Origin of the sequence: Microbispora cellulosiformans, assembly GCF_008728085.1 — a bacterium.
Taxonomy (GTDB): Bacteria; Actinomycetota; Actinomycetes; order Streptosporangiales; family Streptosporangiaceae; genus Microbispora; species Microbispora amethystogenes.
In genome coordinates, this window is record NZ_VYTZ01000020.1 from 1 (window position 1) to 115343 (window position 115343).

General features: G+C 71.9%; 73 protein-coding genes (1 of these 73 running past the window's edge). 32 read left to right on the forward strand and 41 right to left on the reverse strand.

Annotation, left to right across the window (positions count from 1 at the left end):
• Nucleotides 1-741: 741 nt before the first annotated feature.
• On the reverse strand, nucleotides 742-1512 hold the full coding sequence (locus F5972_RS33840) for a FadR/GntR family transcriptional regulator (protein WP_150937759.1): 771 nt from the start codon (nucleotides 1510-1512) through the stop codon (nucleotides 742-744).
• Nucleotides 1513-1649: 137 nt separating this feature from the next.
• Between F5972_RS33840 and F5972_RS33845 the strand changes: the two genes are divergently transcribed.
• The 6 genes from F5972_RS33845 to arfA all read left to right on the forward strand — a co-directional run bounded on the left by F5972_RS33845 (nucleotide 1650) and on the right by arfA (nucleotide 9450).
• Nucleotides 1650-2921 (forward strand): ABC transporter substrate-binding protein, encoded by a 1272-nt coding sequence (locus F5972_RS33845; protein WP_150937757.1) that lies wholly within the window; start codon nucleotides 1650-1652, stop codon nucleotides 2919-2921.
• An 8-nt stretch (nucleotides 2922-2929) separates the two neighbouring features.
• The gene (locus F5972_RS33850; protein WP_150937803.1) at nucleotides 2930-3901 is read left to right on the forward strand and encodes a carbohydrate ABC transporter permease; all 972 of its coding nucleotides are present in this window, start codon (nucleotides 2930-2932) and stop codon (nucleotides 3899-3901) included.
• Nucleotides 3901-4728: a carbohydrate ABC transporter permease gene (locus tag F5972_RS33855; RefSeq protein WP_150937755.1), complete on the forward strand. Its 828-nt coding sequence runs from the start codon at nucleotides 3901-3903 to the stop codon at nucleotides 4726-4728. Before F5972_RS33850 ends, F5972_RS33855 begins: the two co-directional genes overlap by 1 nt.
• Nucleotide 4729: 1 nt before the next feature.
• Nucleotides 4730-5935 (forward strand): mandelate racemase/muconate lactonizing enzyme family protein, encoded by a 1206-nt coding sequence (locus F5972_RS33860; RefSeq protein WP_150937753.1) that lies wholly within the window; start codon nucleotides 4730-4732, stop codon nucleotides 5933-5935.
• The gene (locus F5972_RS33865) at nucleotides 5932-7890 is read left to right on the forward strand and encodes a right-handed parallel beta-helix repeat-containing protein (protein ID WP_150937752.1); all 1959 of its coding nucleotides are present in this window, start codon (nucleotides 5932-5934) and stop codon (nucleotides 7888-7890) included. Before F5972_RS33860 ends, F5972_RS33865 begins: the two co-directional genes overlap by 4 nt.
• 63 nt (nucleotides 7891-7953) lie before the next feature.
• On the forward strand, nucleotides 7954-9450 hold the full coding sequence (arfA, locus tag F5972_RS33870; RefSeq protein ID WP_150937750.1) for an arabinosylfuranosidase ArfA: 1497 nt from the start codon (nucleotides 7954-7956) through the stop codon (nucleotides 9448-9450).
• Here arfA and F5972_RS33875 read toward each other — a convergent pair.
• On the reverse strand, nucleotides 9431-10471 hold the full coding sequence (locus F5972_RS33875; protein WP_150937748.1) for a LacI family DNA-binding transcriptional regulator: 1041 nt from the start codon (nucleotides 10469-10471) through the stop codon (nucleotides 9431-9433). The two genes, arfA and F5972_RS33875, sit on opposite strands and share 20 nt — an antisense overlap.
• Before the next feature lie 291 nt (nucleotides 10472-10762).
• Between F5972_RS33875 and F5972_RS33880 the strand changes: the two genes are divergently transcribed.
• The 10 genes from F5972_RS33880 to F5972_RS33925 all read left to right on the forward strand — a co-directional run bounded on the left by F5972_RS33880 (nucleotide 10763) and on the right by F5972_RS33925 (nucleotide 25925).
• Nucleotides 10763-11755 (forward strand): ABC transporter permease, encoded by a 993-nt coding sequence (locus F5972_RS33880; protein ID WP_150937746.1) that lies wholly within the window; start codon nucleotides 10763-10765, stop codon nucleotides 11753-11755.
• Complete coding sequence (locus F5972_RS33885; protein WP_225311982.1) at nucleotides 11752-12624, forward strand: carbohydrate ABC transporter permease; 873 nt, start codon at nucleotides 11752-11754, stop codon at nucleotides 12622-12624. The genes F5972_RS33880 and F5972_RS33885 overlap by 4 nt, the downstream gene beginning before the upstream one ends.
• Before the next feature lie 59 nt (nucleotides 12625-12683).
• The gene (locus tag F5972_RS33890; protein WP_150937741.1) at nucleotides 12684-14339 is read left to right on the forward strand and encodes an ABC transporter substrate-binding protein; all 1656 of its coding nucleotides are present in this window, start codon (nucleotides 12684-12686) and stop codon (nucleotides 14337-14339) included.
• Between the two features lie 76 nt (nucleotides 14340-14415).
• The gene (locus tag F5972_RS33895; protein WP_150937739.1) at nucleotides 14416-15138 is read left to right on the forward strand and encodes a hypothetical protein; all 723 of its coding nucleotides are present in this window, start codon (nucleotides 14416-14418) and stop codon (nucleotides 15136-15138) included.
• A gap of 40 nt (nucleotides 15139-15178) precedes the next feature.
• Nucleotides 15179-17347, forward strand: a complete 2169-nt coding sequence (locus F5972_RS33900; protein WP_150937737.1) for an alpha-glucuronidase — start codon at nucleotides 15179-15181, stop codon at nucleotides 17345-17347.
• Between the two features lie 415 nt (nucleotides 17348-17762).
• Nucleotides 17763-21374: a glycosyl hydrolase family 95 catalytic domain-containing protein gene (locus F5972_RS33905; protein WP_150937735.1), complete on the forward strand. Its 3612-nt coding sequence runs from the start codon at nucleotides 17763-17765 to the stop codon at nucleotides 21372-21374.
• Between the two features lie 140 nt (nucleotides 21375-21514).
• Entirely contained in the window at nucleotides 21515-22144 is a 630-nt protein-coding gene (locus tag F5972_RS39090; RefSeq protein WP_150937733.1) for a hypothetical protein, read from the forward strand.
• Nucleotides 22145-22276: 132 nt separating this feature from the next.
• Nucleotides 22277-23371, forward strand: coding sequence for an ADP-ribosylglycohydrolase family protein (locus F5972_RS33915; protein ID WP_150939748.1), 1095 nt, complete (start codon nucleotides 22277-22279; stop codon nucleotides 23369-23371).
• Between the two features lie 253 nt (nucleotides 23372-23624).
• Nucleotides 23625-23933 carry a hypothetical protein gene (locus F5972_RS33920; RefSeq protein WP_150939750.1) on the forward strand — a complete coding sequence of 103 codons (309 nt, stop codon included), beginning with the start codon at nucleotides 23625-23627 and terminating at the stop codon, nucleotides 23931-23933.
• Nucleotides 23934-23966: 33 nt separating this feature from the next.
• Nucleotides 23967-25925: a hypothetical protein gene (locus tag F5972_RS33925; RefSeq protein WP_150939751.1), complete on the forward strand. Its 1959-nt coding sequence runs from the start codon at nucleotides 23967-23969 to the stop codon at nucleotides 25923-25925.
• A 4-nt stretch (nucleotides 25926-25929) separates the two neighbouring features.
• Here F5972_RS33925 and F5972_RS33930 read toward each other — a convergent pair whose 3' ends face one another.
• Nucleotides 25930-26409, reverse strand: coding sequence for a hypothetical protein (locus F5972_RS33930; RefSeq protein WP_150939753.1), 480 nt, complete (start codon nucleotides 26407-26409; stop codon nucleotides 25930-25932).
• A gap of 194 nt (nucleotides 26410-26603) precedes the next feature.
• Here F5972_RS33930 and F5972_RS33935 point away from each other — a divergent pair, with 194 nt between their 5' ends.
• Nucleotides 26604-27077, forward strand: a complete 474-nt coding sequence (locus F5972_RS33935; RefSeq protein WP_150939755.1) for a TIGR00725 family protein — start codon at nucleotides 26604-26606, stop codon at nucleotides 27075-27077.
• A gap of 685 nt (nucleotides 27078-27762) precedes the next feature.
• Here the strand turns inward: F5972_RS33935 and F5972_RS33945 are convergent.
• On the reverse strand, nucleotides 27763-28623 hold the full coding sequence (locus F5972_RS33945) for a helix-turn-helix transcriptional regulator (protein WP_150939757.1): 861 nt from the start codon (nucleotides 28621-28623) through the stop codon (nucleotides 27763-27765).
• Nucleotides 28624-28734: 111 nt separating this feature from the next.
• Here F5972_RS33945 and F5972_RS33950 point away from each other — a divergent pair, with 111 nt between their 5' ends.
• Nucleotides 28735-29499, forward strand: a complete 765-nt coding sequence (locus F5972_RS33950; RefSeq protein ID WP_150939759.1) for an SDR family oxidoreductase — start codon at nucleotides 28735-28737, stop codon at nucleotides 29497-29499.
• 75 nt (nucleotides 29500-29574) lie between these two features.
• Here the strand turns inward: F5972_RS33950 and F5972_RS33955 are convergent, their stop codons facing one another.
• Nucleotides 29575-30153 carry a helix-turn-helix domain-containing protein gene (locus F5972_RS33955; RefSeq protein ID WP_150939762.1) on the reverse strand — a complete coding sequence of 193 codons (579 nt, stop codon included), beginning with the start codon at nucleotides 30151-30153 and terminating at the stop codon, nucleotides 29575-29577.
• Between the two features lie 160 nt (nucleotides 30154-30313).
• On the opposite strand from F5972_RS33955, the gene F5972_RS33960 reads away from it, so the two are divergent.
• Nucleotides 30314-31570 (forward strand): serine hydrolase, encoded by a 1257-nt coding sequence (locus F5972_RS33960; RefSeq protein WP_150939764.1) that lies wholly within the window; start codon nucleotides 30314-30316, stop codon nucleotides 31568-31570.
• A gap of 124 nt (nucleotides 31571-31694) precedes the next feature.
• Here F5972_RS33960 and F5972_RS33965 read toward each other — a convergent pair whose 3' ends face one another.
• Complete coding sequence (locus F5972_RS33965) at nucleotides 31695-32258, reverse strand: hemerythrin domain-containing protein (protein ID WP_150939766.1); 564 nt, start codon at nucleotides 32256-32258, stop codon at nucleotides 31695-31697.
• Between the two features lie 301 nt (nucleotides 32259-32559).
• Here F5972_RS33965 and F5972_RS33970 point away from each other — a divergent pair, with 301 nt between their 5' ends.
• On the forward strand, nucleotides 32560-33012 hold the full coding sequence (locus tag F5972_RS33970; protein ID WP_150939768.1) for a cysteine dioxygenase: 453 nt from the start codon (nucleotides 32560-32562) through the stop codon (nucleotides 33010-33012).
• A gap of 23 nt (nucleotides 33013-33035) precedes the next feature.
• Nucleotides 33036-33470 (forward strand): rhodanese-like domain-containing protein, encoded by a 435-nt coding sequence (locus F5972_RS33975; RefSeq protein WP_150939770.1) that lies wholly within the window; start codon nucleotides 33036-33038, stop codon nucleotides 33468-33470.
• 149 nt (nucleotides 33471-33619) lie between these two features.
• On the opposite strand, the gene F5972_RS33980 is transcribed toward F5972_RS33975, so the two are convergent.
• The 6 genes from F5972_RS33980 to F5972_RS34005 are packed head-to-tail and all read right to left on the reverse strand — an operon-like array spanning nucleotide 33620 to nucleotide 40628.
• Entirely contained in the window at nucleotides 33620-36520 is a 2901-nt protein-coding gene (locus F5972_RS33980; protein ID WP_150939772.1) for a fumarate reductase/succinate dehydrogenase flavoprotein subunit, read from the reverse strand.
• A complete protein-coding gene (locus F5972_RS33985) occupies nucleotides 36521-37264 on the reverse strand; it encodes an ABC transporter ATP-binding protein (protein ID WP_225312143.1) in 744 nt (247 codons plus the stop codon).
• Nucleotides 37261-38229 carry an ABC transporter permease gene (locus F5972_RS33990; RefSeq protein ID WP_225312144.1) on the reverse strand — a complete coding sequence of 323 codons (969 nt, stop codon included), beginning with the start codon at nucleotides 38227-38229 and terminating at the stop codon, nucleotides 37261-37263. The genes F5972_RS33985 and F5972_RS33990 overlap by 4 nt, the downstream gene beginning before the upstream one ends.
• Nucleotides 38226-39653, reverse strand: a complete 1428-nt coding sequence (locus F5972_RS33995) for an ABC transporter substrate-binding protein (RefSeq protein ID WP_150939776.1) — start codon at nucleotides 39651-39653, stop codon at nucleotides 38226-38228. Before F5972_RS33995 ends, F5972_RS33990 begins: the two co-directional genes overlap by 4 nt.
• Before the next feature lie 14 nt (nucleotides 39654-39667).
• Nucleotides 39668-39895, reverse strand: a complete 228-nt coding sequence (locus F5972_RS34000) for an indolepyruvate ferredoxin oxidoreductase subunit alpha (protein WP_079312946.1) — start codon at nucleotides 39893-39895, stop codon at nucleotides 39668-39670.
• A complete protein-coding gene (locus tag F5972_RS34005) occupies nucleotides 39879-40628 on the reverse strand; it encodes a GntR family transcriptional regulator (RefSeq protein ID WP_150939779.1) in 750 nt (249 codons plus the stop codon). Before F5972_RS34005 ends, F5972_RS34000 begins: the two co-directional genes overlap by 17 nt.
• Nucleotides 40629-40931: 303 nt before the next feature.
• On the opposite strand from F5972_RS34005, the gene F5972_RS34010 reads away from it, so the two are divergent.
• On the forward strand, nucleotides 40932-41177 hold the full coding sequence (locus F5972_RS34010) for a hypothetical protein (RefSeq protein WP_191910452.1): 246 nt from the start codon (nucleotides 40932-40934) through the stop codon (nucleotides 41175-41177).
• A gap of 188 nt (nucleotides 41178-41365) precedes the next feature.
• Here the strand turns inward: F5972_RS34010 and F5972_RS34015 are convergent, their stop codons facing one another.
• Complete coding sequence (locus tag F5972_RS34015; protein WP_150939781.1) at nucleotides 41366-42613, reverse strand: saccharopine dehydrogenase family protein; 1248 nt, start codon at nucleotides 42611-42613, stop codon at nucleotides 41366-41368.
• Between the two features lie 113 nt (nucleotides 42614-42726).
• Here F5972_RS34015 and F5972_RS34020 point away from each other — a divergent pair, with 113 nt between their 5' ends.
• The 7 genes from F5972_RS34020 (at nucleotide 42727) to mftF (ending at nucleotide 50100) form a co-directional block, all read left to right on the forward strand.
• Nucleotides 42727-43458 (forward strand): TetR/AcrR family transcriptional regulator, encoded by a 732-nt coding sequence (locus F5972_RS34020; protein WP_150939783.1) that lies wholly within the window; start codon nucleotides 42727-42729, stop codon nucleotides 43456-43458.
• Nucleotides 43459-43935: 477 nt separating this feature from the next.
• The gene (gene mftA, locus F5972_RS34025) at nucleotides 43936-44034 is read left to right on the forward strand and encodes a mycofactocin precursor MftA (RefSeq protein ID WP_117409937.1); all 99 of its coding nucleotides are present in this window, start codon (nucleotides 43936-43938) and stop codon (nucleotides 44032-44034) included.
• A complete protein-coding gene (gene mftC / locus F5972_RS34030) occupies nucleotides 44034-45659 on the forward strand; it encodes a mycofactocin radical SAM maturase (protein ID WP_150939785.1) in 1626 nt (541 codons plus the stop codon). Before mftA ends, mftC begins: the two co-directional genes overlap by 1 nt.
• 17 nt (nucleotides 45660-45676) lie before the next feature.
• Nucleotides 45677-46882: a pre-mycofactocin synthase MftD gene (gene mftD, locus F5972_RS34035; RefSeq protein ID WP_150939787.1), complete on the forward strand. Its 1206-nt coding sequence runs from the start codon at nucleotides 45677-45679 to the stop codon at nucleotides 46880-46882.
• Entirely contained in the window at nucleotides 46875-47633 is a 759-nt protein-coding gene (mftE, locus tag F5972_RS34040) for a mycofactocin biosynthesis peptidyl-dipeptidase MftE (protein ID WP_150939789.1), read from the forward strand. The genes mftD and mftE overlap by 8 nt, the downstream gene beginning before the upstream one ends.
• Entirely contained in the window at nucleotides 47630-48463 is an 834-nt protein-coding gene (locus tag F5972_RS34045) for a mycofactocin-coupled SDR family oxidoreductase (protein ID WP_150939791.1), read from the forward strand. Before mftE ends, F5972_RS34045 begins: the two co-directional genes overlap by 4 nt.
• Complete coding sequence (gene mftF, locus F5972_RS34050) at nucleotides 48460-50100, forward strand: mycofactocin biosynthesis glycosyltransferase MftF (protein ID WP_150939793.1); 1641 nt, start codon at nucleotides 48460-48462, stop codon at nucleotides 50098-50100. Before F5972_RS34045 ends, mftF begins: the two co-directional genes overlap by 4 nt.
• 66 nt (nucleotides 50101-50166) lie before the next feature.
• Here the strand turns inward: mftF and F5972_RS34055 are convergent, their stop codons facing one another.
• The 17 genes from F5972_RS34055 to F5972_RS34130 all read right to left on the reverse strand — a co-directional run bounded on the left by F5972_RS34055 (nucleotide 50167) and on the right by F5972_RS34130 (nucleotide 75651).
• Nucleotides 50167-50394 (reverse strand): acyl-CoA carboxylase subunit epsilon, encoded by a 228-nt coding sequence (locus F5972_RS34055; RefSeq protein WP_150939795.1) that lies wholly within the window; start codon nucleotides 50392-50394, stop codon nucleotides 50167-50169.
• Entirely contained in the window at nucleotides 50394-51983 is a 1590-nt protein-coding gene (locus F5972_RS34060) for an acyl-CoA carboxylase subunit beta (protein WP_225312145.1), read from the reverse strand. Before F5972_RS34060 ends, F5972_RS34055 begins: the two co-directional genes overlap by 1 nt.
• Nucleotides 51984-52194: 211 nt before the next feature.
• Nucleotides 52195-54981 carry a helix-turn-helix transcriptional regulator gene (locus F5972_RS34065; RefSeq protein ID WP_150939797.1) on the reverse strand — a complete coding sequence of 929 codons (2787 nt, stop codon included), beginning with the start codon at nucleotides 54979-54981 and terminating at the stop codon, nucleotides 52195-52197.
• A 400-nt stretch (nucleotides 54982-55381) separates the two neighbouring features.
• Nucleotides 55382-57127 carry a 2-isopropylmalate synthase gene (locus F5972_RS34070; protein WP_150939848.1) on the reverse strand — a complete coding sequence of 582 codons (1746 nt, stop codon included), beginning with the start codon at nucleotides 57125-57127 and terminating at the stop codon, nucleotides 55382-55384.
• A 37-nt stretch (nucleotides 57128-57164) separates the two neighbouring features.
• On the reverse strand, nucleotides 57165-57503 hold the full coding sequence (locus F5972_RS34075) for a hydroxyisourate hydrolase (protein WP_150939799.1): 339 nt from the start codon (nucleotides 57501-57503) through the stop codon (nucleotides 57165-57167).
• Between the two features lie 414 nt (nucleotides 57504-57917).
• Entirely contained in the window at nucleotides 57918-60416 is a 2499-nt protein-coding gene (locus F5972_RS34080) for an AfsR/SARP family transcriptional regulator (protein ID WP_150939801.1), read from the reverse strand.
• A 160-nt stretch (nucleotides 60417-60576) separates the two neighbouring features.
• Nucleotides 60577-63642, reverse strand: coding sequence for an AfsR/SARP family transcriptional regulator (locus F5972_RS34085; RefSeq protein WP_150939802.1), 3066 nt, complete (start codon nucleotides 63640-63642; stop codon nucleotides 60577-60579).
• 552 nt (nucleotides 63643-64194) lie between these two features.
• Nucleotides 64195-64362, reverse strand: coding sequence for a hypothetical protein (locus tag F5972_RS37635; protein ID WP_191910453.1), 168 nt, complete (start codon nucleotides 64360-64362; stop codon nucleotides 64195-64197).
• An 86-nt stretch (nucleotides 64363-64448) separates the two neighbouring features.
• Nucleotides 64449-65249 (reverse strand): ABC transporter ATP-binding protein, encoded by an 801-nt coding sequence (locus tag F5972_RS34090; RefSeq protein ID WP_150939804.1) that lies wholly within the window; start codon nucleotides 65247-65249, stop codon nucleotides 64449-64451.
• Entirely contained in the window at nucleotides 65246-66043 is a 798-nt protein-coding gene (locus F5972_RS34095) for an ABC transporter ATP-binding protein (protein ID WP_150939806.1), read from the reverse strand. The genes F5972_RS34090 and F5972_RS34095 overlap by 4 nt, the downstream gene beginning before the upstream one ends.
• Nucleotides 66040-66849 carry an ABC transporter permease gene (locus tag F5972_RS34100; protein ID WP_150939808.1) on the reverse strand — a complete coding sequence of 270 codons (810 nt, stop codon included), beginning with the start codon at nucleotides 66847-66849 and terminating at the stop codon, nucleotides 66040-66042. Before F5972_RS34100 ends, F5972_RS34095 begins: the two co-directional genes overlap by 4 nt.
• Nucleotides 66846-67811, reverse strand: a complete 966-nt coding sequence (locus F5972_RS34105; protein ID WP_150939810.1) for an ABC transporter permease — start codon at nucleotides 67809-67811, stop codon at nucleotides 66846-66848. Before F5972_RS34105 ends, F5972_RS34100 begins: the two co-directional genes overlap by 4 nt.
• A gap of 3 nt (nucleotides 67812-67814) precedes the next feature.
• The gene (locus tag F5972_RS34110) at nucleotides 67815-69308 is read right to left on the reverse strand and encodes an ABC transporter substrate-binding protein (protein WP_225312146.1); all 1494 of its coding nucleotides are present in this window, start codon (nucleotides 69306-69308) and stop codon (nucleotides 67815-67817) included.
• Nucleotides 69309-69495: 187 nt separating this feature from the next.
• Nucleotides 69496-70287: a thioesterase II family protein gene (locus F5972_RS34115; protein WP_150939814.1), complete on the reverse strand. Its 792-nt coding sequence runs from the start codon at nucleotides 70285-70287 to the stop codon at nucleotides 69496-69498.
• A 265-nt stretch (nucleotides 70288-70552) separates the two neighbouring features.
• Entirely contained in the window at nucleotides 70553-73024 is a 2472-nt protein-coding gene (locus F5972_RS34120) for an FtsX-like permease family protein (protein WP_150939816.1), read from the reverse strand.
• 65 nt (nucleotides 73025-73089) lie between these two features.
• On the reverse strand, nucleotides 73090-73878 hold the full coding sequence (locus F5972_RS34125) for an ABC transporter ATP-binding protein (RefSeq protein ID WP_138462961.1): 789 nt from the start codon (nucleotides 73876-73878) through the stop codon (nucleotides 73090-73092).
• Nucleotides 73879-74079: 201 nt separating this feature from the next.
• Nucleotides 74080-75651 carry an MFS transporter gene (locus F5972_RS34130; RefSeq protein WP_150939818.1) on the reverse strand — a complete coding sequence of 524 codons (1572 nt, stop codon included), beginning with the start codon at nucleotides 75649-75651 and terminating at the stop codon, nucleotides 74080-74082.
• Between the two features lie 323 nt (nucleotides 75652-75974).
• On the opposite strand from F5972_RS34130, the gene F5972_RS34135 reads away from it, so the two are divergent.
• Nucleotides 75975-76826 carry a mycofactocin-coupled SDR family oxidoreductase gene (locus F5972_RS34135; RefSeq protein WP_150939821.1) on the forward strand — a complete coding sequence of 284 codons (852 nt, stop codon included), beginning with the start codon at nucleotides 75975-75977 and terminating at the stop codon, nucleotides 76824-76826.
• Between the two features lie 3 nt (nucleotides 76827-76829).
• A complete protein-coding gene (locus F5972_RS34140; RefSeq protein WP_150939823.1) occupies nucleotides 76830-78107 on the forward strand; it encodes an LLM class flavin-dependent oxidoreductase in 1278 nt (425 codons plus the stop codon).
• Between the two features lie 122 nt (nucleotides 78108-78229).
• Here F5972_RS34140 and F5972_RS34145 read toward each other — a convergent pair whose 3' ends face one another.
• From F5972_RS34145 to F5972_RS39095, 3 genes are all read right to left on the reverse strand, one after another.
• Entirely contained in the window at nucleotides 78230-78844 is a 615-nt protein-coding gene (locus F5972_RS34145; RefSeq protein ID WP_150939825.1) for a TetR/AcrR family transcriptional regulator, read from the reverse strand.
• A gap of 113 nt (nucleotides 78845-78957) precedes the next feature.
• Nucleotides 78958-84225, reverse strand: a complete 5268-nt coding sequence (locus tag F5972_RS34150) for a type I polyketide synthase (protein WP_150939827.1) — start codon at nucleotides 84223-84225, stop codon at nucleotides 78958-78960.
• A 13-nt stretch (nucleotides 84226-84238) separates the two neighbouring features.
• Complete coding sequence (locus F5972_RS39095) at nucleotides 84239-100573, reverse strand: type I polyketide synthase (protein ID WP_150939830.1); 16335 nt, start codon at nucleotides 100571-100573, stop codon at nucleotides 84239-84241.
• A 242-nt stretch (nucleotides 100574-100815) separates the two neighbouring features.
• On the opposite strand from F5972_RS39095, the gene F5972_RS34160 reads away from it, so the two are divergent.
• Complete coding sequence (locus F5972_RS34160; protein WP_225312147.1) at nucleotides 100816-102336, forward strand: AMP-binding protein; 1521 nt, start codon at nucleotides 100816-100818, stop codon at nucleotides 102334-102336.
• 290 nt (nucleotides 102337-102626) lie between these two features.
• Here F5972_RS34160 and F5972_RS34165 read toward each other — a convergent pair whose 3' ends face one another.
• From F5972_RS34165 to F5972_RS34200, 8 genes are all read right to left on the reverse strand, one after another.
• A complete protein-coding gene (locus F5972_RS34165; protein WP_150939834.1) occupies nucleotides 102627-104141 on the reverse strand; it encodes an amino acid adenylation domain-containing protein in 1515 nt (504 codons plus the stop codon).
• Entirely contained in the window at nucleotides 104138-104389 is a 252-nt protein-coding gene (locus F5972_RS34170) for an acyl carrier protein (RefSeq protein ID WP_225312148.1), read from the reverse strand. The genes F5972_RS34165 and F5972_RS34170 overlap by 4 nt, the downstream gene beginning before the upstream one ends.
• Nucleotides 104390-104400: 11 nt before the next feature.
• On the reverse strand, nucleotides 104401-105399 hold the full coding sequence (locus F5972_RS34175) for an ACP S-malonyltransferase (RefSeq protein WP_225312149.1): 999 nt from the start codon (nucleotides 105397-105399) through the stop codon (nucleotides 104401-104403).
• Between the two features lie 2 nt (nucleotides 105400-105401).
• A complete protein-coding gene (locus F5972_RS34180) occupies nucleotides 105402-105701 on the reverse strand; it encodes a hypothetical protein (RefSeq protein ID WP_111699609.1) in 300 nt (99 codons plus the stop codon).
• Nucleotides 105702-105738: 37 nt separating this feature from the next.
• Complete coding sequence (locus F5972_RS34185) at nucleotides 105739-107040, reverse strand: pyridoxal phosphate-dependent aminotransferase (protein ID WP_150939835.1); 1302 nt, start codon at nucleotides 107038-107040, stop codon at nucleotides 105739-105741.
• Nucleotides 107027-108391: a KamA family radical SAM protein gene (locus F5972_RS34190; RefSeq protein WP_150939838.1), complete on the reverse strand. Its 1365-nt coding sequence runs from the start codon at nucleotides 108389-108391 to the stop codon at nucleotides 107027-107029. Before F5972_RS34190 ends, F5972_RS34185 begins: the two co-directional genes overlap by 14 nt.
• Before the next feature lie 99 nt (nucleotides 108392-108490).
• A complete protein-coding gene (locus F5972_RS34195; RefSeq protein WP_150939840.1) occupies nucleotides 108491-109426 on the reverse strand; it encodes a proline iminopeptidase-family hydrolase in 936 nt (311 codons plus the stop codon).
• A 46-nt stretch (nucleotides 109427-109472) separates the two neighbouring features.
• On the reverse strand, nucleotides 109473-115343 hold part of the coding region annotated (locus F5972_RS34200; RefSeq protein WP_150939842.1) for a type I polyketide synthase (this coding region is incomplete at its 5' end). 4901 nt of the annotated region lie beyond the right edge of the window; 5871 of 10772 annotated nt are visible.

Here is a 115343-nt window from a genome sequence, read left to right on the forward strand (position 1 = left end):
TCGTCAACGCGTTCGCCGCCGGCACATTCAGCGCCATCGGCACAGGAGCCAGCAGCGCCAGCGTGGCCAGCATCACCGGCCACGGACGTCGGGACATAACAAGGATTCCTTCCTGACATCAGGAACACAGTCAAGGCAAAAGCGCGCGCCGCCGCGCCGTTGCCGGTGGACGAGGTTCCGAGAGGGGTGCCGCCTCCGGTTCCTTCGACCGAGCCGTGCGTTTCTCGTGACGTTCGCTCCGAATTGCCCGGTTTCTAACACGCGCGCCATCCGCTGTCACTCCGGCGGATTCCTGCGGGTGATCGAACCGAATCGATTGTTATCGGGCATCCACTGTCAGGACCGAGCCGACGCCTGCCTCACCGGCGCATCCACCTGCGAACCGCCGCCGGATAAGCGCCCGCGGAGGTGGCCCGGGCGACCGGAGGCGGCAAGGCGGCACCGGATGGGCACCGTGAAAATTTCAGCGCGCGTCAATCCCGGACGTAGGATGTTTTTCGATCAACGAACGCCGAAATGCCGGCGGGAGAGGCCGGACAGCCGCGGGATCGCTTTTTCACCGTTGAGCATGCGGCATCGGCGAACAGCGGGCCGGGATCGCTCACCGGTGAGACATCCCATGCCTGTGCGTGAGGGGTGCGGCGTCTTCCGCTTCCTTCGGAGGCAGTGATATCGCCATCCGGCGCCGGTCGATTTCCCGTCGCCGGGAACCGCCGCGGACCCTGCCTCCGGACCCTGCCTTCACCGTTCCAGGCGTACGGGATCGGCGGGGCCGCTGCGGCGGACCAGCCAGGCGTCGGTGATGTGGTTGAACATCGCCTTGGCCGCGCCGTCGGGGTCGTGGGCGGCGATGCGCTCGTAGATGCGGCGGTGGCCGAGGTTGGAGGCCACGCACAGAGCCCGCTCGGACCGGCCCATGTAGCGCGCGGTGTTGACGACCTGGCTCTCCAGCGAGCGGACCACTCCCCGGGCGATGCGGTTCCCGGAGGCTCGCATGACCACGTCGTGGAAGACGCGGTCGTGCTCCTCGTACGTCAGGTGGTCGTCCACGAGCTCGTCCATCCGGTCGACCAGCGCGCGGAGCCGGTCGACGGTGTCCTGGTCCGCGAGGCGGGCGGCGACGTTGGCCATGTCGGCCTCCAGCACCCGCCGGGTGACGACGACGTCGTCGAGGATCGCCAGGCTCTCGTCCTCGGCGATGGTCGCCGCGAGGACGAGCTCGTCGAGCATGTCCCACGACGTCGACGGGGTGACCATGGTGCCGGCGCCCTGGCGCACCTGCACCAGGCCCTTCTCCTGCAGGATCTTCACCGCTTCGCGGACCACGGTCCGGCTCACCGAGAAGGCCTCGCACAGCGCGGGCTCGGGGGGCAGCGGCGTCCCCGACGGATGCACGCCGCGCACGATGCGCACCACCAGCTCCGCCGTCACCGCCTTGGCGAGGCTCGCCGGCCGCCGTACCCAGGCAGGCGGCGACGGTACTTCGCGGGCCGTTTCCTGCGATGCCGTCATCTCATCCTCCGATGGCCTGCGGGGACAGCACGCCATCGGCGAGTATATGTCAGCAGTATTGACGTCAGACGTCATACGAGTTACGTTCTCGCCGCAGACGGCCGGGTCAACCGGCCACGCTCTGGAGAGTGACAGCCATGAAGCAGCGAACACTGTGGTCGGCCGTCCTGGTCGCGGGGCTGACCGTGTCGGGATGTGGCAGCGCCACCCGTACGGCTCCCTCACCTGCCGGTTCCGGAACCTCCTCGAAGCTGGTGGTGTGGGACTGGAAGTCGGGCGACGCGACCGCGGCCTCCTATATCGAGAAGGCGAAGGCCGACTTCGCCAAGAAGCACCCGGACGTGACGGTCGAGTTCGTGGCCCAGCCGTTCGATCAGTACTACACCCTGCTCGGCACGGCCATCCAGTCCAGCACGGGGCCGGACGTCATGCTGTTCAACGGAGGCGGGCAGCTGCGTGACCGCGTGGACGCGCTCCTCCCGATCGACGAGTACGTCGCCGAGGACCGCCAGCGCCTCGCGGGCTGGGACGCGTTCAGCAAGGACGGCAAGGTTTACGCCGCGCCGGTGACGCTGCAGGGACACCCGATCTACTACAACAAGGAGGTCTACGAGAAGGCGGGGCTCGACCCGGCCAAGCCGCCCGCGACGTGGGACGAGCTCATGACCGACTGCGCCGCCGTCAAGAAGGCCGGGAAGAGCTGCTTCGCGCTGGGCAACAAGGAAGGCTTCGGCATCCAGTTCTTCCTCTCGGGCCTGGGCTCGGGTGTGCTGACGCCCCAGGAGTACGACGACTGGATCGCCGGCAAGCGCGACTGGACCTCTCCCCACGTGAAGCAGATCTTCACGCTGTGGAAGGACGTCAACGACAAGGGCTACAACAACGCCGGGGCCAACTCGACCGCGATGTTCAACGACTCGTGGGCGATCTTCCAGTCCGGCAAGGCCGCCAACGTCATCGGACTGATGTCGGACATCGGGCACTGGAAGGACTTCGGCGAGTTCCTGCCGCCCGACAAGATCGGCGTGATGCCGGCCCCGGTCGTGACCGACGGAGCCACGCCGAGCCTCGCCTACGACGGCGGCATCGGTTACGGGGTCGCGAAGTGGACGAAGGACCCGAAGCTGGCGGCCGACCTGGTGCGGTCCCTGACCTCGACCGAGGCCCTGACCGCGTTCTACGCCAAGGCCGGCGCGATCGCCTCCGACACCACCATCGACGCGTCGCAGTCCGGCCCGGCCGCCGGCGCGATCGTGTCGGCGATCAAGGGGGGTAAGCCCGCCCTGCACGTCGCGCTGTCCTCGAAGACGCTGGACCTGATGGGACGGGTGTCGCAGAAGCTGCTGAGCGGGTCGCTGACCGTCGACAAGGCGATGGACCAGATGGCCGCGGCCGACAAGGCGAGCTGACCGTGCCAATGAAAGGCTCCTCCCCGCTGGTCCGCCCGGGCGTGCCCGGGCGGGCCGGCGGTCCGGACACCACCCGGCAGGCGGGCCACCGGGCCACCGGAACGGGCTCCCGGCGGGCGGCGCGCTCGGAGCGTCTCGCGCCGTACGTCCTGGTGGCCCCGGCCGTACTGATCATCCTGGGACTGCGGCTCTACCCGCTGATCCTCGGCGTCAACTTCTCCTTCACCGGCGACGGCGACCGGAACGGGATGGTCGTCGGGCTCGACAACTACCTGGAACTGGCCGACGACCCGCTGTTCCGCACCGCACTGGGCAACGTGGGGCTGCTCGTGCTGCTGCTGCCCGTGGCGGTGGCGATCCCGGGCCTGCTGGCGACGTTCATCTACCTGCGGGTCCCCGGGCACCGGGTGTTCCGCAGCGTCTACTTCTTCCCCGCCGTGCTCTCGCCGGTGATCGTGGGCTCGATCTTCAACCTGATGCTCGCCTTCGACGGCCCGCTGAACACCGTGCTCGGCACGATCGGCATCGGCCCGGTCGACTGGCTCGGCGACCCGGGGGTCACCATGTTCACCGTCGTCGGCGTGCATGTGTGGGCGACGTTCGGGATGGCGCTGGTGGTCTTCCTCGCCGGGTTCTCGACCCTCGACTCCTCACTGCTGGACGCCGCTCAGATGGACGGCGCGTCACTGGCCCGGACGATCTGGCACGTGGTCATCCCGAGCCTGTCCCGCACCATCGCGTTCGTCCTCGTGACCACGATGATCGGGATGCTGACGTCGATGTTCGGCCTGCTGTACGTCATGACCAGCGGCGGCCCGGAGGGCTCGACGTATCTGCCGGAGTACTACATCTGGATTCAGCAGGGACAGATGAACCGCCCGGCGCTCGCCTCCGCCGCGTCGACGGTTCTCTTCCTCATCATGCTCGTGGTGGGGCTGGCGCAGGTCGGCCTGCTCCGCCGCGCGGGAAGGCAGGACTGATGCGCGGCAGGCGCCTGAGCGGCTGGGTGGCCGCCGTTCCGATGGCGGCCCTCGCGCTGGCCACGGTCTACCCCCTGGTGTTCACCGCCAACGTGGCCATGAAGACCCGGCGCGAGTACGTCCTCGACCGGTTCGCCCCCCTGAACTCCCCGCACTGGGAGAACATCGGCACGGCCTGGTCCGACGCCGGGATGGCGCGGTACTTCGCCAACTCGCTCCTCGTGGTGACGGTCTCGGTGGCCCTGTTGCTGCTGCTCGGGTCGATGGCGGGCTTCGCACTGAGCCGGCTGCGGTTCCGCGGCTCCAGAATGATCTTCCTGGGCTGTCTCGCGGCGCTGTTCGTGCCGTTCCAGGTGATCATGGTGCCGCTCGCCCGCGTCATGGCGGACACCGGCCTCATCGACACCTATCCGGGACTGATCCTCGCCTACGTCGCGCAGTGGCTCCCGTTCACCGTCTTCCTGATGACCAGCCACTACACGACGATCCCGATGGAGATCGTGGACGCGGCGAGGATCGACGGCAACACCGTCTACGGCGTCTACCGGCGAGTCATGATCCCGCTGGGCAGGCCGGCGCTGTTGTCGGTCGGCATCCTCGACACCCTGTTCTGCTGGAACGACGTGCTGATCGCCCTGCTGACGATGAACTCGGCCGACCACCGCACCCTCATGGTCGGGGTCACCTCGCTGCGCGGGCAGTACTCCGACGACATCCCCACCTTCGCCTCCGGAGTCCTGATCGCCGCCGTCCCGGTCCTGATGATCTATCTGTTCCTCCAGCGCCAGATCGCCGACGGCGTGACCGCTGGTTCCACGAAGGGCTGACATGCGGATTTCGGGGTATCGCACGCTCAAGACGGTCCAGGACTGGGGTCGTCCGGTCGGTGACGCCAACGGCGTCTACGCCGACGGGGCCGTACCGGTCCAGATCGTCATGGTGGACACCGACGAAGGGATCACCGGGGTCGGCATCGGGCCCCACGTGCAGATCGACACGGTGTTCGCCGCCGTCGAGGGCGAGGATCCGCGCGCCGTGACGGCGCTCTACGACCGTATGCTGCGGCACACCTTCAAGGCGGGTCACGCGGGCGTCGTGTTCGGGACCATCGGCGCGATCGACACGGCGCTGTGGGACATCAAGGCACAACTGGCCGGCGAACCGCTCTGGCGTCTGCTGGGGGGACGCGACCGGCGGGTCCCCGCGTACGCCTCCGGCCTGGACATCGGCCTGACCGACGACGAACTCGTCGCGACCTACAAGGAGTACGCCGGGTACGGCCTGCGCGCCGCCAAGATCAAGGGCGGCCTCGACGTCGAACGGGACCTGTGCCGCCTGAGGCTGGTGCGCGACGTCCTGACCGAGGCGGGGCACGGAGCGCGGCCGGGCCTGATGCTCGACGTCAACGAGGCCTGGACGCGCAAGCAGGCCGTGCGGCACGTCGGCGAGATCGAACGCGTCCTCGACCTCACCTGGATCGAGGAGCCCGTACGGCGGTGGGACGCCGAGGGCATGGCCGCCGTCGGCCGCGGGATCCGGGCGTCGGTCGCGGCCGGGGAGAACCTCAGCGGGCTCGAACAGTTCCGTCCGCTGCTGGCGGCGGGGGCCGTCGACATCGTCCAGACTGCCGCCGTGTGGGGCGTCACCCACTTCCTCCGGGTGGCGGCCCTCGCGCACGCCCACGACCTGCCGGTCAGCCCGATCGGCAACACCCCGGTCGGGCTGCTGCACGCCGCGACGTCGGTGCCGAACCACCTGGTCAGCGAACTGCAGGACCTCCGGCCGCCGCTCGGCGTGTCCGCCGACCTGCACGTCGAGGACGGCGCCTTCGTGCTCGGAGACGCTCCGGGCCTCGGCCTCACGGTCGACGAGGCCGCGATCGGCGCGTTCATCCGCCGGCCCGGCGCCGTCCCGGCCGACAGCCCCAACGTACGGCCGGAGCACGCCGGGCGGCGCCTGCTCCCCGTGCCCGGCCACGGCCACCTCGCACGGCCGCACGAGCTCACCCCCGCGACCGACCGGGCGGCGAGGTGACCCGCCCCGCCCAGGCGGAAACCCGGGCCGCCGGCACGATCGTGGTGGCGCCCGCCGGAGCCGAGGACGCCGACGACACGGGCTCCGGCAGCGAGGGGCGGCCGCTGGCCACGCTGGGAGAGGCGCAGCGGCGGGCCCGTGCCGCCGCGGCCGAGGGGACGCACGACGTCACGGTCGAACTCCTGGACGGCACCTACCGGCTGACCTCGCCGCTGCGTTTCGACGCCGCCGACTCCGGCCGGAACGGGCACACCGTGACCTGGAGGGCCGCGCGCGGGGCCGCGCCGGTGCTGAGCGGCGCCACGTCCGTCACCGGCTGGGAGATCGACGACGACGCCACCGGCGTCTACCGGGCCCGGGTGAACGCCGGGTCCGACAGCAGGCAGCTCTACGTGGACGGGAAGCTCGCGCGGCACGCACGGATCAGCGTGGCGCCGTCCGACATCACCCTGACCCCCACCGGCTTCACTGTCGAGAACCCCGATCTCGCCTACCTCGCCGAGCTTCCCGACCAGAGGCGCATCGAGTTCCAGGCGATGCTGTCGTTCACCAACCGGTTCGCGCCGGTGGAGAGCATCTCCGGCTCGACTGTCGTGATGCGACAACCGGCCTGGGACAACAACACCTGGGGGTACGACGTCGTCCAGGCGCCGTTCCGGACGCCGAAGTTCTTCCTGCTCAATTCGAGGACGTTCCTCGACGAGCCCGGCGAGTGGTATCTGGACCCCACCACTGGAACGCTCTACTACAAACCCCTTCCCGGGCAGGACATCTCCAGTGCGCGGGTCGAGCTGCCCCGCCTGGAGTCGCTGGTCGAGGTCGGCGGCACCTACGACGAGCCGGCCCGCGGCCTCCGGTTCGAGGGCCTGACCTTCAGCGGCACCACATGGCTGCACCCGGGCACCTCCGACGGCTACGCGAACCAGCAGACAGGCGCCTTCATCAGCGGCGTCCAGCCCCACCGGCCGCCGGACGCGTTCACCTCGTGCGCCGCCGGCTGCAGAGAGTTCGAGGCGTCCCGCAACGGCTGGGCGCAGGCGCCCGCGGCGGTGCAGGTGTCGGCCGCGGCGGACATCGCCTTCGTGGGCTGCGCCTTCGTGAACCTCGGTTCCGTCGGGCTCGGCATCGGCAACGACGCCGGCGCCCACGCCACCGGCGTCGGGCTCGGCGCGCACCGGGTGTCGGTCGTCGGCAGCACGTTCACCGCGAGCGCCGGCGGCGGCATCATGGTCGGTGGCATCGGCCCGGACGCGCACCATCCGTCCGATCCCCGCATGGTCAACAGCGACATCGTGCTGCGTGACAACCGCGTCTACGCGACCGCCCTCGACTACCTGGACCAGGGCGCGATCGTCGCCAGCTACGTCACCCGGCTGGCCGTCGAGCACAACTACGTCTCCGACATGCCGTACATCGGCATCGGCGTCGGCTACGGCTGGGGCGCCAACGACCCGGGAGGCAGCCCGGAGTACGCCGGCCGCGGTCTCTACGACTTCCAGCCGATTTACGACACGCCGACGACCCTGAGCGACGTCCGCGTCGTGGGCAACCACGTGCGCAACGTCGTGCAGACCATGTACGACGCCGGCGGCATCTACACGCTCTCGGCGATCCCGGGCGGCGTCATCGACGAGAACCACTGCGAGAACAGCGGCCAGCTCGGGCTGTACTTCGACGAGGGGTCCCGCTACCTGAGCGCGAACCGCAACGTGTTCGCCGGCACCGCCGGACAGTGGGCCCATGCCAACAACCAGAGCGGCAACCACACCGGCGATCTCACCCTCACCGGCAACTTCTCCACCAACCCCGCGATCACCGGCATCGTCGACGGCCAACGCGGCAACGTCACCAGGGACAACGTGACGGTCACCGCCGACGCCGTCCCCGTCGAGGCCGCCCGGATCATCGACGCGGCCGGCCCCACCGGGAAGTACCGTGACGCGCCCGGCCCTTGACCACGGAGCATGCGAACGCTAACAATCGCCGGGCGACACACTCCTGCGATCAAGGAGAGGCCCGTGCTCCAGGCACAGCTGACCATCGATCCCGCCCACCGGGTGGCCCCGGTGCGGCGCCGTACGTTCGGCACGTTCGTCGAGCACCTCGGCCGCTGCGTCTACACCGGGATCTACGAGCCCGGCCACCCCACCGCCGACGCGGAGGGGTTCCGCGGCGACGTGCTCGCGCTCACCCGTGAGCTGGGCGTGACCACCGTCCGCTATCCCGGTGGCAACTTCGTCTCCGGCTACCGCTGGGAGGACGGCGTAGGCCCGCGTGAGCGGCGGCCCCGGCGGCTTGACCTGGCCTGGCACAGCACGGAGACCAACGAGATCGGGGTCGACGAGTTCGTCCGGTGGTCCCGCCTGGCCGGCCTGGAGCCGATGATGGCGGTGAACCTCGGCACGCGCGGCGTCGCGGAAGCCGTCGACCTGCTCGAATACTGCAACATCCCGTCCGGGACGACGCTGTCGGACCTGCGGGTGGCGGGCGGGGCCAAGGAGCCGCACGACATCCGCATGTGGTGCCTGGGAAACGAGATGGACGGCCCCTGGCAGATCGGGCACAAGACCGCCCACGAGTACGGCAGGCTCGCCGCCGAGACGGCCCGGGCGATGCGCATGGTCGACCCCGGCCTCGAACTGGTGGCGTGCGGCAGTTCGGGCTCCTCGATGCCGACGTTCGGCTCCTGGGAGACGACCGTCCTGGAGGAGACCTACGACCTGGTCGACCACATCTCCTGCCACGCCTACTACGAGGAGAAGGACGGCGACCTCGGCGGCTTCCTGGCCTGCGCGACCGACATGGAGCACTTCATCTCCACGGTCGTCTCCATCGCCGACCAGGTGGGCGCGCGGCTCGGCTCCGGCAAGAAGATCTCCGTGTCGTTCGACGAGTGGAACATCTGGTATCTCAGCCGGCACCAGTCGGCCCCTCCCCCGCCGGACTGGCCGGTCGCGCCGCCGCTGCTGGAGGACCACTACCACCTCGCCGACGCCGTGGCGTTCGGCGGCCTGCTCGTCACGCTGCTGCGGCACAGCGACCGGGTCGCGGCGGCCTGCCTCGCCCAGCTCGTGAACGTCATCGCGCCCATCATGACCGAGCCGGGCGGCCGGGCCTGGCGGCAGACCACCTTCCACCCGTTCGCGCAGGCCGCGCGGTACGCCTCGGGCGACGTCCTGCTCACCGAGCCGGTCGGGCCGTCGTACGAGACCGGCGAGTTCGGGCAGGTCCCGGTGCTCCACGCGGTCGCCACCCACGACGACCGGTTCACCACGGTGTTCGCGGTGAACCGGTCGGTGACCGAGCCGCTGGAGCTGGAGCTCGACACGCGGGCGCTCGGCGCCGTACGGATCGCCGAGGCGACGACGCTCACCCACGAGGACGTGTACGCCCGCAACACGGCCGACGACCCCGAGCGGGTGGCCCCCCGCCCCAACACCTCCCACCGGAGCGATCCCGCTCGGATCGTGCTGCCGCCGGTCTCCTGGAACGTGATCAGGCTGGCGAGGAGCTGACCGGCGGCGCGGTGCTGTCGCGGACCACCAGTTCGTTCGCGAGGTCGATGCGGCTCGTGGTCACCTCCGTGCCACGGGCCAGGTCGAGCAGCATCTGGGTCGCGACCACCGCCATGTCGGACAGCGGCTGGTGCACCGTGGTGAGGGCGGGCTCGACCCAGGCGGCGGCGGGCACGTCGTCGTACCCGACCACCGACAGCTCGCCGGGGACGTCGAGCCCGAGCCGCCGCGCGGCCCGCAGCACGCCGAGCGCCTGGAGGTCCGAACCGGCGAAGATCGCGGTCGGGCGGGCGGCGCCGGTCAGCAGGTCCATGCCGTGCTCGAAGCCGGCGTCGACGTAGAAGTTGCCGTACCGCACGAGGCCGGGATCGACGGCCACCCCGGCCTCGTCGTGGGCGACCCGGAAGCCGGCGACCCGCGCCCGGCTGCACAGCACGTCCTTCGGCCCCGAGACGACCGCGATGCGGCGGTGGCCCAGTTCGAGGAGGTGGCGGGTGGCGAGCAGGCCGCCGTTCCAGTTGTTGGAACCCACCATGGGCACGGACGCGGGCGTCACGGTGTCGGAGTCGACGACGACGAACGGGATCCGCTGACGCCGCAGCCTCCGCTGCTGCGACTGCGACGGGCCGCACAGGACGAACAGCACGCCCAGGGGACGGCGGTCGAGCAGGCCGTCCAGCCACTCCTCCGGCGGCCGGTGCGCGCCCTCCAGTTGCGAGAGCGCGACCTCGATCCCCGCGGGGGCGGCGACGGAGTCCACCCCTCGGATGATCTCCATCGACCACACGGAGTTCAGCTGGTGGAACACGAGGTCGATCTGCCCCTTGAGCGGCCGCCGCCGGACACGGGGGCGGTACTTGTGCCGCGCGAGGCAGGCCTCCACCCGTTCCCGGGTGGCGGGCGCGACGTCGGGGCGGCCGTTGAGGACCTTGGACACCGTGGTCACCGAGACGCCGGTCTCCTCGGCGATGGACGCGATCGTCGCACGGTGGGGGCCCTGGGCGGAGGAAGGGCTGGTCATCGGTCCACTCGTCGTTCCCGTGGGCTGGTAGTTTCCGAAAATTTCGAGAAACTCTACCAGCGCGAGGGTCTCCGATAAGCCGAGACCAGCGCGATCACGATCCGGCCGGACGGCACTTGACTTGCCTCTTGACGCCCCTTGCCGTGGGGCTTATATTTCCGCAATATTAATCCACATTATCGAAACTTTCGGTCATATCGCCCCGGCGTTATCCGTTCGCGGCGTGCTGACGCGGCGGCGTGGTCGTGACGCGGCGGCGCCGCCAACGGAGATGGCACCGGAGGCACGAGGATGAGCACCACCAAGGCGATCGACGCGTCACCGGACGCCGGTGATCCGCGGCGGGCGGGCCCCGGCCCCGCCCGTGCGCATCGCCCTCCGGGCCGCACCTGGCGTCAGGCGCTGCGCCGCGACTGGCAGCTGTACTCGCTGGCGATCCTCCCGCTGCTGTTCTTCGTGGTGTTCCGCTACCTGCCGATGCTCGGCAACGTGATCGCCTTCCGGAAGTTCCGGCCCGGCGGCGGCGTGCTGGGCGAGGAGTGGGTCGGCCTGCGCTACGTGCGGATGTTTCTGGACGACCCGTCGTTCTGGCACGTGTTCACCAACACGGTGGTCCTCGGCGCGCTGACCCTGCTCTTCTGCTTCCCGATGCCGATCGTGCTGGCCCTGCTGCTCAACGAACTGCGCGGCCGGCGGGTCAAGCGGTTCGTCCAGTCGGTGTCCTACCTGCCGCACTTCCTGTCGATGGTGGTCGTGGCCGGTCTCGTCATGGAGCTGCTGTCGGTGGACGGGCCGGTGAACCAGGTGCTGCGGGCGCTCGGCGACGACCCGATCGCGTTCCTGCAGGAGGCGGGCTGGTTCCGGACGATCTACGTCTCCTCCGAGATGTGGCAGACGGTCGGCTGGGGGACGATCATCTATCTCGCCGCGCTCACGACGGTCGACGACCAGTTGTACGAGGCCGCCCGGATCGACGGCGCGGGCCGGTGGCGGCAGATCTGGCACGTGGCCCTTCCCGGCATCCGGCCGACCGCGGTCACCCTGCTGATCCTCAACATCGGCACGTTCATGGCGGTCGGCTTCGAGAAGGTCCTGCTGCTCTACAACCCGCTGACCTATCCGACCGCCGACGTGATCTCCACGTACCTGTACCGCATGGGCATCATCTCCAACAGCTTCAGCTACGCCGCGGCGATCGGCCTCTTCGAGGCGCTGATCGGGCTGGGCCTGGTGCTGTCGGCCAACCTGATCTCCCGCCGGACCGTGGGGACGAGCCTGTGGTGACCGTGGACCGGACCCGCGGCCGGCAGGTGTTCCGCGTGGTCAACGCCGTCGTCCTGACCGGCGTCGTGCTGGTGACCCTCTATCCCTTCGTCAACATCGTCGCGCGGTCGCTGAGCGACGAGTTCGCGATCCGGGCCGGCAAGGTCAACCTCGTCCCCGTCGGGTTCACCTTCCGTACGTACGAGTTCGTGGCGTCCGACCCGACGTTCTGGACGAACTACCGCAACACGGTGGTCTACACGGTCGTCGCCACGGCCATCGCGATGCTCATGACGACCTGCTACGCGTACGTGCTGTCGAAGAGGCACCTGAAGGGCCGCACGTTCCTGATCGGGGTCGCGGTCTTCACCATGTTCTTCTCCGGCGGCCTCATCCCCAACTACGTCCTGATCTCCAGCCTCGGGATGAAGGACACCATCTGGGCCATCGTGCTGCCGAACGCGATCAGCGTCTTCAACCTCCTGGTGATGAAGGCGTTCTTCGAGGGCATCCCGGCGGAGCTGGAGGAGGCCGCCGCCATCGACGGCATGAGCACGTACGGCATCCTGCTGCGGATCGTGCTGCCGCTGTCGAAGGCGGTCATCGCCACGATGGTGCTCTTCTACGCCGTCTCGTTCTGGAACTCGTGGTTCCCCGCCTTCCTCTACATGACGCAGAGCGACCTGTTCCCGGTGACCGTCTACCTGCGCAACCTCATCGCGGGGGCCACCACGGGCACGTCCGTCGGCGCCGACGCCACCGACATGACCGTGGCCACCAACATCAAGGCGGTGACGATGGTGCTCACCGTCCTCCCGATCCTGACGATCTATCCCTTCGTGCAGCGGTATTTCGTCAAGGGAGTCATGCTCGGCGCGGTGAAGGGATAGCCGCGCCGGATCCTCGCGCTCAGCCAGCCCCGCTCCCCCAGGGAAAGGACCCCCCTCTCATGCAGAAGATCAACCGGCGTCAGGCGATGATCGCCATGGGTGCGTTCGCCGCGCTCGCCGGCTGCGGCAGCGGTGACGAGACCGGTGACGAGACCGGCGGTAAGAAGAGCGGCGAGGCCCTCTCGGCGAACCGGGACGGCGCGATGGCCGACTACGCGGTCGGCACGCCGTTCAAGGCCGCCGCGCCGCTGACGTTCACCATCCTCTACAACAACCACCCCTTCTATCCGATGAAGAAGGACTGGCTGTTCTGGTCGGAGCTCACCAAGCGGACGAACGTGACGCTCCAGCCCAACGTGGTGCCGCTCAGCGACTACGAGAACAAGCGCAGCCTGATCATCGGCGCGGGCGACGCCCCCATGATCATCCCCAAGACCTACCCGGGCCAGGAGGTCCCCTTCGTCGCCTCCGGGGCGGTCCTGCCGGTCAGCGACTACATCGACCTGATGCCGAACTTCAAGGACAAGATCGCCAAGTGGAACCTGCAGCCCGACCTTGACACCCTCCGGCAGTCGGACGGCCGCTTCTACCTGCTCCCCGGCCTCCACGAGGACTACTGGGTGGAGTACACGCTGGAGGTCCGCGCCGACGTCATGGAGAAGCTCGGGATCCAGACTCCACAGACCTGGGACGACGTGCACGCCATGCTCAAGGCGATGAAGGAGGAGCACCCCGACTCCTATCCCTACTCCGACCGGTGGACCGGCAACGCCATGCTGAACCAGGTCTTCGGCCTGGGCTCCGGAGCCCGCGGCGGCTGGGGCTTCACCACCGGCCTCACCTGGGACCCGGCCGCCGGGAAGTTCGCCTACACGGGCGCGATGCCGCAGTACAAGCAGATGCTGCAGTTCATCCACACGCTGGTGCAGGACAAGCTGCTCGACCCGGAGAGCTTCACGCAGACCGACGACCAGGCGATCCAGAAGCTGGCGTCCGGCAAGTCCTTCGTGATCAGCGGCAACGCCCAGACCCTCGTCAACGAGTATCGCCCGCCGCTGGCGAAGGCGAACCCGAAGGCGAAGCTGGTCAAGGTCCCGGTGCCGATCGGGCCGCTCGGGCCCATCAAGGCCGACTCCAACGACACCCGGCTGGAGAACGGCATCATGATCTCCGCGAAGGCCAAGGACAGCAAGAACTTCGTGGCGATGATGCAGTTCATCGACTGGCTCTGGTACTCCGACGAGGGCCAGGTGTTCGCCAAGTGGGGCGTCGACGGGGTCACCCACACCAGGGACGCCTCCGGCTTCCACCTGCCGAAGGACGTCGACTTCGTCGGCCTCAACCCCGGGGCGCCCAAGCACCTGCAGAAGGACTTCGGTTTCTCCAACGGCGTGTTCGCGTACGGCGGGAGCACCGAACTCCTCCAGTCGACCTTCTCGGAGGAGGAGATCGAGTGGCAGAAGGGCATGAACGCCCGGAAGGCGCTGCCGCCGAAGCCGCCGGCGCCCCTCAACGACGAGGAGCGTGAGCAGGCCGCACTGTGGCAGACCCCGCTGAAGGACCACGCCACCCAGAACTCGCTCCAGTTCATCCTCGGCAAGCGCGACTTCTCCGAGTGGGACGCGTACGTGCAGGAGCTGGAGGCCAAGAGCATGTCCGCCTACGTGAACCTGGCGAACAGCGCCTACGAGCGGTACAAGAAGGAGCACGGCTGACCGTTCCGCCGGTCAATCAGGCGCGTTCGATCCCAGGGCGGCCCCGCGGCGGCCCGATCCACCAGGAGACCTCCCCATGACCGACACGACGACGGCGACCTCAGCGGTGACGGCGGCGGCGGCACGGCGGTTCGGCACCGGCCCGCTCTCGCGGGCCGCCGCGCTGGTCTACACCCTGCTCGTGGTCGAACTGCTGCTGCTGGCCGCCTGCCTGCCCGGCCTGGCGGGGCTCGTCCTGCTCGGCCTGTTCGGGCGTGCCGCCGCCAACGTCCCGCTGGCGGCGGTCTGCCTGCTCCCGGCGGGCCCGGCCCTCTCGGCCGCGCTGTACGCGGTGCACCGCCGCCGCGCGGATCTGGCGGACCTGCGTCCGGCGGCGGCGTTCCTGCGCGGCTACGCGATGAACGTCCGCGGCGCGCTCAAGGTCTGGGTCCCGGCGCTGGCGTGGCTGACCGTCGTCGCGGTCGTCCTCGTGAACTTCCCCGCCGCGGGGGTGCCGGACTGGTGGACGGTGCCGCTCGTCGTCGTCGGAGTCGCGACGGTCCTGTGGACCGCGAACGCGCTGGTGATCACCTCCCTCTTCACGTTCCGCGGGCGGGACGTCGCCCGCCTGGCCGCCTACTTCCTCTTCCGCACGCCCCGGGTGGCGCTCGGCGACGCGGGACTCCTCGTCGCGGCGGCCGGTCTCACGCTGGTCGCCACCGAGGCGGCGACGGCGGCGCTGGCGTCGGTGTTCGCCGCGCTGCTGCTGCTGAACAGCCGGACGATGATCGCCGAGGTGCGCGACGGGTTCACCGCGTGACCCTCCCGCGACGACCGGCCCGCCTTTCCGGAGGACGCCCGTGACCCGTCCCGGCCCGCCCGGCTCTCCCGATCCGTACGGCGTTCATCCGGCGTGGCTGCCGGATGAGGCGTTCCGGCCGATCGGCTCGCGCCGTACGCTCCTGCGCGGCGGCGGACCGCTCGCCGGGACCGTGCACGAGGAGGTGGCGCGGGCCTGCGCCCGGTACGGCGGCAGCGTGCGGCGGCAGGCGGCCGGCCCGGACGACGGTGCGGCCAACGGCAGGGACGACGGCGGGGAGGCCGGCGGGGACGACGGCGGGCCGTACGACCTCGTGCTCGCGCTCACCGCGGCCGGGCCCCTGCCCGCGGTCGCCGAGGCGGTCCTGGCCGGGTTCCGGCGACGGTCCGCGGCGGACGACGGCCCGGCTGTCGAGGACGAGGGCATCGGGGAGGAGGGCTACGTCGTCGCCCGGCGCGACGGCGTCACGGTGGTGCTCGCCGATTCGGCGGCCGGCCTGCTCTACGGCCTGTTCCATGTGGTGCGGCTCGGCGAGGAGGCGTTCGGCGCCGAGCGGCCCGCCGAGCGCCACCGGCCGGCGGCGCGGCTGCGCATGCTCGACCACTGGGACAACGTGGCCGTGCACCCGGTGATGGGCCAGGTCGAGCGCGGCTACGCGGGCGGGTCGATCTTCTGGTGCGACGGCGCCCTGCGCGACGACCTGACGCGCGTCGCCGCCTACGGGCGGCTGCTGGCCGCCTGCGGGGTGAACGCGGTCGCGGTGAACAACGTGAACGTGCACGCCGCGGAGACCCGCCTGCTCACCGACCACCTCGGCGACGTCGCCGCGATCGCGGACCGGCTGCGCCCCTACGGCGTACGGGTGCACCTGTCGGTGAACTTCGCCGCGCCCCTCGCCCTCGGCGGGACGGCGACCGCCGACCCTCTCGACGAGGACGTGCGGGCGTGGTGGGCCGCCGTCACCACACGGGTGTACGAGGCGATCCCCGACTTCGGCGGCTACGTGGTCAAGGCCGACTCCGAGGGGCAGCCGGGGCCCCACGCGTACGGGCGCGACCACGCCGACGGCGCGAACCTGCTCGCCGGGGCGCTGGCGCCGTTCGGCGGGGTCGTCCACTGGCGCGCCTTCGTCTACAACCACCGGCAGGACTGGCGCGACAGGTCCACCGACCGAGCCCGCGCGGCGTACGACCACTTCGCCCCGCTCGACGGGCGCTTCCGCGACAACGTGATCCTCCAGGTGAAGCACGGCCCGATCGACTTCCAGGTGCGCGAGCCGGTGTCACCGGTGATCGCGGCGATGCCCCGCACCCGGGTCGCGCTGGAGCTTCAGGTGACGCAGGAGTACACCGGCCAGCAGCGGCACGTGTGCTACCTCGCGCCGATGTGGAGCGAGGTGCTCGGCTTCCGGCCCTGGGGACCCGCCGGGCCTGGCGTGGCGGACATCGTGGCCGGTGACGTCGCCGGCGGAGGGCTCGTGGGGGTCTCCAACGCCGGCGACGATCCTTACTGGACCGGTCACCCGCTCGCGCAGGCCAACCTGTACACCTTCGGCCGGCTCGCCTGGGCGCCGTCGTCGGACCCGGCGGCGATCCTCGACGAGTGGATCGGCCTCACCTTCCCTCTCGCGGCGGGCAGGGACGACGGGCGGCTGCGGGAGGCGCTGCACGAGATCATGGACGACTCGTGCGGCACGTACGAGCGCTACACCGCGCCGCTCGGCGTCGGGTTCATGGTCCGCCCCGGCCACCACTACGGCCCGGATGTGGACGGATACGAGTACACGCCGTGGGGCACCTATCACTTCGCCGACCGCGACGGCGTCGGCGTGGACCGCACCCGCGCCACCGGCACGGGCTTCACGGGCCAGTATCCGCCGCCGTGGTCGGAGGTGTACGAGTCGCTCACGCGGTGCCCCGACGAGCTGCTGCTGTTCTTCCACCACGTCCCGTACGGCCACGTGCTGCACGACGGGTCCACCGTGATCCAGCACATCTACGACACGCATTTCGCCGGCGTCGAGGAGGTGGAGCGGGCCCGGCTGCGCTGGGCGGAACTCGCCGGGCTGGTGCCCGCCGCTTTGCACGCCCGCGTACGGGAGCTTTTCGCGGAGCAACTCCGCTGCGCCGAGGAGTGGCGTGACCAGGTCAACGCCTATTTCCTCCGCAAGTCGGGCGTGCCCGATGCCCAAGGCCGACGCATTCCCTGACATGCCCTGACATTTCACGAACATCTCCCGAATGCCGCATCCCAGTAACACCGGGCCGCGTCATCGCGACGGGCGCCGGCGGCGTCGGATGTGCCGCCGCCGCGGCGATCCGCGGGTGCCGAGGTCCCCCTCCACTCCATCCACGAGATCGGCCCAAGTCAACGCGTTCCGGACAGGTTTTCGGCCAAAGGTCAGATGTTCTCAAGCCCCATGGGGGCAAGATGGCGCGTTTTAGGGCGTTTTGGTAACAGCCATTGACCCATACATCAAATCTTTGTAGCTTTGCGCTCACCCCCTGAACCGCCTCGTCATCGTGCCGGTCCCGCCGAACCCGTCTGCCCCCGCCACCGCCGGGATCAGGCGTATCGGCGTGCGCCGGACCGCCGGCAAGGCCGCAAGCGCGTTTGGAGAACCAATGTCAGACCTGACGCGAAGGCAGTTGATGAAGTACGGCACGGTCGGAGCCGGAGCTCTGATGCTGCCGATGCAGTGGACGGCCGTCGCCCGAGCCGGTTCGACGGCGCCCGCGGAGGTTCGCGCCGCGAACGACATGGCTCTGTGGTATGACAAGGGCGCCGGCACCGACTGGCTTCGCGCCCTCCCCATCGGCAACGGACGCCTCGGCGCCATGGTGTACGGCAACGTCGACGTCGAACGGCTCCAGCTCAACGAGGACACCATCTGGGGCGGCGGGCCGTACGACCAGAGCAACACCAAGGGCGCGGCGGCACTGGCGGAGATCCGGCGCCTGGTCTTCGAGGACCAGTGGAGCCAGGCCCAGACCCTCATCGACCAGAACATGCTGGGCAAGCCCGCGGGCCAGCTCGCCTACCAGACCGTCGGCAACATCAGGCTGACCTTCCCGAGCACCACCGGGTTCACCGAATACGACCGCCAGCTCGACCTCACCACAGCCACCACCTCCGTCAACTACTCGCTGAACGGCGTGCGGTTCAAGCGCGAGGTGTTCGCCAGTGCGCCCGACCAGGTCATCGTCATCCGCCTGACCGCCGACAAGCCCGGCTCGATCACGTTCAGCGCGACGTTCGACAGCTCCCAGCGCACGACGCGCACCAGCCCGGACAGCAGCACGGTGGCGCTCGACGGCGTCTCGGGCAACTTCGAGGGCATCACCGGCCAGGTCAAGTTCCTGGCGCTGGCCAAGGCCGTCGCCGAGGGCGGCACCGTCACCAGTTCGGGCGGAACGCTCCAAGTCGCCGCCGCCGACAGCGTGACGCTGCTGGTCTCCATCGGCTCCAGCTATGTGAACTACAAGGACGTCAGCGGCGACTACCAGGGCATCGCCCAGCGGCACCTCGACGCCGCCACGAGCAAGGACTACGCCTCGCTGCGCACCCGGCACGTCGCCGACTACGAAGCCCTGTTCAAGCGGACGACGCTCGAACTGGACCGCACCGACGCCGCCGACCAGCCGACCGACGTCCGGATCGCCCAGCACGGGGCCGTCGACGACCCGCAGTTCTCCGCGCTGCTGTTCCAGTTCGGCCGGTACCTGCTGATCAGCTGCTCGCGTCCCGGGACGCAACCGGCCAACCTGCAGGGCATCTGGAACGACTCCCTGAGCCCGCAGTGGGACTCGAAGTACACCATCAACGCCAACCTGCCGATGAACTACTGGCCCGCCGACACGACGAACCTGTCGGAGTGCTACGAGCCGGTGTTCTCCATGATCAAGGACCTCACCGAGACCGGCGCCCGCACGGCCGAGGTGCAGTACGGCGCCGGCGGATGGGTCACCCACCACAACACCGACGGGTGGCGCGCGACCTCGGTCGTCGACGGCGCGCTCTGGGGCATGTGGCAGACCGGCGGCGCGTGGCTGGCCACCATGATCTGGGACCACTACCTGTTCACCGGCGACGTCGAGTTCCTCCGGAAGAACTACCCGGCCATGAAGGGCGCGGCGCAGTTCTTCCTCGACACCCTCGTGGAGGAGCCGAAGCTCGGATATCTGGTCACGAACCCGTCGAACTCCCCCGAGCTGCCGCACCACGCGAACGTCAGCGTGTGCGCCGGCCCGACGATGGACAACCAGATCCTGCGCGACCTGTTCAACGGCTGCGCCGAGGCCAGCGAGGTCCTCGGTGTGGACGCGAGCTTCCGGGCGCAGGTCCTGGCCGCCAAGGACCGGCTCCCTCCGATGAAGATCGGCTCGCGCGGCAACATCCAGGAGTGGTTGTACGACTGGGTGGAGACCGAGCGGAACCACCGGCACGTCTCGCACCTGTACGGCCTGCACCCCAGCCACCAGATCACCAAGCGCGGCACTCCGGAGCTGTACACCGCGGCGCGGCGGACCCTCGAACTGCGCGGCGACGACGGCACCGGCTGGTCGCTGGCCTGGAAGATCAACTACTGGGCGCGGCTGGAGGAGGGCAAGCGGGCGCACGACCTGGTCCGCCTCCTCGTGACGCCGGCCCGGCTGGCGCCGAACATGTTCGACCTGCACCCGCCGTTCCAGATCGACGGCAACTTCGGCGCCACGTCGGGCATCACCGAGATGCTGCTGCAGAGCCACGCCGGTGAGCTGCACCTGCTGCCCGCGCTGCCGCCGGCCTGGCCGAATGGGCGGATCAAGGGCCTGCGGGGCCGCGGCGGCCACACGGTCAGCGTGGAGTGGAGCGAAGGCCAGGCGGACGACTACCGCGTCAGGCCGGACCGCGCGGGTGTGGTCAAGCTGCGCGGCGACATCTTCGAGGGCCGCTTCAAGCTCCTCGACACCACCGGCGGCGGCGCGGCCCAGTTCACGAGGGTCGAGCCCGACGCCATCGAGATCAACGCGACGGCCCGCCACACATACCAGGCGGTAGCCCTGCAGAAGGTCACGATGGCCGTGCCCGTCGAGGTCAGTCCGGGACAGGAGGCGAAGGTCAAGGTCACCGTCCGGGCGATCGAGGTGTCGCTTCCGAAGGCGACGGTGTCCCTCCAGGCGCCGCAGGGGTGGACCGTCACCCCCGCCCAGGCCGAAGTGGGGCCCCTGGCGGCGAACGGGAAGGCCACGGTGGAGTTCACCGTCACCCCCGCCGCCGGCGCGGCGACCGGCACCGCGGTCCTCACCGCCGTGGTGAGCGGCACCGAGGGGGGCGAGAGCTGGACCGCGTCCGCTCAGGCCACGGTGCGGGTGTGGGGCGGCGGGGAGAAGACGCTGGAGGAGCTCTTCAGCAACGTCGCCGTCACCGACGACAACAACACCGCTCCCGGCAACTTCGACGGCAACAACGCCAGCATCTCCGCCCAGGGCCTCGCGACGGTCGGCGTCACCCCGGGGGCCACCGTCGCCAAGAACGGGCTGAACTTCAAGTGGCCCAACGTCCCGGTGGGCACCCCGGACAACGCCATCGCCTCGGGACAGTCCCTCAAGATAACCGGCACCGGCAAGACGCTCGGCTTCCTGCTGACGGGGACCTACGGCGCGGTGTCCGGCCCCGCCACCATCGTCTACAAGGACGGCACGAGGCAGACCTTCACCCTCAGCTCGCCCGACTGGTACGGCACGCCGCGGCCGGAGGGCGACGCCGCCGTCGTGGCCCCCTACCAGAACCGGCCGAACAACCAGCGGCAGAACACCGCCGCGACCATCTACTACGTCGGCGTGCCGCTGCAGAACAAGGAGATCTCCCGCGTCGACCTGCCCAACATCAGCGCACGGGCGGCGAACAACGTCGCGACGATGCACATCTTCGCGGTCACGCTCGACGCCACCGTTCCGCCCCCGCCGGCGGTCAAGCTGACCGTCACCGCCAGCACCCGCTGCATCGGCTCCTCGGCCTACCTGGCGGTCACCGCCGTCAACGACTCCGACGTGACGGCCACGATCACGCTGACCACGCCGTACGGCACCAAGACCGTGGCCGACGTGGCCCCGGGCAAGCAGGCCTACCAGTCCTTCAACACCCGGGCCGCCCAGATCGGCGCCGGCAAGGTCACCGTGACGGCGACCGCGACGATCGCCGGCAAGGAGGTCACCACGTCCTACGACGCCGCCTACACCGCGGCCAGCTGCTGACGACACCTTGGGAGTCCCCGGCCGACCGCCGACCGCACCGGCGGTGACCACCCTCCACCCGCCGGGGACACCGCCATCGCACGCCGGGGCCGGCCGCCGATCCGACGGCCGGCCCCGCCCCCCATGGATGGAGCCATCTCATGAGAATCACCAGGACCACGCAGATACTCGCCGCGTCGGCGCTCGGCCTGACCCTCACCGGCCTCAGTGTTTCCCCCGCCCTGGCCGACGACCCCGGCGCCGGCATCGACGTCTCGGTCACCATCACCCCCACCACCACCCCCGGCCAGATCTCCATGACCGTCGCCGACAACAACGGCGTCTCTCTGCAGGAGAACGGCTCCGACGCCGCCGCCCGCCAGTTCGTCGGCACCCTGCCCACCGTCACCGTCACCGACACCCGCACGCCCGCCGAGATCCCCGACGGCGAATTCTGGGCCGTCGTCGGCCAGGCCAGCCAGTTCACCGCCACCGGCAGCGGCATCGCCCCCATCGGCCCCGAATACCTCGGCTGGAAGCCCCGCCTGCTGTCCGACACCACCACCGGCGCCGTCGCCGCCGGCGAACCGGTCTCCTCCGTCGTCTCCGACGGCTCCGGAGCCCCCACCGTCGGTCTGCAGGGCCAGGAACTCCTCGTCTCCACCGCCGACTCCGCCACCGAGATCGGCACCTCGAAGGTCAACGCCGACCTCGCCCTGCGCACCCCCGTCGACGTCGCCGCCGGCGAATACCACTCCACCCTCACCCTCTCCCTCTTCAACCAGACCTGACCCCCGCGAGTGCGACGCTGCCTCCGACTCGCTCTGCCGGACGACCCCGAATGGCTCACTACACAGGAGGAGCTGTGGTGGAATGTCCGATAAGGGATCATCGGGAGTGCGGACGAGTGAGAAGGGGGCAGCGTGGGGGTTTATGCCGAGACGGGGGAAATCTCGTTCCGGGCTAAGGTACGCGGCTGCCTGCTCGGCGGGGCGATCGGTGACGCCCTCGGCGCGCCCGTCGAGTTCGACCCGCTGGCGGTCATCAAGCGTGACCACGGCAGCGCGGGCCTGGTCGACTTCACCCCCGACTGGCGGGGCAAGGTCGGCCTGGTCACCGACGACACCCAGATGACGTTGTTCACCGCCGAAGGGCTGATCCGCGCCGACGTCCGCGTACGCGAGCGAGGCATCGGCAGCGCGGCCGACGTCGTCCGCAACGCCTACCTGCGCTGGCTCGACACGCAGGAGCACCGATCCCCGCCGCCGGCGGACGGTCTCGTCCGCACCGGCCGGCTTCGTGAGCAGACCTGGTTGTACTCCCGCCGCGCGCCCGGAAACGCCTGCCTCTCCGGGCTGCGCGTCGCGCCCGGTCCCGCCGCCGCTCCCGGTGAACCCGGGCCGGTCAATCCCCGGTCGAAGGGCTGTGGCACGGTGATGCGCTCGGCGCCGTTCGGGCTGGCCGCCCGCGACCCGTACGCGGCCTTCGATCTCGCGGCCAGATGCGCCCAGATCACGCACGGCCACCCCACCGGCTACCTGGCGGCGGGAGCCTTCGCGGCGATCATTTCCCTCCTGGTCGAGGGCAGGCCGCCCCTGGAGGCCGTACACCACGCCCTCGAAATGCTGCGGGACAAGCCCGCGCACGAGGAGACCACCACCGCCCTGCAGGCCGCGGTCGCCCTGGCGGACGCGGCGAAGCCGTCACCGGAGACGGTGGAGTCGCTCGGCGGCGCCTGGGTGGCCGAGGAGGCGCTCGCGATAGGTGTCTACTGCGCCCTGGTGAGCGACGACGACGTGGAGCGGGCGCTGCTGCTCGCGGTCAACCACTCCGGCGACAGCGACTCGACCGGCTCCGTCTGCGGCAACCTGCTCGGCGCGCGGCACGGCGAGGCGGCCCTTCCCGAGCGATGGCTGTCCCGGCTGGAAGGCCGGGAGGTCATCACCGAACTCGCCGACGACTTCGCGGACCAGTTCAGCGGAGGCCGCGCGGCGCCCGGCAAATACCCCGGCTGCTGACCCGCTCCGGCCGAGTGATCGACGCGGCGTACCACCGGTTGGAACTCCAATTTGTCGGTTGCTTCCCCTGGCAGCACGACTGAGGCGGGGATAACTTCCCTCAAGGAGGATTCTCCCTGGCGAACTTATCGGGCGATCCGGAAATATTCCTTGGCTGAATGCCCGAAGAGTACGGTTGCCGAGGCTATAGGACGATGTCTACCTTTGACATCGAATGCAACGCGGGGGCGTGAAGCGGCGGATAGGGGGCGGCGTGGCGGAAGAGATGGTGCCCAACCCTCGCCACGCACAACTATTGGAACTCCTCAAGGAAGTCCAGAGCCGCGCCCACGAGGTCGGCCAGGCATATCAGGGCATTTATGCCGCGATGCAGTCGGCCAAGGTCTGGACAGGACCAACCGCCTCAAAATGGACGAACGAGGTGGCGGACCGGCATCACCGCCTGGCCCAGCTCGTACGGCAGATGACCCACGCGATCGAGGACGAACTGCACCGGCATCCGGCGATGGTGACCCGTTCCCAGGCCGAACTCATCCGGCACCAGCTGACCGGACGCCCCTGAACGCTGTGACCGCCTCGGTTCGGGAAGGACGCGATGACATCCCCCAGCGGCGACTTCTGCGGCATCGACCCAGCGGCGATGAACGCCATGGCGGCCGACCTGCGCCGGGCCGCCGACCGGCTCACCACCTTCTCGTCCGACTTCGAGGGGTTGTTCCGCGCGAACGGGGTGAGCACCACCCCCCTCAGGCAGGTCACCGCCATCGCCGACTGGGGCAGGGGCCAGGTGCCCAAACTCTCGGAGCGGGCCGAGCTGATCAAAGCGCTGAACGGGACCGGCGACCACACCTTCGCCCGCCTGCCGGACGCACTCGACAGTTTCGCGACCGGTCGCGGCCTGGGCCTCATGTACGGCACCGGCCTCTTCGAGAACCCCGACTTCACCACCGAGACGAAGGGCGAACTCGCCCACCAGCACATCAAGGAGATCGCCGCCCTCGCCAAGGACCCCGCCGCGGCGGCGGCGTTCTTCGCCACGCTGCCCGCCGAGGTGCGCGACGCGCTGCCCAACCTGCTGATGAACACCGGCAGCCCGACCGCGAAGGAAGATCTCGCCGCCTTCAGCGCCGCCCTGGGCGCCGCCCTTCGCGCCCCTGGCCGCATCCCGGCGATGGAGAAGGTGAAGGCCGAGCTGATGGCCGAACCTCCGAACCGGGTGGTCGCCTGGAACCGGCTCGCGCTGCTGGCCGGGGCGAAGGCGCCGACGGACGTGCGGGTCGCCGCGGCCCGCTCCCTCGCACTCGACGACTTCTCGAAGAACCCCCGCCAGGACTGGGCCGGCGCGGGCCCGGACGAAAGCAGGACGTACGGCTACTCACCCGACACAGTCGCCCTCGCGCTGGGGCTCCTCGCCGGTGACGGCAAGGCCGCGCGGGCTGCTTTCGCCCAGATGGGTGGCGATGGTGTCAAACTCACCCAGGTCGAGAAGATGAAGCAAATCCTGACCTACGCCAGGTCCGTCGGCACCGGCGACGACGTGGCGGACGCCTTCGGCCGGGCGATGGAGGCAGGCAGCGAGGCCGCGACAGAGAAACCGGGCAAGCACTCCGCCGAGGCGGCGGCCTTCGCCTTCGACGCGATACTCGCGGCCGGTTCCTTCGGCAAGGACCTCCCGAACGCCGCGCGAGACTCTATGGCCTCCATCGCCAAGTCGTACATCCACGAACTCGCCTCCGGCGCCCGCTTCGACAAGGCGATCTACAGAAAATCGGGTATGGCCGTGCCCGATGACTGGCTGCCGATTCCTGGAGTCACGCCTGCTTTCTATCTCAGTCCTGGAGACACCTACCGCTTCCTCCAGACGTTCACCGGCGAGGAGTCGCTGACCGAAGACTTCGACAAGACAGCAGCCCAATTCCGCTACGACATTCTGATGGCCGCTGCCCGCCTGGATGCCAAGAGAGACGACAACCACTTCCACGACGCTGCGACCATGCTTGGTGATCTCGGCGGGCTCGAGTTCAAGGCGGCGGCCGACGTACGCGGCGAGAAGGACGCCATGGACAATTTGATCCGTGATCTCACCAAAAACACCATCGGTCTGGGCATCGACCAAATTCCCGTAGCGGGCGGTCTCATCGAGACAGGCTGGACGCTGACGAAAACCTACGGTGGGAGCAAGTTGCTCGACAACTGGGCGGCCAGCTTCGAGACACGCGTTCAAGCGCTGACCGAGGCCCACGCGAACTTCACCCTACGCCAGAAATACGACATGGCTTACTTACTCCATGACGCCGGCTTCCCGGCGAGCAAGCCACCGGCTGAGCTGCTCAACGAGAAAAATGGCCATCTCAGATCCTTCGACGAGCTGATGACTGAGGCAAAAACGGAGGCAACCGCAACCGGAAAAAGTTGGGAGGGAATTCTCCGACTGAAGCTAACACCGTACGAGCGATGGATGGATAGCAACAAGGCTTTCGATGACAAATCAGAGGATGCCTCCCGTTCTACGACCAACGACCAGGCCAAGGAACTCCTCCGCATCTGGGGCTGAGATCCTACGACGGGGGCAAACAGTCAGTTTCAGCCACAAGCCGCCAGGTAGGTGGCTCCGGCACCACAATGACCTTAACAGTGATGCCGGGAACATCCTTGCGACCCTCAAGCAACCGGCCGTCCCGCCAATCCACTTGAGTGAAGTCATAGGTCATTTCATAGTGAAGAACTTGGGACAGCGTATTTTCCATCAACCGCTGCGCCTGATCAAGATGGCTATCCACGTCTGGAGCCTTGCGCTCGTAATCGGCCGTCGCACGAAACACACGCTGGAACTTACCCTTGTCGCAGGGTAAGTCCCTGTCCGGGCGCTCCACAATACGTAGCTTCTTGAGCGGGTTCTTGAAGACATCGTCGGTCTCCAGGCGTTGCATGTCTTTCTGGAGTTCCGCGCTGGCCGCCTGCAGGGTCGGACCGGTGCCGCAACCCGAAACGACCCAGACGACCAGGATGAACGTTACTGCCATCCGCGCGACGCGCACGCCCCTACCTCCACCGGCCGACATACGGACAAAGCAATCTTGGCCCAAAACCATGCCTCTCGCCATCCCATCGATTAAGTCGGCTGCTTATTCAGATTGCCGGATGGTTTCGGCGGCCCCCGAGGTGTTCGCGTTGGACCTCTGGGCCGGCCTGATGACCCACCTTGACCCGGACCGGATGGCATGCTCGCAGAGTGGTGATTCAAGTGTCGGTGTGCGGGCCTCGCGACTGCACGGCCGAGGACGAGCGCAACGCGCGTGAGGTCGGCCGACTGCTGGCCGAGCGCGGCGCGGTGGTGATCTGCGGCGGATACACCGGAGTGATGGCCGCGGTGGCGGCGGGAGCGCGTTCCGCCGGCGGGACCGTCGTCGGCATCCTGTCCCGTCCGGACCGCGAGCACGCCAACCCCAACCTGAGCATCGTGATCCCCACCGGGGTCGGCGAGGCACGCAACAACATCATCGTGAACTCGGGGGACGCCGTGATCGTCATCGGTGGTTCCTGGGGCACCCTCTCCGAACTCGCCCTCGCCATGCGGCACGGCCGGGCACCCGTCGTCCAACTTGGAGGCTGGCGGCTCCTCGACCAGCACGGCGCTCCCGTCCCGGGCGTACGGCACGCCACCTCGCCCGAGCATGCCCTGGAACTGACCGGCCTCTGGTCGTAGCCCCGCCTGAGAAGGTGTACGCGACGACCGCTGAGCTTCCCCCGTGGGCCGTACGGCTCCGCGCCGTACGCCCAGTTCATCGCCTGGATGTGCCACTCCGGTGACCACGCCTCGCGTTCGTCTGGTACGACCGCTTCCATGCCTGGGGGTACTCGAAGAGGCCGAGGCACTGATCGGGGCACTTGGTCCCATTACAGGTCAGGCGGTAGCTGAAGCGTGGACATCCGTTCGAGCGAACCCGCCTATTGTCACACTGCGCGATTATGACTTTACCCTGTGCTTACGAACGTGTACATCGACGGGTTCAACCTGTATTACGGCTGCCTGAAGGGCACCCCGTACAAGTGGCTGGATCTCGATGCCCTCTCCCGTCGGCTGGTCCGACAGGGCAACGTCAACCAGATTCGCTACTTTACGGGAGAAGGGCCGTCGATCTCGTCGCTGCGCGCCCCACGTTCCTCAGGCAGATCAACCCCAGCATGCTCAAGGCGTGCCAACTACCCGACCTGCTGCGGGATGCGCAGGGAAAGATCAGACGCCCCAGCCGATGGTGATCAGAAAAACATAGAGCCCCGTCCACAGGACGGGGCTCCGGGCCACCCACCGAAACGGGTGGTGCAGTCGATGACAGTAAACAGGTCCGTGTGTCTGTCAAGGCACTTACCGTAATCGAGGGGCGCGCGGCCTAAGGCAGTTCGTACGGTGACGGCTCGGTGAAGCGTTCCTGTCCCAGGACGGCGAGCAGCCGCAGCTTCTCGTGGCCCTCGGTGCGCGGAGGGGCGGTGAGCACGAGCAGCGCCTGGGACTGGTCCTCGGTGAAAAGCACCTGGCAGTCCAGCTCGATCGGGCCGAGCTCGGGATGGACGAGCGTCTTGTGGTCTTCGAAGCGCTTGGCGACCTCGTGCCGTTCCCACAGCTCGGCGAACTCGTCGCTCGCCTTTCGCAGCGCCCTGACCAGCTCACCCGCCCGGGACCGCTCCCCCATCGACCCGTACGCGACGCGCAGGTTCGCCACCTGGGCCCGGCTCTGCCGGTCGCGGTCGTCCTCGGGGTAGCGCAGCCGTTCCGACGGATTGGTGAACCATCGGTAGATCTCGCTGCGGGCGAGGCCCGTGTAGCCGGACTTGTCGCCGAAGAGCGCGTCCGCCATCCGGTTCTGCACCAGCGTCTCGCCCAGGTTGGACAGGATGAGCGCCGGGGTGTCGCTGAGGCGGTCGAGCACCCGCAGCAGCGCGGGGGCGACGTGCGTCGCGGCGGTGACGCGCTCCGGGGCGGTGTGCCCCGAGATCCGGAAGAGGTAGTCGCGCTCGTCGCCCGTCAGGCGCAGCGCACGGGCGAGCGAGGCGAGCATCTGCTCACTGGGCTGCGGTCCGCGCTGCTGCTCAAGCCGTGTGTAGTAGTCCGTGGACATCGCGGCGAGCGCCGCGACCTCCTCGCGCCGCAGTCCGGGCGTACGGCGGCGGGCTCCGGCCGCGAGCCCGACGTCCTCCGGACGGAGGGTCTCACGGCGGCGGCGGAGGAAGTCGGCGAGTCCGGCGCGGTCCATGCGCCCAGTATCCGCCCGGCGCCCGCGAGGCGGTGACCGCCAACGGGGGACCGCCGATCCCCCGATAAGCGCTCCCTGCACCCGCGGCGGCCCCACGGCAAGAATGTGAGCATGGACATCTCGGGAAACACCATATTCATCCCCGGCTCCACCAGCGGAATCGGCCTCACGCTCGCCGTCGCGCTGCACGACAGGGGGAACACGGTCATCGTCGGCGGACGGCGGGCCGACCTGCTGGAGCGCATCGCCGCCGAGCACCCCGGCATCGGCACCGTACAGATCGACACCGCCGACGCCGCGAGCATCGAGGCCGCCGCGAAGGACGTGCTGGCGAGATACCCGGACCTCAACGTGCTCGTCACGATGGCCGGCATCATGCGCGTCGAGGACTGGCACCGGCCCGAGTCGTTCCTCGCCTCCGCCGAGGCGGTCGTCACGACCAACCTGCTCGGCACGATCCGCCTGATCGCCGCGTTCGTCGAGCACCTGCGGGCGCAGCCGGACGCCACCATCGTGACCGTCTCCTCGGGCCTCGCGTTCGCGCCGCTCAAGGCCACCCCGAGCTACAACGCGTCGAAGGCCGCCGTCCACATGCTCAGCGAGTCGATCCGGCTTCAGCTCGCCGACACGAGCGTGAAGGTCGTCGAGCTTGAGCCGCCGTCCGTCCGCACCTCGCTGCTGCCGGGCCAGGAGGACAGCGAGGCGGCGATGCCGCTCGACGAGTTCGTGGCGGAGGTCGTCGAGCTGTTCGAGACGCAGCCCGACGCGAAGGAGATCCAGGTCGAGCGGGTGAAGTTCCTGCGGTACGGCGAGGCGCGCGGCGACTACGACCAGGTCGTCGCGAGGCTCAACGCGTCCGACCCGCACGGCAAGTAGCAGACGCGCTCGCCGCCGGCGCGGGCCTCCGCACCGGCGGCGAGCGGACGAAGCAGAAGGGCTCCGACGAGCGGGTCAGCTCGTGGACGGACCTCCGTCGTCTGTGCCCGGCACGGAGCCGGCGGGTAGCTGTTCGATCGGGAAGAAGATCGGGCTGAGCAGGTGCTGGGTGCGGTCCGGGGCCGGTTCGTTGGCCAGCAGAGGAAAAATCACGCGGCGCAGCTCGCTGATCATCTTCTCCAGTTCGCCACGCGTGAGCCATACGGCGTGCTGCCGGTAGCTGATGAGATCCGCTATCGGATCGGCGTTCTCATGGTCGAGGTAGGCATCGAACTCGGCGACCAGGACCGCCATCGAGGTGGCGAAGACGCGCCGGTGATCGTCGCGCGAGAGGGCCGCGAGCGCGTCGGCGTCGATGACGGTCCGGTCCTGACGGAGCCGGTAGCGGCGTTCGACCGCACCCCGCACTCGCCTCTCCTCCGCCACTTCCAGGATCCCGTTGGCCGCGAGCAGGTCGACGTGCCGATAGACCATCGCCTTGGAGGTGTCGGGGATCCGGGCGCACAACTGGCCGGTGGTGAGTACGTGTCCTCCGCGCAGCGCGTGCACGATCCGCAGCCGCACCGGGTGTGCCAGAAGCTCCAGGGTGTCCACCCCGCAACGGTCTCATGCTGTGCTACCGTTCGCAAAATAGTAGAAAGTTCGCCGTCCGGCGTGTGAGGAGTGCCTGGCTCGGCGCCGGTCACCCTGCTCCTTCTCGACCGCGGGCGCCGGACCACCGCGACGCGGCCCTCCCCTTCGGAAAGGCACAGCAGTGATCGACGAACCTGTCACGACCGCCTCACCCGGCACCGCGGAGCACCAACTGCAATGGCTGGTGGACGCCTCGCTGCGGGCCCCGCTGCCGGTCGGCGAGATCCGCCGGCACCTCGCCCCCGCCCTGCTGGACGCGAGCGGCGGGCCCGATGCCGTCAACGCCGCCCTGGCCGCGCTGGGCCCGCTCACCCTCGCCGGGACCCTCACGAAGCGGCCGGACCATGTCCAGGCGGTGGTGGCCGGCCGTACCGCCGGCTATCGGATCGCGGTGCACGTGGACGCCGACGGACGCGTGGACGCCATGCGCCTGACCCCGGACGAGCCCGAACCGGCCTCGTGGGCGGAGATCGACGCACTGCTGCGGGGGCTGGGATCGCGCGTTTCCTTCGCCGCGGCGCACGTCGAGCCGGACGGACGATGCCGCGTCGTGCACGGCCTCGACGCGGACACGCCACGGCCGATCGGCTCGGCGTTCAAGCTGTACGTGCTGGGCGCGCTCGCCCAGGCCGTCGCCGACGGGCACGCCTCGTGGGACGAGCGTCTGGCCATCCGCGACGACCACAAGAGCCTGCCCTCGGGCACCCTGCAGAACCGGCCGGCCGGAGACACCCTGCCGCTGTCGGAGTACGCCGATCACATGATCTCGATCAGTGACAACACCGCCACCGACCATCTGATCCACCGGCTGGGCCGGGACGCGGTGGTACGCCAGCTCTCCCTGTTCGGCCACCGGCAGCCCGACTCGAACGTCCCGTTCCTCACCACGAAGGCGTTCTTCCAGCTCAAGGGCGCTCCGGATGTGGGTGGGACACAGCAGTACCTGGCCCTGCCGGTCCATCGGCGCATCACCGCGGTGCTGGAACTGGAACAGCTGCCACTGCCCGAAGTACGCGAGACCTGGTCCCAGCCGAGACACATCGACCAGATCGAGTGGTTCGCCTCACCGGCCGACATCTGTCGCGCCTACGCGGGGCTGCTACAGCTCGACCAGCCCCGGATCGGGCACGCCCTCTCGCTCAACGACGACGGGCTTCACCTCGACCCCACCCGGTTCCCGGAGACCTGGTACAAGGGCGGCAGCGAACCCGGCGTCGTCTCCCTGCACTACCTCGCCCGCACCAGCGCCGGCCGCGCGCTGGTCACCAGCCTCATGGTGTCCGACCCCACCACCTCACCGGACGTCATCGACGTGGCGGCCAGGGGCCAATCCGTCATGCGGGGCGCGTTTCACCTCCTGGCCCTGCCGGAGGGATGAGGCGTCGCCGTCGCGCGAACCGGTGCCACACGACACGTACGTTTCTCACGCGAGCGCGAGGATCGGCGGGTTTGGGGGCGCCGTACGGCGCCGGGGCGGGCGACGGCCCGCCCCGGCGGACAGCTCAGTCCTTGTTCGACTGCCGCCAGTCGCGCACCGCGTCGCGGATCTTGTCGAACACCGCCACCGGCGGGCCGGCCAGCAGGTTCGCGGTCGCGGACTCCCCGGCGCCCGGGTGCGGCCGGGTCGGCGCCATCGCCTCGGCGGCCCGTACGGCGCCGGCCATCCGGCGCAGCCGCTCAGCGGAGAGTTCCTGGCGCAGGCGGGGGAACTCCTCCTGCTCCTCGTGCGTGGCGTGCTCGACGACCGCCTTCTCCAGCATGGCCAGCCTGGCGTCGAACTCGGGGTGCTCCACGCCGAGGTCGTACAGGTCGGAGAGGGCGTGCTTGGCCTCGCTCTCCTCGTGCAGGCGGGCCTCGACGACCTCGTCGCCCGCCGACGAGCGCGCGGCGGGGTGCACGACCTGCTCCTCCGCGCTCTCGTGCACGGCCAGCAGCCGTACGAGGTCGTTGAACAGGTCACCCTTGCGCTCGCCGTCCGCCACGACGATCCCGGCGAACAGGCCCTTGATCTGCTCATGCTGCGCCAGCAGCAGGTCGATGACATCGCGGTCTTCGGTGGTGGTCAACGCCGTCACCTCTCACTTCAGGAACTGTCGGTCGCTTCGGGGCCTCATTCAGGCAACCGGGGCCCACCTGCCCCTTTCCCGCTCCCCTATGCCTGGCGTTCACCGGATCCGCCGCACCCCGTAAACCCTGCTTTCCAGGTTGACTTAGTGGGTATTTCTGCCTCATCCTTGGCGCATGCACCTGGAGCCTCTCCACTGGTCGAACCTGCCCGTCGATCTCCGCAGGCAGGCGAGTGCTCTGTGTACGGCGTCCGCACCCGCGTGAGCACAGGTATCGGAACCGCACGACCAGGAGCATGGAATGACCGCGAACGCGTCCACCCTCACCCGCACCCGGCTGGCGGACATCGCCCACGCGCTGGCCACCTCCCCCGACGAATGGATCCAGCGCGTACGGCTCAGCACCGACGGACGCTGGTACGAGCGCCTGCACGGCGACGACGACCACGAGATCTGGCTGATCAGCTGGCTGCCCGGCCAGTCGACCGGGTTCCACGACCACGGCGGCTCGCGGGGAGCCTTCGCCGTCGCCCTCGGCAGCCTGCGTGAGCACGACCTGACCCTCGAACGGGATCTCGACGCCGGTGACGCGCGTGAGTTCGGGCCCGACTACGTGCACGAGGTGCGCAACGTCTCGTCCGCCCCGGCGGTCAGCGTGCACGTCTACTCGCCCCCGCTGTCGAGTATGAACCGCTACGACCTCACCGACGGCCGGCTGACCAGGATCGCCGAGGAAAGCGCGGAGCAGTGGTGACGGGCGGGGTAGGGACAAGCGAGGTGGTGAAGGACGCGGCCGCGCCGGTCCGCCCGCCGGGCGCCCGGAGCATCGACGAGATCCTCGCCGACAGCCGGCGCCGCCTGCGCCGGCTCAGCCCGGAGGAGGCGTACGGCAGGGTCCAGGCGGGCGCGCTGCTCGTCGACATCCGCCCCGCGGCCCAGCGGGCGGCGGAGGGCGAGGTGCCCGGCGCGCTGATCGTCGAACGCAACGTCCTGGAGTGGCGCTTCGACCCCGCCCAGGACGCCCGGCTGCCGGAGGCGACCGGATACGACGTGGAGGTCATCGTGATCTGTTCCGAGGGCTACACGTCGAGCCTGGCCGCCGCGTCGCTCCACGACCTTGGGCTGACCCGCTCCTCCGACGTCGTGGGCGGGTTCGTGGCCTGGCGGGCCGCGGGGCTGCCCGCGACCGGCGGGCGTCCCGCGATCTCCTGAACAGCCCTACTGAACAGCCCGCCTGCACGACCCTTCTGGAACCAGGCCACCGCGCTCCTCAATCGCGACCCTGAAACCGCCGCGCTCCTGAACCCCCGCCGGGGAGACGAGACCTCCGGGCCGTACCGGCCTCGCTCCCCGGCGGCGGATCAGACCCCCGCCGGAACCCCGGCCGCGTCGGCCGGGGCGGCGGCCTCCAGTGCCCTGCGGGCATACGCGCGGACGTCGGCGTCGGAGTCGCCGAGCGCGCCGCGCAGGGCCGCGGCCACCTCCGGCCGTGCCGCCCAGGCGGACAGCGAGAGAACCGCGGCCTTGCGTACGTCGAGGTGCGGGTCGCCGAGCGCGGCCACCAGGGGCCCCGCCGCCGTGCCGGGATCGGCGGCCGCCAGCCCTCGGGCCGCGCCCACTCTCACCTCCCAGGCCGGATCCGCCAGGGCCCGTACGGCCGTCTCGCCGAAACCAGAGCCAGAGCCAGAGCCAGAGCCCGATCCGGAGCCCGATCCGGAGCCCGATCCGGAGCCCGATCCGGAGCCCGATCCGGAGCCGGAAACGGAGCCGGCGACTGGGTCCAAGCCGGCCCCGGTGCCCATGCCGAACTCGGTGCCGGAGCCGAACTCGGTGCCGGAGCCGGGCCCGGGCTCGCGGTAGAGAGCCGGGCCGAGCCCGGCGGACGCCTCCAGCGCGGCCGCCCGGACGAGCGGATCGGGGTCCGCGGCGAGTCGCACGACAGCCGGGACGCCGTCGGGCAGGCCGATGGTCCCGAGCCCTCTGGCCGCCCAGACGCGCACCTCGCGGTCCTCGTCCCCGGCGGCGAGCGCCACCCGCCCGGCGTCGTCGAGCGAGACCAGCCCCCGGACCGCCTCGATCCGCACCCGGGAGTCGGGGTCGGCGAGCGCCGTCCCGAACAGGTCGGCGTCACCGAGGCGCAGCGCCCGCAGGACGTCAAGGACGGCCGCGCGGACGATCGGGTCCCCGGCCGCCGCGACCGCGCGGAGGGAGGCGCCGAAGGCGGGGGTCGCGGGCAGCACCTCGACGAGTTCCCGCAGGCCCGTGGCGGCGGCCCGCCGTACGGTGCCGTGCGGGTCGGCGAGGGCCTGGGCCAGCGCGGTCTCCACGCCCGGGGGCGTGGTCTCGGTCAGCGTGGCGACGGCCGCCCTGCGGACCTTCGGTTCGGCCTCCGCCAGGTAGGGGGTGATCTGGTCGAGCGACGGCTCGCCGTCGGCGAGCCGCAGCAGTTCGAGGATGCGGGGCGAGCGCCCGATCGCCTCCACCGCGAGCCGCCCGCCCCCGCCACGCCGGGCCGCGGGGCCGGGCGCGCCGTACGCGCCGACGACGACCGGCTCGGCCGGGCGGGGCGTGAAGCCCTCGACGGGCACGAGGTACGGCTCGACCGGGCGCTTGACGAACTCCATCGCCCCGGCGGCGTTCCTGCGCAGGTTGAGGTGATAGAGCCACTCGTCGTCGTTCCGCCCGGGCAGGTCGGCGCGGTCGTGGTAGAGGCCCCACCTGCTCTCGGTGCGGACCAGGGAGGACCGGGCGGCCATCTCGGCGCAGTCCCTGATGAACGTCACCTCCGCGCACCGCATCAGCTCGTGCGGGGTCCGCGCGCCCATGGCCGCGATCTCGTCGCGCATCCGCTCGAACGTCTCCAGCGCGAGGCCGAGTTTCCTGCCGGTCTTCGGCGGGGCGACGTAGTCGTTGACGAACCTCCGCAGCTTGTACTCGACCTGCGGCTGCGGCGGGCCGTCGGGGTTGCGCAGCGGGCGGTAGATCAGCTCGTGCGCGGCGGTGATCTGGTCCTCCGGCAGGCCGCCGGCCGTACGGTGGTGCTCGGCGGCGTGGGCCCCGGCGAGGTCGCCGAAGACGAACGCGCCGATCATGTAGTTGTGCGGCACGCAGGCCAGGTCGCCCGCGGCGTACAGGCCGGGGACGGTGGTCGCGCCGTTCTCGTCCACCCAGACGCCCGAGGCCGAGTGCCCGCCGCACAGGCCGATCTCGGAGATGTGCATCTCCACGTCGTGCGTGCGGTAGTCGTGCCCGCGCCCGGCGTGGAAGGTGCCCCTGGTTGGCCGCTCGGTGGTGTGCAGGATGTTCTCGAGCGCGGTGAGCGTCTCGTCCGGCAGGTGGGTGGTCTTGAGGTAGATCGGGCCGCGCGCCGAGGCGATCTCTCCGGCGACCTCGGCCATCATCTGGCCCGACCAGTAGTCGCAGTCGACGAACCGCTCCCCCTCGGCGTTGACCTGATAGCCCCCGAACGGGTTGGCCACGTAGGCGCAGGCCGGGCCGTTGTAGTCCTTAATGAGCGGGTTGATCTGGAAGCACTCGATGCCGCTGAGCTCGGCGCCCGCGTGGTAGGCCATCGCGTACCCGTCCCCGGCGTTGGTCGGGTTCTCGTACGTGCCGTACAGGTAGCCGCTGGCGGGCAGGCCCAGCCGCCCGCACGGGCCGGTCGCGAGAATCACGGCTCCGGCGGAGACCGTGACGAACCGGCCGGAACGGGTGTCGAACCCGGCGACCCCGACGGCCCGGCCCTCGCTCGTGAGCACGCGGACCGGCATCACCCGGTTCTCGATGCGCACCTTCTCGCGGATGTCGCGGCGGCGCAGCACCCGGTAGAGGACCTTCTTGACGTCCTTGCCCTCCGGCATCGGGAGGACGTAGCTGCCCGACCGGTGGACCCGGCGCACCGCGTAGTCGCCGTGCTCGTTCTTCTCGAACTTCACGCCGTAGCGCTCCAGCCGCCGCACCATGTCGTAGCCGCGGGTCGCCGTCTGGTGGACGGTCCGCTGGTTGACCACCCCGTCGTTGGCCCTGGTGATCTCGGCGACGTAGTCCTCGGGCGTCGCCTTGCCGGGGATGACCGCGTTGTTCACGCCGTCCATGCCCATCGCGAGGGCGCCGCTGTGCCGTACGTGCGCCTTTTCCAGCAGGATCACGTCGGCGCCGCGCTCGGCGGCGGTGATCGCCGCCATGGTCCCGGCGGTGCCGCCGCCCACCACCAGAACCTGGCACTCCAGATGGAGGCGGTCTGCCGGGGAAGGGATGTCCATCTAAAGCTCCTCGATGATCCGGGCGCGCAGCCCGGCACGGTCGGTCTCAGGAGTGCGCGGGCCGGGCACGGGCAGGACGCGTCCGATGCCGCCGCGCCCGAGCACGACGACCCGGTCGGCCAGCAGCAGGGCCTCGTCCACGTCGTGGGTGACGAAGACGACCGTGGCGGCCGTGTCGCGCAGCACGTCCAGCAGCAGGCGCTGCATCTCGCCCCGGGTCTGCGCGTCCAGCGCGCCGAAGGGCTCGTCCATGAGCACGGCGCGCGGCGCGGCGGCCAGGGACCTGGCGAGCTGCACGCGCTGCCGCATGCCGCCGGACAGCTCCCGGGGCAGCCGGTCCTCCCAGCCGGCGAGGCCGACGCGGGCGATCCAGCTCTCGGCGGCCGGCCCGCGCTCCCGCCTCGGCACGCCGCGGATGCGCAGCGGCAGCTCGACGTTCCGCCGGACCGTGCGCCAGGGCAGCAGCGCGTCGTCCTGGAAGACCATCGCGCGGTCGGGCGACGGCCCGGCGACCGGGACGCCCTGGGCCAGGACCCGGCCGGCGCGCGGGGTCAGCAGCCCGGCGACGGCCCGCAGGATCGTGGACTTGCCCGAACCGGACGGTCCGACGATCACCAGGACCTCGCCGGGGGCGACGTCGAGGTGCAGATCCTCCAGTACGGCGTGCCGCCCGTAGCCGAGGGACACACCCTCCAGCCGGATGGCGAGCCCCGTCTCCCGGGCAGGCGTGATCGTCGCGCTCACCGGGCGCCCTCCTCGGCACCCTGGCCGGCTCCCCGCTCGCCGGGCCCTTCCTCCGCTCTGGGCAGCCATCGGGTGAGGCGCCGGCCGAGCAGTTCGATCGAGGCGGAGGTGAGCCACCCGAGCACCCCGATCGACGCCATACCGACGAGCACCGCCGGATAGTCGACCACCGTGTACGCGTGCCAGGTCCGGTAGCCGACGCCGAACTCGCCGGAGATCATCTCGGCGGAGATCACACAGATCCAGGCGACGCCCATGCCGACCGACAGCCCGCCGAAGACGCCCGGCAGCGTGCCGGGGAGCACGACGTGCCACAGCACGTGCGCGCGCCCGCCGCCCATGGTGCGGACCGCGTCCTCCCACAGCGTCGGCAGTGCCCGTACGGCGTGCCGCGTGCTCACCATGATCGGGAAGAACGCCGCGGCGAACGTGATGAACACGATGCCCTGCTCGTCGGTGGGGAACACCAGGATCGCGATCGGGACGAGGGCGATCGCCGGGATCGGCCGGACGACCTCGATAGGCGGCAGCAGCACGTCGGCCGCCCACCGGGACCGCGCGACCAGCACGCCCAGGGCGATGCCGGCCACCGAGGCCAGCGCGAACCCGGTGAGGATGCGGATCATGCTCTGGGCCAGGTCGAGGTAGTAGAGCCCACCGGTGAGCTGCCGGCTGAACTCCGCCGCGACCTCGGCCGGCGAGGGCAGGCGGTCGAACCGCAGCCCGGCGCGGACGTCGGCGGTGGTCAGCCACTGCCACAGCGCGACGACGACCACCAGGGACCCAAGCCGCACCGCCCATCTGCGCAGCCCGGCCGTGGTCGCCCGGCCGCGTACGCGCCGTCCCGGCCGCGCAGCCGGGACGGCACCGGAGGCCAAAGGCTCCGAGCCCGGTGACTCCGCGGCCGGGGGCTCCGCGGTCGGGGAGTTGGCGGCGAGGGAGGCGGCCGGCGCCGGGGTGCTCACCGCGACGCACCTCCCGCCGCGGCCTTCAGCGCCTCGTCGTAGCCGACGACCGCCGCCCGGGCATGCTCCTTCACGAACGCCTCCGCGCCGTCGCGGGTGGTGAAGGGCTTGAACCTCTCGTTCTCCTCCGCGGCGGGGTCGCGCACCCAGACGGACCGGTCCGCGAACCAGTGCGTGCCCGTGGCCGCGTCGGGCACGTACGCCGCCCGTACGGACCCGCCGCCCGAGGTGGCGGCGGCGATCTGCCGCAGCAGGCAGGTCGGCGTGGCCGCGGGACGGAGCGTGTCCTCCCCCGTCAGCCACAGCTCGCCCGCCTTCGCGGGGTCGCCGGCCGTGGTTCCGCAGGCGGCGTCGGTCCCGCTGATGCGCGCCGCGTTGACCGTGCCCGTGGCGTCGGCGTCGTAGGAGGCGCCGTACGCCTTCCTGATGTAGGAGTCGTCGGCGAACTTCGCCACGTCGACGCCGGTGAAGTCGGTGCCGATGGACTTCAGGTACTTCTGGTCGTGGTCCAGCGCGGCCAGGAGCCGGGACTTCAGCGTGACGTCGAAGGTGGCGATGCCGTCGCGCCCGTTGTAGAGGTAGACGACCTCGGGCGGGAGCCCGGTCGCCTTGGCGACCGCCTCGGCGGCCTCGACGGGGTGCTCGTGGAGATACTTCGTCGCGTCGATCTGCGCCTGCAGGAACGCCTGGAGCACCTCGGGCCGCTCCTTCGCGTACGCCTCCCGCACCACGACGCCGTGGAACGTCGGCACGTCGAGCGCCGACCCGTCGTAGACGAGCCTGGCCTGGTTCTTGAAGACGAGCAGCCCCGGCCACGCCACGAACTGGGCGTATCCCTGCACGTTGCCCGACTGCAGCGCGGATGCGCCCACCGGCGGCTGCTGGTTCACGACCTCCACGTCGGTGGCGGGGTCGAGCCCGGCCCGCTCCAGCGCCTGGACGAGCGTGCCGTGGCCCGCCGATCCGGAGCTGGCGGACACCTTCGCGTCCTTCAGGTCGGCCAGCGTGCGCGCCTTCGACGACGGGGCGACGACCACCGAGTTCAGCCCGCCGCGCAGGTTGTAACCGGTCACCGACACGAGCCGGGTGCGCGCGGCGGACACGCCCTGGGTGCGGGAGGCGTTGATGAGGAGCGGGTAGTCGCCCATCGACCCGATGTCGATCTTGCCGGCCACCATCTTCGCGGTGATCGGGGCTCCGGTGTCGTAGTCCTGCCACTCGACCCGGTACCTGCCGCCGAGGCGCTTCTCGAAGTAGCCCAGGCCGCGGAGCAGCGTCCCGGCCGTCACCGTGTTGATGGTCTTCGACTGGTATCCGACGACCACGGTCTCCTTGCCGTCGTCGGCGCCCGCGGAGACGGAGCAGCCGGAGAGGGCGCCGCCGGCCGCGGCCAGCAGCGCCACGGTGGCGAAGATCTTGCGCATGGGGGGATGTCCTTCTATCGGAGCAGGTAGGGGATGTTCACCGTGACGGCGTCGGCGGGGCACCGGTCGGCGCAGGGGCCGCAGTACCAGCACTCGTCCACGTGCATGTAGGCCTTGCCGCTGACCTCGTGGATGGCCAGCGAGTCGAGCGGGCAGACGTCCACGCACAGCGTGCAGCCCTCGATGCACAGCGACTCGTCGATCGTCACGGGCACGTCGACGCGGCTATTGACCAGGGTCATCGGTGTTCCTCCAGAGATGGCCACGCATGGTGAGACGGTCGCCGCGGAACCGGACGAACTCCAGGTCCACCGGGCGGCCGTCGGAGAGGTGGGTGAGGCGCTCGACCATCAGCAGCGCCGCTCCGCGCGGCGCGTCGAGGACGGCGGCGGTGTGCGCGTCGGCGTTGACGGCCTCGATCGTGAGCTCCGCCGCGCCGAGCGGCCGTCCGGCGATCCGCTCCAGGAGCACGAACACGTCGTTGTGCACGAGGTCGGCGTCGAAGAGCGGCTCGCCGAGCTCGCGTACGAGATAGGTCAGGTCGAGCGAGAGCGGCAGCCCGTCGAGCCGGCGCAGCCGCTCGATGTAGACGACGGGCTCGCCCTCGGGTAGGTCGAGCCGTTGCCGGACCGCGGCGGGGGGCGGCACGAGGCCCATGGCGCGGACCTCGTTCGTCACCTCGCCGTGCTCCCGGAGCGTCTCGGCCAGCCCGAGCAGCCGGTAGAGGCCATGCGGGTACTTCTCCGCCGCGACCGTGGTGCCCACTCCCGGGCACCGCGCGATGAGGCCCTCGTCCCTGAGCAGGTCGAGGGCGTCTCTGACGGTGTTGCGCGAGGTCCCGAACTCCCGGGCGAGAGCGGCCTCCAGGGGCAGGTGGCCGCCGTCGAAACCACCGCGCACGATCTCGCACCGCAGCAGGTCGGCCACCTGGCGGGCCCGGTCCGCCCGCCGCCGTCTCACATCCGCCAGCTCCATGGGAAAGAAGCCTAGCTTCCCGGTAGGAATATATGGATAACGGGCGGATTACGCCACCCCGGCCGGCCGCCCTGCACCGCCGACCTGGTCATATGCCCGCAGAGAGCCGAGAACCGCCACCCCTTCACCACCTTGACGAGCGGCGACGCCTCCTGGGCACGAGCCGGAGACCGGGCCGGGAAGGTCCGGGTCCGGCTCGCGGAAGGAAGCGGGAAGGCGGGCTTCCTACTGTCCTCTCGTCGCCGGTCACCGGTAGACGTCGCCCGGCGGCCCGCCGGGACCGCGCGACGAAAGGCTGAAACCGTGAGCACCACACAGACCCGCGCCCCGCGCAACGGCGTCGGCACCCCCACGCTCTTCGCGACCCTGAACGCCGTGAAGGGCGATCCGGAACCGGCGAAGTTCCGGTTCCGCGCGACCAACACCTGGATCAGCGGCACGCACAACCGCAGCGCGATCCGCGGGTCACCTTGCGGATCTCCGGCGACGCGCCCGCCGACGTGCTGCACGGGCTGGTCGAGCAGTCCCGGGCGGTTCGGCGGTCTATGACGTGCCGACGAACGGCACGCGGGTGGACATCGACGTGGTCACGGCCTGAGAACGGGCCCGCGGTGAGAGCGGCCGGGCCCGCGCCGACGCACGCCCGCGCGGGGAGTCACGGGCATCTTCTATCCGAAGCGGGCACCGGCCGGCGTCCGTCACTCACCGGAACGCCCACAGCGCGGGAGCCCGCTCCTTCAGGCCCTTGAGGGTTGAGAAGCCGACTGCTCGCGCATGCCCCAGGGAGTGCCGTACGCCGTGAGCAGGTCGAGGAAGGGCCGCGGCGGGAAGGCCTCTGGCCCCAGGACTCCGGCGCCGGACCAGGCGCCGGAGGCCATCAGTTCGAGGGCCACGACCGGGTTCACGGCGGTCTGCCACACGACCGCCTGGGAGCCGTACTCGCGCATGGACCACTGGTTGTCGACCACGTGGTAGAGGTACACCTCACGCGGGCCGCCGTCCTTGGTGCCCCTGACCCAGGTGCCCGCGCAGGTCCTGCCGTGCATGCGCTCCCCGAGCGTCGCCGGGTCGGGCAGGCACGCCGCGACCACGTCCCGCGGGGAGACCTGGACGGGTACGCCGTCCGCGCCGGCGACCCGGACCGGCTCGGTGCGGTCCAGCCCCAGCAGGTGCAGGGTCCGCAGCGTCTGGATGAACTCCTCGCCCAGCCCGTACTTGAAGGTCACCCGCTCGGTGTCGACCCAGCGGGGCATGAGCAGGACCTCCTCGTGCTCGACGTTGACGCACTCGACCGGGCCGATGCCCTCGGGAAAGTCGAACACCTCGGGCTCGCTGAAGGGCGGGGTGGTGAACCATCCCCGGCCGTTCTCGTAGACGACCGGGGGGTTCAGGCACTCCTCGATCGTGGTCCAGATGCTGAACGACGGCGCGAAGTCGTATCCGTCGACGGTGAGGTCGGCGCCGTCCCGCACGCCGATCTCCTCGATGTGGTCGAAAAGCTCGTCGGCGGCGTACCGGGCGAACACGTCCGAGAGGCCGGGCTCCACGCCCATGCCGACCAGCGCGAGCCGGCCCGCCCGCTCCCACTCGGCGGCCGTCTCGAACTGGGCGTCGCCCAGCTTGACCCCGCACTCCTCGTGCGGGCGGTCCGGGTGAGGCCGCGACAGCGACATCGCCATGTCCAGGTAGTGCGCGCCGGCCGTCAGCGCGGCCCGGAACAACGGCATGACGAACCGGGGGTCCGTGGCGTTGAGCAGGACGTCGCAGCGGTGCTCCGCCAGCAGCGCCGCGACGGCGGCCTCGTCTCCCGCGTCGGCCCGGCACGCGCTGAAGCGGGCGCCCGCCTCCCCGAGCGCGGCGACGGCGGCCTCGGCACGGGACAGGTCGTAGTCGGCGACGACCATGTGCTCGAAGAAGGATCTGCGGGCCGCGATCCGGGTGATCGCCGTCCCTACTCCACCGGCTCCGACAAGCAGCACGCGCATGGTACAAACATCCATTTCTTGGACAAAGGCCCCTGATGTGTCGATCCAACGCCACGCCTACCCGGAACGTCAATGGTGTTGGCATAAGGTGGGAGCGAGGAGAGGGGGACGCCGTGCCGAAGCCGGTGGTGGGCGAGTCGGCGCGCCGGAGGCGCCGTCCGACGAAGAGCGGTGTGGTCCTCTCGGAGGGCCTGATCGTGCGGACCGCGCTGCGCATGCTGCGCGAGCACGGCCCCGCCGGGCTCACCGTACGGCGGCTCGGCATCGCCCTGGGCGCCGACCCCAGCACGCTCTACCGCTACTTCAGGGGCGTCGACGACCTGACCCTCGCCATCGGCGACCTGCTCATCGGGCGGGCGATGGACGGCTGGCGCGGCGGCGGCGACTGGCGCGCCGGACTTCGCGACCTGGGCCTGCGCATCCACGCCGCCTACCTCGAACACCCGCAGGCGGCGGTGCTGACCGCCAGCCGCATCAGCGGCAAGGCGCACGAGATCGCGGCCGACGAGGCGATCCTCGGGCTGCTGCGCGGCGCGGGATTCCCCGACCACGAGGCGGTCGGCGTCTACCACACCTTCATCGACATGACGCTGGCCTTCGCGGCGCTGGACGCCGCCTCCCTGGCGCTGCCCGCCGAGGCGCGCGAGGCCGACGAGGAGATCTGGCGGGCGACCTACGCCCGCCTGCCCCGGGCCACCCACCCCAACATCGCGGCGGTCTCCCCCCTGCTGGTCGCCCACATGAACGACAGTGCCTATCCCGCCGCCCTGGAGATGCTCCTCGACAGCGCCGCGTCACGGCTCACGCGCCCCGTCTCCCCGCCGGCCGAGCCCGGCCGGGCCTGAGCCCACCGGCGTCCTAGGGGGTGGCCGCCGGGCGGGCCAGGGGCAGGCGGGGCTGGACGGGGGCAGGGCAGGGAATCGTGGAGGCAGCCGGGGGTGAGTACCGGGCAGGCGGGGACAGGGGCCGCCTGGACAAGGGTGCCTAGGGGTTTTCCACGCCTATCGCTCCTTTTAGTGTGATTGGTGTTTCAGCAGAAAGGCGAGTTGGCCTCATTCGAGTTCGCTTGAACCGGGCGGGCTCGGATCGAAGCCGCTCGAATCGCGACCGTCGCGGCGGTATTCCCTTCCCTCACATCACGAGAGCGCCGGCGATTCCGCGAGGACGCCCCGGTCCGCCTCTCGCCGCACGAATATCCCGAAAACCCGTTTATCCCCGAACCCCGCTCATCCCCGAACCCCGCTCATCCCCGAACCCCGCCCAACCCAGAAAACCCGCTTATCCCGGAAGACCACGTTCCGCGCCCCGAGGAAGGAGCAGCCATGGAGGAGACGACCGTTCCGGCCGAGGCGACGGAGGAGCTGACGGCGGAGACGCTGATCGAAGAGGTGTCGATCGACGGCATGTGCGGCGTCTACTGATGACCGATCCCCTGGACGAGGCCTGGGAGCTGTCTCCCCGGGTGGCGCTGCGGCCGGAGCCGTTCGGGGCGCTGGCCTACCACTTCGGCAACCGGCGGCTGACCTTCCTCAAGCGCCCCGAGCTGGTCTCGGTGCTCCGCGACCTCTCCGGCGAGCCCGACGCCCGTGCCGCGCTGACCCGCGCCGGCGTTCCCGCCGGCCGGTGGCCCGCGTACGCGGAGGCCCTGCGGGGCCTCGCCGGCGCGGACATGATCAGGCCGCGCGGACGGACGGAGGCGGACCGGACACGGCCGCCCCACGTCACGGCAGCACCGGGCACGGCAGGCCAGAGCACCACAGCCCAGAGCTTGCCGGCCAAGAACGCGGCGGCGCGCTCCGGGACGGCGAGCGGGTCGCTGGCCAAGCGGTTCGAGTACGGCCTGGCCGCGCCCATCTGCCTGACCTGGGAGCTCACCTACGCCTGCAACCTGTCGTGCGTGCACTGCCTGTCGTCGTCGGGGCGGCGTGACCCGCGTGAGCTCGCCACCGCCCAGTGCGAGGCGGTGATCGACGAGCTGCAGGCCATGCAGGTCTTCTACGTCAACATCGGCGGTGGCGAGCCGACCGTGCGGCCCGACTTCTGGCACCTCGTGCAGTACGCCGTGAACCACCAGGTCGGGGTGAAGTTCTCCACCAACGGGGCGCGCCTCACCCCCGAGCGGGCGCGGTTCCTGGCCGCCACGGACTACGTCGACGTCCAGGTGTCGCTCGACGGCGCCACCCCCGAGGTCAACGACCGGGTCCGCGGCCCGGGGTCGTACGAGACCGCGCTGCGGGCGCTCGACAACCTCGCAGCGGCCGGGTTCGCCGACGCGAAGCTCTCGGTGGTCGTGACCCGGGAGAACGCGGGCCAGCTCGACGAGTTCAAGGCCATCGCCGACGAGCGCGGGGCGACGCTCCGGCTCACCCGGCTGCGCCCGTCGGGGCGGGGCGCCGACGTGTGGGACGAGCTGCATCCGACGGCGGCCCAGCAGCGCGACCTGTACGAGTGGCTGCTGCGCGCGGGCGAGGACGTGCTCACCGGCGACTCGTTCTTCCACCTCGCGGGGTACGGCGAGTCGCTGCCGGGGCTGAATCTGTGCGGCGCGGGCCGGGTGGTCTGCCTGATCGACCCCCTGGGCGACGTGTACGCCTGCCCGTTCGCGATCCACGACCGCTTCCGCGCCGGCAACGTGCTCTCCGACGGTGGGTTCGCCGCCGTGTGGCGGGAGTCGGAGCTGTTCGGGGATCTGCGGTCGCCGCAGACCTCGGGCGCGTGCACCGGATGCGGGTTCTTCGACTCCTGCCGGGGCGGGTGCATGGCGGCCAAGTTCTTCACCGGCCTGCCGCTCGACGGACCCGACCCCGAATGCGTGCAGGGGCACGCCGCCGCCGCGCTCGCGGCGGGCGACCGTACGGTGCCCCGGCCCAGCCAGGACCACTCCCGCCGCCCCGGCGCCCGGCGGGCCGGAGCCGGGCCGGTTCCGGTGCGCATCGGACGCCGTCCCTCCCCCGCCGCGCCACCCGTGCACCCACCCGTGCACCCACCCGTGCACGCGTGCGCGGAGAGCCCGCTCGCCGGGTTCACCCCCTCATCCGACGTGTAGCAGAAGGACGATAGCTCGTGGCCGCGAACGCCTGGTTCGAGACGGTTGCGGAGGCGCAGCGCAGGGCGCGGCGCCACCTGCCGAAGTCGGTGTACTCCGCGTTGCTCGCCGGTTCGGAAAGGGGCCGGACGTACCACGACAACACGGCCGCGTTCGCCGAACTCGGCTTCGCGCCGCACGTGGCCGACCTGCCCGCCAAGCGCGACCTGGCCACCACCGTCATGGGACAGCAGATCTCCCTGCCGGTGCTCATCTCCCCCACCGGGGTGCAGGCCGTGCATCCCGACGGGGAGGTCGCGATGGCCCGCGCCGCCGCCGCGCGCGGCACGATCATGGGGCTGAGCAACTTCGCCGGCAAGCCCGTCGAGGAGGTCGTGGCCGCCAACCCGCAGACCTTCTTCCAGATGTACTGGATGGGCACCCGGGAGACCATGGCCGGGCACATGGAGCGGGCCCGCGACGCCGGGGTCAAGGGGCTGATCGTGACCCTGGACTGGACGTTCTCCCACGGCAGGGACTGGGGCAGCCCCTGGATCCCCGACCGCCTGGACCTGAAGGCGCTCGCCCGCTTCGCGCCGCAGGGCCTGACCCGGCCGCGCTGGCTGCTCGGCTTCGCCAGGACCGGCCGCCTGCCCGACCTCACCGTCCCCAACGTCGCGGAGCCCGGCCGTCCCGCGCCGACCTTCTTCGGCGCGTACGGCGAGTGGATGCAGACCCCGCCGCCCAGTTGGGAGGACGTGCGGTGGATGCGCGAGCAGTGGGACGGCCCGTTCATGCTCAAGGGCGTCTCCCGGCTCGACGACGCCCGCCGCGCGGTGGACGCCGGGGCCACCGCGATCTCGGTGTCGAACCACGGCGGCAACAACCTGGACGGCACGCCCGCGACCATCCGGCTGCTCCCGGGCATCGCCCGGGTGGTCGGTGACCAGGCCGAGGTCCTGCTCGACGGCGGCGTACGGCGCGGGGGCGACGTGGTCAAGGCCCTGGCGCTCGGCGCGCGGGCCGTGATGATCGGACGCGCCTCGCTGTGGGGCCTCGCGGCGAACGGCCAGGCGGGGGTGGAGAACGTGCTCGACATCCTGCGGAACGGCATCGACTCGGCGCTGCTCGGGCTGGGCCGCGCGTCGATCCACGACCTGGAGCCCGGCGACGTGCTGGTCCCGCCGGGGTTCACGAGGGAGATCGGCGTCACCGGGGAGATCGGGTCTCCGCGCGATGCGTGAGAGGGGCGACGGCGAAGGCGGCCTGGCGGACCTGTCGTGGCCCGCGTTGCCGCCCTCGCCGACCGTGCTGGTGCCGCTCGGCTCCACCGAGCAGCACGGCCCGCACCTGCCCCTGCACACGGACACGGCGGTCGCGGCGGCGGTGGCGAGGGCCGCCGCCGCCCGCCTTCTCGCGGCGGCTCCGGACGACCCCGTCCTCGTGGCGCCGGCGGTCGCGTACGGCGCGAGCGGCGAGCACCAGGACTTCCCCGGCACCATGTCCATCGGGACCGCCGCCCTCCGCTTCCTGATCGTCGAGCTGGTCCGCTCCCTGTCCCGCTGGGCCGGGCGCGTCGTGATCGTGAACGGTCACGGCGGGAACCTCGACGCCCTCGCGGCCGCGACGTCGCTGCTGCGTGAGGAGGGCCGAGACGTGTGCTGGGCGCCGTGCGCGGCCGGACCGGCCGACGCCCACGCCGGGCACACCGAGACGTCGCTCGTGCTGCACCTGGCCCCGGATCTGGTGGACATGACCCGGGCGGAGCCGGGCAATCTCGCCCCGCTCGCCGAGATCATGCCCGCGCTCGCGGCGAGGGGCGTCGCCGCCGTGTCGCCCTCCGGCGTGCTCGGCGATCCGACCAGGGCCACCGCCGGCGAGGGACGCCGCCTGCTCGACCTGATGGCCGGCGACGTCGCCGCCCGCATCCGGCACGGACGAGCCGACCACACCGGCCGCCTCCTCCCCGCACCCGCGACGGTCTCCCCGACATGAGCCAGGTGAGCGGCGGGAGCGGGCCGGAGGAGGGTCGTCGGGTCGCCCTGGTGACGGGGGCGGCGCGCGGGATCGGCGCCGCCGTCGTGCGGGCGCTGTGCGCCAGGGGTTACCAGGTGGTCGCGGTCGACTCGTGCGCGGCGGACGGCCCGGCCCGGCCCGCCGGGGTGACCTACCCGCTCGCGGCCGACGCGGACCTGAAGTCGCTGGCCGACGAGCTCCCCGGCGCGGTGGTTCCGTACATCGCGGACGTGCGCGACCGCGACGCGCTCGCCCGCGCCGCCGCCGTGGCGGCGGACCGCTTCGGCCGGCTGGACGCGGCCGTGGCCGCCGCGGCGGTCATGGCCGGCGGCCTGCCGCTGTGGGAGACACCGGACACGCACGTACGCGCGCTGTGGGAGACCGACGTGCTCGGGGTGTGGAACACCGCCACGGCGTGCGTCCCGCACATGCTGGCGGGGCCCGAGCCGGGAGCGTGCCGCTTCGTCGCGGTCGCCTCGGCGGCCGGTTCGCACGGGCTGTTCCGCCTGTCGGCGTACACGATGGCCAAGCACGCGGTGGTCGGGCTGGTGCGCGGCCTCGCGGCCGACCTGGTGGGCACCGGGGTGACCGCGGCGGCCGTCTCCCCCGGTTCGACCCGCACGCGGATGCTCGCCGCCACCGCCGAGGTGTACGGCCTGGACGGCGTCGAGGGCTTCGCCTCGTCCCAGCTGCTGCGCCGCCTGATCGAGCCCGCCGAGATCGCCGAGACCATCGCGTTCTGCTGCTCTCGCGAGGGAGGCGTCGTCAACGGATCGGTGATATCGGCGGACGGAGGCTTCACGCCATGACCCTGACCAACCGCACCCCACGCAACCGCACCCCACGCAACCAGACCCCCCGCAACCAGACGTCGCGCGACCGGACCACCGGCGAGGAGAGCGCCGGCAAGCAGGTCCACGGCGGCCCGGCGCCGAGCGACCCTGCGCTGAGTGACCCTGCACTGAACGACCGGGCTGACGGCGGCCTCGGCGACGAGGAAAAGAGTGGAGGCACGGACCCCCGTGCGGCCGGCCGGCTTCCGGACGGTTTCACGGTCAGGCTGAACCGGCGGGTCCGGGTCCGCGACGGCGGCCGCACCCTCGTGGGCGGCGCGCCGACGCGCGTCATGTACCTCACCAAAGCCGCCGCGGACCTGTTCGACGGGCGCAGGTTGCGGGTCCGCGGCCGCGTCTCGGCCCTGCTCGCCGACCGGCTGCTGGAGGCGGGCCTGGCCGATCCCGTCGTCGGAGACCTGCCCGCTCTCGACCCATCCCAGGTGACGGTGGTCGTGCCGGTGCGCGACCGTCCCGCCGCGCTCGACCGGCTGTTGTCGGGCATCGGCGGCCGGCACCGCGTGATCGTGGTGGACGACGCGTCGGCCGCCCCGGAGGCCGTCGCGGAGGTCGCGGCGGCGCACGGCGCGGTGCTCGTCACGCTGGCGGAGAACGCCGGCCCCGCCGCGGCCCGCAACGCGGGCCTGCGCCGCGTGACCACGCCCTACGTCGCCTTCGCGGACTCCGACGTGGTCCTCGAACCCGGCACGGTGCCGACCCTGCTCCGGCACTTCGCCGACCCCCGGGTCGCCGTCGCCGCGCCCCGCGTGCTGGGGCTCCGCCTGCCGGGCCGGGACCGCTGGATCCTCCGCTACGAGGACGCGCGGTCCTCCCTCGACCTGGGCCTCGACCCCGGCATCGTACGCCCGAGGGCGCCGGTCTCCTGGGTCCCGAGCGCGTTCCTGCTGGCGCGGGCCGACGCGCTCGGCCACGGCTTCAGCGCCGAGATGCGCGTCGGCGAGGACGTCGACCTGGTGTGGCGGCTGGCGCGGGCGGGCTGGCGGGTGCGCTACGAACCGGCCGCGACGGTGCGGCACGAGCACCGCACGGTGGTCCACGACTGGCTGCGGCGCAAGGCCTTCTACGGCACCGGCGCCGACCTGCTCGCCCGGCGGCACGGCCGCGACGTGGCCCCCGCCGTGCTGGCGCCGTGGAGCGCGGCCTTCGTGCTGGCGCTGCTGGCGCAGCGGCGGTGGTCCCTGCCGGCCGCGGCGCTGATCTTCGCGGGCACGGCCGCGACGATGTCGGCCAAGGTCAGGCGGAGCGAGCACCCGGTGCGCCTCGCCCTGACGCTGACGTCCGACGGGGCCGTCGCCGCCGTCTGGCAGGCGACGGCGCTCCTGCTCCGCCACTGGTGGCCGCTCGCCGCCGTCGGCTGCCTGCTGTCCAAGCGGCTCCGCCGGGCCGTGGCCGCCGTGGCCGTCATGGACGCGCTGACCGATCTGCGGCGTACCGGCGCGCATCTCGACCCGGTCCGCTACGCCGTGGCCCGGCGCCTGGACGACGCGGCGTACGGGTCGGGCCTGTGGCTCGGCGCGATCCGCGGGCGCTCGGTGCGCGCCCTGCTGCCCGACATCCGGTGGAAGACGCGTTCGTCGAGGCCGTCCCGATAGAAGCCGTCCGGCTGGAGAGCCTGGTGAGCCGCCGCCCCGGGAGCGCCCGGGACGGCGGCCGCGTCCTCACCGGACACCGGTGAGCGCGTCGGTGCGGTGACACGCCACCCAGGACCGGGGCGAGCCGTAGTCCGGCAGGCGCAGCCGGGGCCGGTGCCTCTTCGGCCGCTCGACCGGCCCGGGTTCTCCGCCGTCCCCGCGGTCCGCCGCGACGGCGTACAGGGCGCACACCAGTGCGCAGATCTCCTCCTCGGTGGGATTTCCCGCGACCACCCGCAGTTCCTCGCCGCCCATCACATCGGGGGGTTTCCGTGCTTGCGCCGCGGCTCCGACGCCTGCTTGGCCCGCAGCAGGCCGAGCGCCCTGGTCAGGGTGGCCCTGGTCTCGCCCGGGTCGATGACGTCGTCCACCAGCCCGCGCTCGGCGGCGTAGTAGGGGTGCATGAGCTGCCTGCGGTACTCCTCCACCCGCCGGGCGTGCGCCTCGACGGGGTCGTCCGCCGCGGCGATCTCCCGGCGGAAGATGACGTTGGCCGCGCCCTCCGCGCCCATGACCGCGATCTCGTTGGTCGGCCAGGCGAAGGACAGGTCCGCGCCGATCGACCGGGAGTCCATCACGATGTACGCGCCGCCGTACGCCTTGCGCAGCACCATCGAGATGCGCGGCACGGTCGCGGCGCAGTACGCGTAGAGCAGTTTGGCGCCGTGCCTGATGATGCCGCCGTGCTCCTGGTCGGTCCCGGGCAGGAAGCCCGGCACGTCGACCAGGCTGACCAGCGGGATGTTGAAGGCGTCGCACATCTGGATGAAGCGTGCGCCCTTCTCCGAGGCCTTGATGTCGAGCACCCCGGCCAGGTGGGCGGGCTGGTTGGCGACGATGCCGGTGACGTGGCCGTCGAACCGGGCCAGCCCGCAGATGAGGTTCTGCGCCCAGCCCGCGTGGAACTCGAAGAACTCCCCGTCGTCGACGATCTCCTCGATCACCGCCGACATGTCGTAGGAGATCGCCGGATCAGCCGGCACCAGGTCGAGCAGGGCGTCGTTGCGCCGGTTCGCCGGGTCGGTGCAGGTGATCGACGGCGGCAGTTCCTGGTTGTTGGCGGGCAGCAAAGACAGCAGATAGCGGACTTCCTCAAGACACGACACCTCGTCGGGGCAGACGAACCCCGCCACGCCGGAGACTGATCCGTGCACCCGCGCACCACCGAGGTCGTCGGCGCTGATCTCCTCACCGGTCACCGCCTTCACGACGTCCGGGCCCGTGATGAACATCTGGGCCGTGTTCTGCACCATGAACACGAAATCGGAGAGAGCCGGCGAGTACGCCGCTCCCCCCGCGCACGGGCCGAGCATGACGTTGATCTGTGGAATCACCCCCGACATCCGCACATTCCGCCGGAAAATACCGCCATAGCCGGCAAGCGCGGTCACGCCTTCCTGGATCCGCGCCCCGGCGCCGTCGTTCAAACCGATCAGCGGCACCCCGGCGGCCTCGGCCAGGTCCATCACCTTGTGGATCTTCTCGGCGTGTGCCTCGCCGAGCGCGCCGCCGAACATCCGGAAGTCGTGGGCGAAGACCATGACGTCACGACCGTAGACCTTGCCCCACCCCGCCACCACGCCGTCGGTGTACGGCCGGCGGTGCTCCAGCCCGAAACCGGTGGCCCGGTGCTGCCGGAACGCCTCGACCTCCACGAAGGACCCGCTGTCGAGGAGCACGTCCAGGCGCTCCCGCACGGTGAGCTTGCCCTTGGCGTGCTGGCGCGCGGTCGCCTCCTCACTCGGGCCCGAATGGATGCTCTCCTTGAGCACCTGCAAATCCGCCAGCCGTTCCCGCATCGATTCTTTCGGCAGGTCGCTGACCCGCGTCACCACGGTCCCCATATGTATTCCTCCTGACGGCACAACCGGGTGCCCTCAGGGTAAGGCGGCCGATGAACGCGACAACACCCCTAAAAAGGACGGCGACCGCGCCAATAGGACGCGACCCAAAAAGAACCGGAATCAGTCCGGATATCGGTGTTCCGGTCCACCGGTGGCCGACCCCTTACGGGCCGGCCACCGGGGACCACGGTGAAACAGCGGTGGGATGAGCTCAGCCGACGGCGGCTCCGCCGAACTCGAGGACCGCGGGCAGGTCGGCCCGGCTGGTGATGTCGAGCTTGCGGTAGATCCGGGTGAGGTGCTGCTCCACCGTGCTCACCGTCAGGTACAGCTCACCGGCGATCTCCCGGTTGGTGTGCCCGGCGGCGGCCAGCACCGCGACCCGGCGCTCGGCCTCGCTCAGCAGCGCGGCGCTGCCCCCGCTCAGGGCCGGGGCCGTCTGCTTGCCGGTCTCGGCCGCCGCCTGCGGGCCGCCGATCTCGGCGCCGCACTCCTTCATCAGGGCACGCGCCCGGATCATGATCATGCCCACCCTCCGGTGCTCGCCCAGGCCGCGGTAGGCCTCCGCGAGGTCGAAGAGCGATCGGGCCTGCTCGTAACGGTCGCCGCCGTTCTGCAGCATGTCGGCGGACTTGCGCAGGAGCATCGGCCGGTGCCGCAGCTCGCTGGTGGCCGCCAGCAGGCGGATCGTCATGCCGAGCTCCCGCGGCGTGCGGGAGTTGCAGCGGGACAACTGGTCCTCGATCAACTTCGCGGCCTGCTCAGTGCGACCCAACTGCAGACAGGCCTCGGCGGCGCCGGCCCGCCACGGCAGCAGGCCCGGCACGTCCAGGCCCCACCTGCCGGTCAGTTCGCCGCAGAGCTGGAAGTCCCGCAGGGCCAGCGCCGCCTGCCCGACCGCCAGGCTGTAGCGGCCCCTGGCGTACAGGTAGTGCAGGCCGTACCGGCTCTCGAACATGGCGTCCAGCACGGGCCGGTCGAGGATGTCGTGCACGTCGTCGAACCTGCCCATCGCGGTCAGCGCGATCACCAGGCTGCCGAGCGGGCTGCCCACCGTGACACCCCAGCTCGTGATGGGCATGATCTCCAACGCGGCCCGCGCGTACTGCTCGGCGCTGACCATGTCGCCCTGCCGTACGGCCATCTCGGCGCGGATGGCCGAGAGCCTGGCCTGGCGGCTCGGCGCGCGCCGGGACGACGCCTCGACGCTGAACAGGTCGCACAGCGGCGCGGCCTTCTCCGCCTGCCCGCCGTAGGTGAGCGCGAGCAGCGCGCACTCCACGGTGTCCATCGACATCTCGTCCAGGCGCGCGAGCCGCAGGATGCGCTCGACGGCGATCAGGGCGCCCTCGTGCGGGCCGTTCACGAGCACCTGCGCGAGCGCGGTCGCCGTCTCCAGGCGCCGGCCCGCGGCCACCGACACCAGGGCCGTTCCGGTGTCCGCGCGCGGCTCGCCGAGCTTGGACGCGAAGGCGGGATGGGTGGCGCGCAGCCACGGGCGCGCGATGTTGAGCTCCATCACCGTCTCGGGGTCGCTCTCGTATCCCGCGGTGGTCAGGTGCTCGATCACGTCCTGCGCGTCGTCGTACCTGCCGTGCCAGAGCAGCGCGCGGGCCAGGACCACGCCGTCGCCGCCGCGGAGGTGGCCGCGCTGCATCGCCTCGGTGAGATCGGCCAGATGCCGGTCGGGCGCCTCGGGGTTGATGCGCCACTCGGCACGCACCAGCATCGTGGCGATCTTGAGGCGGCGCCGCTCGTCGGTGCACGCCTGCCACGCGAGGCGCAGGTAGTCCACGCCACGCTCGGTGCGGCCCTCGCGCAGCGCGTCCCTGGCCGCGTCCTCCAGCACCGGCACCACCCAGGGAGCGTCGATCGGGCCCGCCTGGACGAGGTGATCGGCGATCACCGAAGTGGCCGCGCCGTCCGCGTGCGCCAGTCCGGCCGCTCGGCGGTGCAGGTCGCGGCGCTCGTCGAGGCCCACCTCGGCCAGCACGGCCGTACGGGCCGACTCGTGCCGGAACCGGCCCACGCTGAGCACGCCGCCGGCCGTCAGCGCGTTCATCGCCCTGCTGATCTGGGTGTGGCCCAGGCCGAGCAGCCGGTCGAGCGAGTCGGTCTCGCCGAGCACCGCCAGGCACCGGGCGATCCGGAGCAGCTCGGGCTCGCCGCGGTGCAGGCAGGTCAGCACGGCCTGGCCGTACCGCTCGCCGACCACCGGCTCGTCCGCCGCCGGCTCGCCGTCCCGTTCCCGCGCGGACGGGCCGCCGAGGTAGTCCTCGATGAGGGCGGCGGCCAGCAGCGGGTTGCCGGCGCTGTAGGCGTACCAGTCCTCGGCGAAGCGGACCGCGACCTCCTCCCCCGCCCGCTCGCGCACCAGCGTGTGCACGCCCTGCCGGGACAGCGGGTTGAGCTGCACGACTCCGCAGTACGGCTGGCGCAGCAGGTCGGTCCAGAAGAAGGTGTCGGTGCTGCGCACGTAGTCGGAGTAGCTGAAGATCACCATGATCCGGGCGAAGCGTACGCGCCGGGCGAGGTACGCCAGGCACAGCAACGACGGGCGGTCGGCGTAGTGCACGTCGTCGACCACGATCACCAGCGGATAGCGCTCCGACAGCTCCAGCAGCACGGTGCACAGAGCGTGCGCGATCTGGGCGTCCACCTGGTCGAGGGTCTCGGAGGCGAGCCCGGAGCTCATCGCCGTCCGCTTGCCCTCCTCGAGCAGCGCGAGCGCGCGCACGCGCTCCTCCTCCACCAGCGGCGCCTCTTCGATGAGCTGGCCGAGCACGCCGAGCGGCAGGTCCTGCTCCATGCGGGACGCGGTCGCGGCGACGGGCAGGGCGCCCAGCTCCACCGCCTGCTCGGCGAACGCGTCGAGCAGTGCGCTCTTCCCGGTGGCGACGGTGCCGCTGAGCATCGCGACCTTGCCCTTGCCGGTCAGTGCGGCCGCCAGCATCTCCTGTAACGAGGCCAGTGCCTCGTCTCTCTCAATCAAGTTCATCAAGCGGGCCCCCTCCAGCTGAGCTTCCGTCCTTACGAATGGACGCTTGCCTGCTTGTTGGAGACGATGTTCTCCCCGGCCGCTTTTGGATCGCTATCGCGCCCTTATCCCTCGCCGCGACGTCCCCTCCGGGCATCTCTCGCAGCGGGACGGGACGCGCCGGGCCGGAGCGTGCCGGAGCGCGCGACAGCCGCCCGTCCCGCCCGTGACAGGGGCGGAGGCGGGCGGGAGGCGCGTCAGAACTTCAGCGGGCGGCCGGAGGGAGTGCGCAGGTCGGGCGCTTCGTCCCTGGCGGCGGGACGTCCCGAGGGCCGGCTCTTCTTCAGCTGCTTTCGCGTCATCGCGTCGTGCCCTTCCGTGCGGGGCCCGGGGACGAGGGCCGGAGGATGGTCGTCCGCGGTCACGCGGTGGTGGCCAGCCGCCGCCTGCGCGGGCGCGCGTGCTCGTGCGCGTCGCCCAGTTCGCGGTGGTGCCTGCCGGAGGGCTCGGCCCGCCGGGCGGCCCGGTGGACGACGGCCTGCACCGCCCGGAGCGCGGCGGCCTCGGCGTCCCGCTCGATCCCCACGCCCCAGTGCGTACGGCCCCCGAGGCGGCACTCGGCGTAGACCGCGACGCCCGCCTCGACGTCCCGCTCCCCCTGGCCGACGCCGGTCCGGTGGACGGCGCGGACCTCGATCCCCCAGTCGGCGAGGCTCACCCGGAGCGCCTGCAGCGCGTCCGCGCGCTCGGCGCCCACCTCGAAGCCTCCGCCGTCCACGTGCAGTTCGACGGCGAGCGGCTCCGGCCCGAAGACGGGCGGCCCCGGCGGGCACGTGTACTCGCTCTCGAACAGCTCCCGCACCCCGCTGGGGGTGATCTCCATGCCTTCGCTGTCGGCCCGCCGCTGCACCACCCGGGCGAAGTCGATCTGCAGGTCGCGCGGCAGGTGCCTGCCGTACCAGGTGCTCATGATGTAGGCGACGCCGCCCTTGCCGGACTGGCTGTTGATGCGCACCACGGCCTCGTAGGTCCGGCCCACGTCCGCGGGGTCGACGGGCAGGTACGGCATGGCCCAGGGCATCTCGTCGATCGGGGCGCCGTGCGCGGCGGCCTCCCGCTCCAGCGCGTCGAAGCCCTTCTTGATGGCGTCCTGGTGGGAGCCGGAGAAGGAGGTGTAGACGAGGTCTCCCCCGTACGGGTGGCGCGGGTGGACCGGGATGCCGTTGCACTCCTCCACGACCCGGCGGATCGCGTTGAGGTCGGAGAAGTCGACGCCCGGGTCGACGCCGTGGCTGAACAGGTTCATGCCGAGCGTGACCAGATCCACGTTGCCCGCGCGTTCGCCGTTGCCGAACAGGCAGCCCTCGATGCGCTGCGCGCCGGCCATCATGGCCAGCTCCGCCGAGGCGACGCCGGTCCCCCGGTCGTTGTGCGGGTGGATGGAGAGGCAGACGTGCTCCCGCCGGGACAGGTTGCGGTCGAGCCACTCGATCTGGTCGGCGAAGACGTTGGGCGTGCTCCGCTCGACGGTCGTCGGGAAGTTCAGGATGATCTCCCGCCCGGGGCCGGGCTGCCAGACGTCCATGACCGCCTCGCAGACCTCCAGGGAGAAGTCCAGCTCGGTGTCGTTGAACAGCTCGGGAGAGTACTGGAAGCCCAGGTCGCAGTCGCTCAGCGTCTTGTCCGCGTATTTCATCATCAGGCGCGTGCCCTGGACGGCCAGGTCCTTGCACTCGTCCCTGGTCATCCCGAACACCAGCCGCCGGAACAACGGCGACGTCGCGTTGTAGAGGTGGATGGTGGCGCGGGGAGCGCCTTCGAGGCTCTCCACGGTCCGCCGGATCAGCTCGTCACGCGCCTGCACCAGAACGGAGACGCGCACGTCGTCGGGAATGAGGTCGCGCTCGATGAGCTCACGCAGGAAGGCGTGGTCGTCCTCGCTCGCCACGGGAAAACCGACTTCGATCTCCTTGTAGCCCATCCGGACCAGCAGATCGAACATGGCCATCTTTCGCGCCGGGCTCATCGGACTGGCCAGCGACTGGTTGCCGTCGCGAAGGTCGGTGGAAAGCCAGCGAGGCGCCCGCGTGATGACGTTGTCGGGCCAGCGGCGGCCGGACAGCCGGACGGGTTCGGGGGCGCTGTAGCGCCGCAGCGCCTTGGTCATCCTCGTCAACGGAAGATCCCTTCTCTCTGGCTCAGGGTTAACCGTTCGAACCGAAATACGTCGAATAGGAATAAGGCGACAGCGTCACCTGGATCTGGAAGGAGGACACGTCACCGATGATGCGGAACATCACGGCGATCTCCGGATAGGCGGCGGTCATTCCGAGATTGACGAAGTAGTGGTCGCTGTCGAATATCATCCGGTAGAGCCCGCGCTCCAACTGGGCGGTGTCCCATCCCTTCACGACGCCCGCGCCATCGGTCTCGGCGGTGGTCACGTGCCACCAGACGCCGTCGACCTCGCGTTCCAGGCGCAAACGAACGCCGGCCGCGCCGCGGCCGAAAACGCTGTCCAATGCCTGCGCCGTTATGTTCATCGCTCAGCTCACACCTGTCTATCGGACCCTCGGGGACCGATCTCGAAGTCTCCAGTGACGTCTTCCGGGTCGCTTCCGCACAGCCTCGCAGCGCCGGCTATCGGTTCACCTTCGCCGCTCTATCGGGGGTCCGGGGCCGCGAACGAGTGACCGGACCACCGGGCCGCGGCCATCCGGACAAGGGTGTCTAGGGGTGCCGGCGCGCCTGCCGAGACCATTACAGTGATATCAGCGAAAGCGCAAGTTTGAACGATTTGTGAGCCTCATGCGAGGTGACGCCCCTGAGTGCGCGATAACAGCAGAAACCGTGAATCCAGCGATGAGAGACGAACGAGTCGCACGAACGAAAATGGAGCCGTCGGGAATCGACCCGACGGCTCCATTCGTCTGCCCGGCTCACGCACGGGCGGTGAATCACTTGCGCACGGGGGTCTCCACGTTCCGCGGCGAGGGCCCGGAGGCCGGACGGCCGCCGGCCGGACGGGAGGAGCGCCGGCCGGGTGTCTGCGCCTTCTCATCGTCGAGCCGGCTCGCCACCACGCGGCGCGCTCCGGCCTCGTCGAAGCGGCCCGACTCGCACTCCAGCAGGCCGATGCGGCGGACGGCGAGGGCCACGCCCTGGTCGTTGCCGGTCTGCCGGAACAACTCCAGCGCGGTGTCGAGGCTGCCGCGGGCGTCGGCGTAGCGCTGCTCGGCGGCCGACAGCAGGCCCGTCGAGTAGTGCATGACCGCCTGTCCCCTGCGGTCCCCGGCCTGGCGGGCGGCCGCCAGGGCCAGGGTGTTCATGTCGCGCCAGTCGTCGAAGTAGACCCCGGACTCGAAGAAGGGCGCGGCGCAGATGGCCAGGTCCCAGGACAGCTCGGCGAGGCCGGCCTGGGCGGCCTGGCGGATCCCGGACACCAGCGTCAGCCGTTCGCGCTCGTACCACGGAAGCGGCTGCTGGACGAGCCGGCGGGCCAGCGTGTCGGGCAGCGGCCAGCGGGTGGCGCCGCTGTGGAGGCCCGCGTAGTCGTCGCCGTACTGCTCGCGGTGCGCGGCCCGCGCGAGGTGGAGCAGGCAGCTCAGCACCCTGGCCAGCGCGGCGCCGCGCTCGGCGGCCGGCTCCTCGGCGGCCAGGCGCTCCCTGGCGAACACCCGGATGAGGTCGTGGAAGCGGTACCGGCTCTGCGCGCCCCTCCCCGTCCCGGTGATCTCGACGAGCTGGGCGTCGGCCAGGTCGTCCATCAGGTCCTGGGTCTCGTGCAGCGGCCGGTCCAGCAACGCGGCGCTGACCCACGAGGGGAACGGCTGGAAGTCGAGGATGGCGAGCCGGCGGAACAGCGTGCGGGCCAGGTCGCCGGTGCTCTCGTAGGCGACGGCGATGCTGGCCCGCATGCCCATCTCGCCGTGCCTGAGCTCGTCCAGGCGGCGGGTCTCGTCCTGCAGCCGCCCCGCCAGATGCTCGATGCTCCAGTGCGGATGGGCGGAGAGGCGTGATCCGGCGATGCGCAGCGCGAGCGGCAGCCGGCCGCAGAGCTCGGCGAGGGCCCGCGCCGACGCCGGCTCCGACCGCACCCGGTCCTCTCCCGCGATGTGGGCCAGCAGCCGCATCGACTGGTCCGGGTCGAAGGTGTCCACCTCGACGTTCCGCGCGCCGGGCAGGCCGGTCAGCCTGCCGCGGCTGGTGACGATGACCGAGCAGCCCGGGCTGCCCGGCAGCAACGGCACCACCTGGCTCTCGCCGGCCGCGTCGTCGAGCACCACCAGCACCGTACGGCCGGCCAGCAGGCCGCGGTACATCTCGGCCCGCTCGTCCAGCGTCTCCGGTACGGCGCCGCCCGGGACGCCGAGCGCCCGCAGGAACCGGCCCAGCACGTCGAAGGGATGCACGGGGCGGGCCGCCCCGCCGTGGAGGGCGGCGAACAGCTGCCCGTCGGGGAACCGTTCGGCGACGGTGTGGGCGGTGTGGACGGCGACGGTGCTCTTCCCGACGCCCGGCTTGCCGGTGATGACCGCGATCGGCACGGCGGACGACGCCCGTTCCCCCGGGGACGGCGTGATGAGGCGGCGTACGGCGCCGACCTGCGGGGCGCGGCCGGTGAAGTCGGCGATGCCCGCCGGCAGCATCCGCGGGGCGCCGGCCCGGGGCGCCGTCACGGCGGCGCTCACCGGTGGCGCCGGCGCCGGCCGCCCCGTGTCGGCCGAGAGCCGGATCGCCTGTTCGAGCCGCCGCAGCCGCTCGTTCGGCTCGATCCCCAGCTCCTCGACGAGGATCCGCCTGCCCTCACGGTAGACGTGCAGGGCCTCGGGCTGCCGTCCCGACTGGTGGAGGGCGGTCATCAGCTGGCCGCGCAGCTGCTCGCGGAGCGGATACCGTTCCACCAGTTCCGTCAGCTCGGCTACCACCTCCCGGTGCCGTCCCAGGGAGAGCTCCAGCTCGATGCAGTTCTCGTGGGCGGCGATCCGGTCCTCGGTGAGGCGGCGGGCGGCCGCCCGGATCAGTCTGCCGTCGATCCCCTCCAGTGCGTGACCCCGCCAGAGGGCGAGCGCCTCGCGGTAGTGACCGACGGCGACCTCGGCCGCGCCGGCCGAAGCCGCCCGCCGGGCCGTCCGGACCAGGTTTCCGAAGCGGTCGGAGTCGAGTTCGTCGTCCCCGATCTCGATCGCGTACCCCTGGGAGTGTGTGGAGATCAGGTTGGGCCGACCGTACTGGGCGAAGACCCGGCGCAGGGCCGAGATGCAGATCTGCACCTGAGAACGGCAGGTCGTGGGCGGGTTGTCGTCGTAGACCGCCTCGATGAGCCTGCCGATGGACGTGCCCCGGCTGTGGTCCAGCAGGAGCACGGCCAGGGCCGTCTGCTGTCTCGTGCTGCCCAGGTCCACGCGATGCGTGCCGTCCACGACTTCCAGAGGCCCGAGAATGCGAAACTTCACCGCGTGACTCCTTGCACTTATCGGACCCGTCTCCCGGGCCCACAAGGATGATCGGTTTCACATGTTGATGGGGATGGACGAAAAGATTACCGTTGCGGGCTGATCCTATGACCCAACCGGTAGGGATTCCAACAGGTTGGCAGTCCCGGCAGCGGCCGGGTTAGGACATCCCGGCCCGATGCGTGGGCGTCGCCAGCACGACCCGCAGCCGCTCGGCCACCTCCGGGCCCAGCTTCGCCGCGATGGCCAGGATGCGGGCGACGGCCTCCACGGCCGACGCGTCGTCGCCCCGCACCCGGTGCGCGTCCCGGAGCAGCTTGAGCGCGTTGACCTCGTCCAGCGGCACGCCCAGCGTGGCGAACAGGTCGAGCGCCTGCTCGGCGGCGGTCACCGCGCCGGCGGAGTCGCCCTCGGCGAGGGCGAGCTCGGCCAGCGCCGCGAGCACCCGGCCCCTGCTGAGCCGGTCGTCCGTGGTGGTGGCCAGCAGCAGGGCGTGCCGCAGCGTGCCGCTCGCCTCGGCCCTGGCGCCGAGCCGCAGCTTGGCCAGGCCCGTGCAGATCAGAGCGTACGACTCGCCCATGGGGTCGCCGATCTTCTGGTAGACGGCGAGCGCCGCCTCCACGATCCTGAGCGCCTCCGCGGACCGGCCCAGCTCCAGATAGGTGTAGCCCAGCCTGACCTGGATGTAGGCCTTCTGGCGTCCGCTGACGCCGCCCGCCAGTTCCATCGCGTCCGACAGCAGGGCCTCGGCGCCCTCGGGGTCGGAGAACAACAGCCGGATCTGCGCGAGGTGGCAGAGCACGTTGCTCGTGTTGCTCGGCGTGCCGTGGCGCCGCGAGAGGTCGAGCGCCTGCCGGCACCGCTCGGCCGCGGCGTCGAGCTGTCCGGTGACCAGGTGAAGATAGCCGAGGTTGGCCAGCGCCGTGGCGAGGGAGCGCTGGTCGTCCAGCTCGGTGAACAGCTGGATCGCCGCCAGGTAGTCACGGCGTGCGTCGTCGAACCTGCGCTCGTTGGAGGCCAGTGCCCCGTTGACATACAACATGGTGGCCTGCCCGGCCGTGTCCCCCGCCTGCTGCACGGCGGCCATCGCGAGCTGCTGCGCCTCGCGCCAGTCGTCGAGGTAGAACCGCGACAGGAAGAAGGTGGCGGCGCCGAGCGCCAGCCCCCAGCAGACCTCCGTCAGACCGGCCTGCGCCGCCTGCCTGATGCCCGAGACCAGAATGGACCGTTCTCGCTCGAACCAGGCCAGCGGGTGCTCCACCAGCCGGTCGACCAGGGCCTCGGGCAGCGACCACGCCGGGGGCGGGATCAGGAGGCGGTCCTCCAGTTCCTTCCGCCTGGCCGCGTCGACCAGGGTCAGCAGGCCGCCGAGCATCCGGCCCAGGGCCGCGCTGCGCTCGGCGATGGGCTCCTCGGCGGCCAGGCGCTCGCGGGCGAAGACCCTTATGAGGTCGTGGAAGCGGTAGTGGACGTTGACGCCCCGGCCGGTGCCGGTCGTCTCCAGCAGCTGGGCGTCGGCGAGGTCGTCCAGCAGGTCCTGCGCCTCCGCGACGGGCCGGTCGAGCAGGGCCGAGCCGAGCCAGGCGGTGATGATGTCGCAGTCCAGGATGGCCAGCCGCCGGAACAGCCGCCTGGCGTCGCCGCTCACGCTCTCGTACGTCAGGGAGATGCTCGCCCTGATCGCCATCTCGCCGTGCTTGAGCTCGTCCAGCCGCCGGGTCTCGTCCGCCAGCCGCTCGACGAGCTGCTCGATGCTCCAGTGGGGGCGGGCGGCCAGCCGGGCTCCCGCGATGCGCAGGGCCAGCGGCAGGTGGCCGCAGAGCTCGGCCAGGGCCACCGAGAAGGCGGGCTCGGACTGCACGCGCTCGGCCCCGGCGATGCGCGAGAGCAGGTCGAGCGACTGGGCCGAGTCGAAGACGTCGACCTCGACGTGGACGGCGCCCGACAGTCCGGCCAGGCGGCTCCTGCTGCTGAGGACGACCGCCGCGTTGGGGCTTCCGGGCAGCAGCGGCAGGACCTGGCCCTCGGTGCCGACGTCGTCCAGGACGATCAGCACCTTCTTGTCGGCGAGCAGCATGCGGTAGAGCTCGGCCCGCTCCTCCAGGCCCTCCGGGACGGAGGAGCCGGTCACGCCGAGCGCCCGCAGGAAGCGTTCCAGCACCCTGATGGCGGCGACCGACCGGGAGGAGCCGCCGTGGAGGTTGGCGTAGAGCTGGCCGTCCGGATAGTGCTCGACGACCCGGTGCGCCACGTGCACCGCCATGGTGCTCTTGCCGATGCCGGGCTTGCCGGACAGCGCGACGATGGGCACGGCGTATCTGCCGGGACCGCCGCCGGAGCCCACCAGCCGTTCCAGGATCTCGTCCACCAGCTTGGACCGGCCGCTGAAGTCGGCGATGTCGGTCGGCAGCAGCCGGGGCACGGCGACCGGTGGAGACGGCGGCGGAGGTGTGCTCACCCGTACGGCGGTCGCGGGCAGGTTCAGCGCGGGGTCCGAGGTGAGGATCGCGTGCTGGAGCCGCTGGAGCCGCTCGTGCGGCTCGATCCCCAGCTCCTCGATCATCACGCGCCTGGCCTGGTTGTAGGCCTGCAGGGCCTCGGCCTGCCGGCCGGAGCGGTAGAGGGCCAGCATGAGCTGCCCGCGCAGCCGTTCGCGGAGCGGATACTGCGCCACCAGCGCGGTCAGCTCGCCGACCAGCTCGTGGTGGTGGCCGAGGTCGAACTCCAGGTCGACGCATTCCTCGTTGGCCGCGACGCGGTCCTCGTCCAGGCGCATCGCCGCCGCCTGGACGACCCGGCTCTCGATGCCCTCCAGGGCGGGGCCCCGCCACAGGGCGAGCGCGTCTCGGTAATGGGCCACCGCCTCCTCGGCGCGGTTCTCCGCCCGGGCCTGCTTGGCCTGGCGCAGGAGGTGTTCGAACCGGCCGAGGTCGAACCCCTCGTCGGCGATGCGCACCGCGTAGCCGTTGGACTGCGTCACGATGATGTCGGGCCTGCCGCAGTTGCCGAACAGGCGCCGCAGGGCCGAGACGCAGATCTGGATCTGGGCTTTGGCGGTCGGCGGAGGGGCGTCGTCGTAGATGGTTTCCGTGAGGCGGGAGACCGTGACCGTCCGGCCCGCCTCCAGGAGCAGCGCGGCGAGGACCGTCTGCTGTCTGGCTCCCCCCAGTTCCAGCCTTCGGTCAGTGAGAACGACCTCAAGTGGGCCCAGGATCCGGAAGTCCACCCACATCTCCTGTTGAGCTGGCGTAGCTCCCCCATGCCAGAGGACCTGACCGAGAGATTAATCCATCCCAATCGTGTGTGCTACGTCCGAACCTCGACGGCTGAGCCGTTCTCAACGACTTTCAGTCACTGTGATGCTGGGTGTCCCGTAAAGTCTCTTTCCGAATGAAAACCTGTAGACAAATGTATAAGACATATGACGGCCCGAAGGCCGCCGCGCCCTCGGCGTGCGGCACGAGACCATGCCGTTCGTGTCCCCCCTTGCCACACGCCGAGCGCCTGTCGTCGTGATACCCGGCGAGGCCGCCCCCCTCGGCTGCTTCGACCGGGCACCACCCGTCATGGGCTGATCTCTCAGAGTGCGCGTGCTTTTTGGCTGACGATCCGTCCAGAGCGGCACACCGCGTCAGCTTCGGCCTTCCCCGGATCGGGAAAGCCCCCCTACCCCCACCGATCCCGCTCCACTGCGAGCGCGACCGGACACAGCGAGAATCACACGATTCGATTTCCAGCCGGCAACAAGAATTCACTCCCTTTTAACGGGGGGCCCGGATCACGGAAACCCGCAGCAGAGCTTGGTGGCGGGCACCTCGTAGACCGGCTTGGCGTCAACGACGGCACCGGCGGCGGCGCCTCCGCTGAGCGGGAAGGCGACGAACGCGAAGGCGACGACCATGGCTCCGGCGATCCGGCCGAGACGCGACAGCAGGGTGTTCTTCATCTCTTACCTCTCACAAAGGCTGGGAACTCTGTCCGACGCCTTTAAGGTAGGAAAGGCCGCCATCCTTCCGTTATTGGATCGGCTTTTTACAGGTCAGAGCGGGTTTGCGGCCGGTTCGCGGCTCCGGGGAGCCGTGGCACCGCGGCCACGAGGCGCCGTGTGCAGGGATGACGCGGCGATCCGAGCACCTCGGCGGTGGTCCCGCGCTCGACCACCCGCCCCCGGTCGAGGACCACGGTCTCCTCGCACAGCGCGGCCACGACGGCCAGGTCGTGGGAGACCAGCACCACGGTCAGCCGCCTGCTTTCCCGCAGGTCGGCGAGCAGATCGAGGAGCCGGAGCCGGGTGGCGGTGTCCAGTGCGCTGACGGGCTCGTCGGCCAGCAGCACCCGGGGGGAGGCCGCTATCGCCCGCGCTATCGCTATCCGCTGCCGCTGCCCCCCGGAGAACTCGTGGGGATAGCGGCGGGCGGCGTCCGGGGGCAGTCCCACCGTGCGCAGCGCCTCCTCGACCATGGCCGTCGCCGTCGCGCCGCGGGCGACGCCGAGCGAGCGCAGGGGCTCGCCGACGATCCGCTCCACCCGCCGGCGTGGGTCCAGCGAGGAGTACGGGTCCTGGAAGACGGGCTGCACCGCGTGCCGCAGCGCCCGCATCCGTCCGCGCAACGGCAGGCCGTCGAGGAGCACCTGCCCGGTGCGGGGCCGCAACAGCCCCAGCATGAGGCGGACCAGCGTGGTCTTGCCCGCTCCCGACTCCCCCACCAGAGCCAGCCCGCGGCCCGCGGTGACCTCGAAGGAGACCTCGCTGAGCACGGCGGGACCACGCCGGTAGGCGAAGCCCAGGTCGCGTACGCCGAGGATGGGAGGCGACGGCGGTGACGACGTCACGGCAGCATCCGTTCCAGTGCTCCGTTCAGCCGCCGCGCGGCCGACACGAGGTCCCGGGTGTGCGGGTGCGACGGCGCCCGCAGCACGTCTCCGACCTCGCCCTCCTCCACCGCCCTGCCCCCCTCCAGCACCAGGATCCGGTGGCTGATCCGCGCCACCACGGCCAGATCGTGGCCGACGAAAAGCAGCCCCATGCCGCGAGCCGTCACCAGCCGGTCCAGCAGCGCGAGCATCTCCGCCTGGACCGTGCCGTCCAGCGCGGCCGTGGGCTCGTCGGCGATCAGGAACGCCGGTTCGCAGGCCAGCGCCATGGCCATCGCCACCCGCTGGCGTTGGCCGCCGGAGATCTCGTGGGGATAGGACCGGGCGATGCGGTCCGGGTCGCTCAGCCGCACCTCCGCCAGCGCCTCCAGGGCCGCGCGCCGCGCGGCGGCCCCGCGCAGGCCCCGGTGGCGGCGCAGCGGCTCGGCGACCTGCGCGCCGACCCGCATCAGGGGGTCCAGGGCGGCGAGCGGGTCCTGGAAGACGACGGCGATCCCCCTGCCCCTGACCGTGTTCAGCACCCGCTCGGGCGCGCCGAGGATCGGCTCGCCGTCCAGGAGGACCCGGCCCGAGGCGGCCATGCCGGCCGGCAGCAGGCCGACGACCGCCAGCACGGTCAGGGACTTGCCCGCGCCGGACCCCCCGATCAGCCCGAGCCGGTCCCCCCGGGCCAGGCGGAAGGACAGGTCGTGCAGCAGTTCGCGGCCGTCCGCCGTGCGCACCGTGAGGTTCTCGGCTTCGAGCAGTCTCACCAGCGCCCCCGCAGCAGCGGGTCGGCGACCTCGCGGACGCCGTCGGCCACCAGGTTGGCGCCGATCACCAGGAGGACGAGCAGCAGTCCCGGCGCGACGACGTCGCCGGGGGCGACCAGCACCGTGGTCTGGGCCTCCCTCAGCATGTGTCCCCAGGAGGCGTTCGGCGGCGGCGGGCCGAGCCCCAGGTAGGACAGGCCGGCCTCCGCCAGGACGGCCCGGCCCAGCTGGAGGGCGAGGTTCACGGCGAGCGCGGGCCAGATGTTGGGCAGCACGTGCCCGGTGACGATCCCCGGCCAGGACGTGCCGGAGGTGCGGGCCGCCGTCACGTAGTCCTGCGCCAGCACCCGCTTCACCTGCTGCCTGGCCGGTCTCGCCACCACGGCGGTCATGGCGAGCCCGATGGCGGTCACGGCGGACAGCAGCGATCCCCGCCTGGCCGCGATCACGAGCATCGCCAGCAGCAGCGTCGGGAAGGCGATCAGGACGTCCAGCGCCACCGCCATGACGTCGTCGAGCCACCGTACGGCGAAACCGGCCGCGAGCCCGGCCAGCAGGCCGAGCGCTCCGCCGAGGGCCACCGCCCCCGCCCCGATCGACAGCGCCACCCGGGCGCCGATCATGAGCTGGGTGAGCAGGTCCCGCCCCAGCCGGTCGGTGCCCAGCCAGTGCTCCGGGCCCGGCGGCTCCAGCCTGCCCCCGGACGTGTCGCCCGGGTCGTACGGCGTCCACAGCGCCGAGACCAGCGCGATCGCGACCACCCCGCCCAGCAGGACGCAGCCCGCGACCAGGGCTCGCGACCTCACGCGGACGTTCCCGCCGCGGTACGGCGCAGCCGCGGGTCGATGAGGCGCTGGGCCGTGTCGGCCACGAAGCCGATCGTGAGCACGGTGGCCGTGCTCAGCGTCAGCACGCCCTGGATGACGGGGTAGTCGTGCTGGGCGAACGCCCGCACCAGCATGCCGCCGAGCCCCGGCAGCGCGAAGACGTTCTCCACGACGACCGCCCCCAGGAACGTGGAGGCCAGTTCGATGGCGAGGATCGGCACCACGGGCGCGGCGACGCCCCGCAACCCGTGCCGCCAGAGCGCGGCGCGGAGCGGGGCGCCGAGCGCCCTGGCGGTCCGCAGGTGGTCGCTGTCGAGTACGTCCAGCGCGGCGGAGTGGACGTAGCGGGTCAGCGAGGCCGCCATCACCAGCGCGATGGTGACCACGGGCAGCAGGAGCGAGGTGAGCGCGGCGGCCGGGGCGGCCCAGTCCTCGGCCGGGAAGCCGCCCGCCGGGAGCCACCGCAGCCGCAGCGCGAACACGGTGACGAGCAGCATGCCCACCCAGAAGACCGGCACGGCGAGGCCCAGCTGACTCACCCCCGCCAGCAGTGTGCCGTACCAGGTGCCCCTGCGCAGCGCGATGACGAATCCCGTGGGCACCGCGATCAGCGCGGCCAGCAGGAACGCCAGCACCGTGAGGGGTACGGTGACGCCCAGCCGCCCGGCGATCTCGGACGTCACGGGCTGGGAGCTGACCAGCGACCGGCCGAGGTCCAGCCGCGCCAGGTCGCGCAGCCACCCGCCGAACTGCTGGGACAGCGGCAGGTCGGTGCCGAGCTCGTGCCGGGCGGCGGCGGCCTGCCGCGCGGTGGCGCCCATGTCGAGCAGCGCGTTGGCCGGGTCGCCGGGAAGCACCCGGAGCAGCACGAACAGCGCCACGCTGGAGACGGTGAGGGACAGTGCCAGCAGGATCGCCCTGCGGACGAGATAGGCGGCCATCGGTCAGCGCTTGTCGATCCCGTAGACGGGGAACTGCGCCTGGACCGCGTTGGCCGTGTAACCGGTCACGTGGGCGGAGGCGACGACGATCTGCGGGTTGAGGTAGAGCCAGTCGCTGGCGGCGTCCTCGACGATCTCGTGGTTGGCCCGCCGGAGCAGTTCGGTCTGCTCCCGCGTGGTCTTCGCGGACTCCGACCTCCGGATCAGGTCGGAGACCTCGGGGTTGTCGTACCCCCAGTAGAAGCCGGGGTCGCCGTAGTAGCGGATGTCGCGGTCGTTGACGTGTTCCTGGAGGGTCGCGGCGAAGTCGTGGCGCTGGAAGACCCGGGAGTACCACTCGTCGGCGCTGATGACGTCGATCGTCACCGTGATGCCGACCTTGGCCAGTTCCGACTTCACGAACTCGGCGATGGTCGGATGAGGGTCGTACTGCGGAGTGTCGAGCGTCATCGCGAAGCCGTCGGGGTAGCCCGCCTCGGCGAGCATCCTCTTCGCCGCCTCGACGTCGTAGGCGTTCTCCCCGCTCAGGTCCTCGTACCAGGGGTCGGAGGGCGGCACCATCGAGCCGATCACCGTGCCGCGCTCGCCCCAGATGGACCGCAGCAGTTTCGCGTCGTCGATCGCGGCGCTGACCGCCCTGCGGACCAGCGGCTTGTCGAAGGGCGCGCGCCGGCAGTTGAAGGCGAGCAGCAGCTTGGTGGTGGACGTGCCCTCGGTGATCCGGAACGCCGAGGTGTCGGAGAACGGCGCCAGCGCGTCCGGGCTCTGCACGCTGGTGACGACGTCGACCGCGCCGGACAGCAGCGCGTTGTTGAGCGCCGCCGCCTCGGTGTAGTAGCGGAACGTCACCTGCCCGCACTTGGGCGCCGCCCCCCAGTAGCCGCCGAACCGCTCCATGGTCAGCGTGGCGCCGCGCTTCCAGGACGCGAGGCGGTAGGGACCGGTGCCGTCCTCCGCGGTCTTCGGATCGGCCAGCGTGTGGTTGACGATCCACACCTGGCTGAGGTTGTAGATGAGCGAGATCGACCTGCTGGAGAGCCGGACCACGACGGTGTGGTCGTCCGGCGCGTCGACACTCTTGATCATGTCGAGGACGTTCTTGCGCGAGGACGTGGACGTCCCCGCGAGGATGCGCCGCAGGCTGTGCCGTACGTCGTCGGAGGTCATCGGCGTGCCGGAGTGGAAGCGGACGCCCCGGCGCAGCACGAAGGTGTAGGTGAGGCCGTCAGGGCTGACCGTGTAGTCGGAGACCAGCGACTTCTCGACGGCGCCCGCCTCGGTGAGGCGGAAGAGGGCCTCGTAGACGTTGCCGCCCAGCGCCTCCGCCGCGCCCTGCCCCCCGCCTCCGGCGTTGTCCAGGTTCTGCGGTTCGTACAGGGACCCGACGGACAGGGCACAGGAAGCGGACGCGCTACTACTGGGAGATGAAACGCAGGCCGTGGCCGACAGGATGACGACGGACAGCGCGGCGGTAAGGCGCCTTATCTGAAATTTCAACTTTCCCCCCATTGCATAGCCCGGGTCATTCTTGCGCCTTGTCGCCCCGTCTGACCATAGACCGGCCTGCGAAAATCCCCGTGGAGTAGAGACGCGCGAGTGGAGGAAAGTGTCAAGTGGTACAAGCCCGCCGCACTACCCGGCGGGCTCCGCGTTTGCGTTCTTCCGCAATTCGGCAGGCGCCCGGTCACCCCCGCAGCGCGGTGGCCTGGCCGGGCAGGACAGGCGTACGGCCGGCGACGACCTCACGGATCACCCGCATGACGTCGGCGGCGTGGTCGTTGATGAAGAAGTGCCCGCCCCGGTAGACCCCGAGGTCGAACCGGCCGGTGGTGTGCTCGGCCCAGACGCGCGCCTCCTCGACCGTGACCTGGGCGTCCTCGTCCCCGATCAGCGCCGTCACCGGGCAGTCGAGCCGGGGGCCGGGCCGGTAGCGATAGGTCTCGGCGGCCCGGTAGTCGCTGCGCAGCGCCGGGAGGATCATCTCCACCACCTGCGGGTCCTCGAAGAGCCGCGGGTCGGTGCCCGAGAGCTTGTCGAGGTCGGCGATGAAGTCGTCGTCGCTCAGCAGGTGCACCCGCTCGTCGCGGAGGGTCGAAGGCGCCCGGCGCCCCGACACCACGAGGCCGCGGGGGGCCGCTCCCGCCTGCGTCAGCCGTACGCCGACCTCGAAGGCCAGCGTCGCGCCCATGCTGTGGCCGTACAGGTAGACGGGCGGGCCGTCGCACCAGGGCTTCACCAGGGGGGCCAGCACGTCGGCCAGCACGTGCAGGTCGTCGATCAGCGGCTCGGTGCGCCGGTCCTGCCGGCCGGGATACTGGATGGCCAGCACCTCGATGCCCGGCGAGAGCGTCCTGGACACCGGGAAGAAGTACGTCGAGGCCCCGCCCGCGTGCGGGAAGCAGATCAACCGGGCGGCGGCGCGCGGCGCCGGGTGGAACCTCCGGACCCAGCCGTCGCTTCCGTTCAGTTCGGACATCTCACTCAGCTCCCCTTCGTCGTCCCACGCCGGTGCGGCGTCTCCCCCGCCGCGCCGGGAGGACGGGCGGAGGGTATGCCGCGTCATTCATTGAAACCGTGCGGGAGCGGCGGCGCCACCGGAGATTCGCCCCTAAACACCGGCGTGCGTCCCCTTATCCGGAAAACAGCATGGGTACGGCGTCGCGGGGCGACCGCGATGCCGTACCCATTGAATTCGGCCTGTCTGAATTCAGGATTATGCGCGAATGACTTTCGTCCGGCGGTCAGGTGGGCAGGGCGGCCTCGAGTGGCCGGTTGCGCAGTGTCCGCAGCACCGCGACCAGCGTGCCTCCCAGGGTCAGGACCGCCGCGGCCCCGGCGATCAGCAGGAAGATCAGCGGCGACCCGGCCGGCACGAGTTTGCCCGTCCGCCCGAGGGCGAACGTCACGAACGCGAGCGGCGCGATGAGGGCGCCGAGGCCGATGCCGATCAGTGCCGTGAGAGCGCCCTCCACCGCCGTCATCCGCAGCACCTGCCTGCGGGTGGCGCCGATGAGCCGCTGCAGGCCGAACTCGCGCCTGCGGTGGCCGGTGGCCAGGAACAGCGTGTTGATCACGGAGATCGCGATGAAGCCCATCAGCAGCGCGAGGAAGAGGTAGTTCACCAGCTCCTCCGCCCCGAGATGGTGCTCGAACGACCCGCGCAGGGTGTACCTGTCGACGATCTGCGCCCCGGGGAAGGCGGCGACGACACCGCTCAGCGCGGCGGACAGCTGCGCGACCGACGTCCCGGGCTGGGGCGCGGCGAGGATGTAGAGCGGCAGACCGGCGGTGGTGTGCTTGGACAGCAGGTCGATCGGCAGGATGATCGACTCGAAGCTCACCTTCTCCGACATCAGCCCCACGATCTTGACGTTCACCCTGGAGTTGTCGCCGAGGCGCAGCGTGATCGTGTCGCCGACGCCCCTCTTCAGCTCCTTGGAGTAGACGTCGTTGATGACGACGGTGTCGCCCTTCAGCTGCGTGAGCGAGCCCGAGGTCATCGTGGCCGCGCCCACCTTCTCGGCGGCGTCGGCGGTGAAGCCCTTGAACTGCCAGCCGCCGAGGTCCGCGCCGGCCCGCGGGTCCGGCGGGTCGTCGACGAACCCGGCGCTCGCGGTGAACTCCGACGCCGCCGCGACCCCGGCCACCTCGCGGACCTTGGACAGGGCCTCCGGGCCGAACCCGCCCGGCGGCGCCTTGATGATGACGTTGCCGGCCAGGCTCTCGGTGTAGATGTTGATCGACGCCGCCTCCGTCGTGATGACGTACGTGGTGGCGGTGGCGACCGAGGTCATGAGCATGATCGGGGTGATGACCGCGGCCAGTTGCGGCACCCGCGCCTTGGCGTTCAGCGCGGCGAGGTAGCCGGAGACCGACGACAGCCGCCGCAGCGGCGGGGTGAGCACCGCGACCAGGACCCGGGTGATGTCCCGGCCGAGGAGCATCACGCCGAGCGCGAACAGGATGGCCGCCCAGTTGGCCGGGCCCGCGATGAAGGGCCCGGTGACCAGGTTCAGCGCGACGAAGATCAGCCCGCCGCTGTAGGCGAAGAGCACCAGGCCGATGATCCGCCGGACCCAGCCCGTCCGCTTGACCGCCGCGTCGGTGCCGGCCATGGCGGCGGTGGGCCGGGCGCGCAGGGCCCGCTTCCCGGCGATCAGACCGGCGCCGAGCGAGGTCGCCACGGCCAGCACGTAGGCGATGACCGGAAGGACCCATCCGCGCTCGTAGGACAGCTCTTCGGGGGCCACGCCGATCCTGACCACCATCCGGTACAGGAACTCGCCGACGAACCATCCCGGCAGTACGGAGAGCGTGGTCGCCAGCAGCGACACCACCAGCGCCTCGGCGAGGATCATCCTGCGGGTCTGCCAGGGCGTGGCGCCGATCGCGCGCAGCACCGCGATCTCCCGCTCCCGGTTGCTGGCGACCAGCGAGAGCGTGGAGGCGACCGCGAGCAGCCCGGCGACCAGCGACAGCGCGACGAAGATGCCGGCGATCAGGATCAGGTCGTGGACTTCGAGGGAGGAGGGGAACTCGGCGTTGCCGCGGTCGTCCCCGGTGAGGACCGAGATGCCGGGGCCGCCCACGGCCGCCGTGGCCTTCGCGCTGAGCGCGGCGGCGTCGGTGCCGGGCTGGGCGACGAGGGAGATCGTGTCGACCCGCGCGGGGTCCCGCGCGAGCCGCTGGACGTCCGGGGCGGTGAAGAAGATGGAGCGCTCGGTCGTCGGGTGCGCCGGGGCGACGATGCCCGTGACGGTGAACTCGCCGACGGCGCCGTGCGCGCCGATCTTGATCGTGTCTCCGGCGGACGCCCCGATCCGGCGCGCGGTGTCGGTGTCGAGCGCGACCTCCCCCGCACGCTGCGGAGCGGCGCCCGAGCCGATCGAGTAGGGGCTGAGCACCGCCGATCCCCAGTCGCGCCCGTGGGCCTCCGTGTCGACGGGCCTGCCGTCGCGGAGCACGAAGGTGTCGAAGGCGACGTCGGGGATGGCCGCCTTGACGCCGGGAACCGCGGCGAGCTTGGTGACCAGGTCACGGTCGACCTGCACGCGTTCGTTGAGCGCGCCGACGGGGTTGTCGGCGAGTATGTAGCGCGGGTCTCCCGCGACCACCACGTCGGCCCCCGCGAGGCGCTGGGGCAGGACGGTCTGCCGCAGGCCGGTCTCCATCATCCCGCCCGCGGCGACCAGCATCATGCTGCAGAAGAACATACCGATGAAGGTCGCGACATATCCCCCCCACCGGTAGCGGAGGGTTCTCCGGGCAAGCTGGAACATCAGCGACCGCCCTCCGCGCGCGCGACCGAGCGCTGCTTCGCCCACTCGCCCAGCCGGGTGAGCTGCTCGGCGACCGACTCGGCCGTGGGGTTGGCCATCTCGGTGACCACCGACCCGTCGACGAGGAACACCACGCGGTCGGCGTAGGACGCGGCGACGGGGTCGTGGGTGACCATCACCACGGTCTGGTCGTACAGGCGCACCGACTCACGCAGCAGTTCGAGGATCTCGCGGGCGGTCTTGGAATCCAGCGAACCCGTAGGCTCGTCGGCGAAGATCACGGCGGGGCTGGCCACGAGCGCCCTGGCGATGGCAACCCGCTGCTGCTGCCCGCCGGACAGCTCGCTCGGCCGGTGGCCGGCCCGGTCGCCCAGGCCCACCTGGGTCAGGACGTCCCTCGCCTTCGCCTTGTCGATCTTGCGTCCGGCCAGCCGCAGCGGCAGGACCACGTTCTGCTCCGCGGTCAGCGCGGGCATCAGGTTGAACGCCTGGAAGATGAATCCGACCTTGTCCCGCCGCAGCAGGGTCAGCGCGGTCTCGCTGAGGCCGGTGATCTCCTGGCCGTCGAGCTTCACCGATCCCTCGGTCGGCTCGTCGAGCCCCGCCGCGCAGTGCAGCAGGGTCGTCTTGCCGGAACCCGACGGGCCCATCACCGCGGTGAGCGTGCGCCGTTCGAAGTTCACCGTGACGGATTCGAGCGCGACCACGCTGTTGTCGCCCGTGCCGTAGACCTTGCGAATTCCGGACAGCGACACCGCATGCGGCGTCGGGGATTGCCGACTGCTCATGTGAACTCCTCACATGCTCGTGTGTCGTGTGGGGATGCACTGGACGTCACCGCGGGCCGAGATGGAACGCCGGGATCGAAGACGCCGAGAGGGGAAGAGGGGTCCGGCTCTCCGGCGGTGCCGGTGAAAGCCGGACCCCTGTGCGCGGGCGGCGGCGAGGGTGGGTTCGGGTGGGGCTCGCCGGCCGCCGCGTCGTGCCGGTCAAATCGCGGTGGGGACCTCGGGAGTGACCGGCCCGGGGAGCACCTCCTCTCCTTCCTTCGTGTACGTGACGTGGCTCAGCCGGGTCACGAGCAGCACGGCCGACACGAGCGCGATCACGATGCCGAGGATCGCGGTGAGGCTGGTCGCCTTGGCGAACGCCTCACGGGCGACCGCGAGCAGCGCTCGCGCGGCGTCGGGCGCCAGCGACTGGGTCACGGCGACCGCGCCACCCATGGTCTGCCGGGCGGCGCGCACGGCCTCGGCCGGCACACCGTCGATCCGGGTGCCCAGGTAGTTCCGGTAGATCGCGGCGCCGATGGTGCCGAAGATCGCCAGGCCGAGTGCGCCGCCGAACTCCTGCAGCGTCTTGGTGAGCGCGGAGACCGCGCCGACCTGCCGCGGCGGGGAGATCGCGACCGCCATGTCGGTCAGCAGGGCGAACAGCAGCGCGGTGCCGACGCCGATGCCCACGATGCCGCTCACGACCAGGAAGATGCCGCTGTCGGCGGTCACCTGGGTCATGATGCCGAAGCCGATCGCGGCGAGCAGGAACCCGGACGCCATCAGGTAGGCGGGCTTGACCTTGTCGACCATGCCCATGGCGACCGGCACGAGGCTGCCCGAGATCACCGGGGACGCCATCGACCACAGCGCGGCCGGCAGCGGCCGCAGGCCGATGACCTCCATCAGGAACTGCGTGGTGAACACCGAGAACCCGATGACCAGGAAGAACCCGGTGGCGCTGACCGTCAGCACCGGCAGGAAGCCGCGGGTCCTGAACAGCTTCGGGTCGATCATGGGGTGGGTCAGGTGGCGCTGCCGCACCACGAAGATCACCGCGAGCACGAGGCCGCCGACGACCGCGCCGAGCGGGACCGCCTCCACGCCGTTGATCGCGAGCTCCTTGACACCCCAGATCACGCTGAGCACCGCCACCAGCGACAGCAGCGCGCTGAGCCAGTCGAACTGGCCGACCTGGTCGCGCGGCAGCCGGAAGGCGGGGACGAGGAACGGCATCGCGATCAGCAGGATCGCGATGATCGGAGCGTTGATCAGGAAGATCGAGCCCCACCAGAAGTTGTTCAGCAGCACGCCGCTCAGCACCGGGCCGAAGCCCGCGCCGGCCGAGATGGCCAGCGAGAACACCGTGATGGCTGTGCGGCGCTGCTTGTCGTCGGTGAAGATGACCGGCAGCAACGCGAGCGAGGACGGCATCAGTGCCGCTCCGCCCAGGCCCTGCACCGCGCGGCACACGATCAGCATCTCGGGGCTCGTGGCGAACGCCGAGCCGAGGGACGCGAGCCCGAAGATGGTGCAACCGATCATCAGGGTGCGCCGGCGGCCGAACAGGTCGCCGAGGTTACCCATGGTCAGGAGCATGCCGGCCAGCACGAACCCGTAGATGTCAATGATCCACAGCTGCTGCGTGCTGGTGGGCTTGAGGTCTGCCGCGATTGACGGGACGGCGAAGTAGAGCACCGTGATGTCGATGGCGACCAACAGGGGGGGCACCGCCAGTGCGACGAGCGCCAGCCATTCCTTACGTCCGGCGAGTTGATTCGTAGTCATGATTTAATCATACGTCCGTATTAGACCCTTGTATAGACCGAGTTGCCGCTGGGGATCCTGATCATGTGGTCGCTCCGTCTCGTCATTGGGGTGACATGGGAGGTGAACACGGATTCCGCACCGCAAGACAACCACGCCGTCACGACGATCTGAAGGCAGAAGGCACAGGTCAGGGGTGTAGTAGGGGTCCGGCGACCGGCGCACCCCTACCGCGGGCGGAGGCCTCGCGACGATGACAGGGGTGCTTGCGGGAGGCGACGGAGATACCCGGCAGGACATCCTGTTCGGGAGATTCCTTGACGCACATACCACAGGAGGGCCGTATGGGCCGCGTGGAAGGCAAGGTCGTTCTGATCACCGGTGCGGCGCGTGGGCAGGGACGCAGCCACGCCGTCCGGCTGGCGGAGGAAGGCGCCGACATCATCGCGCTGGACGCCTGCACGGACATCGAGGTCGCCCAGTATCCGATGGCCACCGTCGAAGACCTGAAGGAGACCGTCCGCCTGGTCGAGCAGACCGGCCGCCGGATCTTCAGCCGGCAGGTGGATGTCCGCGACCGCGCCGAACTGCAGAACGCGATCGACGACGGTGTGGCGGAGCTGGGCAGGCTGGACGTGGTGATCCCCAACGCCGGGATCAGCGTGCTCGGGCCGGACCGGCCGATCACCGCTTTCACCGACACCGTCGACATCAACCTGGTCGGCGTGATCAACACGATTCACGCCACGTTGCCGCACCTGAGCGAGACCGCCTCGGTCATCGTGGTCGGCTCGATGGTCGGCCTGATCCCCGACCGCGGGGACCCGGGCCCGATGGGCCCCGGCGGCCTCGGATACAGCCTGGCCAAGTCCACGCTGATCCAGTACGTGAACACGCTGGCGCTCCAGCTCGCGCCCTCGGGCCGGCGGGTCAACGCCATCCACCCGACCAACGTCGACACCGACATGATCCAGAACGAGTCCGTGTGGCGGCTCTTCCGGCCGGACCTGGAGCACCCGACCCGGGAGGAGGGCAACGCCTCCTTCGCCATGATCCACGGCATGCCCATCCCGTGCCTGGACCCGTCCGACGTCTCGCACGCGGTCGTCTACCTGGCCTCGGACGAGTCCCGCTACGTCACCGGCAACCAGTTCAAGATCGACGCCGGTGCCCTGCTCAAGAGGGGCGTGTGGTAAGTCATGCGCTTTGGGTTGTTCTACCACCACCAGGTGCCGAAGCCGTGGACCGAGGACAGCGAGGAGCGGGTGCTCAAGGAGTCCCTTGAGCAGATCGAGCTCGCGGACCGCCTCGGCTACGACTACGTGTGGGAGACCGAGCACCACTTCATGGAGGAGTACTCCCACTCGGCCGCCCCCGAGGTCTTCCTGGCCGCCGCCGCGGCCCGGACGAAGAACATCCGGCTCGCGCACGGGATCGTCTCGATCCCGCCGAACGTGAACCACCCCGTACGCGTGGCCGAGCGCCTGGCCACCCTCGACCTCATCTCCGGCGGCCGGGTCGACTTCGGCAGCGGCCAGGGCAGCACCCAGCTGGAGGTCGGCGCCTTCGACGTCGAGCGGGACAAGAAGCGCGAGCAGTGGCGCGAGGCGATCGACGTCATCACCCGCATGCTCACCGAGGTGCCCTTCACCGGCCACAAGGGCCAGTGGATCAACGTCCCGCCGCGCAACGTGGTGCCCAAGCCCAAGCAGAAGCCCCACCCGCCGCTGTGGGTCGCGTGCAGCTCGCCCGAGACGGTGGAGTACGCCGCGCGCAACGGCATGGGCGCGCTGTCGTTCGCGTTCGTCTCCCCCGAGGAGGCCAAGGAGCGCGTCGAGACCTACTACGACCTGATCGCCTCCGAGGAGTGCGTGCCGGCCGGCTACGCGGTCAACCCCAACTTCGCGCTGGTCATGCCGTTCATGTGCCACGAGGACGAGGAGACGGCGCTGGACCGCGGCGTGCACGGCGCCCACTTCTTCGCCTACTCGTTCCTGCACTACTGGATGCACGGCGCGCACCGCCCGGGCGCCACCGACATCGCCAAGGACTTCGCGGAGAACCGCGACGCCTTCGGCTTCAGCCGGCACCTGCCCCCGGAGACCCGGGCCGACATGGACCCTGACCTGCTCGCCCGGATCGACAACCTCCGCAAGGCCATCGGCACGCCCGACCAGCTGCGCGAGCTGGTCCGGTCGTACGAGGAGGTCGGCGTCGACCAGATCATCTTCCAGGTGCAGATCGGCGCCAACAAGCACGAGCACATCTGCGAGTCGCTCGAGCTGTTCGCCCGGGAGGTCATGCCGGAGTTCGCCGAGCGCCGCGAGGAGCTCGACGCGGCCAAGGCCGCCCGGCTCGAGGTGCCGATCAAGGACGCGCTCTCGCGCCACCAGCCGGCCACCGTCGACGTCTCCCACGTGGTGATCAGCGCGGAGCAGGCGGAGATGCTGGAGAACACCGACGACGAGGACGACTGACCACGTCGCGCCATGTCGTACGGCGGAAGGCCCGGAAGGCGATGCCTTCCGGGCCTTCATCGTGCCGGCCGTCGAAAGCGCCGGCCCTCGAATCGCTCGCTCGGGCGGGCGGGCCCGGGCGCTCAGACGTGCTCGGGCTCGGGCTCCCGGGCGCCGCCGTTCCACATCAGGCCGGCGGCGATCTGGCGCAGCGCCATGGTGAGGTCGTGACCCGACGGCGCGTGGGCGGGGTCGATCAGCCACTGGACCATGACCCCGGTGACCAGGGCCTGGTAGAACGACCCGACGGCGCGGGCGGTCTCCTGGTCGGTGTCCTCGCTCACCGTGCCGAACAGCCGGCCGAGGCCCTCCCTGCCCTGCTCCAGCCCGTCGGCGAGCACCTGGCGCACGGTCGGGACGTGCTCGATCTGCGCGAACACCTCGATGTTCGCGGCGCACAGGGCCCGGTCGTTGGCGAACAACTCGACGAGGCGGCTCCAGATCGACTCGAACCGCTCCAGCGCGCCGCCGTCCTGGCCCATGGCCGCGGCGAGCGCGCCCTCCAGTTCCTTGCCCCACTCCCCGAGAGCGTCGATCAGCGCCTCGTTGAGCAGGTTCTCCTTCGACCCGAAGTGGTACCCGATCGAGGCGAGGTTCGTATTGGAGACCGCCACGATGTCACGGGTCGTGGTACGGGCGTACCCCTTCTCGCGCAGGCAGCGCTTGGCGCCCTCCAGCAGGTCCTCGCGGTGTCCCATAATCGAAATCCTTACGCCGTCTAATACAGTTGTCTTAATCATACGTAAAAACTCGCGGCCGCCAAAGGGCGCCCGCTCGGCGAGCGGGCGCCCATCATGGCCATGACCATGGGTTACAGCGTCTCAAGCTCGTTGTCGAGGATCGCGAACAGCTCGTCGGCGGTGGCCGAGCCGAGATCGACCTCCGGCGCCGGGAGCGTGGCGGTGAAGAGCTCCACCAGGTGGCGGGCCACCGCCGCGGCGGTCGGGTAGTCGAAGATCAGCGTGGGGGGCAGCCGGTGCCCGGTCGCCGTGGTGAGCCGGTTGCGCAGCTCCAGCGCGCTCAGCGAGTCGAAGCCGAGGTCGAGGAAGCCGCGGTCCGGTCCGATCGCCGTGTTCCGGTCATGCCCGAGCACGGCCGCGGCGTGGGTGCGCACCAGGTCGAGCACCACCCGCTCGCGGTCGGCCGGGGCCAGTTCGGCCAGGCTCGCGGCGAGGTCGGAGGCGGCCGGACGGCCGTCCGCCTCGGCGGCCACCCGCCGGACCCGCCGGCTGCGCAGGCCGCGCAGCAGCGCGGGCACCTCGTCGGTGCGGGCGTCCAGCGCGGTCTGGTCCACCCGCAACGGCACCAGGGCCGGGGCGCCGGCGCCCAGCGCCGCGTCGAACAGCGCGAGGCCGTCCGACGGGGACAGCGGCGGCAGGCCCTGCCGCCGCATCCGCTGCCGGTCGGCCTCGCCGAGCCCCGTGCTCAGGCCGGTGTCGACGTCCCACAGCCCGAACGCCATCGACGTCGCGGGCAGGCCCGCCGCCGTACGGTGGACGGCCAGCGCGTCGAGGAAGACGTTCGCGGCGGCGTAGCCGGCCTGGCCCGCGGCGAGCACCTGGCCGCCGGCCGAGGAGACGAGGACGAACGCCGACAGCTCCAGCCCGGCGGTCAGCTCGTGCAGGTGCCACGCCCCGTCGGCCTTGGCCCGCAGCGACAGGTCGACGTCGGCCGGGGTGATCGTGTTGATCAGGGCGTTCTCCGCGACGCCCGCCGCGTGCACGACGCCGGTCAGCGGGCGCTCGCGCGGGACCTCGGCGAGCAGCGCCGCGACGGCGGCCCGGTCCGACACGTCGCAGGCGGCCACGGACACCTCCGCGCCGAGCGCGCGCAGCTCCTCGGCCAGTTCCGCCGCGCCGGGCGCGGCGGGGCCGCGCCTGCCGGCGAGCAGCAGGCTCCGCACCCCGTGCTCGGTGACCAGGTGCCGGGCGATCACGGCGCCGAGCCCGCCGGTGCCGCCGGTGATCAGCACCGTCCCGGTGGCCGGCCACGGCGCGCTGTCCCCGGCCGCGTCGGCAGGGATGGCGGCAAGCACGCGAGCGAGCCTGGGCACCAGGATCTCGCCGCCCCGCACCGCGACCTCGGGCTCACCGGACGCCACGGCGGCGGCGATCACCCCCTCGCCGGCCTCCGCGTCGACGTCGACCACGGCGAACCGGCCGTGGTTCTCCGCCGCCGCGGCCCGCGCGAGGCCCCACACGGGCGCCTGGCCGACGTCGATCGCCTCGTCGTGGACGCGGACGCCGTTCCGGGTGAGCAGGACCAGCCGGGAGTCGGCGTACCGCCGGTCGGCCAGCCACGCCTGGACGGCGCCGAGCGCGCGCCCGCAGGCCGCCCGTACGGCGGCGGGCACGTCCGCGGCGGCCTCGTCGGCGCCGAAGCAGCGGTAGGCCACCACGTCGGGCACGCTCTCGCCGAGCTGGGACAGGTCGTCCACGACGGTGACCGCGCCCGTGCCCGGCGGCGGGGCGTCCGGCCTGGTCCACTCCACCCGCAGCAGCTCCGAGCCGGTCGGCGTGCGCAGCGCGCCGGTGTCCACGGCGCGGGAGACCAGCGCGTCCACCGACAGCACCGGCCGCCCGGACCAGTCGGCCACCAGGACCCCGGTGACCTCCTCGCGGCCCTGGCGGCGGATCCGCACCCGCAGCGCGGACGCGCCCGTCGCGTGCAGCGACACCCCGGTCCACGCGTACGGCAGGAGGGTCTGCCCCGCGCTGTCCTCGTCCAGCAGGTCGGCGTGCATCGCGGCGTCGAGCAGCGCCGGGTGGATGCCGAACCGGCCCGGTTCCACGTGCTCGGGCAGCACCACCTCGGCGTACCAGTCGTCGCCGTCCCGCCAGGCGGCCCGCAGGCCCTGGAACGCCGGTCCGTAGTCGTACCCGCGGTCGGCGAGGCGCTCGTACGCGCGGTCCAGATCCACCGGGGCCGCGCCGGGCGGCGGCCACTCGGTGAGCTCGGGCGCGGGCGGCGGCGCGACCTCCGCCGAGAGCGCGCCCTGCGCGTGCCGGGTCCAGGGGGCGTCGAGCGGCCCGCCCGCGGTCCTGGAGTAGACGGTCACCGCCCGGCGGCCGGTGCCGTCGGCCGCGCCGAGGCTGACCTGCACCTCGACCGGCGCGTCGCCGAGCACCAGCGGCGCGTGCAGGGTGAACTCCTCCAGTGTGGGGCAGCCGACGTGGTCGCCCGCAGCGATGGCGAGCTCGACCAGGCCGGTCCCAGGGAACAGCACGGTGCCGGAGATGGCGTGGTCGGGCACCCAGGGCTGCGCCTGCGCGGAGAGCCGCCCGGTCAGCAGCAGCCCGCCGGTGTCCGGCACGGCGACCACCGCGGTGAGCATCGGGTGGTCGACGGCCCGCTGCCCGAGGCCCGTCGCGTTCGCGGTCACGCCGCACTCGTCGTCGGACCAGTACCGGCGGCGGGCGAAGGCGGTGGTCGGCAGGTCCGCCACGCGCGCGCCGCGGCCCTCGAACAGCGCCGGCCAGGAGACGGGCACGCCGCCGGCGTGCAGGCGGCCGAGCCCGGTGAGCAGTGCCCGGGTCTCGGGCACGGTGCGGGCGAGCAGGGCGACCGTCTCGGCCCGGCCGGGTTCGAGCATCTCCCCCGCCAGACCGGCGAGCGCGCCGTCCGGGCCGATCTCGACGAACCGGTCGGCTCCGGCACCGGCCAGGAAGCGGACGGCGTCGGCGAAGCGCACCGCGTCACGCGCGTGGCGCACCCAGTAGTCCGCCGACCAGGTGCCGGCGGGCGCCGGTTCGCCGGTCACCGTGGACACGATCGGGACGCGCGGCTCGCCGTACGCGATCTCGGCCGCGACCGCCGCGTACTCGTCGAGCATCGGCTCCATCAGCGGCGAGTGGAACGCGTGCGACACACGGAGCCTGCTGGTCTTGCGGCCGAGGGCGGCGAAGTGGGCGGCGATCGCCTCCGCCTCCTCCGCGTCGCCGGAGACGACGACGGAGCGCGGGCCGTTGACCGCGGCGACGCCGACCCGGCCGGTGAGCAGGGGCAGCACCTCCTCCTCGGCCGCCGCGACCGCGATCATCGCGCCGCCGGGAGGCAGGGCCTGCATGAGCGTTCCGCGCGCCGCCACGAGCCGCGCCGCGTCGGACAGGGACAGCACACCGGCGACGTGGGCCGCGGCCAGTTCGCCGATGGAGTGGCCGGCGAGGTAGCCGGGCGTGACGCCGAACGACTCCAGCAGCCGGTGGAGCGCGACCTCCAGCGCGAACAGCGCCGGCTGGGCGGACCCGGTCCGGGCCAGCGCGTCCGCGTCGCCGCCCCAGACGACCTCCCGCAGCGGGCGGGCCAGCCAGCCCTCCAGCGCGGCCACCGCCTCGTCGAACGCCGAGGCGAAGACCCCGAACGTGCCGTGCAGCTCCCGGCCCATGCCGAGCCTCTGCGTCCCCTGCCCCGCGAACAGGAAGGCGGTGCGGTGCGCGGCGGCCTCGCCGCGCCACAGGTTCGGCCGGGTGCCGCCGTCGGCGAGCGCGGACAGCCCCGCCACCGCCTCGTCCCGGTCCGCGGCGATCACAACGGCGCGGTGTTCGTGGACGGCCCGGCCGGTGGCCAGGGTGGCGGCGATGTCGAGCAGGTCCGGCGCCGACACGGCGGCGGACTCGCCGACCAGGCGCGTCCGCAGCGCACCGGCCTGCGCGCGCAGGCTCTCCTCCGTACGGGCGGACACGAGCAGGGGGACGGCCGGCAGGGGCAGGCGGTCGGACGCGGGCGGCTCCTCCGGGGCCTCGCCGATGATGACGTGCGCGTTGGTGCCGCTCATCCCGAACGACGACACCCCCGCGTAGCGCGGCCGCGCGCCGGCCGGCCACTGCCGCACCTCGCGCAGCGGCTCCGCCCGGCCGGCCGACCAGTCCACGTGCGGGGTCGGCTCGTCGAGGTGGAGGATCTTCGGGAGCACCCCGTTGCGCAGCGCCTGCACCATCTTGATGACCCCGGCGACGCCCGCCGCGGCCTGGGTGTGGCCGAGGTTCGACTTGATCGAGCCGATGAGCAGGGGCGAGCCGTCCTCGGGCCGCTGCCTGCCGTAGGTGGCGAGCAGGGCCTGCGCCTCGATCGGGTCGCCGAGGGTGGTGCCGGTGCCGTGGGCCTCGACCACGTCCACGTCGGCCGGGGAGAGCCCGGCGTTGCTCAGCGCCTGGCGGATCACCCGCTGCTGGGACGGCCCGTTCGGGGTGGTCATCCCGCTGGACGCGCCGTCGGAGTTGATCGCCGACCCGCGCAGCACGGCGAGCACCGGATGCCCGTTGCGGCGGGCGTTCGACAGGGTCTCCAGCAGCACCACGCCGGCGCCCTCGGAGCAGCCCGTGCCGTCCGCGTCGGCGGAGAACGACTTGCAGCGGCCGTCCCTGGCCAGGCCGCGCTGGGTGTTGAAGAAGACGAACATGTCCGGGTTGGCCATCACGGTCACGCCGCCGGCCAGCGCGAGCGAGCACTCCCCCGTACGCAGTGCCTGCGCGGCCAGGTGGATGGCGACCAGCGACGAGGAGCAGGCGGTGTCGATGGTGACCGCCGGGCCCTGCAGGCCGAGGGTGAAGGCCACCCGGCCGGTGACGTCGCTGCCACCGCTCGTGCCGAACCCGTAGTCGTGGTACATCACGCCGCCGAACACGCCGGTCGTGCTGCCGTTCAGCGACGCCGGGTCGATGCCGGCGCGTTCGAAGGCCTCCCAGCTCACCTCCAGCAGGAGCCGCTGCTGCGGGTCCAGCGTCAGCGCCTCGCGCGGCGAGATGCCGAAGAAATCGGCGTCGAAGTCGGCCGCGTCGTAGAGGAACCCGCCCTCCCGGGCGATGCTGTGGCCGGGTTTGCCGGGCTCGGGGTCGTACAGGCCCTCCAGGTCCCAGCCGCGGTCGGCCGGGAAGGCGGACACCCCGTCCCTGCCGTCCACGGCGAGCTGGAACAGCTCCTCGGGTGTGGTGACCCCGCCGGGATACCGGCAGGCCATACCGATGATCGCGATCGGCTCGGTCGCCGCCGCCGCGAGTTCCGCGTTGCGCTGCCGCAACGCCTCGTTGTCGAGCAGAGATTTCCGCAGCGCCGCGACAATCTCCTCAACCGGGACGTCCATGTACCCCTCCTGCTCAGTTCGACCCGGACAACGCCGCGCGCACAAGGTCGCTGACCGTCATTTCGTTGATTTCCTGCATCGTCGGCAGGCTCGGCTCCGCCTGTCCCTCCTCCGGAGTCGTCTCCTCAGGCAGGCCGGGCAGCAGTTCCTCCCGCAGGTAGCCGGACAGCTCCCGCGGGTTCGGATAGTCGAACATCAGCGTCGCCGGCAGCCGCAGCCCGGTGGCCGCCGACAGCCGGTTGCGCAGCTCGATCGCGGCCAGCGAGTCCAGGCCCAGCTCGGTGAAGCCCCGGCCGATGTCGATCGCGTCCGGGTCGGCGTGCCGCACGGCCGCCACCTCCGCCCGCACCAGGTCGAGCAGGATCCGCTCCCGGTCGGCCGGTCCGGCGTCCGCCAGCCGTTCGGCGAGGGTCCGCTCCGCCGGCCGGGCGGCCTCGGGCCGCGCCGCCTTCGCCGGGACGAAACCGGCCAGCATGGGCGGGACGGACGGCGCGGCGGCGAGCGCGGCCCGGTCGAGCCGGAGCGGCACCAGCACGGCGTCCGGCCGGGTCAGCGCGGCGTCGATCAGCGCCAGCCCGTCCTCGGTGGACAGGGCGGGCATGCCGAGCGCGGCCATCCGGCGCTCCTCCGACTCCCCGTCGACGGCCTCGCCGCCGAGCCCGGTCCGCGTCGACCAGAGCGGGAAGGCCAGCGACGTCGCGGGCCGCCCGGCGGCCGCGCGGTGCGCGGCGAGGGCGTCGAGGAAGCGGTTGGCCGCGGCGTAGTTGCCCTGCCCGGCGCCGATCAGCAGCCCGGCGAACGAGGAGAACAACACGAAGGCGGTCAGATCGGCGTCGGCGGTGAGCTCGTGCAGGTGCCAGGCGCCGTCGACCTTGGGCCGCAGCACCGCCTCGACCTGCTCGGGCGTCAGCGACCCGATCAGCGCGTTGTCCATCACGCCGGCCGCGTGGACCACCGCGCGCAGCGGCCGGTCCGGCGGGATCGCGGCGAGCACGCCGGCCAGCGCGGCCCGGTCGGCGACGTCGCACGCCGCGATCGTCACCTCCGCGCCGAGGCCGGTCAGCTCGCGCTCCAGGCGCCGCGCCTCCTCGGTGTCACGGCCGCGGCGGCTGGTCAGCAGCAGGTGCCGCGCGCCGTGCTCGGTGACGAGGTGCCGGGCGAGGTGCGCGCCGAGACCGCCCGCGCCGCCGGTGACGAGCACGGTGCCGTCCGGGTCCCACGGCGGCGTCTCGCGGTCCGCGGTCGCCGGGGCCAGCCGGGGCACGCGGGCGACGCCCTGCCGCAGCGTGATCTCGGGCTCGCCGGAGCGGATCGCGGGCAGCAGCACGGCCGTCGACGCCGGGGTGCCGTCGGTGTCGACGAGCACGAACCGGCCCGGGTTCTCCTGCTGCGCCGCGCGGACCAGGCCCCAGACCGGCGCGTGGGCCAGCCCTTCGGTCCCGTCCGTGTCGCCTGCGGCGTGCCTGGTGACGATCACCAGCCGGGAGGCGGCGAGGCGCTCGTCGGCCAGCCAGGCGCGCAGCACGTCCAGCACCTCGTGGACGGCCGCCCGCGTCCGTACGGGAACCTCGGCGGGCTCGGCGAGGCACTGGTGGATCACCAGGTCGGGCACCGGCGCTCCGGCGTCGATCGCCGACACCAGCCCGGCGAGGCCGTCGTGCGCGCCGCCGGCGCGCCGAGCGAGGCCGAAGTGGTCGACCCCGGCGAGCACCGGAGCGGCCCCGGCCGTCGCCCCCTCCAGCGGCAGGTCGCGCCATTCGAGCCGCAGGACCGACCCGCCCCGCGGGTCGCCGCCGGCCGTCCCGGTCACCTCCCGGGCGGCGAGCCGCCGCACCGTGGCGACCGTACGGCCCCTGTCGTCGGCCAGTGTCATCGTGGACAGCTCGTCGCCGCGCAGGCGGCGGATGTGCACCCGCAGCGCGGCGGCGCCACCCGTGTGCAGGGTCGTGCCGGTCCAGGCGAACGGGATGACGGTGCGGCCCTCGCGCAGGCCCTGCTCGTCGAGCAGGTCGGCGTGGAAGGTGGCGTCGAGCAGCGCCGGGTGCAGGCCGAACCTCCGCGCGTCGGCCGCCGCCCCCTCGGGCAGGGCGACCTCGGCGTAGACGTCGTCGCCGTCGCGCCAGGCCGCGCGCAGCCCCTGGAACGCCGGGCCGTACTCGTATCCGCGGGCGGCCAGCAGGTCGTAGCCGCCGGTGATCGCCGTCTCGGTGGCGCCGGGCGGCGGCCACTGGGTGAGATCGGCGGCGGGCTCGGCGAGGACGGGATCGTCCTGCGCGGCGAGCGTGCCGGTGGCGTGCCGCGTCCATCCGCCGCCGTCCTCGGACCGGGTGTGGATGTGGATCACCCGGGCCCCGGCGGAGTCCGGCGGTTCCACGGTGACCTGCAGCGCCAGTGCGCCCCGGCCGGGCACGACGAGCGGCGCCTCCATGACCAGCTCGGTGACGGTCCGGCAGCCCACCTCCTGACCGGCGCGCAGGGCGAGCTCGACCAGGCCGCTGCCGGGCAGCAGGATCCGGCCCCGCACCCGGTGGTCGGCGAGCCACGGCTGGGTGCTCGTGGCCAGCCGCCCGGTCAGCACCACCCGGTCGTCGGGCGTGGCCACGACGGCCGACAGCAGCGGGTGCGCGGCGGCCTGCTGGCCGAGGCCGGTCGCGTCGGCGGCGACCTGCGGCGCGTCGAGCCAGAACCGGCTGTTCTCGAAGGGATAGGTCGGCAGGTCCACCTGCTTCGCGCCGGTCCCGGCGAAGAACGCCCGCCAGTCGACGGGGACGCCGCCGGTGTGCAGCCGGGCGAGCGCGGTCAGGACGGCGGCCGGCTCGGGCCGGTCCCGCCGGCCGGTGGCCGTGAACAGCGCGGTGTCCAGGGCGCCGTCCGGGGCGCTCCGCTGGGCCAGGGCGGTGAGCACGCCGTCCGGGCCGAGCTCGGCGAAGCGGGTGACGCCCGCCGCCGCCAGGGCCGAGACGGCCGCGGCGAAGCGGACCGGCCGCCGGACCTGGTCGACCCAGTAGTCCGCGGTGCACAGCTCCGCGCCGGCGACCTCGCCGGTGACCGTCGAGACGACCGGGATCGACGGGGCCGTGTAGGTGAGCGACCCGGCGACCGCGCGCAGGCCGTCCAGCATCGGCTCCATGAGCGGCGAGTGGAAGGCGTGCGAGACCCGCAGCCGGGTGGTCTTCCGTCCCTTCGCCGAGAACTCGGCCGCGACGGCGAGCACCTCGGCCTCGTCGCCGGACAGCACGACCGAGTCGGGGGCGTTGACCGCCGCGATGCCGGCCCGGCCGGTGAGCAGTGATGTCACCTCGTCCTCGGTGGCCGCGACCGCGACCATCGCCCCGCCGGGCGGCAGCGCCTGCATCAGCGCGCCGCGGGCGGCCACCAGCGCGGCGGCGTCCGGAAGGGACAGCACACCGGCGACGTGGGCCGCGGCCAGCTCGCCGATCGAGTGCCCGGCGAGGTAGTCGGGCCGCACCCCCCACGATTCGAACAGCCGGTAGAGCGCCACCTCCAGCGCGAACAGGCCGCTCTGGGCGTACACCGTCTGGTTCACCAGGTCGGCGTCCTCGCCCCACAGCACCTCGCGCAGCGGCCGGTCATGGCGGTGATCGGGATGCCGGTCCAGGTGGCGGTCCAGCGCTTCGAGCACGGCGTCGAACGCCTCGGCGAAGACCGGGAACGCCTCATACAGCTCGCGGCCCATGCCGGGGCGCTGACTGCCCTGTCCGGTGAACAGGAACGCGGTCTGCCCGCCCGTGCCGGTCACTCCGGTGACGAGGTCGGCCACACCGGGGTCGGCGCTGTCCCCGGCGGCCAGCGCGGCGAGGCCGCGCTCAGCCGCGGCGCGTCCGTCGGCGAGCACCACCGCGCGGTGGGCGTGCGCGGCCCGGCCGGTGGCCAGCGAGTAGCCGACGTCGCGAAGGTCCGGCTCCGGCTGGAGCTCCAGATGGGTCAGAAGCTGGCCCGCCTGGGCGCGCAGTGCCCGCGGGGTCCGGCCGGAGACCACCAGCGGCACGATCGGCGGGCCGGCCGGCGTCTCCTCGGCCGTGGTCTCCTCGGCCGGCGCCTGCTCCAGGATGAGGTGCGCGTTGGTGCCGCTGAGCCCGAACGACGACACCGCCGCCCGGCGCGGCCTGCCCTCCTCGGGCCAGGCCACCGGCTCGGTCAGCAGCCGCACCTGGCCGGAGTCCCAGTCCACCTGCGGCGACGGCTGGTCCACGTGCAGGGTGCGCGGCGCCGTCCCCGCCCGCATCGCCATCACCATCTTGATCACACCGGCCACCCCGGCCGCCGCCTGGGTGTGCCCGATGTTCGACTTCACCGACCCCAGCCACAGCGGCCGCTCCCGGCCCTGCCCGTACGTCGCGATGATCGCCTGCGCCTCGATCGGGTCACCCAGCGTCGTCCCCGTGCCGTGACCCTCCACCACATCCACGTCAGCCGGGGAAAGCCCCGCCGCCGCCAGCGCCTGCCCGATCACCCGCTGCTGCGACGGACCGTTCGGCGCCGTCAACCCGTTCGACGCACCGTCCTGGTTCACCGCCGAACCACGGATCACCCCCAGCACCCGATGCCCACGCCGCCGCGCGTCCGACAACCGCTCCAGCACCAGCAGGCCGGCGCCCTCGCCCCACGCGGTGCCGTCGGCCCCGCCGGCGTACGACTTGCACCGGCCGTCGGCCGCCAGCCCGCGCTGGCGGCTGAAGTCGACGAACACCTCCGGCGTCGGCATGACCGTGACACCGCCGGCCAGCGCCAGGTCGATCTCGCCGCGCTGCAGCGCCTGGTGGGCCATGTGCACCGCCACCAGCGACGACGAGCACGCGGTGTCCACGGTGATGGCCGGGCCCTCCAGCCCGAAGGCGTACGCGACCCGCCCGGAGGCGACGCTGGCGGCGCTGCCGTTGCCCAGGTAGCCGGCCAGCTCCTCGGGGACCTCGCGCAGCCTGCTGGCGTACTCGTGGTACATCACCCCGGCGTAGACGCCGGTGCGGCTGCCGCGCGCGGACCTCGGGTCGATGCCGGCCCGTTCGAACGCCTCCCAGGCCGTCTGCAGCAGCAGCCGCTGCTGCGGGTCCATCGCCAGCGCCTCGCGCGGCATGATGCCGAAGAACTCGGGGTCGAACTCGGCGGCGTCGTAGAGGAACCCGCCCCGGCGGGTGTAGGTCTTGCCGGGCACGCCCGGTTCCGGGTCGTAGACGCCGTCGTCCCAGCCGCGGTCGGCGGGGAACTCGCCGATCGCGTCGACGCCGTCGGCGACGAGCCGCCACAGGTCCTCGGGCGACCGTACGCCGCCGGGGTAGCGGCAGGCCATGCCGACGATCGCGATCGGCTCGTCCGCGACCGGCTCCGCGGCGCGGGTGGCCGGGACGTCCGCTCTGGCCGCGCCATCGGCCACGCGGTCACCCATCAGGGCGGCCAGGCGGTCGGCGAGGTGCACGGCGACCGCGCGGGCGGTCGGGTGGTCGAAGACCAGCGTCGCGGGCAGCGTCAGGCCGCTCGACGCGCCCAGCCGGTTGCGGAACTCCATCGCGGCCAGCGAGTCGAAGCCGAGGTCGGTGAACGGCCGGTCCGGGTCGATCTCGCCGGACCCGGCGTGGCCGAGCACCGCCGCCACGTCCGTGCGTACGAGGTCGAGCAGGATCCGGTCGCGGTCGGCGGCCGGTCGGCCGGCCAGCCGGTCGGCGAGCGCGTTGCCGGCCACCGGAGCCGCGGCCACCTGTGCTTTCGCGCGGGCGGCGAAGGCGCGGAGCGGCGCGGGCAGTTCGTCGGTGCGGGCGCGCAGGGCGGCCCGGTCCAGCCTGATCGGCAGTTGCACCGGGTCCGCGCCGAGCAGCGCGACGTCCAGCAGCGCGAGGCTCTCCTCGGCCGACAGCGGCGTGATGCCCTGCCGTTCGATGCGGGCGACGTCGCTCTCGCTGAGCCCCTCCGCCATCCCGGCGCCGGTCCACAGGTGCCACGGCAACGAGAGGGCGGGCAGTCCGTGGGCGTGCCGGTGGGCGGCCAGGCCGTCGAGGAAGGCGTTGGCCGCGGCGTAGTTGCCCTGGCCCGCGCCGGCCAGCGTGCTCGCGGTGCTGGAGAACAGCACGAAGGCGCTGAGGTCGCGGTCGCGGGTCAGCTCGTGCAGGTGCCAGGCCGCGTCGGCCTTGGGCGCGAAGACGGTGTCCAGCCGGCTCGGGGTCAGCGACTCGATCAGCCCGTCGTCCAGCACCCCGGCCGCGTGCACCACCGCCGTCAGATCCGGCACCCCGTCCAGCAGGCGCGCCACCGCCTCCCGATCGGCCACATCACAGGCCACGACCCGCACGTGAGCACCAAGCTCGGTCAGCTCCGCCGCCAGCAGATCGGCCCCGGGCGTGTCCGGGCCACGACGCCCGGCCAGCACCAGCGACCGCACCCCATGCGCCGTCACCAGATGCCGCGCCACCCGCGCCCCGACCCCACCAACACCCCCGGTCACCACCACGGATCCGCCACCAAAGCCCACAAGCGCGGATCCGGGGATCGCCGACGCGGAGCCGAGGTCGACAGATTCGGACCCGGAAGCCACCGGCCCCGAGTCGTGGGTCGCCGACGCGGAGTTGCGGGTCGCCGGCTGGGATTCGGGGGTCACCGTGGTCAGGCGCGGGACCCGCACCTGACCCGCCCGGATCAGCAGCTCGGGCTCACCCGTGGCCACCGCGGCGGCCAGCGCCGCCTCCGACTCGGCGGTCCCGTCGATGTCGGCCAGCACGAACCGGCCCGGCCACTCCGCCATCGCCGACCGCACCAGCCCCCACACCGGCGCCACCGACACATCCACGTCCTCACCCGGCAGCCCCACCGCACCCCGCGTGACCACCACCAACGGACCACCCGGCTCGGGGACCGCGATCCACTCCTGCACCCGCTCCAACACCCCGGCCACCACCGACCGCATCCCCGACAGCACCCCAGACAGGGCCTCCGAGGTGGCGGGGACGTCGAAGCGGGTGAACTCCGGGTTGGCGGCGGCCGACTGAGCCGGAGCACTGGCCGAAACCGCGACCGATCCCGCGACCGGGCCGGCGATCGAGGCGGGGACCCAGTCGATCCGGTAGACCCGCTCCCCCACCGCCCGCGCCGACATCGCCCGGCACACATACGACTCCACCGACGCCACCGGCGCACCAGACGCGTCGGCGATCTCCAACGCCACCGCATCCCCCGACGCACCACCAGCGTCCACCACCGGGGTGATCCGCACCCGCACCAGCGACGCCCCCGCCGCGAACACACTCACCCCACCGAACGCGAACGGCAACCGCACCGCCCCCGCATCAGCCCCCGCACCCCCGCTCGTCGCGTCGGCGCTCACATCCGTCGCCTGCAACACCGCGTCCAGCAACGCCGGATGCACCGCAAACCCGCCCGCCTGAACCCCCTCAGGCAACACGACCTCCGCGAACACCTCCCCCGAACCCCGCCACACCCTCCGCAACCCCCGGAACGCCGGCCCGTACCCATACCCCCGACCGGCCAACTCCGGATACCACGACGACACATCCACCACCTCGGCCCCCCGAGGCGGCCACTCCGCCAGATCGAACCCCGCCACCCCCACAACAGGACCCACCACACCCGACGCGTGCCGCACCCACACCCCGTCACCATCACCATCCGGACGGGAGAAGATCTGCACCGAGCGGGTCAGGCCGTCACCGGCGGCGCCGAGGACCACCCGCAGGGCGACCCCGCCCTCGGCGGGCAGCACGAGCGGCGCTTCGAGGACGAGCTCGTCGAGGCTGGGGCAGCCCGCCCAGTCGCCCGCCTGGGTCGCCAGTTCGATGAACCCGGTGCCGGGGAACAGGACCCGGCCCGAGATCACGTGGTCGGCCAGCCACGGATGCGTCCGCGGGGAGACCCGGCCGGTCAGCACCACCTCGCCGGACTCCGGCGACTCCACGGCGGCCGACAGGATCGGGTGCGTGATGTGGTCCAGCCCGGCCGCGCCGACGTCGCCCGCGCCGTACGTGTATCCGTCGAGCCAGAACCGCCTGCGCTGGAAGGCGTACGTCGGCAGGTCGAGCCCGGCCGGGGCGTCGCCGCCGAAGTACGCGGCCCAGTCGACCGCCACTCCGTGCCCGTACGCGCGGCCGAGACCGGCGACGAGCTCGCGCGCCTCGTCGCGGCCCTTGCGGGCGAGCGCGACGAACGCGGCCGCGTCCTCCGCGACGCAGGCCTGACCCATCGCGGCGAGCACCGCGTCCGGGCCGAGCTCGACGAAGGCGGTGACGTTCCGGGCGGCGAGGTCGCCGACGGCATCGGCGAACCGGACCGGCTCCCGCACGTGCCGCACCCAGTGCTCCGGCGAGCACAGCTCCTCCGCGGTGGCGAGCGTGCCCGTGAGCGTGGACACCACGGGGATGGCCGGAGGCGCGAACGACAGTTCCTCCGCGACGCCGCGGAAGCCGGCGAGCATCGGCTCCATCAGCGCCGAGTGGAAGGCGTGGCTCACCCGCAGGGGGGTCGTCCGGTGGCCGTCGGCCGCGAGGGCGGCGGCGACCCGCGACACGGCCGCCTCGTCACCGGAGATCACCACGGACTCCGGCCCGTTGACCGCCGCGATGTCGACGCCGTCGCCGAGCAGCGGGCGCACCCGCTCCTCGGCCGCGCGTACGGCGACCATCGCCCCTCCGGCCGGCAGCGCCTGCATCATGCTGCCCCGCGCGGCGACCAGGCGGGCCGCGTCGGCCAGGGACAGCACCCCGGCCACGTGGGCGGCGGCCAGCTCGCCGATCGAGTGCCCGGCGACGTAGTCGGGCCGCACCCCCCACGACTCCAGCAGCCGGTAGAGGGAGACCTCCAGGGCGAACAGCCCGGCCTGGGCGTAACCGGTCTGGTTCACCAGGTCGGCGTCCTCGCCCCAGAGCACCTCGCGCAGCGGCCGGTCCAGGTGGCGGTCCAGCTCGGCGAGCACGGTGTCGAACGCCTCGGCGAAGACCGGGAAGGCGTCGTACAGCTCGCGGCCCATGCCGAGGCGCTGGCTGCCCTGCCCGGTGAACAGGTACGCCACCCTGCCCTCGCGGGCCGCTCCGGCGGGCGCCGAGCCGTCCGCCAGCGCGGCGAGGCCGGCCGCGAGCTCGGCTCTGTCCGTGCCGGTCACGACGGCCCGGCATTCGAGCGCGGCGCGCGTGGTGGCGAGGGCGCGGCCGAGCTCGCCGATCTCCGCGTCCGGCAGCGTCTCCAGGTACGGCAGCAGCCGCCCGGCCTGGGCGCGCAGCGCCTGCGGGGTGCGGCCCGACACGACCAGCGGCACCGTCGCGGGCGCGGGCAGCGGTTCCCGCGCGGGTTCGGCCGGAGCCGACTCGACGATCACGTGGGCGTTGGTGCCGCTGATCCCGAACGACGACACCGCCGCCCGGCGCGGCCTGCCCTCCTCGGGCCAGGCCACCGGCTCGGTCAGCAGCCGCACCTGACCGGCGTCCCAGTCCACCTGGGGTGAGGGCTCCGCGGCGTGCAGCGACCTGGGCAGCTCGCCGTGGCGCATCGCCATCACCATCTTGATCACACCGGCCACCCCGGCCGCCGCCTGGGTGTGCCCGATGTTCGACTTCACCGACCCCAGCCACAGCGGCCGCTCCCGGCCCTGCCCGTACGTCGCGATGATCGCCTGCGCCTCGATCGGGTCACCCAGGGTGGTGCCGGTGCCATGACCCTCCACCACGTCCACGTCAGCCGGGGAAAGCCCGGCCGCCGCCAGCGCCTGCCCGATCACCCGCTGCTGCGACGGACCGTTCGGCGCCGTCAGACCATTGGACGCACCGTCCTGGTTCACCGCCGAACCACGGATCACCCCCAGCACCCGATGCCCACGCCGCCGCGCGTCCGACAACCGCTCCAGCACCAGCAGGCCGATGCCCTCGCTCCAGCCGACGCCGTCCGCGCCGGCGCCGAACGACTTGCACCGGCCGTCGGCCGCCAGCCCGCGCTGGCGGCTCATGTCCACGAAGGTGTCGGGGGTGGACATGACGGTGACGCCGCCCGCGAGGGCCAGGTCGCACTCTCCCCCGCGCAGCCCGGCGGCGGCCAGGTGGATGGTGACCAGCGACGACGAGCACGCGGTGTCCACGGTCATCGCCGGGCCCTCCAGCCCGAAGACGTACGCGACCCGCCCGGACGCGACACCGGCCAGGCTGCCGTTGCCGTGGTAGGCGGCGATCTCCTCGGGCAGCGGGCCGAGCCGCAGGCCCCAGTCGTGGTACATGACCCCCGCGTAGACGCCGGTACGGCTGCCGCGCACGGACCTCGGGTCGATGCCGGCCCGCTCGAACGCCTCCCAGGAGACCTCCAGCAGCAAGCGCTGCTGCGGGTCCATGGCCTGCGCCTCACGCGGGCTGATGCCGAAGAAGTCGGCGTCGAAGTCCGCCGCGTCGTACAGGAACCCGCCCTCGCGGGTGTAGCTGGTGGCGGGACGGCTCAGCTCCGGGTCGTACACGTCGTGCGGCCAGCCACGGTCGGCGGGGAATTCGCCGATCGCGTCGACGCCGTCGGCGACCAGCCGCCACAGGTCCTCGGGCGACCGTACGCCGCCGGGGTAGCGGCAGGCCATGCCGACGATCGCGATGTCCTCGGTGGGGGCGATGGCAACGGTAGTCTCCTGGCGGGCCCGCACCGGCTTCGCGTCGATCGTCTCGGCCAGGTGGGTGGCGAGCGCGAGGGGCGTGGGGTAGTCGAAGACCAGGGTCGCGCTCAGCTTCAGGCCGCTGATCGCGTTGATCCGGTTGCGCAGCTCCACCGCCGCGAGCGAGTCGAAGCCGAGTTCGTTGAACGCGCGCGAAGGCGCGACGGCGGCGCCGCTCTCGTGCCCGAGTACGGCGGCGGCCTCGGCGCGGACCACCTCGACCAGGGCGTCGACGCGCGCGGCGCCGGACAGCCCGGCCAGCCGCTCGGCGAGGCCGCCGGCACCGCCGGCGGGGGCGTTGCGGGCGCCGGCGCGCTTCGTCGCCGGACGCACCAGGCCACGCAGCAGCGTCGGGATCCCGTCGGCGCGTTCGCGGACCGCCCGGTGGTCCACCCGGACCGGGACGACCGCGGGCACACCGCTGCGTAGCCCGGCGTCCAGTAGCGCGAGGTTCTCCTCGGACGACAGCGGTACCAGCCCGGACCGCGCGATGCGCGCCAGCGCGGCCTCGTCCAGCCCGGCGCCCATCCCGGCTCCGTTCCACAGGCCCCAGGCCAGCGACGTCGCGGGCAGTCCGTGGGCGTGCCGGTGGGCGGCCAGGGCGTCGAGGAAGGCGTTGGCGGCGGCGTAGTTGCCCTGACCGGGCGCGTCGAACAGGGTCGCGGTGCTGGAGAACAGGACGAAGGCGGTCAGGTTCCGGTCGCGGGTCAGCTCGTGCAGGTGCCAGGCCGCGTCGGCCTTGGGTGCGAAGACGGTGTCCAGCCGGTCCGGGGTCAGCGACTCGATCAGCCCGTCGTCCAGCACCCCGGCCGCGTGCACCACCGCCGTCAGATCCGGCACCTCCTCCAGCAGCCGCACCACCTCATTCCGGTCGGCCACGTCGCAGGCCACGACCCGCACGTGAGCACCAAGCTCGGTCAGCTCCGCCGCCAGCAGATCGGCCCCGGGCGTGTCCGGGCCACGACGCCCGGCCAGCACCAGCGACCGCACCCCATGCGCCGTCACCAGATGCCGCGCCACCCGCGCCCCGACCCCACCAACACCCCCGGTCACCACCACGGATCCGGCACCAAAGCCCACCGACGCGGAGGCAGAAGCCACCCGGGCGGAGCCGGAAGCCTCCGGCCTGGAGTCGGGGCTTGCCTGCTTGGAGCCGGGGGTCGCCGGCTGGGATTCGGGGGTCACCGTGGTCAGGCGCGGGACCCGCACCTGACCCGCCCGGATCAGCAACTCGGGCTCACCCGTGGCCACCGCGGCGGCCAGCGCCGCCTCCGACTCGGCGGTCCCGTCGATGTCGGCCAGCACGAACCGGCCCGGCCACTCCGCCATCGCCGACCGCACCAGCCCCCACACCGGCGCCACCGACACATCCACGTCCTCACCCGGCAGCCCCACCGCACCCCGCGTGACCACCACCAACGGACCCTCAGGCTCGGGAACCGCGATCCACTCCTGCACCCGCTCCAACACCCCGGCCACCACCGACCGCATCCCCGACAGCACCCCAGACAGGGCCTCCGAGGTGGCGGGGACGTCGAAGCGGGTGAACTCCGGGTTGGCGGCGGCCGACTGAGCCGGAGCACTGGCCGAAACCGCGACCGATCCCGCGACCGGGCCGGCGATCGGGGCGGGGACCCAGTCGATCCGGTAGACCCGCTCCCCCACCGCCCGCGCCGACATCGCCCGGCACACATACGACTCCACCGACGCCACCGGCGCACCAGACGCGTCGGCGATCTCCAACGCCACCGCATCCCCCGCGACATCGGCCACCGGGGTGATCCGCACCCGCACCAGCGACGCCCCCGCCGCGAACACACTCACCCCACCGAACGCGAACGGCAACCGCACCGCCCCCGCATCAGCCCCCGCACCCCCGCTCGTCGCGTCGGCGCTCACATCCGTCGCCTGCAACACCGCGTCCAGCAACGCCGGATGCACCGCAAACCCGCCCGCCTGCACCCCCTCAGGCAACACGACCTCCGCGAACACCTCCCCCGAACCCCGCCACACCTTCCGCAACCCCCGGAACGCCGGCCCGTACCCATACCCCCGACCGGCCAACTCCGGATACCACGACGACACATCCACCACCTCGGCCCCCCGAGGCGGCCACTCCGCCAGATCGAACCCCGCCACCCCCACGACAGGACCCACCACACCCGACGCGTGCCGCACCCACACCCCGTCACCATCACCATCCGGACGGGAGAAGACGTCGACTACCCGCCTACCGGCGTCGTCCGGTTCGGCCACCACGACCTGGACCGACACTCCGCCGCGCTCGGGCACGACCAGAGGGGCGTGCAGGGTCAGGTCCTCGACCTGCGGGCAGCCGGCCTGGTCTCCGGCGTACACGGCCAGTTCGAGGAGGGCGGTGCCCGGGAGCAGCACGCGGCCCGAGATCACGTGGTCGGCCAGCCAAGGATGCGTCCGCAGGGACAGGCGGCCGGTCAGCACCACGCGGTCCTCTCCGGCGGCGCGCAGCACGGCGCCGAGGAGCGGGTGGTCCGCGGGCGCCTGGCCGAGTCCCAGCGCGTCGTTCGGCTCCTGCGGGGACATCCAGAAACGCCTGCCCTGGAAGGCGTACGTCGGCAGGTCGACGCGGCGGACGTCCGGGCCGTACGCCGAGCCCTCCAGAGCGGTGCCGCGCGTGTGGGCGACGGCGACCGCGGTAAGCAGCTGGCGCACCTCGCCGCGGTCCCGCCGCAGCACGGGCACGAAGGCGAGGTCGCCGGAGGCGTCGGCGAGGCAGTCCTGGGCCATCGCGCTGAGCACGCCGTCCGGCCCGATCTCCACGAACGTGTCCACGCCTCTGGCGTGCAGCGCGGCCACGCCGTCGCGGAACCGCACGGCGTCGCGGACGTGCCGCACCCAGTAGTCCGGCGAGCACAGCTCCTCGGCGGTGGCGAGCTCGCCGGTCACCGTGGACACGACCGGCAGGCTCGGCGGCGAGTAGGTCAGGATCCCGGCCACCCGCGCGAACTCGGCGAGCATCGGCTCCATCAGCGGCGAGTGGAAGGCGTGGCTCACCCGCAGCCGCCTGGTCTTGCGGCCGTCGGCCTCGAACCGGGCCGCGATGGCCAGCACCTCCGCCTCGTCGCCCGAGACCACGACCGACCGGGGGCCGTTGACCGCCGCGATGCCGGCGCGGCCGGTGAGCAGCGGCGTGACCTCGTCCTCGGCCGCCTGGATCGCGACCATCGCGCCGTCGGCCGGGAGCGCCTGCATCAGGCGGCCGCGCGCGGCGACCAGCGTGGCCGCGTCCTCAAGGGACAGCACCCCGGCCACGTGCGCGGCGGCCAGTTCGCCGATCGAGTGCCCGGCGACGTAGTCCGGCCGCACCCCCCACGACTCCAGCAGCCGGTAGGCGGCGACCTGCACCGCGAACAACCCCGGCTGCGCGTACGCCGTCTGGTGGAGGAGGTCGGCCTCGGGGGTGCCGGGCTCGGCGAAGATCACGTCCAGGAGCGGGCGGTCGAGCTGGAGGTCCAGATATCCGGCGGCGTCGTCCAGGGCGGCGGCGAAGACGGGATACGTCCCGCACAGTTCGCGGCCCATGTCCAGGCGCTGGCTGCCCTGTCCGGTGAACAGGTACGCCAGCGCGCCGCCGGTGACGCTTCCCCTGACGACGTCAGGACCGGTCTCGCCCTGGGACAGGGCGCGCAGCCCGCGCAGGCACTCGTCCCGGCCGGCGGCCAGGACGACCGCCCGGTCCGGGAACGCCGTACGGGTGGTCACCAGGGAGTATCCGGCGTCGGCGGGCGTCACGGTGTCGTCGGCCGCCAGCATGTCGTGCAGCCGGGCGGCCTGGGCCCGCAGCGCGTCGTCTCCCCGGGCCGACACCGGAACCAGGCACGGAGCCGTCGTCTGGTCCGGCGCCGACGTCAGGTCCGGCGCAGCCGCTTCGGACGCCGTCGCCGCGTCCGCGGACGACGCGGAAGGCGCGGAGGCGTCGTCGACTGGTCGCGTCCCGGCGCCGGAGGCGTCCTCCGGCGGTGTCGTGGCGGCGTCCGACGGCGGCTCTTCGATGATCACGTGGGCGTTGGTGCCGCTGACGCCGAACGCCGAGACGCCCGCCCGTCGCGGCCGTCCGTTCTCCTGCCAGGGCACGGGCTCGGTGAGCAGCGACACCCGGCCCGCCGACCAGTTCACGGCCGACGACGGCTGGTCGACGTGCAGGGTCTTCGGCAGCACCCCGTGCCGCATGGCCAGCACCATCTTGATCAGGCCGACGACGCCGGCCGCCGCCTGCGTGTGGCCGATGTTCGACTTCACCGATCCCAGCCACAGCGGGTCGTCCGGCTCGCGGCCCTGGCCGTACGTCTCGATGATCGCCTGCGCCTCGATGGGGTCGCCGAGCGTGGTGCCGGTGCCGTGCGCCTCGACGACGTCCACGTCGGACGCCGCGAGCCCCGCGTCGGCGAGCGCCTGCCGGATCACCATCCGCTGGGCGCGGCCGCTCGGCGCGGTCAGGCCGTTGGACGCGCCGTCCTGGTTGATCGCCGACCCGCGCAGGACCGCGTGCACGGTGTGGCCGTTGCGGCGCGCGTCCGACAGCCGCTCCAGGACCAGCACCGCCGCGCCCTCGGAGAAGCCGGTGCCGTCGGCGGCCTCGGCGAACGGCTTGCAGATCCCGTCCGGCGCGAGACCGCGCAGCCTGCTGAACGCCGTGAACACCCCGGGGCTGCTCAGCACGGCCACGCCGCCCACCAGCGCGAGACCGCACTCGCCGTTGCGCAGGGCCTGCGCCGCGACGTGCACCGCGACGAGCGAGCCCGAGCAGGCGGTGTCGATCGCGAGCGCCGGTCCGAGCAGCCCGAGCGTGTACGCCACCCGGCCGGCCACCACGCTGGTCGCGTTGCCGGTGATGAGATAGCCGTCGAGCCCGTCGGGCGCGTCGGCGATGCGGGGGCCGTACTCCTGGGGCTCGACCCCGATGTAGACGCCGGACCGGCTGCCCGCGAGCGAGGCCGGGTCGATGCCGGCGCGCTCGATCGCCTCCCACGCGGTCTCCAGCACGAGCCGCTGCTGCGGGTCCATGGTCTGCGCCTCGCGCGGGCTGATGCCGAAGAAGTCGGCGTCGAAGAGCGTCGCCTCCGGCAGGAAGCCGCCACGCCGCAGGTAGGTGGTGCCGGGCTGGTCCGGGTCGGGGTCGAACAACCGCTCCAGGTCCCAGCCGCGGTCGTCGGGGAAGTCGGTGAGGACGTGCCGGCCGTCGTCGACCAGGCGCCACAGCCCCTCGGGCGAGTCGACCCCGCCGGGCAGGCGGCAGCCGATGCCGACGATTGCGATCGGCTCGTCGAGAGCCCGCCGCTCCCCCGCGACCGCCCCTGTGCTCTCCGGGCCGACCTCGGGGCCGGTGTCACCGAGCAGTTCCGTACGCAGGAAGGCGGCCAGAGACGCCGGTGTCGGGTGGTCGAAGGCGGCGCTCACCCCCAGCGCGAGCCCGGTCACGGCGTTGAGCAGGCTCTGCAGCTCGACCAGGGCGATCGAGTCGAGACCGAGGTCGCGGAACGCCCGGCGGGCCGAGACCTCGGCCGGGTCGTCCGGCCGGAACCTGCGCAGCACCGAGGCCGTCTGCGTGCACACCAGATCGAGCAGCACACGGTTTTGCTCGGCGAGCGGCAGACCGGTCAGGCGGGCGGCCAGCGCCGCCCCTCCGTCCGGTATGCGCGCTGCCCACGACCCGTCGAACCCAGACTCAGACATGGCGTACCTCTGCCGAAATATAGGTGCCTGAAAAGGCAGACACATCTCACCCACGATCTACGCAAACCCTAAGACAGGGAATCACCCGCCCAATAACCCCTATCGCCCCCTGACTTCGCCCGCGGCGGAGCCGCCCTCCGTTGCCGGAAGTCGCGGTGGAGTGTTATCAAAAAATAGTGATCCATGGCCATATGTCTCTGCACCGGATCCGTCTGGGTAACGATCTGCTGCACGAATTCTTATTGCAATGGGCGGAATGGACGCCGGACAGTCCAGCCGTCATACAGTCGCGCGGCGACGGCGAATTCGACGTCATCACCTACGAGGGCCTGCTGCGCCAGGTGGAGGAGTACGCCGCCGGGCTCGACGCGGCCGGCCTCGACGTCGGCGACCGGGTCGTGCTGGAGTCGGACACCACCGCGGCCGGAATCGCGATGTTCCTGGCCTGCTCGGCGCGGGGCGTCACCTACATCCCGGTGAGCAGCGAGACCCCGGAGGCCCGGCGGCTGTCGATCGTCGGGTCGGCCGAGCCCGCGCTCTACCTGCGTGCCGCCGGACGGCCGGAGGTCGAGGTGCCGCCGGAGGTCGGGACCGGGGTGTTCGGCCCCGACGGGGTGTGGATCGACACCGCTCCCCGGGGCCGCCGGGCCGAGTGGCGCACGCCGATCCCGTCGGACCCGGCGTACATGATCTTCACGTCGGGCAGCACCGGCCGGCCGAAGGGGGTGGTGATGAGCCACCGGGCGGCCCTCGCCTTCTTCCGCGGGATGCTGGCCCACGAGATCGTCGGGCCCGGCGGGCGGGTGGCGTCCACGTCGCCGTTCCAGTTCGACTTCTCGCTGCTCGACATCGCGCTCGCCCTCGGCAGCGGCGCCGCCGTCGTGCCGGTGCCACGCGACCTGCTCCGCTGGCCCAGGCGGTTCGTCGGGTTCCTGCGCGACGCGCAGGTCACGCAGGTCAACGGGGTGCCGTCGATCTGGCGGCCGGTGCTGCGGCACGAGGCCGGCGCCCTCGCGGAGCTCACGCGGATCACCGGCATCCTCTACTCCGGCGAGAACTTCCCGCTTCCCGAGCTGCGGCGGCTCCAGGAGTTGCTGCCCGGCGTGCGGATCGTGAACTGCTTCGGCAGCACGGAGTCGATCGCCGCCTCCCTGACCGACGTGCCCAACCCGCTCCCGCCCGACCAGAAGCGCCTGTCCATCGGCCGTGCGCACCAGGGCGCGGATCTGATGCTGATCGGCGAGTCGGGCAACCCGATCAACACGCCCGGCGTCGTCGGCGAGCTCTACCTGCGCAGCGCCGCCCTGTTCAGCGGCTACTGGGACGACCCCGAGGCGACCGCGAGGGCGCTCGTGCCCGACCCCCTCAACCCGCGCTCCGGCCAGCCGGTCTTTCGTACGGGCGACCTCGCCTATCTCGGCGAGTCCGGCGAGCTGTACTTCTGCGGCCGGGCCGACTCGCAGGTGAAGATCCGCGGCAACCGGGTCGAGCTGGGCGAGGTGGAGCGGCGGATCCTCGAGTTCCCCGGCATCGCCGGGGCCGCGGCGACCATGCTGCCACGGCCGGGGGGAGATCCGGTGCTCGCGGCCTTCGTCGTGCTGGAGCCCGGCGCGCCCGCGCTGGAGCACCGCGACCTGGAGGCGTTCTGCCTGGCCACACTGCCCGACTACATGGCTCCGCAGCGCATCGTGCAGCTGCGTGAGCTGCCTCTCACGCCCAACGGGAAGGTGGACCGCCTGGCGCTGGCCGCCCAGCACGGGTGAGCCGCCCGGGCCACGAGCCGCGACCGGCCCTCGCGTCAGGCGCCTGACGCGAGGGCCGGTCGCTTCGTCGTACGGGAGTTCTCGTGGCCGGCCCGGCAGGACAGGGGCGAGGACGGAGCACGGGTATACGGACATGGACATGCCACGGCCCTCCCCGGTGGCTGGGGGTGGGACCACCGGGGAGGGCCGTGCCCTCGGGAGGGTGCTGCAAGCGAGCGGTGCTTCGGTCGATCGGTGCTTCGGTCGATCGGTGCTTCAGGCGATCGGATAGACCAGGCGATCAGTTTGGTTCAGCCGATCGCGGCGGCCTCCCGGGCGAGACGGGCCCGGTCGACCTTCCGGTTGGAGTTCAGCGGAAAGTCCTCGACGTGCCGGTACTCCCGGGGCAGCAGGCCGGACGGCAGCACCCGGCGGAGCCGGCCGGCCAACTCGGCCTGCGGGGTGGGCACGCCGGTGTAGAAGGTCACCAGCTCGGTGGTGCCCTCGACCGTACGCGTCACCGCGACGGCGTCCTGGACGCCGGGGCAGGAGCGCAGGGCGTGCTCGATCTCGGCGAGCTCCACCCGCCAGCCCTGGACCTGCACCTGCGAGTCCAGCCGTCCCAGATAGACCAGCTCGCCGTTCGGCAGGACGCGCACGCGGTCTCCGGTGCGATACCAGCCGCGGCCGTCGTGGTGCAGGAACCTGCCCTCGTTGTCGTCCGGGTCGAGATATCCCGAGGTGAGCTGCGGACCGGTGATGCACAGCTCGCCCTCGGTGTCGCTGTGCTCGCCGTCCGCGGTGCGCAGCAGCCAGTCGTGGCCCTCGTGCACCGTGCCGATCGGCGCGAGGCCGTTGACGCACAGCCCCGGCGAGGTCTCCGGCGACCAGCGGTGCCCGGTGACGGTGATGGTCAGCTCGGTCGGCCCGTAGATGTTCTCCAGGGTCGACCCGGGGGCGGCGGCCTGCCAGTCCGCGGCGTCGTCCCCGCGCAGCGCCTCGCCCGCGAACAGGCTCCAGCGGAGCGTCGGCATCGAGCCGGGCGTGAGGCCGCCCCTCTTGCGGACCAGGACGATGCCGCTCGGCGTGGAGAACCAGACGGTCATCCGCCGTTCGGCCAGGAAGGCCGGCAGGTCGAGGTAGGCGGTGGCCGGCACCGGGTGCACGCTCGCGCCCGCGCCCCACGCGCAGAACATGTCGAACATCGCGCAGTCGAAGTTCAGGTCGAACGTCTGCGAGAACACGTCGTCCGGGCCGAAGTCGTAGCGCTCGTCCATCAGCCGGAAGTAGTGGGCGGTGCTGGCGTGCGTGATCGGCACGCCCTTGGGCCGGCCCGTCGATCCGGAGGTGAACAGCAGGTACGCGATGTCGGTCGGCGCCACCGGCAGGGGGGCGTCGAGCGCCGTCCCGGCGGCGGGCCGGTCGACGCCGATCACCGGGATGTCCGTGCCCGACGCGGCGATCTCGGCGAGCACCCGCCGCCCGTGCCCGTCCGCGAGCACCACGGAGACGTCCGCGGCGGTCAGCATCCGCCGGGTCCGCTCCACCGGGAAGTCCGGGTGCAGCGGCGCGACCGCGGCCCCGGAGTAGAGCCCGGCGAGGATCCCGGCGTAGCTCTCCACGGACTTGCCGGCCAGCACACCGACCGCCTTCGGCCGTGCGCCCACGACGTCGAGCAGCGCGCCCGCCAGGCGGAGCGCGTGCTCGTGGAGCTCCGCGTAGGTGAGCACCCGATCGCCGTCCCTGACGGCCGGGCGATCGGGCGCCGCCGCGAGCCCGCGCAGGAAGCGGGCGTACAGCGCGTGGTCGTCGGTCACGCCGGTCATGTCACGGTGCTGAGCGTCGCCCAGAGCGCGCCCGGAGTGGCGAAGTTGCCGAGGCTGAGCATGTCGTCGCGGAAGCGGACCTGGTAGGTGCTCTCCAGCGTCGCGAGCAGGTCGACCATGCTCAGCGAGTCGAGGCCGAGGTCACGCAGGTCGCTGCTCTCCGTGAGCTGGGCCCCGTCCGGCAGGAACGGCAGGTGTTTGCGGAGTATGGTCTCGAATCGCTCGTCCCACATGATGGCTCTCTCCACGGGGTGGTCTTCTAGGAAGGGCTCGCCCCGGCTCGGGCGAGGTTCTCTTGCGCGGCGCGCCGCTGGGCCGCGCGGTGCTCCTGGGCGGCGCGGTCCCGCCGGCGCGGGCGGGTGGCCCAGCGCGGGTCGAGCGCGACGACCTCGAAGTTGCGGGTGGTGACGCCCACCCGGCCCCAGAGCTGGTCGGGGCCGGAGACGTACAGCTTCGTGACGCCCCGCTCCCGCAGCGTGCCGACGACGGCCGGCCAGCGGACCGGGCGGACGATCCCGTCGAGCAGGATGTCCCGGACGCCGGCCGCGGTGTCCCGAACGTCACCGTCCTGGTCCGCGACGACCGGAATCGCCGGGTCCGTGAACGTGAGCGTGGGGAACAGCTCGGCTTCCACCCTGTCCCGGAGGCCGCCGAAGGCGCGGCAGTGCAGGGGCGGGTCCATGACGTAGAGCGGAAGCCCGCCCTGCGCCCGCAGCCGGCTCCGCAGCCCGTCGAGCTCGTCGCGCCGTACGGACAGCATGTGGAAGTCGTCGTCGACGTGACAGGAGACTTCGTACCACTCGCCGCGTTCGTCCATCTCGGCGAGCAGTTCGGCCAGCCGCTCCTTCGGCACCCGCACGAACGACTGCGTCACCACGTCGGGGTGCTCGGCCGCGAAGTACTCGGTCTCGTAGCGCACCAGCTCGGCGGTGAGCCGCACTCCGTCGGCGAAGCCGAGCGCGCCGGAGTGGACGGCGGCCGCCTTGCCACCGAAACTCGCTCCGGCGCACAGGCCCGGTGCTATGCCGAACTCCTCCCGCGCCCAGGTCGCGAGCGCCACGCAGTTGACGAAGAAGGCGACCTGCGCGTATTCGGAATAGTCGCCGCTCGTCTCCCGGTAGCGCTCGAAGAGGTCATATCCCAGCACGTCGCCGGCGACCGCCACCAGCCGCCTGGCGACCGGGTTGACCAGCATGAACCTGGCCACGGTCGTGAAGTCGCACGGCCCCATGCCGGGAAAAACGATGGCGCTGTCCATGCTCAGAGGCGGCGGCCCGTGATGGGGAAGCCGGGGAACATGCCCGGCTTGACCTGGCCGTGCAGGACGCTGTCGTTGATCGTGGCGGTGAACTTCAGCTTGATCGGCATGGGCTTGGTCACCTTGAGCTTCCAGGTGACGGCGTTGCCGGTGACCTTGCCCTCCAGCAGCTCGGGGTTGGGCTCGTCGGTCCCGGTAAGCGCGCCGACCAGTTCCTCGCCGTTCGACTTCAGGTCGAAGAAAAGGGTCTGCTTGCCCATGGGGCTCTGCATTTCGACCGCCCACTTGCCGTCGACAGGCATGGCATTCCTCACATTCAAATAGCGGCTGATTCGGATTTCAACGTACACCGGCGGGGAACGCGGCGGCACCCTTAGTAACCCCAGACGAGACGAACACCGACAGCTTTTCTTCGAGCAGGTCGAGTTCGTCGCGGATATGCGGCAGGGAAAGGGGCCGTTCGGCGTAGAGCGCGGCCTCGCGCTGTTCGGCGGTCTGGCCGTAGAGCATGCTGGTCGCCGCGCGGAAGCGCAGCGCGCCGGGGTCGTCGCCGAGGTGGTGGCCGCCGAGCACCGCCACCCCGAAGTCGTCGAGCAGCACTCGCTGCAGGGACGCCGAGTCGGTGACGCCGTGCCAGTCGAGCCTCTCGCGCAGCGGTTCGAAGTCCGGGTAGACGTAGAAACCACCGGTCGGCGGGCGGCACAGCGCGCCCGCGCCGACCATGATCTCGTGGACGGCGTTCGCCACGACGCCGTGCAGGCGGGTGTCCGCGGCGATGCGGCGCACCACCTCGGGCGGCTCGGCGAACACGTACTCCGCCACGGCCTGCATGGGGCCGGCCAGGGTCGACCAGATCTCGCTGGCGACCGCGAGCACCTCGTCGCGGATCCGCTCCCCCCAGGGGCCCGACGGGAACCGGGCGGCGCCGATGCGCCAGCCGCCGAGCGCGATGCTCTTGCTCAGGCCGGTCAGCACGATCGTCCGGTCCGGCACGACCTCCGCCGGGCTCAGCACCGGGCGCCAGGGATCGTGCACGATGTCGCGGTAGATCTCGTCGGAGAGGATCAGCAGGTCCTCGCTCTCGGCGATCTCGCACAGCTCGCGGACGAGGGCCGGCGAGGCGACCGTGCCGGTCGGGTTGTCCGGCGTGGTGAGGACCAGGATGCGGGGGTTGTGCCCGGACGCGCGCGCGGACCGGATGGTCTCGCGCAGCGCCTCGGGCTCCGGCACGCCGCCGCACTCGTCCGGGATCGGCACCCCGAAGACCTGCTTGCCGGCCAGCCGCGCCTGCGGCGCGTAGGTGACCCAGGACGGCCTGGCCAGCAGGACGTCCCCGGGGAGCACCAGTTGCAGCGCCATCAGCAGCGGTTTGCTGCCCGGCGCGAGCACCGTCTGGTCGGCGTCGGTCGGCATGCGGCGGCGGGTGAAGTAGCCGGCCACCGCCGCACGCGCCTCGGCGGAGCCCGCCACCGGCCCGTACGCGTTGCGCGACGCGCCCTCCAGCAGGCGGGAGACCAGCGGCCGGAAGACCGGCAGCCGGGACTCGCCGAAGCCCAGGTGCACGATGGCGGCGCCCTCGGCCCTGCGCCGGGCGACGAGCTGGTCGAGCGCGAGGTTCGGGGAGACGCTACGACTGGACATGCGCCGCCTCCCTCGTCCACCGCCCGATCCGGGACGCGCCGCCGTCGATGGCGGTCATGATGTCGTCGGGGGTGTCCGGGTCGAGTTCGAGCTCGGTCAGCCAGGCGGCCGTCGGCGAGTAGTGCGCCCGGAAGGGACGGCCGACGAGCGACGGCTGGCGGGCCTGCATGAATCGCAGGCGGAAGTAGCGGCCCTGCGGGGTCTCCTCGACCCCGTCCACGATCACCTTGCCGGGGGTCGCGGACATGACCGGTCCGCGCACCGTCCGCGCGAGGCCGGGCAGGGTGCGGAACGCCCCGTGGAAGATCTCCACCGAGCGGGCGAGCGGCACCCGGAAGTAGGCGTGCGGCCCGGTGTCCCGCTCGACGAACTGGTAGTACGGCACCGCCCCGGCGGCGAACTCCAGCCGCCACAGCCGGGCCCAGGTGTCCACGTCGTCGTTGACGTACTTGATGAGCGGGGCCTGGCAGTACACCACGGCGCCGGTGCGCCGGATCCGGGCCAGCGCGGTGCGCGCCTCGTCGGTCTCCAGCTCACGGGGGTGGCTGTAGTGCGCCATCAGCGCGAGCGTCCGGCCCGAGGCCACCACCCGCTCGAACAGCCGCAGCAGGTCGTCGGCGTCGGGGTCGGTGGTGTACCGGTACGGCCAGTAGGCGGGCGACTTGCTGCCGATCCGGATCGTCCGGACGGTGTCCACGGCGAGCAGCGGCTCGATGTGGGCGCGCAGGCGCTCCGTCGTCATGATCATCGGGTCGCCGCCGGTGATCAGCACGTCCGAGACGTCGGGGTGCTGGCCGAGGTAGGTGATCAGCTGGTCGGGGTTCGGCGCGGCGAAGCGGAGGTCCGCGTCGCCGACGAACTGCGCCCACCGGAAGCAGTAGGTGCAGTAGGCGTGGCAGGTCTGGCCCTGGCTCGGGAAGTAGAGGACCGTCTCGCGGTACTTGTGCTGGAGGCCGGGAATCTGCACGTCGCCCAGGGTGGGCACGTTCAGCTCCTTCTGCCCGGACGGATGCGGGTTGAGGTCCGCGCGGATGGTCCGGACGGCCTCCTGGAGGCGGTTCCGGTCACCGGCGGCGCTCAGCACCGACAGGATCCGCTCCTGCTCGTCCGACAGCATCCCGCGCTGCGGGAACACCAGCCGGTAGATCGGGTCGTCGGGGACGCGGGTCCAGTCGATCAGCTGGGACAGGACGTAGTCGTTGACCCGGAACGGCAGCACGAGCGAGATCAGCCGGATCGCCTCGCGGGCGTCGCCGGAAAGCCCGTACCTGTCACCGATCTCATCAATATGACGAGGGCCGTAGGCGCGAAATCGCCCGACCTCCAAGGAACTGCCAGCAAGCAGCGTCATGCCGAAGTTCCTCCGATCTTCTGAGTCTGCTTGTTGCGAGCACTTGACGATAAATAGAATTCGGTCACCCGGTACACCCCTAATTACTCGTGCAGGCCCTTAGAATTCGCCTGCCCGCACGGGCGTCGCGCCGCGGTCCGGGATGCTCTCCAGGAACTCCCGGACAACCCGCAGGAAACGCTCCGGCTCCTCCAGATGCGGCAGGTGGCTGGAATCCTCGAAAATCTGCCAGCGGACGTCGGGAATGAGATCGGCGAACGGCTGGACGGCGGCCGGAGTCACCTCGTCGTGCCTGCCGGAGATGAGCAGCGTGGGCACGGCGATGTCGGGGCAGCAGTCGACGACGGAGTAGTCGCGCAGCGTGCCGTTGACGTGGAACTCACTCGGCCCGTTCATCGTGTAGTAGACGGCGGGGTCGTTGTGGATCTCCATCAGGGAGGCGATGAAGTCCCTGGGCAGCGGGTCGAGACGGCAGACGTGCCGGTCGTTGAAGACCTTCACGGCCCGCACGTACTCCGCGCTGTCGGTGGTGCCGGCCTCCTCGTGCCGGGTGAGCGTCTCCGCGACGTCCGGCGGGAGCGCGCGGCGGAGCACCGCCAGCTCCCGCAGCCACAGGGGGTACGACGCCGGGGAGTTCGCGATGATCAGCCCGCGCAGGCCGGACGGCCGCGTCGCCGCGTGCCGCGCGGCCAGCACGCCGCCCCAGGAATGGCCGAGCAGCGTGTAATCGCCGGCGATGCCGAGCGCGCCCAGCAGATTCTCCAGTTCGTCCAGGAACAACTGGGGAGTCCAGAAATCGGCGCCCCGGCCGGGCAGGCGGGTCGAGCCGCCGTTTCCCAGCTGGTCGTAGTGGACGACCGGCCGGCCGTGCCCGGCGAGCTCGGCGATATTGCGCAGATAATCGTGGGTGCTGCCGGGACCGCCGTGCGCGACCACCAGAGGCGGCACGCCCGTTCGCAAATCGCCGGTCACCCGATACCACGTCCGGTATTCACCGAAGGGCACGGTGCCCTTCGCGTTCGGCGCGAGAGCCATGGTTATTCCTCGAATCAGCCGGAACTCGGATCAGCTGCGAATGGCGTCAGCCGGAAATGGACTGCAGCCATTCGTCGACGACCCGCGCCGTGACGTGCGCGCGCTCGTCGATCATGGTGAAGTGGTTCGCCTGCACCTGCCGTACGGTGTGCGCGGCGTCCCACGACGTGGCCTGCCAGCCGTCCTCGGGCTCGGGGCCGAGGAACGACTCGGTGCACTGGGCGAACAGCACCGGCGCGGACACCGTGCCGATGGCGAGGTCGGGCAGCATGTCGAACCAGCAGCCCATGCCGGACAGCCGGGCGCTGTCGAAGCCGCCGAACATCTCCTCGACGTCGAACAGGCCCGCCGCGAGCTGCTGCATCGGGATCGCCTGCCCGGCGCCCTCGTGCAGCTTGAAGGTGTCGAGGAGGACCAGGCCGCTGGGCGTGGTCCCGTACCGCTCCTCCAGGCACGCGGCGGTCGCGTGGGCGAGGGTGCCGCCGGAGGAGTAGCCGAGCAGCACGAACGGCTCGCCCTCCGCAGCCGCGAGGACCGCCTCGGCCAGCGCGAGCACGCCCGCCTCCGGCGTCGCGGGCAGGCTGTCGCCGGCCGCGAATCCCGGCGTCGGGATGGCCGAGACGTGCCGGGGGGTGAGGTGCCGTACGAGCCGGGCGTGCTGGTGCACGCCGCCGGTGACCATCGGCGTCGACAGGCAGATCAGCCGCGGCCGGGCCGGGCCGTCGGCGAGCTGCACCGCCGGGATCGGCCCGCCGAGGTCGGCCGGGGTGGTGAACTTCGGCCGCAGGTTGGAGACCGCGCGTAGCAGGTCGAACGCCCCCGCCACCTGGTTGTCGGTGATCGCGGCGCGGAACAGGGCGCTCAGCGTGTCGGGCGCCCGCTCCCCCGCCGCCGGCGTGACGGCCGCCCCCGGCGCGGGAGCCCCGGCCGGCGTGACCGCCATCTCGTCGTGCAGGTACGCCGCGAGCTCACGCGGCGTCTTGCTGTCGAACACCACCATCGGCGGCAGCCGCAGGCCGGTGGCCGCGTTGAGGCCGTTGCGCAGTTCCATCGCCGACAGCGAGTCGAACCCGGACTCCAGGAAGTCCTTGTCGAGGTCGACGTCGGCGGCCCCGGCGTGGCCGAGCAGCACGGCGGCGACGCCCCGCACCAGGTCCTCCAGCGCGGCCTTCCGCTCCGGCTCGCCGAGACCGGCCAGCCGGTCGCGGAACGCTCCCGGGTCGGCCTGGCCGACGCTCGCGCGGCGCCGCCCCGTACCCGCGAGGCCGCGCAGCAGAGCGGGCGGCTCGCCGGGACGGGAGCGGAGCGCGGCGCGGTCGACGCTCAGCGGTGTGAGCGCCGGGTACGGCGACGCCAGCGCCGCGTCGAACAACGCCAGGCCCTCCTCGGCGGTCAGCGGCGGCAGGCCCTGGCGGCGGAGCCGGTGCAGGTCGGTGTCGCTGAGCCACTGGCTCAGCCCCGTGTCCACGTCCCAGAGGCCGAACGCCATCGCGGTGGCCGGCAGGCCGCTCGCGTGCCGGTGGACGGCCAGTGCGTCCAGGAAGACGTTGGCCGCCGCGTAGCTGGACTGCCCGGCGGCGAGCACCTGGCCGCCGGCCGAGGAGAACAGCGCGAACACCGTCAGGTCGAGGTCGCGGGTCAGCTCGTGCAGGTGCCAGGCGGCGTCGGCCTTGGGCCGCAGCACGCCGTCCAGCCGCTCCGGCGTCATCGTGGACACCAGGCCGTTGTCGCCGATACCGGCCACGTGCACCACGCCGCCGAGCGGGTGCTCGGCGGGCACGTCCGCCAGCAGCGCGGCCAGCTGGTCGCGGTCGGAGACGTCGCAGGCGGCGACGGTGACCGAGGCGCCGTGCCCGGACAGCTCGGCCACCAGCTCGGGGGCGCCCGCGGCGGCCAGGCCGCTGCGGCTGGTCAGCAGCAGGTGCCGTACGCCGTGCCGGACCACGAGATGCCGCGCGACGAGGCTGCCGAGCCCGCCCGTGCCTCCCGTGACGAGCACGGTGCGGTCCGGACGCCACGGCGACTCCGGCGCTTCGGCCGCCGCCGGGACGGGCATCAGCCGCGGCGCACCGGCCACGCCGTTCCGCACGATCACCTCGGGCTCCCGCGACGCGACCGCCTGGGCGACCACCGCGGGGGTCTCGGTGCCGTCCAGGTCGAGGACGGTGAACCGGCCCGGGTTCTCCGCCTGCGCGGCCCGCAGCACACCCCAGACCGGCGCGAGCCCCGGGTCGACGGTGAGCGCGGCCGGTGCGGCGGGCGCGGCGTCGGAGGTGACCACGACCAGCCGGGAGTCGACCAGCCGCTCGTCGGCGAGCCAGTCGCGCACCACGGTCAGCACGGCGTCCGCCGCGCCGCGGACGTCGGCCAGGACATCGCCGGTGCCCGGGGCGGGGCAGCGGACGATCGCCACCTCCGGCGCCGCCGGGAGGGCGGCCAGCGCGGCGACGTCGTCCACGGCGGGGATGCCGAGGCCGAACTCGTCCGCGCCGAGCGCCACCCAGGCGTGAGTGGCCGGTTCGGCCTGCGAGCCGGGCAGCTCGCTCCATTCCGGGCGCAGCAGCGTCTCCAGTCCGCCCGGCCGGCTCGCCGCGAGCTGCTCGGGCGAGATCGCCCGCAGCGTCAGGCGCTCGACCGAGGCGACCGGCGTACCGGCCGGATCGGCGATGTCCAGCGCCAGCGTGTTCTCACTGAGCCAGGTCAGCCGCACCCGCAGGGCCCGCGCGCCCACCGCGTGCAGCGCGACCCCGTGCCAGGCGAACGGCAGCAGCGTGCGCTCCGTGTCGTCCGCCTCGTCGGGTACGGCGAAGCTCAGCCCGTGCATGGCGGCGTCGAGCAGCGCGGGGTGGAGGCCGAAGAGGGCGGCGTCCTGGTGTTCCTGGTCGGGCAGGGCGACTTCGGCGTACAGTTCCTCGCCGTGCCGCCAGGCCGCCTGCAGGCCCTGGAAGGCCGGGCCGTAGCCGTAGCCGCGTTCGTTGAGGATCGCGTAGGCGTCGGTGAGGTCCACCGCGGTGGCCTCGGCCGGAGGCCACTGGCTCAGGTCCGCACCGGCCGGGGTGGGAGTGGCCGGGCCGGTGGCCAGGACGCCCTCGGCGTGCAGCGTCCAGGGCAGGTCGGCCGGGGCCTGCGCGCCCCGCGAGTAGATCGCCACCGTACGGCGGCCGTCGCCGTCGGCGGCGCCGACCACCACCTGCACCTGCACCGCGCCCTCACCGGACCCGGCCGCCCCGCCCGGCAGCACCAGCGGCGCCGCCAGCGTCAGCTCCTCCACCTGCGCGCACCCGGTGTGCTCGGCCGCGTGCAACGCCAGCTCCACCAGACCCGTCCCCGGCAACAGCACACTGCCGAACACCTGGTGATCGGCCAGCCACGGATGACTCCGTACGGAGAGCCGGCCGGTGAAGACCACCGCGTCCGAGTCGGGGGCGGGGATCGCGGCGCCGAGCAGCGGGTGCTCGACCGTCGCGAGCCCTGCCGACTCGGCGTTCACGCCGTCGCGGTTCGGCGGCACCCAGTAGTGCTGACGCTGGAAGGCGTAGGTGGGCAGGTCGATGCGGCGGGCGCCGGTCTCGGCGTAGAAGGCCTGCCAGTCGACCGGAACTCCGGCGGTGTGCAGCTGGCCGAGGGCCGCCACGACCGTGCCGGGCTCGGGCCGCTCGGCCCGCATGGTGGCGGTGAAGACCGCGCTGTCGGCTGCCTCGTCGAGGGTCTGCTGGGCCATCGCGGTCAGCACCGCGTCCGGGCCCAGCTCCACGAACCGGGTCACCCCCTGCGCGGCCAGGGTGGTCACCGCGTCGGCGAACCGCACCGCGCCCCGCACCTGGCCCACCCAGTACTCCGGAGTGCCGAACTCGGTGTCGGCCAGCCCGCCGGTGACGGTGGACACGATCGGAATGGACGCCGGCCCGTAGGTCAGCGAGTCTGCGACTTCGGCGAAGTCGGCGAGCATCGGCTCCATCAGGTGGGAGTGGAAGGCGTGGGAGACCCGCAACCGGCGCGTCTTCCGCCCCTGCTCCGCCAACCGCTCCGCCAGAGCAAGCACCGGGCCCTCCTGCCCGGACACGACCACCGCACGCGGCCCATTGATGGCGGCGATGTCCACCCCGTCCGTCAGCAGAGGCAGTACCTCGTCTTCGGTGGCCTGGACCGCGACCATCGCCCCACCCGCCGGGAGGGCCTGCATCAGCCGGCCCCGCGCCGCCACCAGGCGGCACGCGTCGCTGAGAGTCAGCATGCCCGCCACGTGGGCGGCGGCCAGCTCACCCACGGAGTGCCCGGCCAGGTAGTCGGGCCGCACCCCCCACGACTCGACGAGGCGGAACAGGGCCACCTCCACCGCGAACAACCCCGCCTGCGCGTACGCGGTCTGGTCGACCGTCTCGGCATCCTCGCCCCAGATCACCTCACGCAACGGCCGATCCAGGTGCGCGTCCAACTCGGCGACAACCGCGTCGAACGCCTGCGCGAACACCGGGAACGCGGCGTGCAGTTCGCGGCCCATGCCGAGCCGCTGGGCGCCCTGACCGGTGAACAACACACCCAGCTTCCCGGTGGAGCGGGCGACGCCCTGCACCACCCCAGGAGCAGTACGGCCCTCGGCCACCGCCGCCAGCCCGTCCAGCAGGGCGGCACGGTCGCCGCCGGTGACCACGGCCCGACGCTCGAACGACGCCCGCGTCGTCGCCAGCGACAACCCGACATCCGCGACACTCAGGGCGGGACGGTCCTGCACGAAGGACAGCACACGCGCCGCCTGCCCGGCCAACGCGTCCGGCGTCTTGCCCGACACCACCCACGCCACCGGAGCGACCAAACCGACCGGAGTTCCGGCCTGGGCCGCGTCGGCGGCCGGGACCAGGGCGACACCCTCGCCTGCGGCGGGGGCAGCGCCCTCACCCGACTGCGAGTCAGCGGTGCCATCGGCGAGCACCACACCCGCGACCAGTGCGGCGGGAACCGGGGCGGGAGCGTTTGCGGAGCTGAAATCGGCGGCGAGGTCGGCGGGGGCCTGCTCGATGATGACGTGGGCGTTCGTGCCGCTGATGCCGAACGACGACACACCCGCGCGGCGCGGGCGGTCCACCTCCGGCCACGGCATCGCCTCGGTCAGCAACTGCACCTGCCCCGCCGACCACTCCACGTGCGGGGACGGCTCGTCCACGTGCAGCGTCTTCGGCAACTCCCCGTGCCGGATCGCCTCCACCATCTTGATGACACCGCCCACACCGGCGGCCGCCTGCGCGTGACCGATGTTCGACTTCAGCGACCCCAGCCACAACGGCCGGTCCTCCGGACGCTCCTGCCCGTAGGTCGCCAGCACCGCCTGCGCCTCGATCGGGTCACCCAGCGTGGTGCCGGTCCCGTGACCCTCGACGACGTCCACGTCCTGCACCGACAACCGCGCGTTGGCGAGGGCCTGGCGGATCACCCGCTGCTGGGAGGGGCCGTTCGGGGCCGTGAACCCGTTCGACGCACCGTCCTGGTTCACCGCCGAACCCCGGATCACGGCGAGCACCCGGTGCCCGAGCCGGCGCGCGTCCGACAGGCGCTCCATGAGCAGCAGTCCGGCGCCTTCCGCCCAGGCCGCGCCGTTGGCGCCGGCCGCGAACGACCGGCAGCGGCCGTCCGGCGACAACCCACGCTGCCGGGAGAACTCGATGAACATGGCCGGTTCGGACATCACGGTGACCCCGCCGGCCAGCGCCAGGGAGCACTCCCCCGACTTGAGCGCCTGCCCGGCCAGGTGCAGCGCGACCAGCGACGACGAGCAGGCGGTGTCGACGGTGAGGGCCGGGCCCTCCAGCCCGAGGGTGTAGGCCACCCGGCCGGAGACGAGGCTGCCACCGCTGCTGCTGGCGACGCCGACGCCCTGCCCGTAGTCGTGGTACATCACCCCGGCGAAGACCCCGGTCTTGCT

What these genes read in the sequence shown, in the direction of transcription:
- F5972_RS34015 (WP_150939781.1), bottom strand. Translation starts at nt 42,613, where the DNA reads ATGCGCGTGCTGCTTGTCGGAGCCGGTGGAGTAGGGACGGCGATCACC.
- F5972_RS34125 (WP_138462961.1), bottom strand. Translation starts at nt 73,878, where the DNA reads ATGAGCAGTCGGCAATCCCCGACGCCGCATGCGGTGTCGCTGTCCGGA.
- F5972_RS37635 (WP_191910453.1), bottom strand. Translation starts at nt 64,362, where the DNA reads ATGAAGAACACCCTGCTGTCGCGTCTCGGCCGGATCGCCGGAGCCATG.
- F5972_RS33945 (WP_150939757.1), bottom strand. Translation starts at nt 28,623, where the DNA reads ATGGACCGCGCCGGACTCGCCGACTTCCTCCGCCGCCGCCGTGAGACC.
- F5972_RS34190 (WP_150939838.1), bottom strand. Translation starts at nt 108,391, where the DNA reads ATGACGCTGCTTGCTGGCAGTTCCTTGGAGGTCGGGCGATTTCGCGCC.
- mftF (WP_150939793.1), top strand. Translation starts at nt 48,460, where the DNA reads ATGACCCTGACCAACCGCACCCCACGCAACCGCACCCCACGCAACCAG.
- F5972_RS33840 (WP_150937759.1), bottom strand. Translation starts at nt 1,512, where the DNA reads ATGACGGCATCGCAGGAAACGGCCCGCGAAGTACCGTCGCCGCCTGCC.
- F5972_RS34005 (WP_150939779.1), bottom strand. Translation starts at nt 40,628, where the DNA reads ATGGAGCTGGCGGATGTGAGACGGCGGCGGGCGGACCGGGCCCGCCAG.
- F5972_RS39090 (WP_150937733.1), top strand. Translation starts at nt 21,515, where the DNA reads ATGAGAATCACCAGGACCACGCAGATACTCGCCGCGTCGGCGCTCGGC.
- F5972_RS34195 (WP_150939840.1), bottom strand. Translation starts at nt 109,426, where the DNA reads ATGGCTCTCGCGCCGAACGCGAAGGGCACCGTGCCCTTCGGTGAATAC.
- F5972_RS34140 (WP_150939823.1), top strand. Translation starts at nt 76,830, where the DNA reads ATGCGCTTTGGGTTGTTCTACCACCACCAGGTGCCGAAGCCGTGGACC.
- F5972_RS33875 (WP_150937748.1), bottom strand. Translation starts at nt 10,471, where the DNA reads ATGACCAGCCCTTCCTCCGCCCAGGGCCCCCACCGTGCGACGATCGCG.
- F5972_RS33895 (WP_150937739.1), top strand. Translation starts at nt 14,416, where the DNA reads ATGACCGACACGACGACGGCGACCTCAGCGGTGACGGCGGCGGCGGCA.
- F5972_RS34135 (WP_150939821.1), top strand. Translation starts at nt 75,975, where the DNA reads ATGGGCCGCGTGGAAGGCAAGGTCGTTCTGATCACCGGTGCGGCGCGT.
- F5972_RS33855 (WP_150937755.1), top strand. Translation starts at nt 3,901, where the DNA reads ATGCGCGGCAGGCGCCTGAGCGGCTGGGTGGCCGCCGTTCCGATGGCG.
- F5972_RS34075 (WP_150939799.1), bottom strand. Translation starts at nt 57,503, where the DNA reads ATGAACATAACGGCGCAGGCATTGGACAGCGTTTTCGGCCGCGGCGCG.
- F5972_RS34045 (WP_150939791.1), top strand. Translation starts at nt 47,630, where the DNA reads ATGAGCCAGGTGAGCGGCGGGAGCGGGCCGGAGGAGGGTCGTCGGGTC.
- F5972_RS34150 (WP_150939827.1), bottom strand. Translation starts at nt 84,225, where the DNA reads ATGGACGTCCCGGTTGAGGAGATTGTCGCGGCGCTGCGGAAATCTCTG.
- F5972_RS33925 (WP_150939751.1), top strand. Translation starts at nt 23,967, where the DNA reads ATGACATCCCCCAGCGGCGACTTCTGCGGCATCGACCCAGCGGCGATG.
- F5972_RS33860 (WP_150937753.1), top strand. Translation starts at nt 4,730, where the DNA reads ATGCGGATTTCGGGGTATCGCACGCTCAAGACGGTCCAGGACTGGGGT.
- F5972_RS34175 (WP_225312149.1), bottom strand. Translation starts at nt 105,399, where the DNA reads ATGGACAGCGCCATCGTTTTTCCCGGCATGGGGCCGTGCGACTTCACG.
- F5972_RS34055 (WP_150939795.1), bottom strand. Translation starts at nt 50,394, where the DNA reads ATGGGCGGCGAGGAACTGCGGGTGGTCGCGGGAAATCCCACCGAGGAG.
- F5972_RS34145 (WP_150939825.1), bottom strand. Translation starts at nt 78,844, where the DNA reads ATGGGACACCGCGAGGACCTGCTGGAGGGCGCCAAGCGCTGCCTGCGC.
- F5972_RS34130 (WP_150939818.1), bottom strand. Translation starts at nt 75,651, where the DNA reads ATGACTACGAATCAACTCGCCGGACGTAAGGAATGGCTGGCGCTCGTC.
- F5972_RS34120 (WP_150939816.1), bottom strand. Translation starts at nt 73,024, where the DNA reads ATGTTCTTCTGCAGCATGATGCTGGTCGCCGCGGGCGGGATGATGGAG.
- F5972_RS33905 (WP_150937735.1), top strand. Translation starts at nt 17,763, where the DNA reads ATGTCAGACCTGACGCGAAGGCAGTTGATGAAGTACGGCACGGTCGGA.
- F5972_RS33950 (WP_150939759.1), top strand. Translation starts at nt 28,735, where the DNA reads ATGGACATCTCGGGAAACACCATATTCATCCCCGGCTCCACCAGCGGA.
- F5972_RS33850 (WP_150937803.1), top strand. Translation starts at nt 2,930, where the DNA reads ATGAAAGGCTCCTCCCCGCTGGTCCGCCCGGGCGTGCCCGGGCGGGCC.
- F5972_RS33970 (WP_150939768.1), top strand. Translation starts at nt 32,560, where the DNA reads ATGACCGCGAACGCGTCCACCCTCACCCGCACCCGGCTGGCGGACATC.
- F5972_RS34115 (WP_150939814.1), bottom strand. Translation starts at nt 70,287, where the DNA reads ATGTCCGAACTGAACGGAAGCGACGGCTGGGTCCGGAGGTTCCACCCG.
- F5972_RS34000 (WP_079312946.1), bottom strand. Translation starts at nt 39,895, where the DNA reads ATGACCCTGGTCAATAGCCGCGTCGACGTGCCCGTGACGATCGACGAG.
- F5972_RS39095 (WP_150939830.1), bottom strand. Translation starts at nt 100,573, where the DNA reads ATGTCTGAGTCTGGGTTCGACGGGTCGTGGGCAGCGCGCATACCGGAC.
- F5972_RS34180 (WP_111699609.1), bottom strand. Translation starts at nt 105,701, where the DNA reads ATGCCTGTCGACGGCAAGTGGGCGGTCGAAATGCAGAGCCCCATGGGC.
- mftE (WP_150939789.1), top strand. Translation starts at nt 46,875, where the DNA reads ATGCGTGAGAGGGGCGACGGCGAAGGCGGCCTGGCGGACCTGTCGTGG.
- F5972_RS33980 (WP_150939772.1), bottom strand. Translation starts at nt 36,520, where the DNA reads ATGGACATCCCTTCCCCGGCAGACCGCCTCCATCTGGAGTGCCAGGTT.
- F5972_RS33845 (WP_150937757.1), top strand. Translation starts at nt 1,650, where the DNA reads ATGAAGCAGCGAACACTGTGGTCGGCCGTCCTGGTCGCGGGGCTGACC.
- F5972_RS34060 (WP_225312145.1), bottom strand. Translation starts at nt 51,983, where the DNA reads ATGGGGACCGTGGTGACGCGGGTCAGCGACCTGCCGAAAGAATCGATG.
- F5972_RS33890 (WP_150937741.1), top strand. Translation starts at nt 12,684, where the DNA reads ATGCAGAAGATCAACCGGCGTCAGGCGATGATCGCCATGGGTGCGTTC.
- F5972_RS33995 (WP_150939776.1), bottom strand. Translation starts at nt 39,653, where the DNA reads ATGCGCAAGATCTTCGCCACCGTGGCGCTGCTGGCCGCGGCCGGCGGC.
- F5972_RS33880 (WP_150937746.1), top strand. Translation starts at nt 10,763, where the DNA reads ATGAGCACCACCAAGGCGATCGACGCGTCACCGGACGCCGGTGATCCG.
- F5972_RS34185 (WP_150939835.1), bottom strand. Translation starts at nt 107,040, where the DNA reads ATGTCCAGTCGTAGCGTCTCCCCGAACCTCGCGCTCGACCAGCTCGTC.
- mftC (WP_150939785.1), top strand. Translation starts at nt 44,034, where the DNA reads ATGACCGATCCCCTGGACGAGGCCTGGGAGCTGTCTCCCCGGGTGGCG.
- F5972_RS34065 (WP_150939797.1), bottom strand. Translation starts at nt 54,981, where the DNA reads ATGAACTTGATTGAGAGAGACGAGGCACTGGCCTCGTTACAGGAGATG.
- F5972_RS34105 (WP_150939810.1), bottom strand. Translation starts at nt 67,811, where the DNA reads ATGGCCGCCTATCTCGTCCGCAGGGCGATCCTGCTGGCACTGTCCCTC.
- F5972_RS34165 (WP_150939834.1), bottom strand. Translation starts at nt 104,141, where the DNA reads ATGACCGGCGTGACCGACGACCACGCGCTGTACGCCCGCTTCCTGCGC.
- mftA (WP_117409937.1), top strand. Translation starts at nt 43,936, where the DNA reads ATGGAGGAGACGACCGTTCCGGCCGAGGCGACGGAGGAGCTGACGGCG.
- F5972_RS34070 (WP_150939848.1), bottom strand. Translation starts at nt 57,127, where the DNA reads ATGACCAAGGCGCTGCGGCGCTACAGCGCCCCCGAACCCGTCCGGCTG.